The 115,343-nt window shown below is 42.9% G+C and carries 73 protein-coding genes and 2 tRNA genes (1 of these 75 running past the window's edge); 64 read left to right on the forward strand and 11 right to left on the reverse strand.

From position 1 onward, the window contains the following. The first annotated feature begins 392 nt into the window (after positions 1–392). Positions 393–2,339, forward strand: coding sequence for a C69 family dipeptidase (locus QM870_RS04455; protein WP_414368781.1), 1,947 nt, complete (start codon positions 393–395; stop codon positions 2,337–2,339). Between the two features lie 146 nt (positions 2,340–2,485). Here QM870_RS04455 and QM870_RS04460 read toward each other — a convergent pair. From QM870_RS04460 to QM870_RS04470, 3 genes are all read right to left on the reverse strand, one after another. After that, positions 2,486–3,834 (reverse strand): IS3 family transposase gene (locus tag QM870_RS04460; protein ID WP_105026051.1). Its coding sequence is split into 2 segments (ribosomal slippage): positions 2,486–3,384 and positions 3,384–3,834, totalling 1,350 coding nucleotides; the frame shifts between segments, so codons are not numbered across the junction. 105 nt (positions 3,835–3,939) lie between these two features. Continuing rightward, the gene (gene galU, locus QM870_RS04465; protein ID WP_049491186.1) at positions 3,940–4,848 is read right to left on the reverse strand and encodes a UTP--glucose-1-phosphate uridylyltransferase GalU; all 909 of its coding nucleotides are present in this window, start codon (positions 4,846–4,848) and stop codon (positions 3,940–3,942) included. Positions 4,849–4,893: 45 nt separating this feature from the next. Next, a complete protein-coding gene (locus QM870_RS04470; protein WP_118227777.1) occupies positions 4,894–5,910 on the reverse strand; it encodes an NAD(P)H-dependent glycerol-3-phosphate dehydrogenase in 1,017 nt (338 codons plus the stop codon). A 272-nt stretch (positions 5,911–6,182) separates the two neighbouring features. Here QM870_RS04470 and QM870_RS04475 point away from each other — a divergent pair, with 272 nt between their 5' ends. From QM870_RS04475 to pgfM1, 5 genes are all read left to right on the forward strand, one after another. Beyond that, a complete protein-coding gene (locus QM870_RS04475) occupies positions 6,183–6,872 on the forward strand; it encodes a gamma-glutamyl-gamma-aminobutyrate hydrolase family protein (RefSeq protein WP_003002057.1) in 690 nt (229 codons plus the stop codon). A gap of 114 nt (positions 6,873–6,986) precedes the next feature. Beyond that, positions 6,987–8,990: a DUF2079 domain-containing protein gene (locus tag QM870_RS04480; RefSeq protein WP_414368784.1), complete on the forward strand. Its 2,004-nt coding sequence runs from the start codon at positions 6,987–6,989 to the stop codon at positions 8,988–8,990. A 162-nt stretch (positions 8,991–9,152) separates the two neighbouring features. Beyond that, positions 9,153–11,342 carry an Ig-like domain-containing protein gene (locus QM870_RS04485; protein WP_414368786.1) on the forward strand — a complete coding sequence of 730 codons (2,190 nt, stop codon included), beginning with the start codon at positions 9,153–9,155 and terminating at the stop codon, positions 11,340–11,342. Between the two features lie 70 nt (positions 11,343–11,412). Then, the gene (pgfS, locus tag QM870_RS04490; RefSeq protein WP_023919773.1) at positions 11,413–12,372 is read left to right on the forward strand and encodes a glycosyltransferase PgfS; all 960 of its coding nucleotides are present in this window, start codon (positions 11,413–11,415) and stop codon (positions 12,370–12,372) included. Positions 12,373–12,389: 17 nt separating this feature from the next. Further along, complete coding sequence (pgfM1, locus tag QM870_RS04495; RefSeq protein WP_414368788.1) at positions 12,390–15,317, forward strand: glycosyltransferase PgfM1; 2,928 nt, start codon at positions 12,390–12,392, stop codon at positions 15,315–15,317. Between the two features lie 94 nt (positions 15,318–15,411). Here the strand turns inward: pgfM1 and QM870_RS04500 are convergent, their stop codons facing one another. Continuing rightward, positions 15,412–17,220 (reverse strand): Ig-like domain-containing protein, encoded by a 1,809-nt coding sequence (locus tag QM870_RS04500; protein WP_414368790.1) that lies wholly within the window; start codon positions 17,218–17,220, stop codon positions 15,412–15,414. Between the two features lie 427 nt (positions 17,221–17,647). Here QM870_RS04500 and QM870_RS04505 point away from each other — a divergent pair, with 427 nt between their 5' ends. From QM870_RS04505 to QM870_RS04530, 6 genes are all read left to right on the forward strand, one after another. After that, the gene (locus tag QM870_RS04505; RefSeq protein WP_049514111.1) at positions 17,648–18,094 is read left to right on the forward strand and encodes a dUTP diphosphatase; all 447 of its coding nucleotides are present in this window, start codon (positions 17,648–17,650) and stop codon (positions 18,092–18,094) included. 9 nt (positions 18,095–18,103) lie between these two features. After that, positions 18,104–18,559 (forward strand): isochorismatase family protein, encoded by a 456-nt coding sequence (locus tag QM870_RS04510; RefSeq protein WP_023919765.1) that lies wholly within the window; start codon positions 18,104–18,106, stop codon positions 18,557–18,559. A gap of 18 nt (positions 18,560–18,577) precedes the next feature. Continuing rightward, positions 18,578–19,093 carry a histidine phosphatase family protein gene (locus tag QM870_RS04515; protein WP_414368792.1) on the forward strand — a complete coding sequence of 172 codons (516 nt, stop codon included), beginning with the start codon at positions 18,578–18,580 and terminating at the stop codon, positions 19,091–19,093. Positions 19,094–19,106: 13 nt separating this feature from the next. Continuing rightward, entirely contained in the window at positions 19,107–20,465 is a 1,359-nt protein-coding gene (radA, locus tag QM870_RS04520; protein ID WP_080554439.1) for a DNA repair protein RadA, read from the forward strand. A gap of 143 nt (positions 20,466–20,608) precedes the next feature. After that, the gene (locus QM870_RS04525) at positions 20,609–21,103 is read left to right on the forward strand and encodes a beta-class carbonic anhydrase (RefSeq protein ID WP_414368794.1); all 495 of its coding nucleotides are present in this window, start codon (positions 20,609–20,611) and stop codon (positions 21,101–21,103) included. A gap of 250 nt (positions 21,104–21,353) precedes the next feature. Beyond that, positions 21,354–34,721, forward strand: coding sequence for an SspB-related isopeptide-forming adhesin (locus QM870_RS04530; protein ID WP_414368795.1), 13,368 nt, complete (start codon positions 21,354–21,356; stop codon positions 34,719–34,721). A 394-nt stretch (positions 34,722–35,115) separates the two neighbouring features. On the opposite strand, the gene QM870_RS04535 is transcribed toward QM870_RS04530, so the two are convergent. Next, a complete protein-coding gene (locus QM870_RS04535; RefSeq protein ID WP_414368797.1) occupies positions 35,116–39,003 on the reverse strand; it encodes a glycoside hydrolase family 66 protein in 3,888 nt (1,295 codons plus the stop codon). Positions 39,004–39,614: 611 nt separating this feature from the next. Between QM870_RS04535 and QM870_RS04540 the strand changes: the two genes are divergently transcribed. The 30 genes from QM870_RS04540 (at position 39,615) to rsmA (ending at position 87,116) form a co-directional block, all read left to right on the forward strand. Then, positions 39,615–42,251 (forward strand): LPXTG cell wall anchor domain-containing protein, encoded by a 2,637-nt coding sequence (locus QM870_RS04540; RefSeq protein WP_414368799.1) that lies wholly within the window; start codon positions 39,615–39,617, stop codon positions 42,249–42,251. 162 nt (positions 42,252–42,413) lie between these two features. Next, positions 42,414–43,280 carry an ABC transporter permease gene (locus QM870_RS04545; protein WP_003008955.1) on the forward strand — a complete coding sequence of 289 codons (867 nt, stop codon included), beginning with the start codon at positions 42,414–42,416 and terminating at the stop codon, positions 43,278–43,280. Beyond that, positions 43,277–44,041: an ABC transporter ATP-binding protein gene (locus QM870_RS04550; protein WP_414368801.1), complete on the forward strand. Its 765-nt coding sequence runs from the start codon at positions 43,277–43,279 to the stop codon at positions 44,039–44,041. The genes QM870_RS04545 and QM870_RS04550 overlap by 4 nt, the downstream gene beginning before the upstream one ends. 743 nt (positions 44,042–44,784) lie before the next feature. After that, complete coding sequence (locus QM870_RS04555) at positions 44,785–45,327, forward strand: hypothetical protein (protein ID WP_118096064.1); 543 nt, start codon at positions 44,785–44,787, stop codon at positions 45,325–45,327. A 203-nt stretch (positions 45,328–45,530) separates the two neighbouring features. Next, a complete protein-coding gene (locus QM870_RS04560) occupies positions 45,531–47,192 on the forward strand; it encodes a ribonuclease J (RefSeq protein ID WP_003008950.1) in 1,662 nt (553 codons plus the stop codon). 70 nt (positions 47,193–47,262) lie between these two features. Beyond that, positions 47,263–48,045 carry an alpha/beta hydrolase gene (locus QM870_RS04565; protein WP_070586761.1) on the forward strand — a complete coding sequence of 261 codons (783 nt, stop codon included), beginning with the start codon at positions 47,263–47,265 and terminating at the stop codon, positions 48,043–48,045. A gap of 326 nt (positions 48,046–48,371) precedes the next feature. Beyond that, a complete protein-coding gene (gene gltX, locus QM870_RS04570; protein WP_414368804.1) occupies positions 48,372–49,829 on the forward strand; it encodes a glutamate--tRNA ligase in 1,458 nt (485 codons plus the stop codon). Positions 49,830–50,066: 237 nt separating this feature from the next. Then, positions 50,067–56,030, forward strand: coding sequence for an accessory Sec-dependent serine-rich glycoprotein adhesin (locus QM870_RS04575; RefSeq protein WP_414368806.1), 5,964 nt, complete (start codon positions 50,067–50,069; stop codon positions 56,028–56,030). Positions 56,031–56,211: 181 nt separating this feature from the next. After that, positions 56,212–60,573, forward strand: coding sequence for a KxYKxGKxW signal peptide domain-containing protein (locus QM870_RS04580; RefSeq protein ID WP_414368808.1), 4,362 nt, complete (start codon positions 56,212–56,214; stop codon positions 60,571–60,573). A 197-nt stretch (positions 60,574–60,770) separates the two neighbouring features. Continuing rightward, positions 60,771–67,424 carry an accessory Sec-dependent serine-rich glycoprotein adhesin gene (locus tag QM870_RS04585; protein WP_414368809.1) on the forward strand — a complete coding sequence of 2,218 codons (6,654 nt, stop codon included), beginning with the start codon at positions 60,771–60,773 and terminating at the stop codon, positions 67,422–67,424. Between the two features lie 187 nt (positions 67,425–67,611). Beyond that, on the forward strand, positions 67,612–68,616 hold the full coding sequence (locus QM870_RS04590) for a sugar transferase (protein ID WP_414368811.1): 1,005 nt from the start codon (positions 67,612–67,614) through the stop codon (positions 68,614–68,616). Positions 68,617–68,840: 224 nt separating this feature from the next. Continuing rightward, entirely contained in the window at positions 68,841–70,058 is a 1,218-nt protein-coding gene (gene secY2 / locus QM870_RS04595) for an accessory Sec system protein translocase subunit SecY2 (RefSeq protein WP_414368813.1), read from the forward strand. A gap of 8 nt (positions 70,059–70,066) precedes the next feature. Continuing rightward, positions 70,067–71,656: an accessory Sec system protein Asp1 gene (gene asp1, locus QM870_RS04600; protein WP_414368815.1), complete on the forward strand. Its 1,590-nt coding sequence runs from the start codon at positions 70,067–70,069 to the stop codon at positions 71,654–71,656. Continuing rightward, the gene (gene asp2 / locus QM870_RS04605) at positions 71,649–73,193 is read left to right on the forward strand and encodes an accessory Sec system protein Asp2 (protein ID WP_414368817.1); all 1,545 of its coding nucleotides are present in this window, start codon (positions 71,649–71,651) and stop codon (positions 73,191–73,193) included. The genes asp1 and asp2 overlap by 8 nt, the downstream gene beginning before the upstream one ends. Then, positions 73,190–73,660 (forward strand): accessory Sec system protein Asp3, encoded by a 471-nt coding sequence (asp3, locus tag QM870_RS04610; protein WP_151191141.1) that lies wholly within the window; start codon positions 73,190–73,192, stop codon positions 73,658–73,660. Before asp2 ends, asp3 begins: the two co-directional genes overlap by 4 nt. A 25-nt stretch (positions 73,661–73,685) precedes the next feature. Next, positions 73,686–76,070 (forward strand): accessory Sec system translocase SecA2, encoded by a 2,385-nt coding sequence (secA2, locus tag QM870_RS04615; protein ID WP_080713437.1) that lies wholly within the window; start codon positions 73,686–73,688, stop codon positions 76,068–76,070. 11 nt (positions 76,071–76,081) lie between these two features. After that, the gene (gene gtfA / locus QM870_RS04620) at positions 76,082–77,596 is read left to right on the forward strand and encodes an accessory Sec system glycosyltransferase GtfA (protein WP_049472634.1); all 1,515 of its coding nucleotides are present in this window, start codon (positions 76,082–76,084) and stop codon (positions 77,594–77,596) included. After that, on the forward strand, positions 77,580–78,935 hold the full coding sequence (gtfB, locus tag QM870_RS04625; RefSeq protein ID WP_414368819.1) for an accessory Sec system glycosylation chaperone GtfB: 1,356 nt from the start codon (positions 77,580–77,582) through the stop codon (positions 78,933–78,935). Before gtfA ends, gtfB begins: the two co-directional genes overlap by 17 nt. Further along, positions 78,928–79,119 (forward strand): accessory Sec system protein Asp4, encoded by a 192-nt coding sequence (gene asp4 / locus QM870_RS04630; protein WP_003003066.1) that lies wholly within the window; start codon positions 78,928–78,930, stop codon positions 79,117–79,119. The genes gtfB and asp4 overlap by 8 nt, the downstream gene beginning before the upstream one ends. A gap of 1 nt (position 79,120) precedes the next feature. Further along, on the forward strand, positions 79,121–79,345 hold the full coding sequence (asp5, locus tag QM870_RS04635; RefSeq protein WP_003003038.1) for an accessory Sec system protein Asp5: 225 nt from the start codon (positions 79,121–79,123) through the stop codon (positions 79,343–79,345). Between the two features lie 547 nt (positions 79,346–79,892). Beyond that, a complete protein-coding gene (locus QM870_RS04640) occupies positions 79,893–80,786 on the forward strand; it encodes a TDT family transporter (protein WP_287303157.1) in 894 nt (297 codons plus the stop codon). An 85-nt stretch (positions 80,787–80,871) separates the two neighbouring features. Beyond that, the gene (locus QM870_RS04645; protein ID WP_003002966.1) at positions 80,872–81,549 is read left to right on the forward strand and encodes a CPBP family intramembrane glutamic endopeptidase; all 678 of its coding nucleotides are present in this window, start codon (positions 80,872–80,874) and stop codon (positions 81,547–81,549) included. 78 nt (positions 81,550–81,627) lie between these two features. Continuing rightward, the gene (gene rnpA / locus QM870_RS04650) at positions 81,628–81,969 is read left to right on the forward strand and encodes a ribonuclease P protein component (protein WP_003002960.1); all 342 of its coding nucleotides are present in this window, start codon (positions 81,628–81,630) and stop codon (positions 81,967–81,969) included. A gap of 1 nt (position 81,970) precedes the next feature. Continuing rightward, positions 81,971–82,786: a YidC/Oxa1 family membrane protein insertase gene (locus tag QM870_RS04655; protein WP_003015944.1), complete on the forward strand. Its 816-nt coding sequence runs from the start codon at positions 81,971–81,973 to the stop codon at positions 82,784–82,786. Between the two features lie 15 nt (positions 82,787–82,801). Beyond that, complete coding sequence (jag, locus tag QM870_RS04660) at positions 82,802–83,749, forward strand: RNA-binding cell elongation regulator Jag/EloR (protein WP_195189325.1); 948 nt, start codon at positions 82,802–82,804, stop codon at positions 83,747–83,749. Between the two features lie 75 nt (positions 83,750–83,824). Beyond that, positions 83,825–84,454 (forward strand): ribonuclease P, encoded by a 630-nt coding sequence (locus QM870_RS04665; protein WP_155167239.1) that lies wholly within the window; start codon positions 83,825–83,827, stop codon positions 84,452–84,454. Between the two features lie 147 nt (positions 84,455–84,601). Continuing rightward, positions 84,602–84,736: a 50S ribosomal protein L34 gene (gene rpmH, locus QM870_RS04670; RefSeq protein WP_003003086.1), complete on the forward strand. Its 135-nt coding sequence runs from the start codon at positions 84,602–84,604 to the stop codon at positions 84,734–84,736. 125 nt (positions 84,737–84,861) lie between these two features. Continuing rightward, on the forward strand, positions 84,862–85,632 hold the full coding sequence (locus QM870_RS04675) for a TatD family hydrolase (protein WP_414368822.1): 771 nt from the start codon (positions 84,862–84,864) through the stop codon (positions 85,630–85,632). Next, positions 85,604–86,188 (forward strand): ribonuclease M5, encoded by a 585-nt coding sequence (rnmV, locus tag QM870_RS04680; protein ID WP_003008897.1) that lies wholly within the window; start codon positions 85,604–85,606, stop codon positions 86,186–86,188. Before QM870_RS04675 ends, rnmV begins: the two co-directional genes overlap by 29 nt. Before the next feature lie 52 nt (positions 86,189–86,240). Continuing rightward, on the forward strand, positions 86,241–87,116 hold the full coding sequence (gene rsmA / locus QM870_RS04685; protein WP_340280990.1) for a 16S rRNA (adenine(1518)-N(6)/adenine(1519)-N(6))-dimethyltransferase RsmA: 876 nt from the start codon (positions 86,241–86,243) through the stop codon (positions 87,114–87,116). Between the two features lie 43 nt (positions 87,117–87,159). Here rsmA and QM870_RS04690 read toward each other — a convergent pair. Both QM870_RS04690 and QM870_RS04695 read right to left on the reverse strand, forming a co-directional pair. Next, a tRNA-Ser gene (locus tag QM870_RS04690) sits at positions 87,160–87,248 on the reverse strand. A 4-nt stretch (positions 87,249–87,252) separates the two neighbouring features. Further along, positions 87,253–87,335 (reverse strand) — tRNA-Leu (locus QM870_RS04695). Positions 87,336–87,583: 248 nt separating this feature from the next. Between QM870_RS04695 and rsgA the strand changes: the two genes are divergently transcribed. The 16 genes from rsgA (at position 87,584) to glnA (ending at position 107,285) form a co-directional block, all read left to right on the forward strand. Then, positions 87,584–88,462 carry a ribosome small subunit-dependent GTPase A gene (gene rsgA / locus QM870_RS04700; protein WP_031573894.1) on the forward strand — a complete coding sequence of 293 codons (879 nt, stop codon included), beginning with the start codon at positions 87,584–87,586 and terminating at the stop codon, positions 88,460–88,462. A 14-nt stretch (positions 88,463–88,476) separates the two neighbouring features. Continuing rightward, positions 88,477–89,136 carry a ribulose-phosphate 3-epimerase gene (gene rpe / locus QM870_RS04705; protein WP_023919231.1) on the forward strand — a complete coding sequence of 220 codons (660 nt, stop codon included), beginning with the start codon at positions 88,477–88,479 and terminating at the stop codon, positions 89,134–89,136. Further along, positions 89,129–89,761 (forward strand): thiamine diphosphokinase, encoded by a 633-nt coding sequence (locus tag QM870_RS04710; protein WP_414368825.1) that lies wholly within the window; start codon positions 89,129–89,131, stop codon positions 89,759–89,761. The genes rpe and QM870_RS04710 overlap by 8 nt, the downstream gene beginning before the upstream one ends. A 1-nt stretch (position 89,762) precedes the next feature. Continuing rightward, on the forward strand, positions 89,763–91,013 hold the full coding sequence (locus tag QM870_RS04715; protein ID WP_414368827.1) for a DNA recombination protein RmuC: 1,251 nt from the start codon (positions 89,763–89,765) through the stop codon (positions 91,011–91,013). Next, on the forward strand, positions 91,000–91,944 hold the full coding sequence (locus QM870_RS04720) for a 3'-5' exoribonuclease YhaM family protein (RefSeq protein ID WP_061591429.1): 945 nt from the start codon (positions 91,000–91,002) through the stop codon (positions 91,942–91,944). Before QM870_RS04715 ends, QM870_RS04720 begins: the two co-directional genes overlap by 14 nt. Positions 91,945–92,079: 135 nt before the next feature. Next, complete coding sequence (purR, locus tag QM870_RS04725; protein ID WP_003012466.1) at positions 92,080–92,895, forward strand: pur operon repressor; 816 nt, start codon at positions 92,080–92,082, stop codon at positions 92,893–92,895. A gap of 23 nt (positions 92,896–92,918) precedes the next feature. Further along, positions 92,919–93,455 (forward strand): hypothetical protein, encoded by a 537-nt coding sequence (locus QM870_RS04730; protein WP_414352937.1) that lies wholly within the window; start codon positions 92,919–92,921, stop codon positions 93,453–93,455. 205 nt (positions 93,456–93,660) lie between these two features. After that, positions 93,661–94,074, forward strand: coding sequence for a 30S ribosomal protein S12 (gene rpsL, locus QM870_RS04735; protein WP_003003125.1), 414 nt, complete (start codon positions 93,661–93,663; stop codon positions 94,072–94,074). 19 nt (positions 94,075–94,093) lie between these two features. After that, entirely contained in the window at positions 94,094–94,564 is a 471-nt protein-coding gene (rpsG, locus tag QM870_RS04740) for a 30S ribosomal protein S7 (RefSeq protein WP_003003105.1), read from the forward strand. Between the two features lie 306 nt (positions 94,565–94,870). Further along, on the forward strand, positions 94,871–96,952 hold the full coding sequence (fusA, locus tag QM870_RS04745; protein ID WP_003003071.1) for an elongation factor G: 2,082 nt from the start codon (positions 94,871–94,873) through the stop codon (positions 96,950–96,952). 279 nt (positions 96,953–97,231) lie between these two features. After that, complete coding sequence (gene gap / locus QM870_RS04750; RefSeq protein ID WP_003003093.1) at positions 97,232–98,242, forward strand: type I glyceraldehyde-3-phosphate dehydrogenase; 1,011 nt, start codon at positions 97,232–97,234, stop codon at positions 98,240–98,242. A 234-nt stretch (positions 98,243–98,476) separates the two neighbouring features. Continuing rightward, complete coding sequence (locus QM870_RS04755) at positions 98,477–103,267, forward strand: endo-beta-N-acetylglucosaminidase (RefSeq protein WP_414368829.1); 4,791 nt, start codon at positions 98,477–98,479, stop codon at positions 103,265–103,267. A 203-nt stretch (positions 103,268–103,470) separates the two neighbouring features. Beyond that, positions 103,471–104,670 carry a phosphoglycerate kinase gene (locus QM870_RS04760; RefSeq protein ID WP_223325393.1) on the forward strand — a complete coding sequence of 400 codons (1,200 nt, stop codon included), beginning with the start codon at positions 103,471–103,473 and terminating at the stop codon, positions 104,668–104,670. A gap of 268 nt (positions 104,671–104,938) precedes the next feature. Next, the gene (locus QM870_RS04765; protein WP_003008874.1) at positions 104,939–105,472 is read left to right on the forward strand and encodes an FUSC family protein; all 534 of its coding nucleotides are present in this window, start codon (positions 104,939–104,941) and stop codon (positions 105,470–105,472) included. 67 nt (positions 105,473–105,539) lie between these two features. Then, positions 105,540–105,899, forward strand: coding sequence for a MerR family transcriptional regulator (locus QM870_RS04770; protein WP_003008872.1), 360 nt, complete (start codon positions 105,540–105,542; stop codon positions 105,897–105,899). A 39-nt stretch (positions 105,900–105,938) separates the two neighbouring features. Further along, positions 105,939–107,285 (forward strand): type I glutamate--ammonia ligase, encoded by a 1,347-nt coding sequence (gene glnA / locus QM870_RS04775; protein ID WP_049474644.1) that lies wholly within the window; start codon positions 105,939–105,941, stop codon positions 107,283–107,285. A 252-nt stretch (positions 107,286–107,537) separates the two neighbouring features. On the opposite strand, the gene rnjA is transcribed toward glnA, so the two are convergent. Next, complete coding sequence (gene rnjA, locus QM870_RS04780; protein ID WP_303470946.1) at positions 107,538–109,220, reverse strand: ribonuclease J1; 1,683 nt, start codon at positions 109,218–109,220, stop codon at positions 107,538–107,540. A gap of 3 nt (positions 109,221–109,223) precedes the next feature. After that, entirely contained in the window at positions 109,224–109,454 is a 231-nt protein-coding gene (locus tag QM870_RS04785) for a DNA-directed RNA polymerase subunit epsilon (RefSeq protein ID WP_003008866.1), read from the reverse strand. Between the two features lie 292 nt (positions 109,455–109,746). Between QM870_RS04785 and tsaB the strand changes: the two genes are divergently transcribed. The 6 genes from tsaB (at position 109,747) to QM870_RS04815 (ending at position 113,807) form a co-directional block, all read left to right on the forward strand. Then, a complete protein-coding gene (gene tsaB / locus QM870_RS04790) occupies positions 109,747–110,430 on the forward strand; it encodes a tRNA (adenosine(37)-N6)-threonylcarbamoyltransferase complex dimerization subunit type 1 TsaB (RefSeq protein ID WP_414368833.1) in 684 nt (227 codons plus the stop codon). Continuing rightward, a complete protein-coding gene (gene rimI, locus QM870_RS04795; RefSeq protein WP_414368835.1) occupies positions 110,427–110,864 on the forward strand; it encodes a ribosomal protein S18-alanine N-acetyltransferase in 438 nt (145 codons plus the stop codon). The genes tsaB and rimI overlap by 4 nt, the downstream gene beginning before the upstream one ends. Next, positions 110,854–111,864, forward strand: a complete 1,011-nt coding sequence (gene tsaD / locus QM870_RS04800) for a tRNA (adenosine(37)-N6)-threonylcarbamoyltransferase complex transferase subunit TsaD (RefSeq protein ID WP_414368836.1) — start codon at positions 110,854–110,856, stop codon at positions 111,862–111,864. The genes rimI and tsaD overlap by 11 nt, the downstream gene beginning before the upstream one ends. A gap of 169 nt (positions 111,865–112,033) precedes the next feature. After that, a complete protein-coding gene (locus tag QM870_RS04805) occupies positions 112,034–112,729 on the forward strand; it encodes an AzlC family ABC transporter permease (RefSeq protein ID WP_414368838.1) in 696 nt (231 codons plus the stop codon). Further along, positions 112,716–113,042 (forward strand): AzlD domain-containing protein, encoded by a 327-nt coding sequence (locus QM870_RS04810; protein ID WP_023919193.1) that lies wholly within the window; start codon positions 112,716–112,718, stop codon positions 113,040–113,042. The genes QM870_RS04805 and QM870_RS04810 overlap by 14 nt, the downstream gene beginning before the upstream one ends. Positions 113,043–113,144: 102 nt before the next feature. Then, on the forward strand, positions 113,145–113,807 hold the full coding sequence (locus tag QM870_RS04815) for a hypothetical protein (protein WP_414368840.1): 663 nt from the start codon (positions 113,145–113,147) through the stop codon (positions 113,805–113,807). A gap of 39 nt (positions 113,808–113,846) precedes the next feature. Here QM870_RS04815 and QM870_RS04820 read toward each other — a convergent pair whose 3' ends face one another. Both QM870_RS04820 and larD read right to left on the reverse strand, forming a co-directional pair. Continuing rightward, complete coding sequence (locus QM870_RS04820; protein WP_070449397.1) at positions 113,847–115,019, reverse strand: BaiN/RdsA family NAD(P)/FAD-dependent oxidoreductase; 1,173 nt, start codon at positions 115,017–115,019, stop codon at positions 113,847–113,849. A gap of 138 nt (positions 115,020–115,157) precedes the next feature. After that, on the reverse strand, positions 115,158–115,343 hold the 3' end of the coding sequence (gene larD / locus QM870_RS04825; protein ID WP_024056458.1) for a D/L-lactic acid transporter LarD. It continues 528 nt past the right edge of the window; only the last 186 of its 714 coding nucleotides appear in the window; the start codon falls outside the window, past its right edge; it ends in the stop codon at positions 115,158–115,160.

The following is a 115,343-nucleotide window of genomic DNA, read 5'->3' on the forward strand; positions in this document are numbered from 1 at the left end:
CGCAGTGGTTGAGTGGGCTCTACTACGCTGATTTCATCAGCTTTTACAGCCCTACTCAACTGTGCGGAGGTGGGACGACGAAATCGAATTCTAACGAATTACCGATTTCTGTCCCACTCTCTTTTTTTTCTAAAAAATGTAGCGCAATCGTAAACTAACAGAAAATTGTTTGAAAAGCAAAGAATTGTATATATTTATTATAATATGTTTGCAGGAGTCAAGTGGACCCACTATTGCTAGGTCCATAGAGAAGGTAATCATGGGTAAAAAGGTATAAAAATGCAAAATAGAAAGCGCTTGCAAAAGGTTTAGGAAAGGTGTAAACTGGAGATATAAAAATCAAAAATAGTGCTATTTTGTCAGAAGTAGTGCAAAAATAAAGGAGATTTGCCATGAAAAAATGGTTGTTAAAACTCTCATTGGTAGCGATGACACTTTTGCTCCTACCAATTCAAGCTGTTCAAGCCTGTTGCGGTTTTATCATTGGTCGCCAATTGACCAAGGATGGGACCACTCTCTTTGGTCGGACAGAAGACTATCCTTACTATCCAAATGGTGGAAAGCACAACAAAAACTTTGTGGTTGTTGATGCGAAGAACTATAAGGAAGGGGATCAACTGGAAGACGAATCCAATGGTTTTACCTATCCACATGCTGCCAGTGAAATGAAATACACAGCGACTTATGACTCTGCTCGTGGAGATGGTAGTAACGGTGCCTTTGGTGAACATGGATTTAACGAAGCCGGCGTCTCTATGACCTCAACTGTTACAGCAATTCCAAATAAAAAAGTCTTGAAGACTGACCCATTGACAGAAAAGGGAATTCCAGAAGCTGCTATGTTGGACGTGGTTTTACCACGCGTTAAGTCTGCTCGTGAAGGAATCGAACTACTTGCGAAAGTCATTGAAGAAAAAGGTTCAGCTGAGGGGAATACAGTTGTTATTGCCGATCAGAAAGAAACTTGGTACATGGAAATTCTTTCTGGACACCAATATGTAGCTGTTAAAGTTCCAGAAGATAAATATGCAGTTTTTGCCAATACCTACTACCTTGGTCATGTGGATTTGAATGACAAGGAAAATGTGATCGCTTCGAAAGATGTCGAAAAAGTAGCCAAAGAATCAGGTAGTTACAAGACTGATAAAGATGGCAATTTCCATATCGCTAAATCTTATGGACCAGAAAAATATGCTGAAGGAGACCGTTCACGTACTTACGCAGGAATCACTCTTTTGGATCCAAAATCAAAAGTGACTTATGAAGATGATGAATACGAACTCTTCCGCTCACCAACAGATCCAAACAAGAAATTTACTTTGGAAGATGCCTTTGCTCTCCAACGCAACCGTTTTGAACATTTGAATGGTCGTTTTGTTCCAGACGATCAAATTGGTGTCAAGAAACAAGGGGATAATGGTAGCAACGATGCGGTTCGTAAAGACCAATACAAGTATGCTTTAGGAAACGAAAACGTCATCGATGCCCATGTCTACCAAATCAATCCAAAACTTCCAAAATCATTTGGTGGTACGTTATGGCTTGGTATGGGACCATCTCGGAACACTCCTTATGTTCCATTCTATGGTAATCTAAAAGATACTTACGAAGCTTTCAAACCTCAAACAGCAACTTATGATCCAAATTCATGGTATTGGACAGTATGGCACATTGACAATATGGCGATCAATAACCAAGATGTCTTTGGAAAATCAGTCCAAGATCACTGGAAAGCTCTTGAAAAACAATTTATTGTTGATCAAGAAAAGAAAGATATTGAATATTATGCGTTGAAAGATCAACCGGAAGCTGCAAAAGCTGCCGAAGATAAGGTGACAAAAGATGCACTGGAATTGTCTGATCGTCTTTTCCAACACTTCAAAGATTATGAAAAATTAATGGAAAAACAATTAGAGGCAGCTGGACGTAAATCTGATCCATATCGTGCTTCTCAACCAGATAATTATAAAGATCCTGAAGAACCTAAGAAACCAGATACACCAAAAGTTCCAGAAAAACCACAAATCAATGAAGATGTGAACAAAATTAAAATTCCGGCTCCAGATTATGTAGCAACACCTTCTAATAAAGACATTCCAGCAAATGCAGAAGGAAATCCAAATAATCGCTTTGGCTATGCTGCTAACAAGGATAAACAACCTGCTGTATCTTCGAAAGTAGAAACGCCTGTTAAGCCAGAAGAAAAAGTTCAATCTCCGGTTGAAGCTCCTGTAGTAGGAAACAGTGTAAACAACAATAATCGCTTCGGTTCTAACTTTAATCCAGGCGAAATTGAAACTTTCCCAAATACCAATTATTCTTACAATGTTCATCCTTAAACAATAAGAATAAAAAGTGAATTGGACCAAGTCCAATGAAACGAAAGAGGCCGGATTTTTATCCAGCCTCTTTTTTATATAAAAAAACTGACCATTGTAAGGCAGCAAAGCTCTTTGTACTGACCCCAAAAAGTTAGACAATTAATTTAAGCAAAGGATTTAGTTCTGTATTGTACAGGACTAAGTCCTTTTAGTTTTACCTTAATTCGTTTGTTGTTGTAGTAATCAATATAGTCGACAATAGCTTGTTCCAAGTGCTCAAGTGACTGAAACGTATTCTCATAACCATAAAACATTTCAGACTTAAGAATGCCAAAGAAAGATTCCATCATACCGTTATCTGGGCTATTTCCCTTACGTGACATAGATGGTTGGATTCCCTTATTCTTTAAAAAATGATGATAGAAATCATGTTGGTATTGCCATCCTTGGTCACTATGGAGAATTGTATTTTCGTAATGGTTCGCTGTAAAGGCTTGTTCTAGCATAGCTTTCATTTGTACTAAGTTCGGCGAAGTAGAAAGATTGTAGGAGATAATTTCGCTGTTAAAGCCATCTAAAACTGGTGATAAATAAAGCTTTTGACTGCTTGCTGGAATGGCAAATTCTGTCACATCTGTGTAGCACTTTTGCATTGGTTTGGTTGCTTCAAATTGACGTTGAATAAGGTTATCTGCTTTCTTGCCAACCTCTCCTTGGTATGAAGAATACTTCCGTTTACGGCGAATTCGAGCCGTTAAACCAAGTACTTTCATAAGACGCTGCACCTTCTTATGGTTCACTACGAAGCCACGATTTCGTAATTCTAGAGTCATGCGACGATAGCCGTAATTTCCTTTATGCTCAGTATAAATTAACTGAATTTCAGCTTTAACTTGATCATCCTTATCGCTTTGATCCAGCTGTTTTAAGTGATAATAATAAGTTGAACGGGCAAGCTTAATAATCTTTAGAAGGATATCTAAAGAAAACTCTGTTACTAATCCTTGAACAATTTCCGTTTTTCTTCTTGCTCTTTTTCCTCCTTCAATCGGAGTTCTCTCAACTTTTTTAGAACAGCATTCTCCGCTCTCAGGTATTCATTTTCTGCTTGAAGACGTTCTAACTCTGTCATTTCTTCAGGTTTTTTCTTTGGCTTGCGTCCCATTTTAGGTGCTCTCCCTCTTGTTTTCTCAACAATAGTATACCCATTTTTCTTGTATTGTGCCAGCCAATTTGGAAGCATTCCTTGGTTTGGGAGAGCATAATCTAGAGACACCCTTATTTGTGAACGACCTTCAAGCAGAACTTTATCAATAATTTCTCGTTTTAATTTAGGAGAATAATAACGATTCTTCCCCTTTTTGACGAACTCTATACCGTAACGATCAATCAATTTAATCATGTACCTAAGATTAGGAATATTTATCCCGAATATATTTGAAAGCTCTTTGAAGCTTCGCCCTTGTTTTCTAAGTTCATATATTTGAACCTTATCCTTATATGTCAATTTCATAATAAAAACACCCCAAAAGTTAGATTTTTTCTGTCTAACTTTTGGGGTGCGGTTCACTTACATGATATGGCCAGTCTCTTTTGTATTCTGTAGATTTGAAAATGATTAGTCTGCAGTTTGTTCAGTTGCTTCTAATTTTTTTCCAAGGTCAATAATATATTGTTTAAGATCATCTTTGACTTGAGGGTGTTTCAAGGCATAGTCGATCGAAGTTTTCATGAAGCCGAATTTATCACCTACATCGTAGCGTTGGCCTTTAAATTCACGGGCAAAGACTCGTTGGGTCTTATTGAGGGTGTCGATCGCATCCGTCAATTGAATTTCATTGCCAGCACCTGGTTCTTGATTTGCAAGAATATCAAAGATTTCAGGAGTCAAGAGGTAGCGTCCGATAATGGCGAGATCACTTGGAGCATCCTCTGGGTTTGGTTTTTCGACAAAAGTTTCAACGCTATAAAGACCGTTAATACCTTCTCCTTGAGGTGCGATCACACCGTAAGAAGAAACCTCTTCGTGAGGGACTTCCATCACAGCGATGGTTGACGCATGGGTTTCATCGTAGTCGTTCATCAATTGTTTGGTCAATGGCAAGGCATCATCATTAGTGATGTCCATGAGATCATCTCCCAACATAACGACAAAAGGCTCGTTTCCAACAAAGGCTTTGGCTTGAAGAACAGCGTCCCCTAAACCTCGAGGGTGACTTTGGCGGATGAAATGAAGATTGATCGCTGTTGTATCATTGACCAACTTGAGTAAGTCAGTCTTGCCTTTTTGCTCGAGATTGTATTCCAATTCGAAGTTAGAATCGAAATGGTCTTCGATCGAACGTTTGGCCTTCCCTGTTACGACAAGGATTTCCTCAATCCCAGATTTCAGAGCCTCTTCTACGATAAATTGGATCGTAGGTTTGTCAACGATTGGCAACATTTCCTTTGCCAAAGCTTTGGTAGCTGGGAGGAAGCGTGTCCCCAAACCAGCCGCAGGAATGACTGCTTTTCTAACTTTAGTCATATAGTTTCCTTTCTAAAAGGTAGGATTGATGTTAGGGTGGTTGACTTATTTCCACTCATTTTCTTCTTTAAATTCATTGCTCATCATGTGGTGGATGGCTTCGCGGATATCTTTTCCTTCATAGATGACTTGGTAAATGGCTTGTGTAATCGGCATGTAGACATCCAATTCTTGGGCCAGCTCGTGGGCGACTTTGGTCGTAGAGATCCCTTCAATGATCATGCCCATGTTGGCTTCGATGTCTTCCAATTTTTCACCACGTCCGAGAGCATCCCCAGCTCGCCAGTTGCGGGAATGTACAGAAGTACCGGTAACGATCAAGTCACCAACCCCAGACAAACCGCTATAGGTCAAGGGGCTAGCTCCTAGCTTAACGCCAAGACGCGTGATTTCAGCGAGACCGCGCGTGATGATAGCTGCTTTAGCATTGTCCCCATAACCAAGACCGTGCAGGGCTCCAGCTCCGACCGCGATGATATTTTTCAAGGCTCCAGCAGTTTCCACTCCGATAACATCTGTATTGGTATAGAGGCGGAAGTAGTGATTGCTAAAGAGTTCTTGAACATAGCGTGCAGCTTCTAAATCTTTTGAGGCAGCTGTAATGAGGGTGATGTCCCGTACAATGGTCTCCTCTGCATGACTCGGTCCAGAAACGACCACTACTTCACTGCGAAGAGAAGCAGGAATTTCTTCTTCAAGGATTTGAGAAATCCGATCGTGTGTACCAGGTTCTAGCCCTTTAGAAGCGTGCATGACTGTGACAGGGTGATCCAGTGTTTCAGCGACTTGTTTAGCGACCAGGCGGGTCACCTTTGTAGGAACGACAAAAAGGATAGCATCCACACCGTCCAAAGCTGCTTTCAGATCAGTTGTAGCAGTAATTTGATCGCTAATAACGATGTCTTTGAAATAGCGTTGATTGGTATGAGTGGTATTAATTTCATCGATTTGTTCTTGGATATTTCCCCAGAGACGGACTTCATGGCCGTTATCATTGAGGACTTGTGAAAGGGCTGTTCCCCATGAACCAGGACCCAATACTGCAACGGTTTGTTTTTCCATTGTATCTTCCATTTCTATGTCTATTTTTCAACAAGGCTAGGAATCTAGCGCTTGCGCCTTCCAAACGGCCTAATGTGTGCCTTGAAGGACGATTCTATTTTCCTCTCTATTTTAACATAATATAGGTAAAAAAACTTGTATGATCATCAATTGTTTTGTGAGGAAGGTGAGGGTGATAAATAAAATCTATCACGGTTTTAAAAAATACATATTAGACACTATCACTAATGGGTGGTAAGATAAGTAGTAGTTAAAATGAAGGAGGAATGAATATGTGCAGAACAATTGTTGGAGTATCCGCTAATCTCTGTCCGGTTGACCCGGAAGGGAAAAACCTTCATTCCTCCGTGTCTAGTCAATTTGCGGAAGGGATCCGTCAAGCAGGGGGACTTCCAATGGTCATCCCGATGGGAGATCCTTCCTTGGTTAAGGACTATGTTGAAACGATTGACAAGTTGATCCTAAGTGGAGGTCAAAATGTCGATCCTAGTCTCTATGGCGAAGAAAAAACCATCGAAAGTGATGATTACAATATCGAACGTGACCAATTTGAGCTTGCCCTACTGAAGGAAGCAGTTCGCCAAAACAAACCGGTTCTAGGAATCTGCCGTGGGGTTCAGTTGATCAATGTGGCTTTTGGAGGAACACTTAACCAAGAGATCGAAGGTCATTGGCAAGGACTTCCGTTTGGGACTTCCCATTCTATCGAGACTAAAAAAGGTAGTGTGGTAGAGCAACTCTTTGGTCAGGCTAGTCGGATCAATTCCGTTCACCGTCAAAGTATCAAGGATCTTGCACCAAATTTCCGTGCGACTGCCTTTGATCCGCGTGATCACACCATCGAAGCGATTGAAGCAGTAGATGGCCATCGTATTATGGGCTTGCAGTGGCATCCAGAATACTTGGTCAATGAAGAAAAAGGGAATTTAGAACTCTTCCGTTATTTATTACAGGAATTATAAGAAAAAGAGAGGTTGAATTGGTATCAACCTCTCTTTTGGTATGGTTATTACTATCTAGAAATAGTAAGGGTTTTGTGCTAGAATAGGAACTACAATTGGGAGGTATTGATAGAAATGAAACTTGCTAAGACAATGAACCTTAACTATTTATGGTTGCTTCTAGGTTCTTATTTTGTGGCCATGATGGTCAATCTATTGAGTTTTTCAACAAAGGAATTATTTCTAGAACTGGGTAAAGTGGGATGGACCCATACAGTGCTTGCTTTGTTCATTAGTTATCCTATTCTTTGGTTTTTGACGGAGAGTAAGAAGTATATCTGCATACAAAAATTGAATCTCTGGATCGCGGCAGGTATCCTATTTATTTCTATTTTGAAAAGTCCGAGTCTCTTTATGTCATTGGGCCTAGTGTTGCTCTCACTGGTCTTGTTTCTATATTTTTATTTAGGAAAAGAAACAATCGCTTATATCTTCTTAGCGGTAGATGTCTTGTCTTTTCCGAAATTGTTGCTACAAACCAGTGCCAATCTTCAAGATAAGGAACTGGGAATCTTTACGTTTACGATTTCTGAATCGAAGTTGCCTACTTTGATTTGGCCAGTATTAGTAGCCGTTATCGTTGCCGTCCTGATCGGTTTTCTTCTCTCCAAGGTTTCTTTGGCTAAAGTTAATGAAACCTGGGTTCGAAGACTCACAGTGGTGACACTAATCGGTGGTGTTTTCTATGTGCTCTATCTATCGATTGTTGCCTATTATAAGATTAAAGCCAATGCGGTCTCTTCTTTTGATATTGGAATCTTTTCACAGATGTTTGAGAGAATGAGACATGATTTTTCACAAGTTACCACCCTTGAAAGAGATAGGGCCTTATCGCATTTTGGAGTCCATATTTCTCCTATTTATTATTTGATCTTGCCCTTTTATATGCTATTTCCTTATGTGGAAACATTAGATATCGCTCAAACAGTGATTGTCTTTTCTGCAGTTATCCCGCTTTGTTTGATTCTAAAGAAAATACAATTGCCAAAAGTCATGACGCCACTCGTGCTTGCCCTCTTTTTTGTGACTCCGGTCATGACAACGAGTGGTGGATTCCATTTGCATGAAAATTGTTTTTTGCCTCCATTGATACTTTGGTTGTTCTACAGCCTGATTTCTCAGTGGCGTGGAAGAACTATCTTGTTCACCTTGTTGCTCCTTTTTGTGAAAGAGGATGCCTTTGTCTACGTGCTGTCCTTAGGACTTTATTTTGCTTTTCAACGTCGTTTTACATTCGAGGCCAAGTTTAAAAAGTGGTTGTATCTCAGCTTGTTTGCCTTGCCAATACTTTATTTTGCACTTGCCATGTTCCTCTTAGCAAGATATGGCGAGGGAGCTATGGTTTCTCGATACAATAATCTATTATTAAGTGGCGAAAACGGCCTCCTGATGGTTGTGAAAAATGTAGTCCTAAATCCGCTTTATGTTTTGGGAAGTTTATTTACAGCGAAACGACTTGGTTACCTCTTTTTGGTCCTTTTTCCTTTTAGCTTTTTACCACTGATTCAGCGACGTTGGTCTACCTATTTTCTGATGTTGCCTCTTTTTCTCATTAATTTATTGATGGATTGGCCTTACCAATATGATATTGGTTTTCAGTATAGCTATGGTTCGGTCACGCTTCTATTTTTGATGGCTTTATTGTCTATCGATCAATTAAGCAAGAACCAGTCGGCATCAGATAATGTATTGGTGGCTCTACTAGCTTCTTCCATCATTTTTTCAAGCGCCATTCTATATAGTTTCACGCATAATTGGAGTTTTGAAATCCAATACTATCAAACACGCAAAGACTATTTTGATGGGCTCGAAAAGACCCTGCAGGCTATCCCTAAAGATAAAGCGGTCTTAGCAGCAGGTGGCTATACGCCGAGTCTTCGCAGCCATGAAAAATTGTATGATATTTTCTACCATAATGACAAAAAGCTTGATTCTAAGATTGACATAGTGGTAGTTCCAAGGGAAATGCAAGAGGAAAAAAATGGCTATTCTGAAACAGCCACTCTAAACCTCTATAAAAAATCAGGGTATAAAGAGAGCAACTTATCTACAAAAGATGTGCTGATTCTGGAAAAATAATTGTTTGAAAGAGGGAGGTTTATTTAGAAAAAATTCACAAGCCAAATAGCCCTTAAATATACAAAAGATGGATTTTTTGTTCAATAATCTTGACTTTCTCACTATGTTTTGCTATATTATATGCGTTGATTTATAAAAAATCAGCCTAGAAAGGGAGAAAAAATGAAAAAGTTAGCAGTTTATTTGTCAATAGTTTGTTCGCTATTGATTGTGTCATTGACACTTTTTTCTAAAACTGTACAGGCGGAAACGTCTAAAAAAGTCGATGTCATCACGGAGATCAAGATCCAAAATAGCAAAGGTGAAGAATTAGCAACCGGTCTAGGTCGTTATGACACTTTCCGTCTGAATGCAAAATTTGCTTTAGAAGGAAAAAATGTTAAAGCAGGGGATACAACTGAAGTCACTATCGATGGACCAATCGATATCAAGTCTCAGGATTTTGAAATCAACGATACAATCACTGGTAAAAAGATTGCCGATGCAAAAGTTGATGCAAAAACTGGTAAGATTGTCTTGACATTCACAGATTTCGCTCAAACGAAAAATGACGTTTCAGGTTCATTCTTCTTCTACGCTGGTGTTAACAAAGATAAATTCCCAAATGATGGTGAAGTTCCTGTTAAGGTTTCTGTTAACGGTAATGTAAAATTCAACGGTAAAGTAACAAGTACAACAGTTGGTGAAGGTAAACGTTACACAATCATCAAATCTGGTTGGGATAATGGAGATCACAAAAACCTTGGATTCCGTATCTCTGTAAACAGAACTAACGAAGCAATCAACAATGCAGTCCTTTCAGATTCAATAGCATCAGCAGGGGTTACCTACAAAGCTGGCAGTTTCAAAATCTTCAAAGGTACTTGGGTATATAGTGGTGGTAAATGGACGCTTACAAATAAACAAGACGTTACTGCTAACTATACAGTAAATGCAACAGATAAGTCATTCTCTATTGACTTTGGTAATATTTCTGCTAACGATCACTTTGCAGTAGAATATGAAGCAGTTGCTAACTATGAAACTGTTGACGGCGAACAAATTAAGAATACAGCGACAATCAAAGGTGATAACAAAGAGGAGTACCCTTCAAATAGTAAAGTAAACATCCAAATCGCTGGTGGTGAAGGTGTCGGTTACGAATTTAGCATTCAAGTGAAAAAAGTAGACGAAAACGGTGCTCCACTTAAAGGTGCGAAATTCCAAGTTATCCGTGCAACTAACCAAGATATCATTGGTGAGTTTGAGTCAGATGCTAATGGTGAATTCACTGTTAAGAACATCTTGCGTGACAAATACATCATTAAAGAAGTTAAAGCTCCAGAAGGTTATGAGTTGGCAGCTGATACTGTAGTTGAAGCTGGTGAATTCAAAACACCAAAAGCTCCTGTAGCTAAGAATATTGTAGACCAAAAAACAACTACAACTACAACAACTACAACAACCACCACGACTACAACAACCACAACAACTACTGCAGAACCAACAACCACCACCACGACTACTGCAGAACCAACGACAACGACAACAACTACTGCAGAACCAACAACCACCACCACGACTACTGCAGAACCAACGACAACAACGACGACTACTGCAGAGCCAACAACAACAACGACGACTACTGCAGAGCCAACGACAACCACAACGACTACTGCAGAGCCAACGACAACCACAACGACTACTGCAGAGCCAACGACAACCACAACGACGACTACTGCAGAGCCAACGACAACCACAACGACTACTGCAGAGCCAACGACAACCACAACGACTACTGCAGAGCCGACGACTACTACAACTACGACAACAGAAGAGCCGACGACTACTACAACCACGACAACAGAAGAGCCGACGACTACTACAACTACGACAACAGAAGAGCCGACGACTACTACAACCACAACAACAGAAGAGCCGACGACTACTTCAACTACGACAACAGAAGAGCCGACGACTACTTCAACTACGACAACAGAAGAGCCGACGACTACTTCAACCACAACAACTGCAGAGCCGACGACTACTTCAACCACAACAACTGCAGAGCCAACGACCACAACAACGACTACTGCAGAACCAACGCCAACGACAACCACAACGACTACTGCAGAACCAACGCCAACGACAACCACAACGACAACTCCAGAGAAACCGGTGACTCCAGGAAGTGAAGGATCAACCACGACGACCACGACTGGAAAACCAGGACCAAAAGGTGGAAACAATGGAGGAGGGCGTAAAGCGCTTCTTCCTAATACAGGTGAAGTTGCAGCAACTGGATTTGTATTCTCAGGAGCCTTTGTGTTAGCAGGTGCAGTCGTATTGAAACGAAAATTGTCTATTAAATAAACAATGAGTTTCTACATAAGGGGAGAGCATGAGCTCTCTCTTTTTTGGGAATGTATTATGGAGAAAAGGGATGAAATTATCAATCTTAATAACCCTCTTGAATGAGGAGCTGGTACTTCCTCAAACCCATCGTGAAATTTCTAATCAGCTTGAGCAAATGTTAGGGAAAGAGCTCTCTGATTATGAAATCCTCTACATCGATGATGGAAGTAGTGACAAGACCTTTGAGTTAATTGAAGAATTTGCAAGAGAAAACGACCGCATCAAATATATCCGTTTCAGTCGAAATTTTGGACGAGAGAGTGGTATCTTGGCTGGTTTTAAATATGCCAGTGGGGATGCGGTGATGGTCATGGACGGGGATCTCCAGCATCCACCATACTTGATTCCCTTATTCTTAGAAGCTTATAATGAGGGCTATGATATTGTTAGTGGCCAACGAACTCGTGAAGGAGAATCTTTTGTAGGAAGTTCCTTTGCACGTTTGTTTTACTTTTTGTCAAATCGCTCCATGGATGTGCACCTAACAGATGGGAAATCTGAATTAAGACTGCTTAGCCGAAAAGCCATGGAAGCCTTTGTGTCAATGCCAGAGTACAATCGCTTTAATAAAGGTTTGTATGAATGGATTGGTTTTAAAGAGAAAGTAATTCCTTATAAGAATGAAACCCGTAAGGCTGGAAAGAGCAAGTTTGGTTTTAAGAAATCTTTGAATTATGCGATTCAAGGAATTATTTCTTTTAACGATCGTCCTCTCCGTGTTTGTATTCAATTCGGTTTCATCTGTTTAGGGCTGGCTCTTTTATATCTAGTTTTTGAGTTGATGAAATATATCTTCGCTGCTGGGAATTATGTGAGTGGTTATTTCACAACGATTGCGGCTATTATATTATTTAGCGGAGTGCAACTCATCTTCATCGGAATTCTTGGAGAGTATATTGGCAAGATCTATTACGAAGTGAAGCGTCGTCCTCATTTCATCATTGAAGAGACCAATATCGAACAAGCGAAGAAAAATCATATCGGCTAAAGAAGATAGGAGAAAACATGTTAATCTGGTTCATGCGTTGGCAAGAGTTTTGGAAAAAACATCCAAAGAAAGTTCTCTATGCTACAAGTGCCCTGCTCCCAATGACCATCATGCTCATTGTGTGGGCTTTTATAGGGATGTATCCTTTTGGAAGCAAGAGTCTGATGGCTGTTGACTTTGGACAGCAATATATCAGTTTCTTTGGCTTGCTAAAAAATGCCATCTTGACGGGGGATCTATCTAGTTTGAGTTATTCTTTCACCAAGTCTCTTGGTGGAGATATGATCGGTGTGCTCGGCTACTATTTAATGAGTCCCTTCAACATCATCTATATTCTAGCTCCCCTCAAATATTTTGGAGCAGCAGTATTTTTAACCATTTGGCTCCGCTACGGGGCAATCGGTCTATCCTTTGCTTTCCTTTTAATCAAGCGCTACAAAGGATTAGAATCTAGAAAATGGTTGGTTCCATTATTCTCGACAGCCTATGCCTTGTCAGGAATGTTGGTTTCTTATCAGATGAACGTCATCTTCTATGATGCCATGATCATGCTTCCTATTGTGATTGTGTATTTGGAAGAATTATTAGATGGGAAATCTCCTTATCGCTATGCTTTTGCTCTGGGATTGACGGTCTTGCTTCAGTTTTATATGGGCTATATGATCTCCATTTTCATCGCTCTGTATGCCTGCTACTATGTATCGCCAAGATTGCTGGTTGAGGGAGATCTAAAGGCAAAGATTAAAAACTTTAGTATCCCTTTATTGCAAGCGGTGATCTATTCGATTATTGGGATTGCAACAGCTTCAGTCTTGCTCTTGCCTGTATTTTTCAACCTGATTGAAAGTAAGGGGCAAGTTGGTGGAGGCATGAGCTTCTCATTTGCCTTCCAAATTAACCCTTTAGATATTCTTTCTAAGTTGGTTGTTGGTGGCTTTGATACGACATCAGGGTGGTCAGCGGGTCCCAACCTTCCCAATATTTATATTGGAGCGCTCGGCTTTCTTGGTTTTATCTTTTATTTCCTATCGCAAAAAGTTGGAAAAGCCAAAAAATGGGCTGCAGGGATTGTTACCCTCATTTTCCTGATTTCCTTTGTCAATGAATTTGTCAGTAAGATATGGCATATGGGACAAAACCCAGCCGGTTTCTTCTTCCGTTTTTCTTGGCTATTTTCATTCTTTATACTAGTCCTAGCTTATCAAGCGATGAAGCAGAAGATCGTTATTTCCAAACGAACTAACTGCATCATCGGCTTGGGCTTGCTCTTGTCGGTGGTTTATCTCTATTTCCATCAGTATAGTTTTATCTCAAAGACCCAACCGCAAGCGATCAGTCGTTTCCTCTCTAAGTTCTCTATTCTAAGTGTTCTGGGAATAGCAGCAGTGACCTGCTTCATCTTCTATGCGTATTGGGAAAAATCTCAGAAGAGCCAATTGGAAAAAATGATTCGAATGGCTCTAGCAGCAGTATTTCTAGTACTAGCTGCCGTCTTATTAAAGACAGGTTATCTCTTGTCGCAAGTGGGGATTACAGCGATGCTCTACTTGAGCATTCTCTTCATCCTAAACTTTAAGATCTCACGTTTGTCCATGATTGTCGTATCTGTGCTGACAATTTTTGAGTTTGGCTATAATGCGTATTTGTCCCAAGTAACATTTGGGTATGATGATGTGCACAAGTTTGCAGATGCGACCGTTTCGGTCAAGCGCGTGACAGACAATATCCAAGAAAATGCAGATCAAAAATTCTATCGGATTGCCGCAGATTTTGCCTATTCCAGAACAGTTCCTTCCTTGGTGTCCTATCCAGGCTTAAGTACCTTTAGCTCAAGTTTGGAACGTAGCACCATGGATCACTTTGCTTTCATGGGAGATCTGGGTGTCAATGCGGCGACTCAATATTCAAATGGGACACCTTTGACAGATGCTTTATATGGTGTTCGTTACTTTATGAGTGCCAAGGATTTTGATCCCAAAGAGATTGAAGCCAATCCAGATAAGATGTACTTTTATCGATTTACAGACCGCTTTGATCTGCATCGCTATTTCACAGACAAGGTCTATGAGGACAAGCGTTATGTCGTCTATAAGAATCCAAATTCCTTCCCACTTGCATACGGGACTAACAGTCTGGTAAGAAATATTCAATTTGGTGCCAATAATGCCTTTGCTAACCAGAATATCATTTTGAACTCCATGGAGGGGCATCAAAAGGCCAATAATGATACCGTTGAGTACTTTAAACCTTTGGCGTTCAGCTCGATCGAGACCGAAAATGTGATTGAAGAAAAGGTCAATAAGGAAACGGGAGAAGCCATCTATAAGAGAGCGGATTCGTCAAAAGATGCTATTATTCGTTATAAGGTCACTCCGCGTACCAATTACACCTATTATTTCTTTACTCCTGTATCTTTGATCCAAAACCAAGATTACTCGGTTTTACTCAATAATAAATGGTTGCTCAATGCTAAAATTTTTACGCAAAGACAAATTTGGCAGTTGACAGATCAAACTGAAAACCAAGAAACCGTTATTGAATTTAGATTTAGAACAGATCACATTGATATGAGCAATGCAGGTGTTTATCGTGCCGACGTTGATCAGATTCAACAGGTATTAGAAAACCGGAAGAAACAAGGTTTACAAGTAACCAAGTTTTCAAATACCCATATTGTTGGTGATGTGTCTATCACAGATGATAGTAACTATATGATGACTTCTATTCCATACAGCGATGGCTGGAAAGTGAAAGTGGATGGGAAGTTTGTCAAAACCGAAAAAGCATGGAATGCATTCTTATCCTTCCCAATCTCAAAGGGAAATCACAAGGTTGAATTCATCTTTAGACAAAAAGGAGTGATCCTAGGTGCCTTGCTATCCATTGTTTCCGTTGCTTACCTTGTCATTCAAATGAGAAGAAGCAGAAGTAATGAAGGACAATAAGGTTCGAGAGTATCAAAAACTGTTATAAGCACAAAAAAAGATCGCATCCAATTGGATGCGATTCTTTTTTTATATGATCCGCACTTGCGAACGATTAGTTATTAGAAATCTTGCGTTTCAAGATGACGGCTCCTGATAGGATGGCAACGCCGATCAAGATAACACCAGTAGCGACTGCTTCACCTGTTTTCGGAAGGAATGTCTTGCGACCTCCGTTTGAAGTTGTGGTGTCAGAATCACCTGGGTTACCAGGTTTGGTCGTAGTCGTTGTTGGCCCCTCTGGCGTTGTTGTCGTAGTCGGCGTAGGCCCTGGTTTTTCAGACGTAGTTGTAGTCGTCGTTGTAGTTGTAGTGGTTGTCGGCGTAGGTTTTGGACCTTCTGTCGTCGTTGTTGTAGTTGTTGGCTCTTGAGTCGTAGTCGTTGTTGTAGTAGGTTCTTCAGTTGTCGTTGAAGTTGTTGTTGACTCTGGAGTTGTTGTAGTGGTAGTAGGTGCAGGTTCCTCAGTTGTTGTTGTCGTCGTAGTCGGCTCTTGAGTTGTCGTTGTAGTGGTAGTCGGCTCTTGAGTTGTCGTTGTAGTCGTCGTAGTTGTAGTGGTTGTTGTAGTCGTCGTTGTCTGTTCTTTTGGATTGACGATCGTCTTCGTAACCTTATGGTCCTTACCAAAATCTTCAGCATTTACGACGGTATCAGCCTCCTTGATCGTATAACCCGCAGGAGCCTCGGTTTCTGTTAAGATGTACTTATCTTTTAAGAGAGCATTAACCGTAATATCTCCGTTCTCATCTGTAACGTATTCCCCAATCACTTGGTTGTTGGCTTGACGAACGATTTTAAACTTAGCTCCAGCAAGCGGCTGGCTTTCATCGTTTACCTTGTGGACATGAATTGTAAAGACATAACCGACACCAGATCCTCCTGCAATTTGAACGGCAGCTTTATTTACTGCTTCTTTAGTATCGATGTTCTTACCTTTTAAAGTAGCCTGGTTATTTAAGATTTCCCCATCGACTGGTGAGTAATTTAAATGAACATCATACGTAATACGGTATTGATCCGTCTCACTAATATCTCCAAGATTCACAACAAATGATTGACCATTTTCACCAACAGTTACAGGATGTTCATTGGTTACATCCTTAGTATTATTAAATTGCCATCCACCATCGACATAAGACATCTCACCTTTTGTCACACGAAAACTATCTTTAACATAAGAAGCATTGGTAAATTGCAATGTGTCTTCTACTGTAACCTCTTTAATATTTTGCTTTAGTTGGTTCACAGAAATGGTATAGGAAATAGTCTTAGGGTCATCTTTGTGAACCCAACTTGTTTTCTTTAAAAGGTTTGGATCACCATCACCAACCCCTTTAAAGGTAACTTTACCTGCAATAATTGTTTTGTTGTTAACCGTCACTTCAACCGGAATTTCTCCTTGTTGAGGGTGCTTTTTGAAGTCGATACGGGCATAGAAGAAGAACGATCCATTTGTATCGGAATGTTTTTCAACATAGTCTGTATACGTTAATGATAATTTTTTATTTTCAGCATCAACAGTAGCATGAGCGATAATTTCATTTGTGTTAATATCGCGAATTTCAAAACTATCGGATGTGATAATTAATGCATCTGGTACGGTAACTGTAGTTTGGTCACCTGCTTTAACATTTTTACCTGCTAAATCATATGTTGCATTAATACGGAACGTTGCCCATTGTCCTAATTCCCAATCAAGGTTGCCGCCTTCATTATTGGAAACTTGTATGTTTGAAATTGTATCGACCCATTTTCCGCTTACTGTCACTCCAGGAGTTTCTGCTGAAGTGCGATTCAGACCTAAAGCGAAAAGCATGGCCACTAAACAAAGGACAAATGAGAAAATTTTGATATTCCTATTCTTCATCTTATCTTCCCTTTTCATAAAAAAATTAGTGCCTAATCATCAATACCTGATTACTTTTAACGATATGGATCTTTCAAATCCTATCTGTTGGTAATTAGAATCGAGTGCTGAGACACGACTTCCATTAAATAATTTTATAGGGTAAAATATTTTACTTTTAAAATTATTCCCTACACAGGGAATTATAGCAAAAATAATAATTGGCTTCAAGCTAAAATCGGTGAAATTAGGTGTTTTTAAGCTGTTTCATTAATTTTCACTTTCTTTTAGAAAACAACCATGAAATCATCATATAATTTACAAATAATGAAGGTGAAAAAGGAGGTTTTTACTCAAAAAATACGAATAGTAGTATAGGGGAGACGATAGGGCAAAGTGATGGTATAATAGAAGAGATGGAAACTATTTAGATAAAAGAGGAATTATGATGACAAAAATTCGTGGATTTGAACTTGTATCAACCTATACTAATCTGGACTTGCTGCCAAAGCGGGAGACAGCGCATGCGGCCGGCTATGACTTAAAAGTGGCAGAACGCACGGTGATTGCTCCTGGGGAAATCGTCCTCGTTCCAACTGGGGTCAAGGCCTATATGCAACCGACTGAGGTGCTCTATCTCTATGACCGTTCCTCTAACCCTCGTAAAAAAGGCCTGGTCTTAATCAACTCTGTGGGCGTTATCGATGGAGACTATTATGGCAATCCAGGAAATGAAGGCCATATCTTTGCTCAGATGAAAAACATCACCGATCAAGAAGTTGTTCTTGAAGTTGGAGAACGTGTGGTTCAGGCTGTCTTTGCACCATTCTTGATTGCCGATGGAGATGAAGCAGACGGCGTGCGTACTGGTGGATTTGGTTCGACAGGGAAATAGAGGAATAAAATGGCAGACTATTTATTAGTTGTAGACATGCAGTCAGATTATGTTGCTGTAGGAAAAGCATATCATGAAGAACTGACTGCAGCTGTAAATGACAAAATTGCTACCTATCCTAGCGAACGAGTTATCTATATTCTCAATCGTTTTTTCTGGGAGAGAAAAGATAGAAAGAAGAAATTTGCGACCGGCTTGCTGCTTGTATCTTCTCGTATTTTTGAAAAGCGTCGGGCTTCTTGCTTTACTAATCCAGATTTAAAAGATTTTTTAGAGGAAAACGGTGCTAAAAGTATAGAGTTTATAGGGGTAGATGGCAATGGCTGTGTTAAGGCTTCCGTTTTGGCAGCTACCAAGGAGAATTATCAGGTTTCTGTCGATTTGTCTGCTGTCGGAGTTGCCAACCAGAAGAAATTCTCTAAAACACTGAAGCAGTGGCAAGATTGCGGAATCAAGATTGGATAGTTTTATGGGGATCTTAATATGAAAATTATTTTTATCCGTCACGGGGAGCCAAATTACCGTGAGTTAGAGGAGCGTTCCTATACTGGATTCGGGATAGATTTGGCACCCTTATCTGAGAAAGGAAGACAACAAGCTCAGGAACTTTGCAAAAATCCTTTATTTGGCTCAGCTGATATCATGGTGTCTTCTGCAGTGACGCGAGCTTTAGAAACGGCTTTTTATGTATCCTGTGCTACTGGCCTTCCTTTGAGGGTAGAGCCATTATTGCATGAATGGCAGGTTTATGAAACAGGTATAGAGAACTTTGAAACAGCTAGATGTCTGTTTTTAGAAAACAAGGGGGAGTTGCTCCCAAATTCTCCTGTTCAATATGAGACAGCTGTAGAGATGAAGTCTCGTTTTCTAGAATGCATGGCTAAGTATCGGGGACATCAAACTGTGGTAGTTGTAGCCCATCGCATGCTTATGCGCCAGTTTGTGCCAAATGAGAAGATTGATTTTTGCCAAGTGATTGAGTGTGAGGTAGAGATATAGAAAGAGGTTTATCATCGCAAAGAAAAAAACGACATTTATTTGTCAAAATTGTGCCTATAATTCACCCAAATACCTAGGGCGCTGTCCTAACTGTGGTTCTTGGTCTTCTTTTGTTGAGGAAGTTGAGGTCGCTGAGGTTAAGAATGCGCGTGTGTCCTTGACGGGTGAAAAGACCAAACCCATGAAATTAGCGGACGTGACCTCTATCAATGTCCATCGGACCAAAACTGAGATGGAGGAGTTTAACCGCGTCCTTGGAGGCGGAGTGGTACCAGGAAGTCTCGTCCTCATCGGTGGGGATCCTGGGATTGGGAAATCGACCCTTCTCCTTCAAGTGTCGACCCAGCTATCTCAAGTGGGAACGGTTCTCTACGTTAGTGGAGAGGAATCAGCCCAGCAGATCAAACTTCGAGCAGAGCGCTTGGGGGATATCGACAGTGAGTTTTATCTCTATGCCGAGACCAATATGCAGAGCGTGCGAGCAGAAGTAGAGCGTATCCAGCCTGATTTTCTGATCATTGACTCCATTCAGACGATTATGTCTCCTGAGATTTCAGGGGTGCAGGGGTCTGTTTCTCAGGTGCGTGAGGTGACGGCTGAACTCATGCAGCTGGCTAAGACCAATAACATCGCCATCTTTATCGTCGGCCATGTGACCAAGGAAGGAACCTTGGCTGGTCCACGTATGCTGGAACACATGGTGGATACGGTGCTCTACTTTGAGGGCGAGCGCCACCATACCTTCCGGATCCTGAGAGCGGTCAAGAACCGGTTTGGTTCGACCAATGAGATTGGGATCTTTGAGATGCAATCAGGTGGACTGGTTGAGGTTCTCAATCCTAGTCAGGTCTTTCTGGAAGAACGCTTGGATGGGGCAACTGGATCGTCCATCGTGGTCACCATGGAAGGGACGCGTCCGATTTTGGCGGAGGTGCAGGCCTTGGTGACTCCAACTATGTTTGGAAATGCCAAGCGGACGACGACAGGGCTTGATTTCAATCGGGCCAGTCTCATCATGGCAGTGCTAGAAAAACGAGCGGGTTTGCTCCTTCAAAATCAGGATGCTTACCTCAAGTCTGCAGGTGGTGTCAAGTTGGATGAGCCAGCTATCGACCTAGCGGTTGCAGTTGCCATTGCTTCCAGCTACAAGGACAAACCAACCAACCCGCAGGAATGTTTCGTTGGAGAGTTGGGCTTGACAGGAGAAGTCCGCCGGGTCAATCGGATCGAACAACGGATCAATGAAGCTGCCAAGCTCGGTTTTACCAAGATTTATGTTCCGAAAAATTCTCTGACGGGGATTTCGACACCATCAGGGATCGAGGTGGTCGGTGTGAGTACACTGTCTGAAGTCTTGAAGAAAGTATTTTAATTTTAATAGTAGAAAAGTCTTAAACGGGAAGTTTAAGGCTTTTTTTCAGATGTGACAGATGACAGGAGGTATCCCCTGACAGAAAGGATCGGATGTGGTAAAATAATAGATAATTTGAATTTCAAAGGAATGAAGGAGAGACCATGTCTTATTTTGATAATTTTTTAACAGCTAACCAAGCTTATGTGGCGCTACATGGAGACCTCCGTCTTCCGATTAAGCCCAAAACACAAGTAGCCATTGTGACCTGTATGGATTCCCGTCTTCACGTGGCGCCGGCACTAGGTCTGGCTCTTGGAGATGCTCATATTTTGCGGAATGCTGGAGGGCGCGTGACTGATGACATGATCCGGTCTTTGGTCATTTCCCAGCAGCAGATGGGCACCCGTGAAATTGTGGTCTTGCACCATACAGACTGTGGCGCACAGACCTTTGAAAACGAAGCTTTCCGTCAGCATCTCAAGAAAGAACTGGGTGTGGATGTAGGAGATCGCGATTTCCTTCCTTTTCAAGATATTGAGGAGAGTGTCCGCGAGGATATGGAGCTTTTAAAGGCTTCTCCTTTGATTCCAGAGGATGTCGTTATTTCGGGAGCTGTGTATGATGTGGATACTGGATTGATCTCAGAAGTGAAATAATGATATAGAAGAGTATAGGAAGACAGAACGATCTTTGTTTTCCTGTATTCTTTATTTGATGTAAAAAAAGTGAACCAAATAGGAAAAAATGTGACAATTTAGCACAAATTATTAAAAAATATGTGGTATAATATGACATTTTGACAAGAATATTACAATTAAATTTCAACAGATTGACTGCAGATGTCAATGATGTTACAATTTTATTTGTATCATGGAATCATGAAATATGAAAAAGGAGATCCTATAAATGAAGGATGTATTTAATAAGCGTCAGCGCTTTTCATTGCGAAAATATAGCGTTGGGGTTTGTTCTGTTCTCTTAGGGACAGCTCTTTTCGCTGCAGGTGCCAATACGGCTTCTGCGGAGGAAACAACTGCCTCTTCAGGTGCATCGACGTCAGCTTCGACGGAGTCTGCATCTGATAGCACAGCAGCTGAAACAGTTGCCTCTTCTACCGAAGCATCTTATAATGCTCCAGTAACAAATGTCGATCAAGCAAATACAGGTGCTGCGCAGGAAGTCAAAGAGCAATCTGAGGCTAACAAAGCAGCAGATAAAGCTGAGGCAGCTGCAACACCAGCTGCTACAGAAAATAAGGTAGCTCCAGCTGAAACTAAAAAAACTGAAGAAGCTTCAAAACCACTAAACGTTGGTTCATTGCCAGAAATCGCTCTACCAACAGCGAAAAAGGCAGAAACCAGCTCTAAACCAGCTTCTACAACAGCGGCTACCACTGCTCAACCTACTGCAACTCGTGCTGCAGCAGGTGAAAGCTCAGAAAGAGCAGCTGCAAGAGAAGAAGCGGCTACACCAGCACCAACAACTACTTTTTCAGCTACTGTAAGTTCAGCAGCTCCAATCACTGGTACAGAAGCAACTGCGCAAGCAGAAAGAGCAGCAAGTACAGATGCTGCTGCGGCTGTAGCAAATGCTAATGACGAACGTACAAATGCAGGAGCTTTAGCAGTAAGTAGCCGTCGTCGTGGACGTCGTGCTTTGACAGACCACAATAACGAGCCAGTTTCTGTAGAAACTTACCTTAAAGATGGTGAAGTTGCTACACCTGATATGACGGATCCAAATGGTGCAACTGTTTCATCACAAACAGTACCAGCAGGTTACGCTGCTAAAGAAGGCGATTGGTATACCTACGCTATTTGGGATCTTACTGAATTCAATAAGCGTTATAATACAAATTATTATGCGCGTGCCTATAAGAGATTTGATGACTCTACCGATACAACTGTTGAATTGCTCAACAAAAACACTGGTAATGTAGTAGAAACAAGAACTATTACCGATTCTAGTGGCGTTCAAAAGTTCACGACTACTACGGCAGCGTCTAATAGCCAATTAACTTTCCAAGTTGATTATAAAGCAGGTACTGGTGAAAAAGGTAAAGCAGCTCAACCATTTATTCAAAATGGTTATGCAGTTGGAAAGAGTATCACAGACTTAGTAGCTGGTGGGCACCAACTTACGCCTGCTGAGCAAGCACTTTATACTGCGGTTTATAACGCTCGTACTACAACAGATATTTTAAACGTTGTTGAACCAGCTTACAATGGTCGTACAATTACTGATTCAAACGCTAAAATACCAGTAACAATCAATAAAACAACTTACTATAAAGTAGTTGATAAAAACAATCCAACATTTAACGCCAATAAGACAGATAAAACTGTTCAAGATTATAAAGAAAATGGTAATGAAGTTGAGTTAGCTAGATACACTCTTAAAGCTGAAGAAGGACAACGTTTTACAGCATCTGGCGAACGTCAATTTGATGGATACAAACTTTACCAAACTGCTGACGCAAAAGATCAATCAGGTACTGTAAGTCGTCCTTACACCATTGGTACGAAATTCATGGATGCGGACCGTTACGGTATCAAACGTATCAAAGAAGTTGTTGGAGAAGATGGTTCAGTAGTTGTTCGTGTTTATCTTCTTGATCCAAGACAACAAAGCAAACGTTCTGATGGTTCATTAAGTACCGATGGCTATATGTTGCTAGCAGAAACGAAGCCGATTAAACCAGGTGAATGGAATTCACAGGAGTTAGTTGTTAAAAAATCACCTCTTAACACTATTGCACATACTGTAACTGATCCAAAAACTGGAGCAAAAACGAATTATCCAAACGGGAAAGAAGTTCCATTTGACTTCCAAAAAGCTGCTGGATATGAACCATATCATACTGTATTCGTGCCATTCTTAGGAGATGGAATTGGACACGGCTCAGCTAACGCTCAATTGGAACGTGGGGTAGAAGGTATCGGTACCAACGTTGACTTGCTCAACACTTTGACACCGTATAAACAACCTGTTTACTACTACGTGAAGCAAGAACCAGTAACAGTCACTCCAGAAGTTGAAAAACAACTTGAAGGACGTGTACTTGTTGATGGTGAATTCAGCTTCAAGATTAAAGAAGTCAATGAAAACAAATCACTTCCTTCACATGAAGAAACTGTTACTAACAAAAACGGTAAAGCGACATTTAGTAACTTAACTTTCAATAAAGTTGGTACTTACATCTACACAATCACTGAGGTTAAAGGGGCAGATACAAACGTCGATTACGATGGTATGACAGTTGCCATGACAGTTACTGTAACTGAGAACTCTAAAGGTGATTTGCAAGCTTCCGTTAAATACAGCGGTACTGGTGGATTTTCATCAAGCGCAGATGATAAGGTCTTCAACAACTACGTTGTCGCTCCAGTTAAGACCAAGTTTGACTTCAGCAAGGCTCTTGCAGGTCGTGAGTTGAAAGCTGGCGAATTCAGCTTTGTATTGAAAGATTCAGATGGTAGGGTCATTCAAACCAAGACAAATACTAAGGCAGGTGTTGTAGCCTTTGATAATTTGACCTTTGACAATACACAAATTGGTACTCACAAGTACACTGTAGAAGAAGTTATCCCAGAAAATAAAGAAACTGGTATGACTTACGACACAATGAAGGCTGAAGTAACAATCACTGTTACTAAGGAAGGTCACGTTCTTAAAGCAACAAACACACTTCCTGCAGATACAGAGTTCAACAATACCTTCACACCTGTTGCTACACAAGCTCAATTCAAGTTCACTAAGAAATTGGAAGGGAAAGAGCTTACGAAGGATGCCTTCACATTTGAATTGCTTGAAAAAGGCAATGTCATCCAAACTAAGAAAAATGCGGCTGATGGAACCATCCAATTCGACGCGATTTCTTACGATAAAGAAGGTTCTCACACTTATACTGTACGTGAAAAAGCTGGAACAGATACAAACATCGACTACGATAATATGAATGCAGTCGTAACAGTTAACGTTACGAAAGATGCTGCATCTGGTGTCTTGACTGCTAAGGTTACAATGCCTGAAGATACAGAGTTTAACAACTTTGCAGTAGCTCCAGTTAAGACTCGTTTCGACTTCAGCAAAGCCCTTGCAGGCCGTGAGTTGAAAGAAGGCGAATTCAGCTTTGTATTGAAAGATTCAAATGGTAAGACTCTTCAAACCAAGACCAATACTAAACAAGGTGTTGTAGCCTTTGATGATTTGACCTTTGATAATACTCAAGTTGGTACTCACAAGTACACTGTAGAAGAAGTTATCCCAGAAAATAAAGAAACTGGCATGACTTACGATCCAATGAAAGCTGAAGTAACAATCACTGTTACTAAGGAAGGTCATGTTCTTAAAGCAACAAACACACTTCCTGCAGATACAGAGTTCAACAACACCTTCACACCTGCTGCAGCTCAAGCTCAATTCAAGTTCACTAAACGTCTTGAAGGGAAAGAGCTTACAAAGGATGCCTTCACATTCGAATTGCTTGAAAATGGCAATGTGATCCAAACCAAGAAAAATGCAGCAGATGGATCTATCACATTTGATGCGATTGAATACAACGCTGTAGGTAAACACACTTACACTGTACGTGAAAAAGCTGGAACAGATACAAACATCGACTACGATTCAATGAATGCAGTCGTAACCGTTAATGTAACCAAAAATGCAGCTACAGGTCTCTTGAGCGCAGCTGTTACAATGCCTGAAGACACGGAATTCAACAACTATGTGGTTTCACCAGTTGTGACCAAGTTTGACTTCACTAAGAAATTGGCTGGTCGTAAATTGGCTGCAGGTGAATTCAGCTTCGTATTGAAAGATTCAACTGGTAGAGAAGTTGAAACTGTGAAAAATGATGCTGACGGTAACGTAACCTTCTCAGAATTGTCATTTGACAATACAAAAGTTGGTACCCACACATATACTGTAGAAGAAGTGATTCCGGCAAACAAAGAATTTGGAATGACTTACGACCAAATGAAGGCTACAGTGACTGTTGAGGTTGCGAAGAACGGTCATTCATTGACAACTGTTACAAACGTGACATCAACTGGTGGTAAAGATGCCAATGGTAAGGCTACTGATGGTACTGCAGATAAAGAATTCAACAACAAAGTTACTCCTCCAGAAACTCCAGAATTCCAACCAGAAAAATTTGTCGTTTCTAAAGAGAAATATGACATCACTGGTAACAAGTTGATGGATGACGACGATGAGTTGACAAATGAGTACACTGAAACAAATGCAGATCCATATGTAGACAAGACAAACAACAACGAACCAGAAAACTTGAATACTAAGACAGTTAAACGTGGTTCTAAATTGGTTTACCAAGTATGGCTTGATACGACTAAATTCACTGAAGCGAACAACATCCAATACGTTGGTGTATCTGATACATACGACGCTGATAAATTGGACGTCAATGCAGCGGACATCAAAGCATATGATTCAGTAACTGGTGCAGAAGTAACCAATAAATTCGACATCAAAGTTGAAAACGGCACCATCACTGCAACTTCTAAAGATGAATTTATCAAAGATAAAGTCAATGCTCCTGTTATCGACACAACTAAGTTCGAATTTGGACGTTACTATAAATTTGATATTCCAGCAACTGTGAAAGAATCTGTTAAAGCTGGTGCTGATATTGAAAATACAGCCAACCAAACAGTTCACGTTTACAACCCAGTAAGCAAGACAGTTGAAAAACCTGAAAAACCAACACAAAAACGTGTCAACAGCGTTCCAGTTCCAGTGGAAATGAACTTCACGAAACGTTTGGAAGGTCGTGAACTTCAAGCCAAGGAATTCGAATTCGTATTGAAGAAAGACGGCGTTGAAGTAGAACGCGTGAAGAATGACGCTGCTGGTAAGATTGTCTTCAAGACTCTTGAATTCGGTCGTGATGATCTTGGTAAGACTTACAACTACACAGTAGAAGAAACTCCTGGTACAGATGCAACTGTCAAATACGATACAATGGTTGCTACTGTTAAAGTGGTTGTTTCACACGATGGTACAGCTAAAGCAATCGTTGCCAACGTAACAGATGCAGCTGATAAAGAATTTAACAACCGTGTAACACCTCCAGAAGAACCTAAATTCCAACCAGAGAAATATGTTGTTTCTAAAGAGAAATACGATATCACTGGTGACAAGCTCGTTGACGATGATAGAGAGTTGGCAGACAAGTACGCAGATACAAATGCGAACCCATATGCGGACGATGCATCAAACAACGAAGCAGAAAACTTGAATACTAAGACTGTTGAACGTGGTTCTAAATTGGTTTACCAAGTATGGTTGGATACAACTAAATTTGACGCAGCGAACAAGGACAACATCCAAACAGTAGGTATCTCAGATAACTATGATGAAGCGAAATTAAATCTTAATGCAGCTGACATCAAAGCTTATGACTCTGTAACAGGTGCAGAAGTAACAGATAAATTCGATATCGCTGTCAACAACGGTGTGATCACTGCTAACTTGAAGGCTGGCTTCACGAAGTCACTTGGCGATGCAGAAAACACACAAGTCATCGACACAACTAAATTCGAATTCGGACGTTACTACAAGTTTGATATCCCAACAACAGTGAAAGACGATGTAGTAGCTGGTGCAGATATCGAAAATACTGCGGCTCAAGTTGTTAACTACTACAACCCAACGACTAAGAAAGTTGAAAAACCTGAAAAACCAACTGAAAAACGTGTAAACAATGTTCCAATCTCAGTAGAATTTAACTTCACTAAGAAATTGGAAGGTCGTGCTCTTAAAGCTAACGAATTCACATTCGAGTTGAAAGATAGCGACAATGTTGTGATTGCGACTGCAACCAACGACGCAAACGGTAACTTCAAGTTCACTCCAGTTGATTACACAAACAAAGCTGGTAAAACTGTCACTGCCCTTAAATACCAGAAGGGTCAAGAAGGTACGTACACTTACACTGTAACAGAGGTGAAAGGTACAGACTCAACTGTTACTTACGACCCAATGGCTGCAGTTGTAACTGTTAAAGTAAGTCATGATGGTACTGCGAAAGCCTTGATCACAAACGTGACAGAACCTGCGGATAAAGAATTCAACAACCGTGTCACTCCACCAACAGAACCTAAGTTCCAACCAGAGAAATACGTTGTTTCTAAAGCGAAATTCGATATCACAGGTACGAAGCTCGTTGATGACGATTCTGAATTGACAGATAAATATGGTGAAACAAACACCAATCCATATGTCGATACAACTGCCAACAACGAAGATGAAAACTTGAATACTAAGACAGTTGAACGTGGTCAAAAACTTTACTACCAAGTATGGTTGGATACAACTAAATTTGACGCAAACAACAAAGATAATATCCAAACAGTAGGTATCACAGATAACTACGACAAGGATAAATTGACTGTTAATGCTTCAGATATCAAGGTTTACGATTCAGTTACTGGTGCAGATGTTACGACGAAATTTGATATCTCTGATAACAATGGTGTTCTGACAGCTAACCTTAAGGATGGCTTCACTAAGTCACTTGGCGACGCTGAAAATACACAAATCATTGATACAACTAAGTTTGAATTTGGACGCTACTATAAATTTGATATTCCAGCAACAGTGAAAGACGATGTTGTAGCTGGTGCAGATATTGAAAACAAAGCAGCACAAGTTGTTAACTACTACAACCCAGTAAGTAAGACTGTTGAAAAACCAAACAAACCAACTGAAAAACGTGTCAACAGTGTTCCAATCTCAGTTGAATTCAACTTCACTAAGAAATTGGAAGGTCGCGACCTTAAAGCTGGCGAATTTACATTCGAGTTGAAAGACAGCGACAATGTTGTGATCGCAACGGCAACCAACGACAAAGCTGGTAAGATCAAGTTTGCTCCAGTAGAGTACACCAATAAAGCTGGTAAAACTGTCACTGCCCTTAAATACCAGAAGGGTCAAGAAGGTACCTACAAGTACACAGTAGAAGAAGTTAAAGGCTCAGACGCAACCGTTACATACGATACAATGAAAGCTGTCGTTACAGTTGAAGTTCGTCATGATGGTACAGCGAAAGCCTTGATCACAAACGTGACAGATCCTGCTGATAAAGAGTTCAACAATACTGTTCGTCCTCCAGAAGAACCTAAGTTCCAACCAGAGAAATACGTTGTTTCTGAAGAGAAATTCGATATCACAGGTGACAAGCTCGTTGATGACGATAAAGAGTTGGCAGACAAGTACGCAGATACAAATGCGAACCCATATGCGGACAATGCATCAAACAACGAAGCTCAAAACTTGAATACCAAGACTGTTAAACGTGGCGACAAGTTGGTTTACCAAGTATGGTTGGATACAACTAAATTCGACGCAGCTAACAAGGACAACATCCAATCAGTAGGAATCTCAGATGACTACGATGAAACTAAGTTGGAACTTGATTCTACTAAGATCAAAGCTTACGATTCAGTAACAGGCGCAGAAGTAACAGATAAATTCGATATCACTGTCAACAACGGTGTGATCACTGCAACTCTTAAAGATGGCTTCACTAAGTCACTTGGCGACGCAGAAAACACACAAGTGATCGACACAACTAAATTCGAATTCGGACGTTACTACAAGTTCGACATCCCAACAAAAGTGAAAGCTGATGTACCTGGTGGTGTAGACATCGAAAATACTGCGGCTCAAGTAGTAAACTACTACAACCCAACAACTAAGAAAGTTGAAAAACCAAGCAAACCAACTGAAAAACGTGTAAACAACGTTCCAGTTGAAGTGGAATTCAACTTCACGAAACGCTTGGAAGGCCGTGAGCTTAAAGCTAACGAATTCAGCTTCGTTCTTAAAGATTCAGAAGGTAATACTCTTGAAACTGTGAAGAACGATGCATCTGGTAACGTTAAGTTCTCAGCTCTTGAATTCAAGAAAGGTCAAGAAGGCGTACACAACTACACAGTAGAAGAAGTTAAAGGATCTGACGCAACCGTTACATACGACACAATGAAAGCGAATGTAACAGTCACTGTATCACACGACGGAACAGCTAAAGTTCTGATCGCGAAAGTTGGCGACATTGCGGATAAAGAATTTAACAACCGTGTGACTCCTCCAGAAGAACCTAAGTTCCAACCAGAGAAATACGTATTAAATACAGCGAAATTCTCTATCACTGATAACAAGCTTCTTGACGATGATGCCGAGTTGACTGATAAATATGGTGAAACAAATACAGATCCATATGTAGATGGAACTTCAAACAACGAAGCAGAAAACATCAATACCAAGACTGTTAAACGCGGCGAAAAGATCTACTACCAAGTATGGTTGGATACAACTAAATTCGACGCAGCTAACAAAGACAACGTTCAAACTGTAGGAATTACAGATGACTTTGACGAAACTAAGGTTGATGTTGATGGTTCAGCAATCAAAGCTTATGATTCAGTAACTGGAGCTGATGTTACAGATAAATTCGATATCGCTGTGAACAACGGTGTGATGACTGCAACACTTAAAGATGGCTTCACTAAGTCACTTGGCGATGCGGAAAACACTCAAATCATTGACACAACTAAATTCGAATTCGGACGTTACTACAAGTTTGATATTCCAGCAACTGTTAAGAACGATGTTCCTGGTGGTGCAGACATCGAAAATACTGCGGCTCAAGTAGTAAACTACTACAACCCAGTAAGCAAGACTGTTGAAAAACCAAACAAACCAACTGAAAAACGTGTTAACAACGTTCCAGTTGAAGTAGGATTCAACTTCACGAAACGTTTGGAAGGTCGTGAACTTAAAGCTAACGAATTCAGCTTCGTGCTTAAAGACGCATCAGGTAAAGTTGTCGAAACAGTAAGCAACGATGCGGCTGGTAATGTTGCATTCTCACCACTCAGCTTCAAGAAGGGCGAAGAAGGCGTACATAACTACACTGTAGAAGAAGTGAAGGGAACAGACGCAACTGTTGCTTACGATACAATGAAAGCTACTGTAGCAATCACAGTATCACACAATGGTACGGCTAAAGCCCTTGTAGCAACTGTAGGAGCAATCGCTGATAAAGAGTTCAACAATACTGTTCGTCCTCCAGAAGAACCTAAATTCCAACCAGAGAAATATGTTGTTTCTGAAGAGAAATTCGATATCACAGGTGACAAGCTCGTTGATGACGATAAAGAGTTGGCAGACAAGTACGCAGATACAAATGCGAACCCATATGCGGACAATGCATCAAACAACGAAGCTCAAAACTTGAATACCAAGACTGTTAAACGTGGCGACAAGTTGGTTTACCAAGTATGGTTGGATACAACTAAATTCGACGCAGCTAACAAGGACAACATCCAATCAGTAGGAATCTCAGATGACTACGATGAAACTAAGTTGGAACTTGATTCTACTAAGATCAAAGCTTACGATTCAGTAACAGGCGCAGAAGTAACAGATAAATTCGATATCACTGTCAACAACGGTGTGATCACTGCAACTCTTAAAGATGGCTTCACTAAGTCACTTGGCGACGCAGAAAACACACAAGTTATTGACACAACTAAATTCGAATTCGGACGTTACTACAAGTTCGACATCCCAACAAAAGTGAAAGCTGATGTACCTGGTGGTGTAGATATTGAAAATACTGCGGCTCAAGTTGTAAACTACTACAACCCAACAACTAAGAAAGTTGAAAAACCAAGCAAACCAACTGAAAAACGTGTTAATAACGTTCCAGTTGAAGTAGAATTCAACTTCACTAAACGTTTGGAAGGCCGTGAGCTTAAAGCTAACGAATTCAGCTTCGTTCTTAAAGATTCAGAAGGTAAGACTCTTGAAACTGTAAGCAATGATGCATCTGGTAACGTTAAGTTCTCAGCTATGTCATTCAAGAAGGGTGACGAAGGTGTTCACAACTACACTGTAGAAGAAGTTAAAGGCTCAGACGCAACCGTTACATACGATACAATGAAAGCGAATGTAACAGTCACAGTTAAACACGATGGTACTGCTAAAGTTCTTGTGGCAACTGTAGGCGACATTGCGGATAAAGAATTTAACAACCGTGTAACTCCTCCAGAAACTCCAGAATTCAATCCAGAAAAATATGTTCTAAACGAAAAAGAATTTGATTTGACTGGAACTTCATTATTAGATGATGATAAAGAGTTGGCAGACAAGTACGCAGATACCAATGCGAACCCATATGCGGACGATGCATCTAATAACGAAAAAGCGAATATCAATACTAAATCAGTTAAACCAGGTCAAAAACTTGTTTACCAAGTATGGTTGGATACAACTAAATTTGACGCAAACAACAAAGACCATATCCAATCAGTAGGAATCTCAGATGACTACGATGAGGCTAAAGTTGATGTTGATGGTTCAGCAATCAAAGCTTATGATGGTAAGACTGGTGCGGATGTAACAGCTAAATTCGATATCACTGTGAACAACGGTGTGATTACTGCAACCCTTAAAGATGGCTTCACGAAGTCACTTGGCGATGCAGAAAACACACAAGTGATCGACACAACTAAATTCGAATTCGGACGTTACTACAAGTTTGATATCCCAGCTACAGTGAAAGCTGACGTTGCAGGTGGAGTAGACATTGAAAATACTGCGGCTCAAGTTGTTAACTACTATAACCCAACTACTAAGAAAGTTGAAAAACCTGAAAAACCAACTGAAAAACGTGTCAACAGCGTTCCAGTTGAAGTAGAATTCAACTTTACTAAACGTATGGAAGGCCGTGAGCTTAAAGCTAACGAATTCAGCTTCGTTCTTAAAGATTCAAAAGGTAATACTCTTGAAACTGTGAAGAACGATAAAGATGGTAACGTTAAGTTCTCTAAACTTGAGTTCAAGAAAGGTCAAGAAGGCGTTCACAACTACACAGTAGAAGAAGTTAAAGGAACAGACGCAACCGTTACATACGACACTATGAAAGCGAATGTAACAGTCACAGTTTCACACGACGGAAAAGCTAAAGTTCTGATCGCGAAAGTTGGCGACATTGCGGATAAAGAATTTAACAACAAGGTGACTCCTCCAGAAACTCCAGAGTTCAACCCAGAGAAATACATCTTGAACGCTGAGAAATTCGACCTTACTGGTAAATCACTTCTTGATGATGATAAAGAATTGGCAGACAAGGTTGCGGAAACAAACGCAAATCCTTACGCTGATAAGGCTGACAATAATGAAGCAGCTAACATCAATACTAAGACAGTGAAACGTGGCGATAAGGTTGTTTACCAAGTATGGTTGGATACAACTAAGTTCACTGAAGCGCACAACATCCAATCTGTTGGTGTTACTGATGACTACGAAGAAGACAAACTTGACATCAATGTTGCAAACATCAAAGCTTACGACTCTGTAACAGGCGAAGATGTGACTGCTAAATTTGATATCAAGGTTGAAAACGGTGTGATCTCTGCAACTTCTAAAGCGGACTTGACTAAGTCACTTGGAGACGCAGAAAATACTCCAGTGATCGACACAACTAAGTTTGCGTTTGGACGTTACTACAAGTTCGACATCCCAGCAACAGTGAAAGATACTGTTAAGGGTGGTGCGGATATTGAAAACACTGCAGCTCAAATCGTTCACCAATACGATCCAACAAGCAAGACAGTGAAGAAACCAAACAAACCAACTGAAAAACGTGTTGTGAACATCCCTGTTTCAGTAGAATTCAACTTCACGAAACGTTTGGAAGGCCGTGAGCTTAAAGCTAACGAATTCAGCTTCGTTCTTAAGGATAAAGATGGTAAGACTCTTGAAACTGTGAAGAACGATGCATCTGGTAACGTTAAGTTCTCAGCTCTTGAATTCAAGAAAGGTCAAGAAGGAACTTACAACTACACTGTAGAAGAAGTCAAAGGAACTGATACAACCGTTACTTATGACACGATGAAAGCAGTTGTGAAAGTTGAAGTTTCTCATGATGGAACTGCGAAAGCTCTTCTTACTAAGGTAACGGATCCATCAGACAAAGAATTCAATAACACTGTTCGCCCACCTGAAACTCCAGAATTCAATCCAGAGAAATACATCTTGAACGAATCTAAATTCGATCTTACAGGTGTGAAACTTCTCGACGATGATAAAGAGTTGAAGGATAAGGTTGCGGAAACAAATGCGAACCCTTACGTTGATAAGACTGATAACAACGAAGCTCAAAATATCAATACGAAGACACTCAAGAAAGGTGATAAAGTATACTACCAAGTATGGTTGGATACAACTAAATTCACTGAAGCACACAATATTCAATCTGTTGGTGTTACAGATAAATATGATAGTGCGAACTTGACTGTCAACGGAGCTGATATTAAGGCATACGACTCTGTAACAGGAGAAGATGTAACAGCTAAGTTTGATATCAAGGTTGAAAACGGTGTGATTACTGCAACATCTAAAGCAGACTTGACTAAGTCACTTGGAGACGCAGAAAATACACAAGTGATCGACACAACTAAGTTGGCCTTTGGACGTTACTACAAGTTTGAAATTCCTGCAGAAATTAAACAATCTGCTCAAGATGGTGTGGACATTGAAAATACAGCTTCACAAATCGTACACCAATACGATCCAACTAAGAAGACTGTAGAAAAACCAGAAAAACCAACTGAAAAACGTGTAGTCAACATTCCAGTTAAGGTTCAATTCCAATTCACTAAGAAATTGGAAGGTCGTGCATTGAAGGCTGGTGAATTCAGCTTCGTTCTGAAGGACGAAAAAGGAAATGTGATCGAAACCGTAACCAATGATGCGGCTGGTAAGATCACCTTCTCAAATCTTGAATTCAAACGTGGTGAAGAAGGAACTCATCTCTACCATGTAGAAGAAATCCGTGGCACAGATTCTAGCATCGAATACGATAAGATGGTTGCCACTGTGGGTATTATGATTAACAAAGACGGTAAAGTATTGACGGCTATTACTCAGTTGCCAGAAGATACAGAGTTTAACAACACTGTTATTCCGCCAACAACACCGCCAAATACACCACCAACAACACCGCCAAATACACCACCAACAACACCACCGAATACACCGCCGACAACACCACCGAATACACCACCAACACCACCAACAACACCGCCAACACCACCAACGCCACCAACACCTACAACTCCTCCAGCTCCAGCACTTCCTGAAACTGGTGAAGAACAATCAGCATCTGCTGCATTGTTAGGTGCTGCACTTGGTATGGTTGGCCTTGCGGGACTTGCAAAACGCAAAAAACGCGAAGACTAAAATTGAGGTGACATCGACAAACTTGTTGATGAGGTGACAATTTTAGATCCAACAGGAAGAGGCTTTGCTCGAAAGAGCAAGGCCTCTTTGTTTGATATTGGAAACTTAGAAAAACATGCATAAATGTGATGAAAAAGTTTCAGTAAAATTCCATTGACTTGAAGTAGAGAAAACAGTATACTAGTAAAGCAATTTGATCTTTCAAACTGCCGGCAACAAGGGGAATGAATCCACTTTGAATTGGGATACAGTAGGGTTTGGAGTGGTAGTACTTCACACCCTTATTGTCGTCAGTTACCCTCATAAAAGGGATCTAGACTCTGAATGAGTTGTATAAATATAAAAAAACTTCCTTGGAACAGAATTCCATAGGAAGTTTCTTTGTGTTTGGGATCTACTCTTGTTTCTTTTTGTAAGAGATCAAACTGGCCAAACCTGCTAAGAGGCCAAGTCCAAGTAAGGCTAGCTGAGAGCCTTCTTCACCTGTTGCAGGTAGGTGAGTTCCTTCTTGAGGGGTGTTAGGAACAGCTTCAGGGAGTTCCTCTGTTTGGCTTGTTGTTTCAAGAGGTTTCTCCTCTTCTTTGTTAGAGAGAAGTGGTGATTCCTTTTCTTCATGAGCATCAGTCGTGTTTGCTTTTGTCACGGAAGGAAGAGGGCTGCCTGTTTCTTCTTTTTCTGTTTCTGGGGATGGTTGTGGAGTAGGGATTTCTTTGACCTTGTAGGCAAAGATCAAGATGGTTGTTCCCACTTCTACGTTCCCAGTTTGTTCAGCTGCACCGATCCGTTCATAGATGTGGCCGTCGTTGGAGATTTCATCTGGTGCGCTAGCGACGTAATGGGTTCCATTGTCCACATTTGTTGCAACAGCAAGCTCTGGTTGCAATTCAGTGTTAGTATCTTGGATGACAAATCGCGCGATGACCGTTCCTGTAGCTAACTTGTAATCATAGATGACAGTTTTCATTCCCTTAGTGACTGTGCCACTTGGATCAGCAGAATCAGCACGGTGTCCAACTAGATGGTAGATACGACCATCTTTTGTGATTTCTGTTGGGGCCTCACTGGTGTACTTGGTGCCGAAATCTACCTCTGTAGCAAGGTCTTGCGCCTCTTGCAGATCAGTGTCACTTCCCTCAATGAGGAATCGTACTCTGACCGATCCTTTGCTGATGGCATAGGTAATAGCAGTATCAGCTGTTGGAGAATCAGGGCTTGGAAGAAGATAGCCTTTGGTTTCGTCAAGTGGATCCACAAGGTTTAAGACTTGTCCACGAGCATCTTTTGGCTCTAATCCCTCCACGTAAGGAAGGGTAGCGGTAGGAGATGCAATGGCGGTTGGATTTGTGAGATCATTTAGATAAGTGATCTCTTTTTGAGCATGGGCTGGTTCTTTACCAGTAGCATAGCTGATCCTATAGGCACCGACTGGGCGATAGATGACCGTATCTGTGATGTCTGCTGCATCAGCATGAATGCCTGTATGTTCTCCTGCTTTTGTCAGATCAGAAGAGGTGGCATCAGTCGATTCTTCTGCTACGACAACATAGCCTTTTTTGACGGGATTTTCAAGAACTGCAAAGCTTGTGCCGTCTTGAGCTGTCCAGTCTTCAAGACTTGTCTCGCCTGTCACCAAATTGATGGTACCTTTGCGACTGAAATGAAGGGTGTTAGTTTGATCAGCTATTCCTGCAGGCTGGCGGTTAGATCCATCCTGGTCCTCTGTTACATAGGTTACCGTACGGGTAACTGTTTCAGATAAATGATTCAGATCAGCCGTTGTTTGACCAGCTGGAGCTAGAGGAGTTGGATAGACACGACCTTCGCTATCTCCTGGAACAACTTGACCGGCTTGTATGGGCTGTGTTGCAGAAAATTCCACAATTTTTGGTGCCAAGCGGACAATAAACTCTTGAACGCCATCATCATTGGTGTTGTTAGCGTCGCGGTCAAAGTTCGGTTGTCCGTCTGCATCGAAGCCATTCTCTACTAGTTCGTAGCCTTTCTTCAAATAGTTGGCAATGGTTTCTTTTGTAGAGTAGTTGATCTTTTCACCTGTATGACCAACCAAGTCACTGGAACGTTCGAGCTCAACTCCGTTTTCGTCTTGATAAAGAACATGAGCGGCTTCATTGAGTTTGACATAGAGCATGTCCCATACATCTAGACTCGGAACATCGATAGCAGCCATCCATTGGCCAGCTCCTCCGTCATAATAAACATTTGCGCTTGTTTCTCGGAGGTTGATGTTGTATTTTCCTTCAACAGCATCAGGTGTTGCCCAGTAAATGCTGGCGTGTTCAGCCTGATCTTTTGTGATTTTTCCGAGTGGAACAAAAGCTTGAATATTGGTCAATTTTTCGGTTGTATTCACAGCGCTGTTCCATTTGTTTTCAGTGATGCCGACCAAATTGATCAAGTGAGCAATCCGATCACCCGTCTTGGTTTCTTTTGTAATGGTATAAACAGTTCCAGGTTGAACCCCGTCAGCATTATCCAGGTTGGATCCGATGAAGTTGCCGTTGACCAGTACATTTGTATTGTCTACAATCCGACGAGTATCATGTGCCAAGGTGTCGCGTCCGCGGAGAAGTTCTTGATAAGCAACGATGAATTCTTGGTAGTTGAATTCTGCATTGGCAAACTCAGCATTGACTGGTAGGTTTTGATTGAGATACCATTCTGCTTGGATCACCCCAAAACCTTTAGCATCTTGAGAAGTATTGAGGGCTGCAGTCGTCATATGGTAACCACCGCTTGCTGCGATGATGGCATCTGTCAGCAATTCGTTGTCTTTGCTGAGGGCTGATGCATTTTTACCACGATGGGTATAGGCTGCGATGATAGGAGATTTCCCCTTGTATAGATCACGCATCCGTTCGGTAAGGCGCGTCAAGGCTTGGTAGGTAGAGTCATAGGCAATGCTATCGCCCCAAACTTCCGCATAAGGTGCAGAGACATTGGTCTTTCCTAGTCGATCAGCATCTCCAGTAGAGATATCGTTGATCATGAAGTCATAGCCTTCTTTTTTGAGGGCCTCTGTTGCAGCTGTGGCTAGTTCTGGATAGTGTTCGCTCAAAGAGAAGCCTTTTCCAGGTTCACTGACTTTTTCCACCCAGTTAGATCCCATGGTATCCCCTTGCCATCCATCAAAATTCCCTTCTTTCATGGCTTTGGTCATGACTTCGATGATAAATCTTTGCCAATTTGGATCACCCGGATCGAGAAATTGTTGGATATCAGTCGCTGTGACATCACCCTTTTTACCAAAATTGAAATGGTCTTCTAGATTGCGAACAATGGCACTTTTCACTTCATTTGGGACCCCTTCTTCGAGGGAAACTGCGTAAATCATGTTATACAGCATGGCTTTGGCACCAGTTGTATGGACATGAGCCACCAGCTCTTTGACTGCTTCTGTATCGATGACAGGTAAGTAGGACTTGCGCTTGTCAGGATCTGTTTCGTTATTTGGAATCAAGAAAGTAGCCCAATCTTGAGTGAAACGTTCAACATTTGCTGGGAATGGGTTGGCAGGTGTATTGTAAACGTCATAGAAGAAGTAGTTGTTGATGTGCATATTGGCCAATTGGTCAATACTATTCTTGTAGCCTTCTACCTGATCATTGGTGATGGAGTTGTGATTGTCTTTTGAGCCGGCAACCACCCCATAACGTGGGTAGATCGTCCAGTCATCTTCAACAGCAAGACCCGCTGCCTTATGAAAGGCTTGGGAGCCATCTGCTTTCTTACCAAGGACATCAACGATAAATCCAGCATTAGGTGAAAAGATCGTACTTGGAATTGTCAGTTCGCCGCCTTCAACGTTTTTCTTTTCATAAATGACCTGATCTAAATGAGAGACAGTGACATCAGATGAAACCACTTCAGGGTTGTTGATGGAGATCTGAACATCTTCCCCACTTTTATAAGTCGCTTTATCAAAGGTGACGTCGTTGGTGATTTTTGGAGTATTATAAGTAGTTGCTGGAGTTGCACTGACCAGTTGAGTGGCAGTCACAGTTGGTGTTGATTCCGATGGAGAAGACGTTGCTTCCGTCGTAGCACCTTCCTCACTAGTAGTGGTAGGAGTACTGCTATTGGTTGCTACTGGTTGAGCGGTTGCTGGGATCTCAGAAGTCGGATTGGTGTTGACCTCATCAGCCATGGCAACAGAGCTTACCATCAAGGCTCCAAAAAGGGTAATCATAGAGACCAATGCCTTGTTGCGCTTGCGAAAATAGCCGTGCCCTTTTTCAGAGACACTATTTTTTTGTTGTTTCATTTTTTTCTCCCACATACTGTTTGTATAGTTCGTTGAATAGTTTAAAGTAAATTGTTCTGTCGATGCCAATAAGTATACGACATTTCACTAGATAGTGTCAATTTAAGAATGAAAGCCTGTTTGAAAATTTTCATGGAAGTATTAGAAAATAGCCTTAAATAGGGGTTTTTGATTCATAAAAATGAAAAACTAAAAAACGTTTGACACAAAATTTCCCCGCATTTTAAAAACAGTACAAATTAGTGATAAAAACAGAACAAGGAGAAACGTTTGTATAAGTTGTAAAGCCTATTAGTAAAAGAAATTCTGCAGTTTATTCTGTTTTTATTTCTGTAAATAAAGTTAAAAAAATTTTTTTAGAAAAATGAACTGGCAAAAATCAGATATCAAACGTTTGACATATATAGAAGAAAACTAAAAAGAAAACTTTTATAAACAAGGAGTTTTATCAAAAAAGAAGCAAAATTTAAATGGAGATGTGAAAAAAATCAAAAAATAATATTGACACATAAGGGGGTAAGTGTTAATATCTCTTTGCAAAAATCAACACTAGCGTTTAAAGTGTTGATTTTTGTAAGGATAAATTTGAAAAAGAGGTTAGAAGGAATTATATGTCACTAATTAAAGATAGCAAGACTACCAAATATGCCTTGCGTAAAACGTCTGTCGCTTTTGGTTCTGTAGCAGTCGCTACGGTTCTTGCAGTAGCAGGTGCTGCATCTGTTTCTGCAGATGAAGTTGCTTCAGCTACTACAACGGTCACTTCAACAACGGCTACTCCAACAAGATCGACAACTGAGACTAAAGAAGTTGCTGTACCAGATTATTTGGAGACTGCGAAAACAGATGCGGCGACTACTGGACTTGAAGTTACAGAAACAGAGGCAAAGACCCAAGCAGATGAAAAAACTGCTGAGCAAGATTATGCGAAGCAAGCCATTGCTATGGATAAAACTGTAGCAGACTATAAGGCAGAAGTTGCAGCAAATCAAGCAACTTATGAGAAGGAAAAAGCAGTTGTAGATGCGAAAAATGCAGTGGCTCAGGCATCTTATGACAAGGAAGTTGAAACCTATAACAAAGAGCAAGTTGCTTACGAAAAAGCAGTGGCTGAGAATGCTGTAGCCCTAGCAGATAATCAGGCTGCAAAAGCGGCTTATGAAAAAGCCTTTGAAGAATACCAAACTGCTTTTAAAGCTTATATTGAGTCTGTTAAAGCCAAACAAGCCGTTGAGACAGAAAACAATTTAGCCCAAAAGGCTTACGATATCAAATTAGCCGACTACAAGGAGAAAAAGCGTCTCTATGATGAAGCGCAAGCAGCGTACTTGATTGATAATGAACTATACAAGAAGAAAAAAGCGCAATACGATGATGCTAAAGATGCCTTTAATAAGATGGTTGCAGAGCGTGGTGGAAACCCTGAGAAGTACAAACAAGATTTGACCTTCCTCCCAGAAGAGTTGGCAGATGGGGAAACAACGACGCTTTACCACCAAACAACAGGACTTACTACGTATTTGACAAAAGAAGGTCAATCTCGCTTGTATGGGGATGGTAAAGCTACCAAGATGTATGAAACCAAGAACCTACAAGATTCTGATTTGACAACAACGAACCCATATGCAGATAATGAAATCGAATGGGCAGTCGTCAAAGTTGGAGATAAGTTCGACGTAACCTACAAGGGTCTTCGCCAAGCTAATATCAAAGAAGGTCGTGATATCAAGCGTATCGCTAAAGTGGTCTACAAGTATGAAGTGAAAAGCTTGCCATCTAATGACGGTCGAGGAATCGTTCAAATTTACAATGATCCAGCGGTAACAATGACGATCGGAAGCTCAACTGACACAGACCAACCCGTCACAGTTGGTGTTGATGTTGAATTTTATGATGAAAATGATCAATTGATTAATTTAGCTAACCATAATGCCATTTTGGCTTTGAATTCCTTAAACCACTGGAATGGAGCTTCTTATGTTGAAAATGACAAACCTCGCGCCCTTCTTGTAGAAGCTAAAGATATCAATGGAAACACTGTTCGTGGAACTTGGGATCCTTATTCAGATGGTAGCAACCCTAGTCTTGACGGAGCAGATGTCGCTGTGAAGCGTGGCTATGCAAACTTCGGTAGCGCTCAAGTCTTTAATGATGCTGACAATCCATTGAAGATCGTTGGTCAAAAAGCAACTTGGGATGGGAATGGTTTCTCAGTCAGTGAAGAAACTGTCCTTGATGTGACGACAGTCAATGCTTCAGGTGGAGGGAATGGTCATTCTATCGGAACAGAAGACTATCAATTTGGGGATAATTCTGATATTGTCGGTACTTATTCAGTTGATGCGGGATCAGGGATTTTGACCTATACTCCACGGATGAAGCACCAAAATACACCTCACGTAGAGTCTGTAAATATTGGAAATAAAGAATTTATTAAATTGCCAAATTCTAGTGTTGACCAAGATCCAACTACTAAGGAAGTATTTGCCAAGGAACAAAACCAGTACATGAATGAAGGTGCAACCTTTAATGCGGATCCTTCAAGTTCAACTAAAGGATGGGATGATCCCAAAAGTCCGTATCTCTACTATGGTGGTGGTGCAGTTATCTTGAAAGACGGCCATCTTGAGTTCACTGCAAAGGGAGCAAATGCTACGGATGAAGCAACCCTCTATTGGTTCTCAATCAATTCAAATGTTGCCTTTCCACAAGATCCAGGAGATGAACCGGTGAAACCAACCGCTCCAACCGCTCCAACAGCCCCTGAAAAACCTGAAATCAAAGACGTTCCAGCTGAAAAGGAAGTTCCTGTTCCGCCAGCTTGTCCACTTTACAAGGTAGAACCAAAAGTTCCTGAACAACCAGTGAAGCCAACAGCTCCTGAATTGGAAAAGGATCCGGTGCTAAAAGAAACTGTAAAACCAACTGTAGAATGGCATAAAAATAATATTCTTGTTACAAAAGAAGAACCACAACCGGAGCCACAGCCAGAACCACAACCGGAGCCACAGCCGGAACCGCAACCAACACCAACACCTAAACCAGAGCCTAAACCAATTATTGGCTACCATACGCCTGCGCCAATGGTAGAGCAAAAGGTTGAAGAAAATTTGGTCTCAGATGTTGTGAAGGTGAAAGAAGTATTGCCACACACAGGTACAGAATCAGCAACAGCTCTTACCAGCCTTGGCTTGCTTGGTGTGATCGCAACAGGCTTTGGTCTTGCTCAAAAGAAAAAAGAAGACTAAGATTTTCTTTCAATCCTTTAAAAAAATATCACGATTAAAAACCAGAAGGTACTACCTTTTGGTTTTTTTATAAAGCATGAAAAGGGAATTGATGACAATTTCCTATAGGTTCTCCTCCATATTTGTGATACAATTAAACTACTATTATCGAAGGGAGAAACTATGATTAATTCAATTGTTTCACAAGGTTTGATTTGGGCCATTCTAGGGTTAGGAATCTTTATGACGTTCCGAATTCTAGATTTTCCAGATATGACGACAGAAGGGTCCTTCCCGCTTGGAGGAGCGGTGGCGGTGACCTTGATTACCAAAGGGGTCAATCCACTCCTTGCGACGCTGGCTGCTATTGGTGCAGGGTGTTTGGCGGGACTTGCGACGGGTCTTCTCTACACAAAAGGGAGAATACCGACACTCTTGTCAGGGATCCTTGTAATGACATCTTGTAACTCGGTTATTCTCTTTGTCATGCAGCGGGCTAATTTGGGACTTCTGGGCTATAAAAAAATTCAGGAATTTCTTCCTTTTGCCAGTGGGTTCAATGAGATTCTGATTGGCTTGATTTTCGTAACGCTTGTGATCCTTGGTTTGATCTTCTTCTTGGATACACGCTTGGGTCAAGCCTATATTGCGACAGGGGACAATCCAGATATGGCCAAGAGCTTTGGGATCAACACCGACCGGATGGAGTTGATGGGCTTGGTCATTTCAAATGGGATTATTGCTCTTTCTGGTGCACTGATGGCCCAACAAGAAGGCTATGCGGACGCTTCACGTGGGATTGGTGTCATCGTTATCGGGCTTGCCAGCCTCATTATTGGAGAGGTTCTCTTTTCAAATGTCACCTTGACAGAGCGCTTGCTCAGTATTGCGATCGGATCGATCGCCTACCAATTTTTGATTTGGGCCGTGATTGCGCTTGGCATCAATACCAGCTATATTCGAATCTTCAGTGCCTTGATCTTGGCTATCTGCCTGATGATTCCAACCTTTAAGGGAAAAATCATGAAAGGAGCGAAACTCAGTAAATGACAGCAATTGTAGAATTAAAAAATGTAACCAAAGCTGTGAGCAATGGGATGAATGAAGAAAAAGTCATTCTGGATGATGTCTCCTTGGAAATTCGAGAACATGATTTTATCACGATTTTAGGGGGCAATGGAGCTGGGAAATCAACCCTCTTTAATACCATTGCTGGGACACTTCCAGTTAGTAGCGGGAAGATCTATATTCTAGGGGAAGATGTGACCAACTACTCTCCTGAGAAGAGAGCCAAGTACCTATCTCGTGTCTTTCAAGATCCTAAAATGGGAACAGCGCCTCGCATGACAGTGGCAGAAAATCTCTTGGTAGCGAAGTTTCGTGGAGAAAAACGTGGTTTGATTCCGCGTCACTTGGCAAGCTATAAAGAAGAGTTTCAAACAGTTCTTGCTAAGATCGGCAATGGCTTGGAAAATCATATCGATACAGCAGTTGAGTTTCTATCAGGGGGGCAACGTCAGGCTTTGAGCTTGTTGATGGCGACACTAAAACGTCCAGAACTTTTGCTATTAGATGAACACACTGCAGCCTTGGATCCGAAAACCAGCCAGGCTCTGATGACCTTGACGGATGAGTTTGTGAAACAAGATGCCCTCACGGCTCTTATGATCACCCACCATATGGAAGATGCTTTGAAATATGGGAATCGCTTGATTGTGATGAAAGATGGGCATATCGTCCAAGATCTCAATCAAGAAGAAAAAGCCCAAATGGCCATCGCAGACTACTATCAATTATTTGAGAAAGACTAAGATACAAAGGGCGTAGCGGATAAAGTGAAAATAGGGAGTAGGACAGAAGCGACATCGTTCATGGCGCTTCGTCGTCCCACCTCCGCACAGTTGAGTAGGGCTGTAAAAGCTGATGAAATCAGCGTAGTAGAGCCCACTCAACCACTGCGTCTTGCTCGACAATCCAAAAATAATTGAGAGGCTAGGATTTTTGTCCCAGCCTCTTTTCTTTTCCTTAAATTATCTGTAAAACCGCATAAAAATTGGAACTAGTTTCAGCTGAAATCGCTTGCAATTACTTAGGTAGCTGAGTATAATATAGTTAGAAAGATAAAGAAGGGATTGATACCAATGCCTTACCGAGTTAAAATTTAGGTTACTTCGTTTTGGGCCTGTTTTGCTGATATCTGTTCATGCTCTTATCGTAAAAGAGCAGTCATGTCGTGTGTGTCGGATCGGTTGGACGGTCGGGCAAACCTGCTTAGTTTGTCCGGAGACATAAGAAAACGTGGAAATAGTAGGTAGAAGCTTTTTGTAAAGGTTTTCAAACTTCGATGCGTCCAGTCGAAAACTAATCATTTGGATTTAGGATAGCAAAGAAAACCTCTGGTATTTTACACAAATACTATTAAATGAAATCAACATCATAAACATTGTTTTGTTAGCCAAAAGGTTAATTGCACCAAGTCAGTGAAGCAGACCAGGCCTCTAGTCCCGTAAGACTGGAGGCCATTTTTATAAAATACTCAGGAGGAGGTGAGAGTATGGGATTGTCGTATGCGCAAGAATATAGTTGTCGGGACCATTTTCGGCAAAGAGCTTTTGAGCGCTTTGGCGTAGATGATCAGCACTTGAATAAGTGGATCAACCAACACCTCTCCTCCCTCTCTCCTTATGATAGTAATGTGGTTCAACCCGCCAACACAGAAGCCTATGTAGCCAGTGATGGCGTCATCTTTGTTTGCAATATCAAAAGTCGGGAGTTCATCACTTGCTTTAAGGCGGTTAATTACCAAGAGTCTAAGGAAGAAGAGGAAGCCTATACGGACATTCACGAAAACAATGTCGCTTCCTTCAAAAAAGATGTGACCTACCTAGTCAATCGCTACCGACTCAAGGAAGCCAAAGAGCTGTTTAAAAACATTGGGGAGGATTTGGATGATTTTTATCGCCTGTCCCAAGCGGTCAAGAACGGCCAATTGAGCGAGCGAAATAGTAAGCGCCTAGAGGAATTGTTAGGCAAGTTTCATGTGATCAAGGCAGCCATGCGGATCATTGAAAATAAACGGGGAGATTACCATCTTTAGGGTCTTTTCCCCCTAAAAATAGGCGCCTAGAAGCCCTCTCATCTACTTCAGATGAGAGGACTTTTTTGCTATGGAAAGCTTTTTGAAAAAAAGAGAAAAAAATTGTATAATAGAGTGGATATGCAAGTATTTGCAAAGCTGTAATTCGACTTGGGCGACCAAGGACCGTAAGTATTAAAATAATCACACTAAAGGAGACAACAGTGAGTAGTATTAAATTAGTCACTCTTGGCGGTGTTCGAGAAAATGGGAAAAATCTCTACGTTGCCGAAGTGAACGATTCGATTTTTGTCTTGGATGCAGGTTTGAAGTATCCAGAAAATGAGCAACTTGGGGTGGATGTCGTTATCCCCAACATGGATTATCTATTTGAAAACAAGGACCGCATTGCGGGTGTTTTCTTGACCCATGGTCATGCGGATGCCATTGGGGCCTTGCCTTATCTTTTGGCGGAAGCGAAAGTCCCTGTATTCGGGACAGAGTTGACCATTGAGTTGGCTAAACTCTTTGTAAAAAGCAATGACAGTGTGAAGAAATTCAACGACTTCCATGTTATTGATCAAAATTCTGAGATTGATTTTGGCGATGCCGTCGTCTCTTTCTTTCAAACAACCCACTCCATCCCTGAAAGTATCGGGATTGTGATTGGCACTCCTGAGGGCAATATCGTCTACACAGGAGACTTTAAATTTGACCAAACTGCCAGCGAGTCATACGCGACAGACTTTGCTCGTCTAGCTGAGATTGGACGCGAAGGCGTCCTTGCTCTCTTGAGTGACTCGGCTAATGCGGATAGTAATATTCAAGTTGCCAGTGAGCAAGAAGTGGGCGATGCTATCTTAGATACAATTGCAGACTGGGATGGTCGAGTCATCGTAGCAGCGGTAGCCAGCAACCTTTCTCGGATCCAGCAGGTCTTTGATGCTGCGGCTGAGACTGGTCGTCGAGTGGTCTTGACAGGGTTTGATGTGGAAAACATCGTCCGAACAGCTATTCGCTTGAACAAATTGTCTCTTGCCAACGAAAAACTCTTGATCAAGCCAAAAGAAATGAGCCGTTTCGAGGATCATGAATTGATCATTTTGGAAACAGGCCGGATGGGTGAGCCGATCAACGGTTTGCGCAAGATGTCTATTGGCCGTCACCGTTATGTGGAAATCAAAGATGGGGACTTGGTCTACGTCGTCACAACGCCATCTATTGCTAAAGAAGCTGTGGTGGCTCGTGTGGAAAACATGATCTACCAAGCAGGTGGCATTGTCAAATTGATCACGTCAAGCTTGCGCGTGTCTGGTCACGGAAACGCACGGGACTTGCAGTTGATGATCAACCTTCTTCGTCCAAAATACCTCTTCCCGATCCAAGGGGAATACCGCGAATTGGATGCCCATGCACGAGTAGCGATGGAAGTCGGTATCTTGCCTGAAAATATCTTTATTCCAAAACGCGGAACTGTGATGGAGTACGAAAAGGGGGACTTCGTCCCTGCCGGTAGCGTCTCAGCTGGAGATGTCATGATCGATGGAAATGCCATTGGTGATGTGGGCAATATCGTCCTTCGTGACCGTAAGGTCTTGTCAGAAGACGGGATCTTTATCGTGGCGCTCACGGTGAATCGCAAAGAGAAGAAAATTATTTCCAAAGCGCGCGTGCACACCCGTGGTTTTGTCTATGTCAAGAAAAGTCGGGATATTCTTCGTGAAAGTTGCGAATTGGTCAACCAAAGCGTTGAAGACTATTTGGCACAAGATAGCTTTGACTGGGGTGAGTTAAAAGGTTTGGTACGCGACAACTTGTCTAAGTTCTTGTTTGAACAAACTAAACGCCGTCCAGCCATCCTACCAGTCGTGATGGAAGTGAAATAATAGAAGAAATGGAAACGCTTGGCAGCCAGAGGCTTGCCGAGTGTTTTTAACAGTAGAAAGAGGAAATCAAATGGCAGTTATGCAGATTGAGTATTATTCAGAAGCCTTAAAGATGGAGTGGGGCGTGTCCGTCCTTTATCCCGATGCATCGCGCGTGGAAGATCCAGCGGATACGGATATTCCAGTCCTTTATCTCTTACACGGGATGAATGGCAACCACCACTCCTGGTTGAAGCGGACTAATGTGGAGCGCATTTTGCGCAATACCAATCTAATCGTGGTCCTCCCCAATACCAATAATGGCTTTTACACAGATACCCAGTATGGCTACAACTACTACACGGCCATTGCAGAGGAATTGCCAGAGACTCTTTCTCGCTTCTTCCCTAATATGACCAAGAAACGGGAGAAGACCTTTATTGCTGGCCTATCCATGGGCGGCTATGGATCGATGCTCTTGGCTCTCAAGACAAATCGTTTCTCCCATGCGGCTAGTTTTTCCGGTGCTCTAAGTTTCCACGATCGGGATTTTGAAAACAATGACTTGGAACAACCAGCTTTTTGGAAGGGGATCTTTGGAGAGATTGAGGATTGGACGACCAGTCCCTACTCGCTAGAGACTGCTGCCAAGAAGTTTTCAGATAAGAAGACCAAACTCTGGATCTGGTGTGGGGAGCAGGATTTCCTTTATGAGGCCAATAATTTTGAAGTCAAGGAACTAGAAAAGTTAGGTTTGGATGTCACCTATACCCACAGCCCAGGTAAGCACGAATGGTTCTACTGGGAACGTGAGTTGGAGCACTTTTTACAAACCCTGCCAATTGACTTTGAATTGGAAGAACGTTTAAAATAAGATACAAATAGATTGGATATAAGAGAGTGGGACAGAAATCGGTGATTCGTTAGAATTCGATTTCGTCGTCCCACCTCCGCACAGTTGAGTAGGGCTGTAAAAGCTGATGAAATCAGCGTAGTAGAGCCCACTCAACCACTGCGTCTTGCTCGACAATCCAAAAATAATTGAGAGGCTAGGACTTTTGTCCCAGCCTCTTTTTTCCTATACATAGGAAGAAAGGCTAGAAAGGTCACTTATTCATTTCAGTCCTGCTTTCTTTGTGGTATAATAGGAACGATTGAAAAATGAGCTAGAAATAGCGAACAAGATAAGAGGAGAGAAATATGGCAAAAGATATTCGTGTGCGTTATGCACCAAGTCCAACAGGGCTACTACACATCGGAAATGCTCGTACAGCATTGTTTAACTACTTGTATGCACGTCACCATGGTGGAACCTTTATCATCCGTATCGAGGATACGGACCGCAAACGTCACGTCGAAGACGGAGAACGTTCACAGCTTGAAAACCTTCGTTGGTTGGGCATGGACTGGGATGAAAGCCCAGAGACGCATGAAAACTACCGCCAGTCTGAACGGTTGGAACTCTATCAAAAATACATCGACCAACTCTTGGCTGAAGGAAAAGCCTACAAATCTTACGTCACTGAAGAAGAGTTGGCAGCGGAACGTGAACGCCAAGAAGCAGCAGGTGAAACACCTCGCTATATCAATGAATACCTTGGCATGAGCGAAGAAGAAAAAGCAGCTTATATCGCAGAACGTGAAGCAGCTGGTGTGATTCCAACGGTTCGCTTGGCAGTCAATGAGTCAGGTATCTACAAATGGCATGATATGGTCAAAGGCGATATCGAGTTTGAAGGTGGCAATATCGGTGGTGACTGGGTCATCCAAAAGAAAGATGGCTATCCAACTTATAACTTTGCTGTTGTCATCGATGACCACGACATGCAAATCTCTCACGTGATCCGTGGAGACGACCATATTGCTAATACACCAAAACAGCTCATGGTCTATGAAGCGCTTGGTTGGGAAGCACCAGAGTTCGGTCACATGACTTTGATCATCAACTCTGAAACAGGTAAGAAGTTGTCTAAACGGGACACCAATACCCTTCAATTTATCGAAGACTATCGTAAGAAAGGTTACCTTCCAGAAGCAGTCTTTAACTTTATCGCTCTTCTTGGTTGGAACCCTGGTGGGGAAGACGAAATCTTCTCTCGCGAAGAACTCATCAAGCTCTTTGATGAACATCGTCTCAGCAAGTCTCCAGCTGCTTTCGACCAAAAGAAAATGGACTGGATGAGCAATGAGTACATCAAGAATGCGGATCTTGCGACCATTTTTGAAATGGCCAAACCATTCCTCGAAGAAGCAGGACGTTTGACAGACAAGGCTGAGAAATTGGTGGAACTCTACAAACCACAAATGAAGTCAGTGGACGAAATCGTTCCATTGACAGACCTTTTCTTCTCAGACTTTCCAGAATTGACAGAAGCAGAGAAAGAAGTCATGGCTGGTGAAACCGTGCCAACTGTACTTGAAGCCTTTAAAGCGAAACTCGAAGCCATGTCAGACGATGAGTTTGTGGCAGAAAATATCTTCCCACAAATCAAAGCAGTTCAAAAAGAAACTGGGATCAAAGGGAAGAATCTCTTTATGCCAATCCGAATCGCCGTTTCAGGTGAAATGCATGGTCCTGAATTGCCAGATACCATCTACTTACTTGGTCGCGAAAAATCCATCCAACACATTGAAAACATGTTGGAAAAAATCAGATAATTATCAGAAAAGTCCCTATTAAATGGGGCTTTTTGTTTTACCTCTAAAGTAAAAGTATTATAGGATTTTTTCAAAAAATTGCCCCGGTTTGACAAATTGATCCTACTGAAAACGATTTTATCACTATCTAAAACAAAAATTATAAAAAAATAGCAATAATTAAGGATAATTGCTTCCAAAAATCGACAGATTAGTCTATAATGTTAGGGAAATAAAAAATGTAATAAGGAGACAGAAATGTTTTTTAAACGTTCGAACGGTGAATTCCGTGAAACAGATCGTGTGACTCGTTTCAAATTGATCAAATCAGGTAAAAACTGGTTGCGTGCTGCGACTTCTAACTTTGGTCTTTTGAAAGTCATTCGTGGTCAAGTCGAAGAGACTGTTGTAGCTGAAGTGCGTGAAGACGCAGTATCAGTGAAAGAAATGACAAGCCGTGGCTTGCTCAAAGGGATCGTAGCAGCTGGGGCTGTTTTTGGTGCAGCTACAGTAGCGAATACTGCAAAAGCAGATGAAACAGGATCAGACGTTGCGACTGCATCTGAGCTTTCAAGTGAAGCTCTTGTAGAGCAAGGAAGTACTGTACTTGGTACAACTTCAACAACTGAATCTCAATCTGAATCAACTACAGAATCAACAACTGAGTCAACAACAGAATCAGCTAGCGCTTCTGCATCTGCAAGTGCTTCAACCTCTACAAGCGTATCTGTATCTCACTCAGCTTCATTGAGCGAACAAGGTTCAGCAGAACTTTCAGCAGCTTCAAGCGAATCAACTGTAGCAGCTGGCTCTGAAGCAAGTGTAGAAAGCACTACAACAGTAGCGAAAGCTGAAGATAAAGTTGTTTTGGAACAAAACACTTCAGAAGCAGCATTGTTGAACAAGATTGCAGGAGACTACTCAGCAACTGTTTCAGCTCCAGAAAAGAAAGCAGCACTTGAAGCTGCCATCGCTAAAGTTCAAACAGAATTGACAGCAAGCAACAGCTTGATCAACGCTAATGCTTCAGCTCAATCTTACGCAGACCAACGCGAACGTTTGAGCAAGTCAGTAGATGACATGATGGCAACTTTGACTGCAGCAGGATTTACTGGAAACACAACAGTAAACGGTGCTCCAGCAATTTCAGCTCAGTTGGCACCAATCTCAACAAGCACTACTGGTAGTGTAGATACTAACCCAGTTATCTCAAATGCGAATGGTGCAACGATTGAAGATGCAGCCTTTAACGAAGCAGGTTATGCTTTGGATCCAAACGCTGATCGCTTCACTTTTGGTGTATGGCAATTCCTTAAAACGAACCACGCTACTGGAGCTAAAACAAACTTTGATTACTATGCGACTCTTGCAGTAGACCGTTCAGCTATCACTGGTAGCCTTTCCGCTAATCCAGATGTTTACTTGCGTATTGTGAAGAAGTCTGATGGATCAGAAGTTTACACTCGTACCATCAAAGCTGGAGAAAGCAACATCTCACTTCCAAGCTACATCACAAACAACAACTCTGATGTAACCAATACTTTGACATACGCGGGTGCTAACGGAACTAATCCAGGTAACGTAACTTTCTCATTGGTAAATGCTAACCTTGAGTATGAAACACTTCAAATCCGTGATACCAACTACCCAGGTAACCAAGGTGAAGACAAACAAAACGTTCAAACTTCTGTTCCTTATGCGAAAGCTGATCAAACAACTTACTATAAAGTCGTTGATAGCAGCAAGTATACAGAAGGTCAAACATACAAACCAACTGGAAATGAAACAGTTCTTGCAAGCTATACGCAAACAGGTCTTGCAGGGCAACAATTCACAGCTTCAAACAATCGCGAGATTGCTGGTTACAAACAAGTACCAGCAACAACTGACTCAACTCAAAAAACATCTGGTATCCTTGGTAAGGGTGTTGTTGGACAAAAACTTGTCGAACTTCAAGGTGGTGCCAACCACTACTACGTGAAACGTATTTCTGAAATCGTTGATACTGATGGCTCAACTGTAACGAAATTCTACGCTCTTGATCCATCTCAGGTTAACAACTTTGCGACATCAGATATTGGTACTGAAGATGTATCGAAGTACACACTCATCTACACAAGTAAAGTTAACAAAGCTGCTGAAGTGTGGAAAGCTGATGAGACTAAAGTTACAAAAGTAAACAGCAAAAATGGCGACTACTATATTGAAGTCAACGAAACTGCTGGAAGTAAAGATCTTATTATCACTGGTTGGCAGTCTGCTACTGAGACAGATACTTATAAACAAATGGACGGAACTCTACACACTTATCCACGTCCATTCAAAGGTGCTCCAAGCACATCATTGACACCTGCCGGAGCTGGTAATAACAGTTACAACGTCATTGCTGGTAAAGTTCCAGAAATCCAAGCAGAAGGATCTGTTGCGAATGACCCAACAGCACCAAATGGTAAAGTATACTCTGAATTGAAGGGTTATTCATCATTCTCAAACAACTACTCAATTCCAACTGCGATTAAACCATCGACTGATGTGAACTATTACTTTGTCAAGTCTAAAGGTAATGTTTACGTTCACTATAAAGACACTGAAGGTAACACAATCAAAGCATTTGTAACAGATGAAAAAGAACAACCAGTAGGTAAAGACTACGATACAGTAATCGATAACCGTCCACAAACAATCGAGTTCCAAAGTAAGACTTATGAATTGGTTCCAGCAGGAACTTACACAGTAGGTCAAGTTGATGACCAAGGACACCTTACATCATCAGATGCAACAACTGGTAAAGTAGCTGAAGAAGATAAGAATGTAACGTATATATACAAAGTGAAAGAAACACCAAAAGAAGGTGAAGTTGTTATCACTTATGTAGATACGAAAGGTAACGAAATCCAAAAATCTCGTCAAGATACACCTAAATCACCATATGATACACCATATGATACAACTGAAAAAGGTGAAAAGCCAAATATCATCAAGACCACTGATGGTAAGACATATAAGATTGTACCTAAAGGTGATTACCCAGTAGGAGGTGTTGATGAAAACGGTCATTTGAAGTCTTCAGACCCTATTACTGGTAAAGTTGACAAACCAAAATCAACCATTACTTACGTTTATGAGGAAGTTGGAAGTGTCTTCGTTCATTATAAAGATATTAACGGAAATACGATCATGGGATCTGTTATTGATGAGCAAGATCAACCACTTGAGAAGGATTATGATACTGTAGTAGATAACCGTCCTAAAGAAATTAAATTTGAAGGTAAAACTTACGAACTTGTAGAAGCTGGTAATTACCCAGTAGGTCAAGTTGACAGCCAAGGTCACTGGACAGGTGATGATGATACGACTGGTAAAGTGGCTTCAGGTGAGAAGAATGTTACTTATATCTATAAGTTGAAAGACGAATCTCAATCAGATTCAGGTTCAAATTCAGCATCAGAATCAGCTTCACAATCATTATCAGAAGTTGTATCTAACTCACAGTCTGTATCAGAACAAGCTTCTACATCATTGTCTGAATCAGCTTCTACATCATTGAGCCAATCAGCTGTTGAATCAGCAAGTGTGTCAGCTAGTCAATCATCATCATTGAGTACGTCAGCGCAAGAATCAGCTTCTGTATCAGCAAGCCAATCAGCATCATTGAGTACATCAGCATCTGAGTCAGCTTCTGTATCTGCTAGCCAATCAGCATCATTGAGCACATCGGCTTCAGCATCAGCATCAGTATCAGCAAGCCAATCAGCGTCATTGAGCACATCAGCTTCAGCTTCAGCATCAGTATCAGCAAGCCAATCAGCGTCATTGAGCACATCGGCTTCAGCATCAGCATCAACTTCAGCTAGTCAATCAGCGTCATTGAGCGAATCAGCTTCTGCATCTGAATCTGCATCGCAATCTATTTCAGAATCACAATCAGCTTCAACAAGCCAATCAGTTTCTGAATCAACATCAGCGTCTGAGTCAGCATCAGCATCATTGAGCGCATCAGCATCTGAGTCAGCAAGCGTATCAGCTAGTCAATCAGCATCATTGAGCACATCGGCTTCAGCATCAGCATCAGTATCAGCAAGCCAATCAGCGTCATTGAGCACATCGGCATCAGCATCAGCTTCTGTATCAGCAAGCCAATCAGCGTCATTGAGCACATCAGCATCTGAATCAGCATCAGTATCTGCTAGCCAATCAGCGTCATTGAGCACATCAGCGTCTGAATCAGCATCAGTATCAGCAAGCCAATCAGCATCATTGAGCACATCGGCATCAGCATCAGCATCAGTATCTGCAAGCCAATCAGCATCATTGAGCACATCGGCTTCGACATCACTTTCTACATCTGTATCACAATCAGCATCTAACTCTTCATCAAATTCTGAAAGTGAAAAACCTCAAGGTGAAGTTATTATTACTTACATCCGTGAGAATGATGGTAAGGAAATTAAAGTCCAACGTCAAGATACTCCTAAGTCAGACTACAACACGCCTTATGACACTACTGAGAACGATGAACAACCTAAGTACATTGAGTTTGAAGGTAAGAAATACGAACGTGTACCGGCTGGTGATTATCCAGTAGGTAAAGTTGATAGTGAAGGACATCTTGAAACTTCTGATCCAATCAAAGGTAAAGTAGAAAAACCAGTTTCTAAGATTACTTATGTTTATAAAGAGGTTAAAGAAGATCCAACGAAACCTAAAGAAGGTGACGTAATCATCACTTACGTAGACGAAAATGGTAAAGAAATTCAAAAACCTCGTCAAGACACACCAAACTCACCATATGATACACCATATAACACAACTGAGGAAGGTGAAAAACCTAATACTATCAAGACTCCAGACGGTAAGACATACAAGATCGTACCGAAAGGTGACTACCCAGTAGGTAAAGTTGATGGCGATGGACACTTGGAATCATCTGATCCAATTAAAGGTAAAGTTGATAAACCACGTTCAATCATCACTTACGTTTACAAAGAAGTGAAAGAAGATCCAACGAAACCTAAAGAAGGTGACGTCATCATCACTTACGTAGACGAAAATGGTAAAGAAATTCAAAAACCTCGTCAAGACACACCAAACTCACCATATGACACACCATATAACACAACTGAGGAAGGTGAAAAACCTAATACTATCAAGACTCCAGACGGTAAGACATACAAGATCGTACCGAAAGGTGACTACCCAGTAGGTAAAGTTGATGGCGATGGACACTTGGAATCATCTGATCCAATTAAAGGTAAAGTTGATAAACCGCGTTCAATCATCACTTACGTTTACAAAGAAGTGAAGGAAGAACCAACTCAACCTAAGGGTAGCGTATACGTACACTACAAAGATACTGAAGGTAATACCATTAAAGAATCAGTAACAGATGAGTTAGACCAACCAGTAGGTAAAGACTACAACACTGTTGAAGACAACCGTCCACAATACATTAGATTCGAAGGTAAAACTTACGAAATCGTACCAGTCGGAAACTACACAGTTGGTAAAGTAGATACTCAAGGTCACCTTGAATCAACAGACCCAACAACTGGTAAAGTGGTTGAAGGACGTAAAGACGTTACTTACATCTACAAACTTGTCGAAGAACCTGTACAACCTAAGGGTAATGTATACGTTCACTATGTAGATGAAAATGGTAACACGATCAAGACTTCAGTAGTGGATGAAAAAGACCAACCAGTAGGTAAAGACTACGATACAGTTGTGGATAACCGTCCTAAGACAATCACAACTGCAGATGGTAAAGTCTATGAATTGGTACCACAAGGTAACTACCCAGTAGGTAACGTTGACGGTGAAGGTCACTTGACAACAACAGACCCAACAACTGGTAAAGTTATCGAAGGTGATAAGAACGTTACTTATGTTTACAAACTTGTGAAGACTCCAAACGTTCCAACACCAAACACTCCAGTGCCACCAACTCCAACACCAAATACTCCGGTAGATCCAACACCTAATAAACCAATGGATCCAACACCAAATACTCCGGTAGATCCAACACCTAATAAACCAATGGATCCAACACCTAATACACCAGTGAACCCAGTTCCTGAGCAACCAGCTAAACCAGCTCCAGCTCTTGAACAACTTCCAAATACTGGTGAAACAGGATCTGTAGCTTCAGCTCTTCTTGGAGCAGTTGCAGGGGTTGCAGGGGTTGCAGCGCTTGGAAGCCGCAAAAAAGAAGATGAAAAATAATCTTCTATCCTAATTTGATTCGGTCATTTCAGGTATGTGGGAAATGAAAAAGGATCCAAAAAGAGAACCTTCGGGTTCTCTTTTTGTGTGCTGTTTTTTATGTTAAAAACTAGTCTTAATTAGTTACTTTTGGGGAAAATTAGTGTATAATAACTCGATATCTTATTTTTAAGGAGCGGACATGTTTTTCAAACGTTCGAAGGGTGATTTTCGCGAAACGGAGCGAATCACGCGTTATAAATTAATCAAATCAGGAAAGAATTGGGTACGGGCATCTGTCTCGCAACTAGGGTTTTTTCGTATCTCTCGTGGTGATGCGACTGATAAAATCGTGAGACCTTTCGAAACTTCTGCTGATCCAGTTCCTGCTCCGATTTCTAAAGGGATCCTTGTGTTGGGGGCTCTTGCTGGAGCAACTACAATTGCTACACCTGTGTTGGCAGAGGAAAATGAGGTGAGTTCGTTTCTCGAATCTGAAATCATTCCAACAACAGGTGTGGTTGGTCAGGACAGTTTTGTTTTGGGGACGACATCTGCTACAGATTCTGGATCAATGAACCGGTCTGTCAGTGAATCCCTATCACATACGGAGTCAGGTCGTCAGTCTGTTTCAAAAAGCAGTTCTTTATCACAGTCGGTTTCTTTGAGCGAATCCTATGTTACAAGTGGTTCAGTTAGTCATGTAGACAGTCTGTTAGCTTCTGAACAGGATCCTGAAATCAGTGAGAAAGTAAACAAGAATCAAACCACTCGCTCAGAGGAAGACGTAAAACGTCTGCAAGCTTTGGCTTTGGATTTATACACCTATCGTGCGCAGGCTTTGGAGATACCTGGAACGGAAGCTGCGATTGAGAGTGGAGATTTGTCTTTAGAAGCGATTCGAAGCGGTTTGTCCAATCCAGCGATTCAAATTGAAGCTGTTGAAAGCCAAGCAAAGAGTGCTCGGAATCGCTTAGCCAATGCGGTGCTCCGTGCTACTTCGGGTCAACGAGATCCGCGCACGGGCGATTCGTTAGATGCAGAGAATCGTTTTCGTGCGCCGTTTTTCATGAGTGGACCTGCGAATAATTATTTGATTACAGCTTACAATTCAGACCCTGTTAAGCTACAGTACATTGTAAGAGAGCGAAGTGGTGGGGTCATCTTGACCTATATGGGATATGCTCCAAATAGTGAGCGCGTTGAAGGCGTTTTAGTTCCCAATGCGACTCTGAAATCTCCGTTCGCACCTATGTTGATCGAAGGGAAAGTTGGAGGAAATGAGGTCGTAGAACCCGGAAAGACTTATACGATTACAGTTCGTTTTACCAATTCGAACAATCAGTTTATTGATCGCTCTTTCCGAATTAAAGTTTTACCCCAAAATGACGGCATTCGTAACCCGATTAGAGATGTAGCGACCGAGCTCTATGTCAACGATACTAGCAATCTAGTAGAGGTTGAGAAAGATAGGATCTGGGAAGCGTTCAAGACCTCTAATCCCCAAATTGTGAGCTCGAAGGACTTCAAGGAGTATTCTGTCTCAGCGTCAGGTGTAGTGACTATTACTTATAAAGATAACACTTCAAATGATGTGACTGTCCCTGTCAAGCACCTTCCAGTACCTACAGTTACGACGCGACTATTGGAGAAAGCGAATACCCAGACACCTGTAACAGTGACAGGTGCCAATCCTGGGTCGACAGTCGTTTTGTATAACAATGACGAAGAAGTTGGAAGAGCAGTAGCCGATGCTTCTGGTCAGGTGATGGTAGTGCCTACAGTGCCCTTGCAGTCAGGTGGAGTGAATGCAAAAGCTCTCATCTTCTACGGTGATCATCCGGTTTATTCGGATGCAAGTAATTTGGTTGCGGTAACGATGGACTCAATAGAATATAGTCAATCTGTATCGAATTCAGAGTCTATTTCGACAAGTCGATTCGAATCTGTTCGTGCATCAGAGCTTGCTTCAAAGAGTGCTCTTGTATCAGCTTCGGTATCAGCCAGCAGTAGTGAGTCCGTAACAGTCTCTACCTCAGTTTCGGAGAGTGAACGAGTGTCAGAATCGGTATCGCTATCCGAATCGGCATTTATTTCTGAATCAGCATCGACGTCTGAATCATTGTCAACCTCTGAGTCAGTTTCAGAGTCGGAATCAGTGTCAATGTCCGAATCAGTCTCGACATCAGAGTCAGTTTCAGTCTCTGAATCGGTATCGACGTCTGAGTCGGTTTCTGTATCTGAATCAGTGTCTACTTCTGAATCGGTGTCTGTATCTGAATCAGTGTCAACATCAGAATCAGTTTCAGCATCTGAGTCAGCGTCTACGTCTGAATCAGTGTCTACGTCTGAATCAGTGTCTGTATCTGAATCAGTGTCTGTATCTGAATCAGTGTCTGTATCTGAATCGGCATCAACATCCGAGTCGGTTTCTGTATCTGAATCAGTGTCTACGTCTGAATCAAACTCGACATCAGAATCATTGTCAGCATCGTTGAGTAGCTCAGTCTCAGAAAGCCAATCAGTCTCAGCCTCCGAGTCGGCATCTGCATCCGAATCAGTATCAACGTCTGAGTCGGTTTCAACGTCCGAATCGGTTTCTGTATCTGAATCAGTGTCAATTTCTGAATCGGCATCGACATCCGAGTCAGCATCTACCTCAGAATCTGTATCAACGTCTGATTCAGTTTCAACGTCCGAATCTGCGTCTACATCGGAATCAGTTTCAGCATCTGAGTCAGCATCAGCCTCTGAGTCAGTTTCAGCATCTGAATCAGCATCAGCCTTTGAGTCGGCATCTACATCTGAGTCAGCGTCAGCCTCTGAATCAGTCTCAACGTCTGAGTCAGTTTCAGAGTCGGAATCAGTGTCAATGTCCGAATCAGTCTCGACATCAGAGTCAGTTTCAGTCTCTGAATCGGTATCGACGTCTGAGTCGGTTTCTACATCTGAATCAGCGTCAGCCTCTGCATCTGAGTCAGCGTCAACTTCTGAATCAGCTTCTGCGTCTGAGTCAGTTTCAGTCTCTGAATCAGTATCTGCGTTCGAATCGGTTTCTGTATCTGAATCAGTGTCAACGTCCGAATCGGTTTCTGTATCTGAATCGGTGTCTATTTCTGAATCAGTATCAGCCTCAGAATCTGTATCTACATCTGAATCAGTGTCTGCATCTGAATCAGCATCGACATCCGAATCAGTGTCTGCATCAGAGTCATTGTCAGCGTCTGAGTCAGCATCAGCCTCTGAATCAGTATCTACATCTGAGTCAGCATCAACCTCTGAATCAGTCTCAGCGTCTGATTCAGTTTCAACGTCCGAATCTGCGTCTACATCAGAATCAGTTTCAACGTCTGAGTCAGCGTCAACTTCTGAATCGGTCTCAACCTCTGAGTCAGCATCAGCCTCTGAGTCATTGTCAGCATCGTTGAGTAGCTCAGTCTCAGAAAGTCAGTCAGTCTCTGCTTCAGAGTCAGTTTCGACATCCGAGTCAGCGTCTGAGTCAGCATCTGTGTCTGAATCAATGTCTACATCTGAATCAGTTTCAGCGTCTGAGTCGGTTTCAGCATCTGAGTCAGCGTCAACTTCTGAATCAGCATCGACATCAGAATCGGCATCAACATCTGAGTCAGTTTCAACGTCTGAATCAATCTCGACATCTGAGTCATTGTCAGCGTCTGAATCGGCATCAACGTCTGAGTCGGTTTCAACTTCAGAATCAGTTTCGACATCCGAGTCTGAATCAACATCCGAATCATTGTCAGCCTCAGAGTCAGTTTCAACATCTGAATCAGTATCGGCGTCTGAGTCAGTTTCAACATCTGAATCAGTATCGGCGTCTGAGTCAGTTTCAACATCTGAGTCAGCATCAACGTCTGAATCATTGTCTACGTCCGAATCGGTTTCTGTATCTGAATCAGCATCAACCTCTGAATCAGTGTCTGCATCAGAGTCGGTTTCAACCTCAGGATCTGTTTCGACGTCCGAATCAGTCTCAACCTCAGAATCAGCCTCTGCGTCCGATTCAGCGTCAACATCAGAATCAGCATCAACGTCAGAGTCAGTTTCAACCTCAGAGTCAGTATCAGCGTCGGAATCAGTATCAACGTCTGTGTCAGCGTCTACCTCAGAATCAGTCTCAACATCTGAATCAATCTCGACCTCCGAATCATTGTCAGCATCGTTGAGCAGTTCAGTATCAGAAAGCCAGTCAGTCTCTACCTCGCTTTCAGTTTCGACATCAGTCTCTGCATCTGAGTCAGCATCATTGAGTACCTCTGTCCCTGAATCAACTTCAACATCAGTAAGTACTTCAGTTTCAGTGAGTCAATCACAATCAGGATCAACATCTGGTAGCGGTTCATACTCTAACTCAATGAGCCAATTAATTTCTCATTCAGAGTCATTGTCTGCATCAGAATCAGCAAGTGGATCACAAAAACACAGCCAATCTGTGGTGCTTCCGAATACTGGCGAATCAGGATCTGTAACATCAGCTCTTCTTGGGCTAGTTACAGGGTTAGCTGGAATTGCTGGACTTACCCGACGTAAAAAGAAGGGTAACTGATCTAGTTGGAAATATCATTTTTTTCGAGTGAATCTCATAGGAGATTCACTTTTTTACTAGTAGAATGAAGTATTTTTAATGTGTTACAAAAAAATTTGAAAATTAAACAATAATATAGAAGTTTTTTGTAGCAAATTACTTGAATCTACGTAGTATTCCTGTATAATTAATAATGACTACAATGTAAGGGGAATATCATGCAATTTAAGCGTTCAAAAGGAAACTTTCGTGAAACAGATCGTGTCGTACGCTTCAAATTAATTAAATCAGGAAAAAATTGGCTTCGGGCATCAACGGCTGCTCTAGGCCTCTTTCGCGTGGTGCGTGGGCAAGTGGAGGAGACCATCATTGCCAACGTACAGCAAGATCAAATAGAAAGTCAAAAGCATAACCAAGCCTTCTTAAAAGGTTTGATTACGGTAGGGACTGTATTTGGTGGTGCTGTACTTGCTACGACTGCTAAGGCGGAGGATGCAACATCACTTGCACCAACGGTTTCCGAGACAAAACAGGAAACCTTGGCAGAAGTAGATAGTGTGGTCTTAGGAAATACCTCTACCCAGTCTTCAGAATCCAGCTCTGTTTCAGGATCAACCAGCCTTTCTACATCTGTGAGTGCATCTGCTTCAATCAGTGAATCCGCTTCTTTGTCCTTGAGCGAAGTTGGATCAACTGCATTATCAACGGCAGTTAGCGAGTCTGCTCAAGCTTTAGAGTCAGAGGTGGTTGTTGAGGAGCCGACTAGTTTAGAAGAAGCCACTGTTTTGGAGCAAAATACCTCTGAAGCTGAATTGCTTCAAGAAATTGCAGGGAATTACGCATCTAAAATGACGGACACCGATCGCCGAGCAGTGGTTCAAGCGGTCATTAACAAAGTGCAGGCCGAAGTGACTGCAAGCAATAACTTGATCCACACCAATGCCAGCGCTCAAGCTTATGCTGACCAGCGCGATCGCTTGGAGAAAGCTGTCGATGAGATGATGACGACCTTGACAGCTGCAGGTTTTGTGGGAAATACAAATGTAGATGGGAAACCTGCGATCTCTGCTCAGTTGGCTCCTCTAGCTGAGGAAACATACTTGGCTGATGATGTATTGGATATGACCCCGAACCCAGAAGATCCCAATGGTGCGAGTGTAGAAGATCCTACACTTGACACACCAGGATATGCTAAGGATCCTCATCTAGATAAAGATCTCTTAAGATTTTCGCCTGAAGAGTTGAAAAATTTTTTAGGTGACCCCTACACCAATCGTTATACATTTGGTATTTGGGACTTTGTGAATAAACAAGGAGAGTCACTTGGTTACTATGCGACTATGTCGATTGATATCAGTGAGATAGATCCGGAAAAGCATAAGGCAATGGATGTTTATTTCCGCATTGTCCGAAAATCAGATGGGGCTGAAATTTTTTCACAAACTGTATCTCCAGAAGGATATGGCCAAGATATTCAATTACCAAAAGAAGTACTAATTGGTCAGGCTCCCCTTGGGAACAAGGTTTTTAATTCGGAACCTTCTACAGGTAATGGGACCTTTGGAATGCTGACGAATTTTATTCCGGAACAGGCTTTCTTATTCCGGAGTATTTATGATGTCATGACGCCTGAGAATCAAGGGCAATTGATTAGGACGTATCCTAGTATCAAAATTCCATCTATGATGGGACAACAATCGACCTTCTATAGAGAAGTGGACCCGAATGGTAGATGGTTTAATGGGCAATATGAACCAACGGGGAAAGAAAGATCCTTACTAGAGTATAGAATCTACGGATTGGAAGGCCAGCATTATACAGCTTCCAATCCACGCGAATTTCCTGGTTATGTACAGGTCCCAGCGCACACCGTGTTCCCGAATCGTAAAAGTGGGGTGTTCGATAATAGTAAGAATGGGAAATCAAGAATTGAACTATTAGGGGATGCGCGTGAGCATTTCATTAAAAGTGAAGTTGTCACCCTTAATCAAAATGGTGATTATTCTCTTCGCTACTATGTTTTAGATCCTTCTAAAATCCATGATGTTAGTAGTGGTGATGTAGGAAATGCTAAGGTAACCGATGTATATACACTTGTTTATGAAAAAGAATTTAAACAAGATAGTACGGATAACCTTTCAGATTTAGGTGGAATTCGTAAAGTTGAAAGTAAAAATAAGGATTATTTCCTGAATGTTACACCAAGACGAATAGATTACCAACATTTTGAGTTGGATATCACAGGTTGGTTCTCTAGTAAGGAGACAGTTACTTACACTGATGAAAAAACAGGAATAGAATATACTGTTCCAAAACCATTCACGGAACTTCCAAAATCAACATACCTCGATAAAAATACGACCATGGTCGTTGGAGAAGATGCAACACCTCAAGGAGCAGATGGTTTTTCCAACTTCAAACAAACGATCAAAAAAATAGTAGATTCATACCCCTTAACGAGTGTGAATTATTACTATCGAAAGATGACACCGTCAGAATCTGCTTCACAATCTCAAAACTTCTCGATTTCAACTTCAGAGTCACTAGTTTCAGAATCCATTTCATCTTCTCAATCTGTTTCGGTCAGTGAGTCCGTTTCCTTGTCACAAGCATCTAGCTCCGCCAGTCAATCAGATTCACAGGTTTCAACCTCGATTTCCTTGTCACAATCTGTATCGACAAGCGAATCCAACTCGTTGGTTCAGGAATCGATCTCCACTAGTCAGTCAGAGTCGTTGCTTCAGGAATCCGTATCGGCTAGCCAATCAGACTCGTTAGTACAAGAATCCGTATCTGCCAGCCAGTCAGAGTCATTGATTAAGGAATCTGTATCTGCTAGTCAGTCAGAGTCATTGGTTCAGGAATCTGTATCAGCGAGTCAATCAGAGTCGTTGATTAAAGAATCCGTTTCGGCCAGTCAGTCTGAATCGTTGGTTCAGGAATCTGTATCCGCCAGTCAGTCAGACTCCTTGGTTCAAGCCTCAGTTTCTGCTAGTCAATCAGACTCGTTGGTTCAATCGTCGGTTTCAGCAAGCCAGTCAGAGTCCTTGATTCAAGCATCAGTTTCCGCCAGTCAGTCAGAGTCGTTGCTTCAGGAATCCGTATCGGCCAGCCAGTCTGATTCCTTGGTTCAAGAATCAGTTTCTTCAAGCCAATCTGAGTCGCTTGTTCAAGAGTCGATTTCAGCGAGTCAATCAGAGTCATTGATTAAAGAATCTGTATCAGCTAGTCAATCCGACTCACAATCAAAAGCAGCATCAGCATCTAAGAGTGAGTCTGAAAAAGCCTCGAAATCTGTTTCGTTGAGTCAGTCGGTATCCTTATCTAATTTAGCATCTAGATCAATTTCTGTGTCTCAATCGCAGTCAACATCGGCGGTTGGATCGGAGGAAGTGGTTTCTCAACTGATTTCCTTGTCACAATCTATTTCGATGAGCAAAAAGCTGTCAGAATCCGTTTCAGCCAGCCAGTCTGAGTCGTTGATTCAAGCATCAGTTTCAGCCAGCCAGTCTGAGTCGTTGATTCAAGCATCAGTTTCTGCCAGTCAGTCAGAATCCCTGGTCCAAGAGTCAGTTTCTGCAAGCCAGTCCGATTCGCTGATACAAGCCTCAGTATCTGCCAGCCAATCAGAGTCGTTGGTTCAAGCCTCAGTCTCCGTCAGTCAATCCGACTCGCTGATTCAAGAATCAGTTTCTACGAGTCAATCCGAGTCGCAAGTTCAAGATTCGGTTTCAGCCAGCCAATCAGAGTCACTGGTACAAGCCTCAGTATCTGCCAGCCAATCAGAGTCGTTGGTTCAAGCCTCAGTCTCCGTCAGTCAATCAGACTCGCTGATTCAAGAATCAGTTTCTGCGAGTCAATCCGACTCGTTGGTTCAGGCATCTGTATCGTCTAGCCAATCAGAATCCTTGGTACAAGCGTCCGTTTCTGCGAGTCAATCAGACTCGCTGGTTCAGGCATCTGTATCGTCTAGCCAATCCGATTCGTTGCTCAAAGAATCCGTATCAGCTAGTCAATCTGATTCCTTGGTTCAATCGTCGGTTTCCGCAAGTCAGTCCGAGTCATTGGTTCAGGAATCCGTTTCGACCAGCCAGTCTGATTCGTTGGTTCAAGAATCAGTTTCTTCAAGCCAATCTGAGTCGCTGGTTCAAGAGTCGATTTCAGTGAGTCAATCCGACTCACAATCAAAAGCAGCATCAGCATCTAAGAGTGAGTCTGAAAAAGCCTCGAAATCTGTTTCGTTGAGTCAGTCGGTATCCTTATCTAATTTAGCATCTAGATCAATTTCTGTGTCTCAATCGCAGTCAACATCGGCGGTTGGATCGGAGGAAGTGGTTTCTCAACTGATTTCCTTGTCACAATCTATTTCGATGAGCAAAAAGCTGTCAGAATCCGTTTCGTTGAGTCAGTCAGAGTCATTGGTTCAGGAATCCGTATCGGCTAGCCAATCAGCCTCGTTGGTACAAGCATCAGTTTCTACGAGTCAATCCGAGTCGCAAGTTCAAGATTCGGTTTCAGCCAGCCAATCAGAGTCACTGGTTAAAGCCTCAGTTTCAGCAAGTCAATCAGAGTCTTTGATTCAAGCTTCGGTTTCTGCAAGTCGGTCAGAGTCATTGATTCAGGCATCGGTATCAGCGAGTCAATCCGATTCCTTGATTAAAGAATCAGTTTCTTCAAGCCAATCCGATTCGCTGGTACAAGAGTCGATTTCAGCCAGCCAATCCGATTCGCTGGTTCAAGCATCTGTATCTGCCAGTCAGTCCGATTCGTTGGCACAAGAATCCGTTTCCACCAGCCAGTCAGACTCGTTAGTACAAGCATCCGTTTCAGCAAGCCAATCAGAATCACTAGTCCAAGCGTCAGTTTTGGCAAGTGAATCAAATTCATTGGCTCAAGAATCGATCTCAGCAAGCCAATCAGACTCGTTGGTTCAGGCATCTGTATCGTCTAGCCAATCAGAATTCTTGGTACAAGCCTCGGTTTCTGCGAGTCAATCAGACTCGCTGGTTCAAGCATCTGTATCGTCAAGCCAATCCGATTCGTTGCTCAAAGAATCCGTATCAGCTAGTCAATCTGATTCCTTGGTTCAAGCGTCGGTTTCCGCAAGTCAGTCCGAGTCATTGGTTCAGGAATCAGTATCTGCCAGCCAATCAGATTCGTTAGTTCAAGCATCAGTTTCCGCAAGTCAGTCCGAGTCATTGGTTCAGGAATCAGTATCTGTCAGTCAGTCAGACTCGCTGATTCAAGAATCAGTTTCCGCGAGTCAATCCGATTCGCTAGTTCAAGAGTCGATTTCAGCTAGTCAATCAGACTCATTAGTCCAAGCATCCGTATCTGTCAGTCAGTCAGACTCGCTGATTCAAGAATCGGTTTCCGCGAGTCAATCCGATTCGCTAGTTCAAGAGTCAGTTTCCGCGAGTCAATCTGAGTCCTTGATTCAAGCATCAGTTTCCGAAAGTCAATCGCAATCTACTTCTGATATCGAATCTAAGTCTCAAATTACAGAATCTATGTCCTTTTCTCGTTCTGATTCAATGAGTCAGTCGGAATCGCAAGTATCGACTGATTTGCAATCAACATCATTGAGTCAATCAGAATCGTTGGTGCGAGAGTCAGTTTCTGCGAGTGAATCGGAATCATTGGTTCAGGAGTCTGTATCGGCCAGTCAATCAGAGTCGCAGGTTCAAGCCTCAGTATCTGCTAGCCAATCGGATTCGTTGGTTCAAGCATCTGTATTGACCAGCCAATCAGAATCGCTAGTTCAAGAGTCGATTTCAGCTAGTCAATCAGACTCGTTAGTACAAGAATCCGTTTCGGCAATTCAATCCGACTCCTTGGCCCAAGCATCCGTTTCAGCAAGTGAATCAGAATCCTTGGTTCAGGACTCCGTTTTAGCTAGTAAATCAGAGTCTTTGGTTCAAGCGTCCGTTTCGGCTAGCCAATCAGAGTCATTGGTTCAGGAATCTGTATCTGCCAGCCAGTCAGACTCGCTGATTCAAGCATCCGTTTCAGCAAGTCAATCTGATTCTTTGATCCAAGCTTTGGTTTCTGCCAGTCGATCGGATTCGTTGGTTCAGTCATCGGTATCTGCTAGTCAATCTGAATCGCTGGTACAAGCGTCCGTTTCGGCTAGCCAATCCGAGTCATTGGTTCAGGAATCTGTATCTGCCAGTCAATCCGAGTCGCAGGTTCAAGCTTCAGTATCTGCTAGCCAATCGGATTCGTTGGTTCAAGCATCTGTATTGACCAGCCAATCAGAATCGCTGGTTCAGGCCTCGGTATCTGCCAGCCAGTTCGATTCGCTAGTTCAAGCTTCTGTCTTAACAAGCAAATCTGTTTCAACTTCTCATGTCGTAGCTGCATCGCAGGTTTCAGAGTCTGTATCGTTCTCTCGATCCGTTTCTGAGAGTCTATCTGCTTCACAATGGACATCCTATTCAGAATCTCTAGCGTCAGCCTCACTATCGAAGTCAGACTCCTACAGCCAATCAACTTCGCTCCTTTCTTCAAGCGAATCTGCTTCAACGTCCATGCCAGTATCTGAATTTCCTTTGACGAGTGTTTCAGATTCTATAAGCGCATCATCGACAGAGAGTCAATCCTTATCGCAGGAAATTTCTGAATGGATCAGTGTGTCTTATGCGTCAAGTTTCTCTGCTGTGACAAGTTCTTCGGAGTCTGTCGTGTCTTCGTTTGGCACCTCTTACTCAGAATCTCCATCAGATGCAAGCTCACTAACTGCGACGCACTCTTCCGGACCTGCTCTTCCAGAGACAGTTGCCCATCCTTCATCTAATATTCTTGCTACAGGAGCTTCCATTCTTCTGTCTGGATTAGCCCTTTTAGGAATTCGGAAAAAAGATGGCAAATAAAACCTTAAAAGACCGGAATGAACCGGTCTTTTATTGATCTAGAATGTCTAAGAAGTTGGGAAATATGTTATAATGAATGAGGAAGTTTTCGTTGAGGGATATGAAAAAGGTTACTTTGTGAAAAGCTCTGTTTGCCTTCATATCTTCAGAAAATATGGGATTAAAAAAGAAGAGTCAGAGGAAAGAGATGAAAATTCATTTTACAAATTTATTTGGGCAATCTTCGAAAAGTGTTGCCCTGATGGCACAAAACGATATCATGAATGTCGTTCGTGAACTTGGGGTTAATGAATTAGGGATCTACTTTTATGATCATAGCAACGAACCAGCTAGCGAATTGAATTCGCGGATGGATGGGATTTTAGCAGGCGTTGCTTTTGGGGATATTGTCTTCGTTCAATCTCCTTCTTGGAATGGAATTGAGTGGGACCGCCGTTTGGTTGATAAGTTAAAACTCCTTCAAACCAAGCTGGTCATGTTTATCCATGATGTTCCACCACTCATGTTTGAGAGCAATTATTACCTAATGCCTAACTATATCGACATGTACAATCAGAGTGATCTGGTCGTTGTTCCGTCAGAGCAAATGTACCATCGTCTAGTATCAGAAGGGCTCACAGTGAAAAAATATGTGGTCCAAAAGTTGTGGGATTTGACCCACAGTTTGGATCTTTACACTCCGCAATTTGAGAAAAAACTGATCTTCTCAGGAAATCCTTCACGTTTCCCACATATCATCGATTGGAAATATGAGACACCCCTTCATGTCTATACCGAACCAGTTGAAGGAGTCGATTATTCTAAGATCCATATGGAAGGCTGGCGGACCAAGCAAGAGTTGCTTCTCGAGCTTTCCAATGGTGGTTTTGGGCTTGTCTGGGGAAATTCTGAGAATCCTGAGGATGAGCGGGATTACTACAAAGAAAATATTTCCTACAAACTATCGACTTATCTATCTGCAGGTCTTCCGGTAGTAGTGCCAGACTATTTGTCAAATGCAGACTATATTCGAGAAAAAGGGCTCGGCTTTGTAGCCTCCAGCCTTGAAGAAGCCAATCGTTTGGTCCAAGACTGTACAGAAGAAGAGTATGCCCAAATGGTCCGAAAGGCTCAATATACTTCTTATTTGATCCGTAATGGCTATTTTACGAAGAAATTATTTGTCGATACCATCATGGCTTTAGGAGAATAATATCCAAGTAAACAAGATTCTTCAGATAAACATCTGAAGGATTTTTTGTTGAATACGGTACCAAATGGGGAAATTGAAATATTATCAAATATTAGTGACAAATGAGTTTGGAAAAGTCGCAAATTATGGTAAAATAAGTTGAGATAAAATGCTCTAAAGGCACATATTTAAAGGCTGTTTCCCTGGTGGAAGAGTCAAAATGAGTAAGAGAAAGTTTAAAAGAAATGTTAAAACGATCTGAAGTAGGAAAGAGATTTTGTTGGACGATATTTTTCGTCTTTATTTATGTTTTTGGAAGTAAAATTTCCCTGCCTTTTGTTGACTTATCAAAGGCCTTGAGACTCAATGAGGGAACGACAACGGGCTTGCAGCTCTCAAGCGCTGTGATGGGGGGAAACCTCCGCGGAATGTCGATCTTTTCGATCGGTCTATCCCCATGGATGTCTTCCATGATTTTGTGGCGGATGTTTACCGTTTCAAAACGCTTTAACCTCGAAAAAACCAGCACGGAGATAGTGGAGCGACGAAAGATGTACGTGACCTTAGCGCTCGCCATCGTCCAGTCTTTGGCAGTGGCCATGTATCTCCCCTTGAAGACAGGGTTGAATCCCGGACTTGTCATTGCGGTCAATACCATGATTATGGTAGCCGGAGCCTTCTTTTTAGTTTGGCTCTCCGATCTAAATGCCGCTTTGGGGCTTGGAAGTTCTGTTGTGATCATGATGGCTGGGATGGTTATGTACCTGCCCGAAGACGTGATGCAGACCCTTTCAAATGTCAATAATATCCCAGAAATCGCTTATGTTCTGGGCGTGATTTTCATCTTGATTTTTGTCTATGTGGCAGTCTTGGTGGAATATTCTAAGTACCAGATTCCTGTCAATAAATTAGGGATCCACAACAACTTGAAAAGTTATACTTTTTTGGATATCAAGCTCAACCCTGCAGGAGGGATGCCCTTCATGTACGCCATGACCTTGGTGTCCATTCCTCAGTATGCTATGCTCCTGATCTTGTCTATGGATTCCAATGCCAAGTGGGCTGCTCGTTTAGCCAAACACTTGGTGATGGGAGATCCGATTTGGATTCTTCTTTACATTCTGATGATCGCCCTTCTCTCTTTTGCTTTCGCCTTTGTCAATGTGAACGGAGAAGAAATTGCAGATAAGATGATGAAGGCTTCCGAGTATATCGATCATGTCTATCCTGGAGCAGATACACGTCGCTATATCAATAAAATTGTGCTACACTTGACGGTTTTTGGGACCTTGTATCTGATCCTCTTCACGGCGCTTCCTTTTTCTCTCTTGTTATGGGATAAAGATCTCTTGCGCTTGACCATGATTCCAGGAACCTTCCTCATGTTTGTCGGGATGATTTACAATATCCGAGAAGAAATTCGTGCCCTTCGTGTGAATCAACGTTATACAAGAATATTCTAGGAGTAACCATGTATTATTTTGTACCAGCCTGGTATGGAACGGACCGCATCTGGCAGCAAACAGCTACCCCTTGGTACTGGATGCGAGAGTCCATTGAATTTGACGATACCATTAATCAAGTTCGTATTTTTCAAGAAGCAGAAATGGATCGGATCTTATTGTTGCCTCAATATAGTCCACAACTGCGCTATTTTTTACACCGCCAAGATTTATTAGAGACAGATGTGCTATCGATTTTTGATAAGATCCAACAGGTTCCGTCTGATTTGGCTATGCGCCCAGTTCAGCTTCAGGACATCGAATGGCCGAGTGAGACCACTTTTTCCTATACTCCCTTTTTGGTGATGGCATTTCGTAAGGGCCACCATCTAGCAAAAATTGATATGGGAGTGGATGGAAACCTTCTCTCTTTGACCCGTTATAAGAATGACGAGATCAGCTACATCGAGTACATAGATGATCGTGGCTTTATCTCTAGTAGAATCTACTACAATGAGGGAAAACCTTATTTCCAAGAGTATCTGAGTTTTGATGGGCAATGGGTTTTGAGAGAGATGTTGATCGAAGAGAACCACTCCGTCATGGTCAATGAAGCTTTCTCTCATGCCTTCAAAAAAGAAAGCTATGCCAATATGGGAGACGTTGTCGCTGAAAAAATGAAGGAACAGCTAGCAACCTTGGTTCCAGGACGAGATCAGTTGGTTCTGGCAGCTCATCCAGCAAATTTGGCCTTTTTACAAGATACAGCAAGTAGTGTCAAGAAAGTCTTGTCTTTCTACGGGGATCGCCAGCCCTTGTCTGCCGAAAACTTTGCCCTCTATTTTGATATGATTGATGCCCAACTCTTGATTACAGATAGTGAAAAAACCAAAGAAGCGATTGGGGTCTTTTCTCCTATCTTGGCTCAGAAGACACACCGGATTACCTCTTTTGACTCCCGCCTCCGTTTGGGATCTAGTCAGGAACGCAAGGAATCAAAGATTTACTTTTACGTCAATGAAGCCGAGCTTCCAAGTAAGAGCCAGCTCAAGAAGGTTCTGGAAGTCTTGGCGCAACATCCATTATTCGAAGTTGTTTTTGCATTTTACAATGGATCACCGGAGCGTGTTAAGGAATTAGAAGGGCAACTCGAGGAATTGATCGCTAGCGAGCAGGAATTGCATCTGGTTCAATCACCAGCCCAAATGGAAGGGCTTGGGGAAAACCAGATTATCGATGAAGAGTCCGTACAAGACGCACCGGACTATCGCTTTGTAGTTAAGAATTTTTCAAATGAAAATGACATTATTCAAGAATTGGAAAAAACCCGCTTGATTGTAGATTTAAGCGAGGAACCCAACCTCTACACGCAGATTGCAGGGATCTCTGCTGGGATTCCTCAAGTCAACCGCGTCCAGACAGAATATGTTGATCATTTGAAAAATGGCTATGTCTTATCAAAGGGAGACAAGGAATTAGAGAAGGCGATTACTCACTTTTTATTGGAATTAAAGCCTTGGAATGAAGCCTTGGTCTACTCGATCGAAAAAATTCAAGAATACACCGGTCAACGCTTGATCGAGAAATGGGAAGGATGGATGAAAGAACGTCATGGATAAAAAATTACAAATACCCCATATTCTCCAAATCGGCTCAAGCAGTTGGCAGGATCAAGTGGAGCTTCCTGCTGGTCTAGGCTGGCACTTTTTTCAAGCTACCGCTCTTCCATCGCTCAAAGAGTATATGGAAGAAGAGGAGATCTCCAAATTCAAAGCCTTGATCCTGGAAAAGCCAGAAGATTTATTAGCTTTAGGAGAAGACCTGGCTTATTTTCAGCCTTATACCGTTTTTTATGATCAAAGCCATGAACTAGAGGCGCCTTCTGACGAATTGGCTCACCTCTTAAGACTCAAGCAAGCAAGACCCTGGGATTTCTCAAACAAGCATCAATTTCTCTATGTCTTAGAGCGCTTTTTATACGACAATCAATATGGAGATGCCTTTACGGTTCGTGACTTGCGAGTGAGACCGGATTTTGCTGGCCAGCAAACGGTATTGGGGCAACATTTTCTGAAGCTAGATGGATCTTACGGCGAGGACTTTACACCGATTGCTCAGTGGGTCTACAACTATGTGTACGATGCTAGCCGTCCCATCAATTTTTGGTTGGAATACGAAAAAGATCCAAGCTGTCAGCTACAATTGCGGATTCAATTTTACCGCTTTGGTGCACTGGGAGAGTGGGTCAAAGATGCAGTCTTTTCAGAAGAAGAGATGGTACAACCACTAGAATTGGATGGAGCAGAACCTTATTACCTAGCCTTTTCGCTGGAAGCAAAAGGAGAGGGGACGCTTACGATCGGAGCTTTACATAAGCGCTTGTCACATGGTCCTTTAGGAGAGATGACCGTAGGAGCTAAGACGCTACGGGACCACAAACGCCAAGAAATTTTTGCTTATTTTCATCCTGGCGATATGAAGCCACCTTTAAACATTTACTTTTCTGGGTATCGCCCGGCCGAAGGTTTTGAAGGGTTTGGGATGATGCGTGCGATGGGGAGTCCCTTTATTCTCTTTTCTGACCCAAGACTGGAAGGTGGATCCTTCTATATGGGCTCAGAAAAATTGGAAAGTCAAATCACTGCCTTTATTGATCAGCACTTGGACTTGCTCGGCTTTGAGCCAAAAGATATGAATTTCTCTGGCTTGTCCATGGGGACCTTTGGTGCCCTTTACTATGGTGCTCTTTATTCTCCTCATGCGATCTTGGTCGGAAAACCCATTGTCAACCTGGGGGATGTCGCTGCCAACCTGAAATTTAAACGTCCAGATGAGTTTGGAACATCCCTAGACATGATGCAGTTGATCATTGGTCAAGTGTCGCAAGAAGGGATCGGTCAGCTCAATCAACGCTTCTGGGAACGGTTTGACCAGGCAGATTTCAAGGATACGATTTTAGCCCTTGCCTATATGAGGGATGATGACTACGACCAGCAAGCTTATCCAGATATTTTAGAGGCCTTGTATGAATTGCCGGTTCGTATTATCAGTACTAGTCGTGCCGGTCGACACAATGATGCGAGTGGTCCGATCATTGAGTGGTTTGTGACCCAGTACAAAGAAATCATGGAAAGAGACTTTGGAAGAAACCAATGATAAAAATAAAAGAAAATGAAAGCAGACGAATCTACTGGGGCGATACCGTTCTAGCAGATTATCTTTGGGGGTCGACCATTCAAGCGACTGACCAAGGAAGCGTTCAGTTTCAGAACCCCCTCATGCCATCTGGTCAAGTGCTGAAAACTTGGCATTCGCAGACAAATTTTGGCGCAACTCGTCAAATTCCTAGTCTGCCCCTGCTCAAAAGAGAGCAAGATTATGAACTGGTTATCACGATGGAAGCGACTCCCACTCATACCGTTATGGTAGAAATTATCTTTAGAGATCGCTTTGGAGAGCTTGTTGGCCGTCGAGTAACCGCAGAAGGTCGCTTGCAGTTTACCTATCCAGATCAAGCATACGCCTATGAAGTACGCTTGCTCAGTGCAGGTTTGCAAGAGTTTACCTTCCACTATTTCACGATTCAACCAATATCGTCTGAGGGAGCAGAAGTTCTCGAATAGACGAACATCACTGCAAAAAAAGAGGATTACATTGGATTACGTTAAATTAAGAAACATCAAAAAAATCTTAAAAGAAGTCAATAGCTGGAAGGATGACATGGCCCGTTTGACGGATCGACAACTACAGGAGAAGACTGTGGAATTTCGGGAACGTCTAGCAGAGGGTGAGACCTTGGATGATCTCTTACCAGAAGCATTTGCGGTTGCGCGGGAAGCTGATAAACGGGTCTTGGGCATGTTTCCTTATGACGTGCAAGTCATGGGAGGGATTGTCCTCCACCAAGGCAATGTCGCTGAAATGAATACCGGTGAAGGAAAGACCTTGACGGCAACTATGCCGGTTTATCTCAATGCCTTAGAGGGCAAAGGGGTCATGGTTATTACGACCAATACCTATCTGGCAACTCGGGATGCAGAAGAGATGGGACAGGTCTACCGCTTTTTGGGTTTGACTGTTGGAGTTCCTTTAAAACAATCAGAAGACGAAGAATTAGATCCAGAAGTCAAACGGGAGATCTACCGGTCAGATGTCATTTATACGACCAATACCAGTCTGGGCTTTGACTATTTAACAGAGAACTTGACGGCTTCGGCAGATGGCCAATTTTTGGCAGACTTCAATTACGCCATTGTCGATGAGATTGATTCGGTGCTTCTAGATAGTGCTCAGACTCCCTTGATTATTTCTGGTTCTCCTCGGGTCCAGTCCAACCTTTATGGGATTATTGATACCCTGATCCAAACCTTCAAAGAAGGGGAAGACTTCAAGTTTGATGAAGAAAAGAAACGAGTTTGGTTGACTCGGAAAGGAGCTCATGCAGCAGAAGCTTTTCTTGCTATTCCCAACCTCTATGATCCCCAATACCGTGACTTGGTCCGCCATATCAGCCTAGCCCTGCAGGCCAATAAAAACTTTATTAAGGATAAGGACTATGTCATCCACCCCAATGTCGAAGGGCAACCGGAGATTGTCTTACTAGACCAGGCGACGGGTCGCTTGATGGAAATGACGCGCTTGCAAGGAGGACTCCACCAGGCGATTGAAGCCAAAGAGGGCCTCAAGCTCACCCAAGAAACACGGGCCATGGCTTCTATTACTTACCAAAACCTCTTTAAGATGTTTCGGAAGTTGGGTGGCATGACCGGGACTGGGAAGGTCGCTGAGGCAGAGTTTCTTGATACCTATGCCATGTCAGTGATCAAGATCCCAACCAATCGCAAGAAGATCCGCAAGGATTTGCCGGATGAAATCTATCAGACCTTGCCGGAAAAAATCGTGGCTTCCTTGGATTATGTGAAGAAGGTCCACGAAAAGGGCAATCCGATTCTGGTCTTTGCCGGATCGGTTGAAATGTCGATTCTTTATTCGAACCTTCTTTTGCGGGAAGGAATTCCACACAATCTTCTCAATGCCAACAATGCTCCTCGAGAGGCCCAGATCATTAAGGAATCAGGTCGAAAAGGAGCTGTGACGGTTGCGACCTCAATGGCCGGTCGGGGAACCGATATCAAGTTGGGACCAGGAGTCGCTGAGTTAGGTGGCTTGGTGGTTGTTGGGACTGAGCGGATGATGAACCAGCGGATTGACCTTCAAATTCGTGGACGTTCAGGTCGCCAAGGAGATCCTGGTTTGACCAAGTTCTTCGTCTCTTTAGAAGACGATTTGATGAAAAACTGGGGGCCAGACTGGATCCAGGATACCTATCAAGACTATGATGTGGATGAGCGGATTGGTTCAGCTAAAGCTCTGACCAAGCGCAAGTATAGAAACTTGGTGGAACGGGCTCAAAATGCTAGTGAAAGTTCTGGTCAGGCCAGTCGTCGGATGACGCTAGAATTTGCGGAAAGCATGAACATTCAGCGTGCCATCGTCTACGAAGAGCGCGACCGCTTGATCAAACAAGAAGGTCGCTTGGACGACATCGTTGAAAAAGTTCTTCGTTCCGTCTTTTCAAGCGTAGCCCATAAAAAAGAATACAAGGAACCGGTAGCTTTTTATCGCTATATGTTAGACAATGTGAGCTACCAAGTAGATCCGGAAAAGGCCCACCAAACCTTCCGTAGCAAGAAAACCAAAGAGAATTTCTTATGGGAGATTGCTAAAAGCGAGTTGGAAGCTAAGTATGAGATCTTAGGCACCGATGAGGTGATCGCCCAATTCCAGCGCATGGCCATCCTAAAAGCTATCGATGAAAACTGGGTCGAGCAGGTAGACTATCTGCAACAATTGCGCATGGCGCTCTCTGGTCAGTACACCAGTCAGAAAAACCCTTTGGTAGAATTTTTCCAAGAAGCCTACCAATCCTTTGAACGAATGAAAGAGGCGGCCAAAGAACAAATGGTCCGCAATCTCTTACTAAGTCGAGTAGAAATCAATAAAAAAGGGGAAATTGTCTTGCATTTCCCATAAAAGAGGACATTATGACAGTATACAATATCAACCTTGGAATCGGTTGGGCCAGCAGTGGTGTTGAGTATGCCCAGGCCTATCGTGCCCAGCTGTTACGCAATATCCATCAACCAGCCAAGTTTGTCTTTATGGATATGATCCTAGCCGATAATATCCAGCATTTAACAGAAAATATCGGTTTTAAAAATGATGAAATCATCTGGCTCTATAGCCATTTTACAGATATAAAAATTGCGCCAACGACCTATACCATTGATCAGGTCTTAGCAGGATTTGCCGGAAAACCGACTCGGGAAGAAGTCGATGGTAAGATCAAACGCTTCTTTTATGAGGACCAGGACAACTTTTTGACCTGCTACCTGCGCGCAGAAAACAGTCCCTATGTTGAACGTTGCGAGTACGTGTCTAGAGGGATTTTGGTGAGAAAGGATTATTTCTCCTATACCCGCTATTGTACCGAGTATTTCATTCCTAAGAACAACCAAGCCAACTTGATTGAGCGCCGCTTTTACAATGAAGACGGGACGGTTGCCTACAGCATGCAGATGGCAGATGGCCGCGAAATTTATCGTTTCCCAGATCGCTACCTAGTTGGTCGCCAAGAATTGATCCGCTACTTCATGCAAACTCTTCAATTGACCAAACAAGATCTGGTGATTTTGGATCGGGAAACTAATATCGGTCAGCCTATCTTTGAAGAAGCGCAAAAAGCCCGTCTGGGTGTGGTCGTTCACGCCGAGCACTTCAGTGCCAATAATGTTGATGATCAGTATATCCTGTGGAACAACTACTACGAGTACCAATTTACCAATGCAGACAAGGTGGACTTCTTTATTGTTGCGACGGATCGCCAAAAAGAAATCTTGGCTGAGCAGTTTGCTAAATACACCAACCATCAGCCGGCTATCTATACCATTCCAGTTGGAAGCCTTGCAAGCTTGCCACAAAACGAAAATCGTACCCCGTTTTCTATGATTACTGCCTCTCGTTTGGCGACAGAAAAGCATATTGATTGGTTGGTGCGAGCAGTGGTTCGCGCCAAAAAAGAATTGCCAGAACTGTCTTTTGACATCTATGGAAAAGGTGGAGAAGAAGGCAAGTTGCGTTCTCTAATTGATGAATTGGGGGCGGCAGACTATATCCATCTCAAAGGGCATGCCAATCTAGAGGAAATTTATAAGAATTATGAGGTTTACCTGTCAGCATCGACCAGTGAAGGCTTTGGGTTGACCTTGATGGAGGCGATTGGTTCGGGTCTACCGATTATCGGTTTTGACGTTCCTTATGGCAATCAGACCTTTGTCACAGAAGGTAAAAATGGCTATCTCATTCCGCCTTCAGCAGATCAAGTGGTCGACCAGATTGCTTCTGCCTTTGCGGAAAAAATGATCCAGCTATACAAAAAAGATGATCTAGCCAGCATGCGTCAAGCATCTTATGCGCGTGCAGAAGACTTTTTGACCAGCCGAGTAGAAGAAGCTTGGGCACAATTGATAGAAGAGGTGACACATGCTGAACGTATTTGATAGTTATTCTCGTGAAAGCCAAGACCTGCTCCACTCCATGAAAGAGTCTGGTTTTGACCATCCGACCGTTGTTTTGGAGCCAAATGGTTTCTTACCAGACGGTGTCGAGTCTCCCTTTATTTATTTCTTAGGACAAGCAAAAGGAGAGAAGCGGGGACGCTACTTTAATGAAGTTCCAGTTCCTGATTTCTGGGAAGTTTCTGGGGATAATAGTTCGGGAAAAGTGACCTACTATGGTCAAGAAAAGGCTCGAATTGTGTACCACGCTGCTTCCTACAAACGCATCGTCGAGCGCTTAGAGTGGTTAGATGACAAGGGACAAGTGGTCATGATTGAGCACTACGACCAATACGGTCGTAAGATTGCCGTAACGACTTGTGGCGATCAGGGACAGTATTTGGTGACTACTTATTTTGAAGGGGATACCGAGCGCTTGACAGAAAATCACCAAACAGGGGATTTGATCTTGACCTTGGACCATCAACCCATGCGGATTTTCAAGAATCGCTTAGATTACTTTGTCTTTTATCTAGAGTATCGTGGTTTTGATCTAGATGGTTTGGTCTACAATACGCTGGCTACCTCCTTTAGCATTAGTCTCCAGCTCGGCAATAAAGGCATCAAAGGACGCGACGTCTTGGTGTGGCAGGAGCCGCTTCACGATAGCCTTCCAGGCAATATGCAGTTGATTCTAAAGAGCCCAGAAATCCGGACCAAGAAGATCTTGATTCCGCAAAACGCGACCTATCATCGCGCTTTGCAGTTGACCTCGCAAGATCAGCATAGCTATTTTGGACCTCTTGGCTACCTGTATGATTTCAAGGTGAAAGACGATATCCGTAAAGACGCCTTTGTTTTGACTAATTCGGATCAGATCGAAGCCTTGACCTACCTAGTAGAGAACTTGCCGAATGTGACCTTCCGTGTGGCAGCTTTGACGGAGATGTCTGCTAGTCTTCTATCTATGGTTCGCTATCGAAATGTGGTCTTGTACCAAAATATCAGTCAAGGGCGGATCAAAGAGTTGCTTAAGGTCTCTAGTATTTATCTGGATATCAACCACTATGCAGAGGTGCAAGGCATTGTTCGCAAGGCCTTCGAACACCAGCAAGTCATCCTTGCCTTTAGCCATACTTTGCATGACCGCCACTTCCTCGCACAAGCCAATATCTTTGATCAAGGAAAAGAAGCAGATATGGTGGCCCGTATCCAGGAAATCTACCAATCTGTGGATAACTACAGAGAAGCCGTCGCGCAACAAATTGCCCAATCAAGTAGCGTTGAGCCAGCTGTTTTCAAAGCTCGCTTGCAAGAAGGGATAGGTGGATACAGTGAGTGATCGTAAGAAAGATTTATTTTACAAAGAAGTAGAAGGACGGATGGAGTCTCTCAAACGCCGTCCTGCCGAAAAAGAAAAGACGACACGTTCTGAAAAGATCAATGTCACTTTTAATGTGATCATTGGTTTGGTGATTCTGCTGGGAGTTATTTTTACCCTCTTCAGAGTGTTAGGAGGATCCTAAGATGGAAATGGTATTTGCAATCGGGATCTCGATCTTATCCCTCGCTCTTGTGGTTCTGATCACCCTGCAGCCTCGCCAACAACAATCGCTTTCAACAGATGCGACCAGTAACCTAGGAAAACCAAGTTACTGGCGGTCCCACCGTGGACTCAAGCTAGCGACCCTTGTTGTTAGTATTGTCTTTCTCGTATCCTTATTTCTTTATATGATGGTCGTACAGGCCTAATTTCTAATAGAATGGATAAAAAGAAGTTGGTATTCTCCAACTTCTTTTAGAATGTAATCTATCTGTTTCTTACCTAATGCAACCTAAATGATACTTAAAAAATTAAAGAGATATCAACTATTAGGCTTACTTAGACATCTATTGAAACTTTCCTTAGGTGAGTACGGACGTCAGCGAACTTCGAGGAAGTTCCATGACTTAGTTTTGGACCTAAGGTTCCAAAACTCCCGAGTGCTAGAAACAAGAATGTTTCTAGCACTTATCTCACGGCGGAAAGTTTCTAAGATGACTCTATCTACAATTTGAAGAGGCTAGGACAAAAGTCCTAGCCTCTCAATTATTTTTGGATTGTCGAGCAAGACGCAGTGGTTGAGTGGGCTCTACTACGCTGATTTCATCAGCTTTTACACCCCTACTCAACTGTGCGGAGGTGGGACGACGAAATCGAATTCTAACGAATTACCGATTTCTGTCCCACTCTCTTTTTTTATCCTGCTTCCTTCTCTTTTATGGTATACTGAAAGCGACAACATGATTGGAGCTTCCGATGAAAAAGATCCCCTTAGTATTTTCAGGATGTCTGTTAGGACTGGTTGGCGCTGGAAACCTTCTTGCAGACTCGCTACCCTTCCTTGCTCACGCCTTTAGTCTGACAGGTTTGTTCTTCTGGTTTTTCTTTGTCGTTTATCATGCGATTCGCTGGCAAGAAACCAAGATAGAATTCCAACAACCAGCCCTTTTATCTGGGATGGCGACTTTTCCCATGGCAGGGATGATTCTATCCACCTATCTTTTGCGCCTCTTTCCAGCCTTTGGGGGTCTATCACAGTTGGTCTGGTGGTCTGCCTTTCTCTTGGATCTGGGCTTAATTCTCTATTTTACCAAGACACATGTCCTAGCGCGACCAAGAGCCAATGCCACTCCCAGTTGGACCGTTCTCTATGTGGGCATTGCAGTAGCAGCCTTGACTTATCCAGTTGTAGGAATCAGAGAGATTGCTTATCTCGCTTTAGTGATTGGTTTTGGTTTGACCTTTCTTCTTTATCCCCTTATCTATCATGATTTGAAGCAGTCCCCTTTACCCAGTCATCTATTGGGCCAAGAAGGCATCTATTGTGCTCCCTTTTCCCTTCTTTTAGCAGCCCTGGTTCGTGTGGGTGGAGCAAGCCTTCCTGTCTGGTTCTTACTGATCATGGTGTTGGCCTCGCAAGGTTTTTATTTCTTTGTTTTGACGCGCCTACCGAGAATGATCACAGAAGGTTTTCAACCTGCTTTTTCAGCTCTGACCTTTCCAACAGTTATCACAGCGACCTCTTTGAAAATGGCCCAAGGCTTGTTGCAACTACCTTTCTTGACAGCTCTCGTATGGCTGGAAACTCTTCTTTGTCTCTTGATTTTAGTCGCTGTCTTAGGTGGTTATGTGGCCTATCTCAGAGAGTAGGAAGGCATCCTTTTTCATTGAAACCTTGTCACGATTATGGTAAGATGCACTATACGATTTGTCAGACTTTATAGGAAAGGTATCTATGAAATTCATCAAAGGAAAGCTCTCACTGCTGTATCCCCTCTTTCTGCTCTTGTTTTATTTTTATGTTCGGCCTCAATTTCGCCCCTTGGCCCAGTATGTCTCCAATAGTGTAGCAAGCGCCAATAGCTATTATTGGACCTTATTTGGCCTAGAAGGCCTCTATGCAGTCTTTACAGGATTTTTGGTCTATCGTTTTTCTAAAAAAGCGCAGTTTAAGCTGGGGAAGAATCCTCTTCAAGCTCTGATAGAAGCCGTTTTTGCGGCCTGCTTGGTTTACTGGTTGGACTACTTCATCAGTGGTTTTGTTCAAGGACGGGCAGCTGTTTTGAGTCTGTTTCCACGGGAAATTAGCCCCACAGGAGTGCTAATCTTAGTGATCGCAATGGTTATCATCCGGCCAGTGACAGAAGAGCTGATCTTTCGTGGAGCCTTGGTGAATGCCTACTTCAAAGGCTGGAAACTCTATGCTGAGATTTGGCTTCCAGCCCTCATCTACAGTGGCTTACATTTTCTCCACAATCCCTTTTCGCTGGGAGCTTCTATCATCTATCTCCTGCCGAGTGTGATTTTTGGGATCCTGTATTATCGGAGCAAGACGCTCCTTTCTCCTATTTTAGCTCATATCTTGCTCAATCTTTACTACACCTTGCCTTTACTTTTATCTGTATTTAAGTAGCAACCGATTTCCTGAGTGAGATTGGTTTTTTTTGAAAATATGGTATAATAGAATAAATTTAAAAGAGGGAGTTGAGGTTTGAAAAAAAGCTACCGCGTCAAACGTGACAAAGATTTTAATGCTATTTTTAAAAGTGGTCAAAATGTTGCCAATCGGAAATTCGTTGTTTACCGCTTGCGCAAAGACCAACCGCATTTTCGAGTCGGCCTGTCTGTTAGTAAGAAACTGGGAAATGCTGTGACCAGAAATCGCATCAAACGTTTGATTCGCCATGTTTTGATCAAACACCAAGCCTTCCTTACGACCGATGATTTTGTTGTCATTGCTCGTAAAGGAGTGGAGGAGCTCGACTTTCATCAAGTAGAGAAAAATCTTGTACATGTCTTAAAATTAGCGCATGTCTACCAAGAAAGGGAATAATGTGAAAAAGAAACTGAAGTTAACTGGATTATTAGGAGCAGCCTTATTGGTCTTGACAGCTTGTGGAACCTCTCAAGTGACAGCTCAGTCGACAGGTGGTTGGGAACGCTTCGTCTACTTCTTTGCAGAAGCCATCCGCTTCTTGTCCTTTGGCGGAAGTATCGGTGTAGGGATTATCGTCTTTACCATTGTCATACGGACGGTCCTCTTGCCTCTCTTCCAATATCAAATGAATTCAACCCGCAAAATGCAGGAAATTCAACCCCTCCTCAAGGAATTGCAAGCTAAGTATCCTGGGAAGGATCTTGATAGTCGGACCAAGCTTTCCGAAGAGATGCGGGCCCTTTACAAGGAAAAAGGTGTCAAAACGTCTTCAGCCTTCCTTCCTCTCTTAATCCAGATGCCGGTCTTGATGGCCTTGTTCCAAGCGCTGAGCCGTGTCGAATTCCTTAAAGTCGGTCACTTTCTCTGGTTGGACCTTGGCGCGATCGATCCGACTTATATCTTGCCAGTTCTTGCAGCACTCTTCACATTTTTCAGCAGTTGGTTGACCAATAAAGCCATGCCAGAGCGCAATGGTAGTGCGACAACCATGATGTATGTGATGCCTGTGATGATCTTCTTCTTTGCCTTGTTCTCAGCCAGCGGGGTCGCACTGTACTGGGTGACTTCCAATGCTTACCAAGTCGGGCAAACCTATCTCTTGAACAACCCCTTCAAGATTATTGCAGAGCGTGAAGCAAAAGAACAAGCTTCGCGCGACATGGAAAAACAAAAACGCCGTGCCCTAAACAAAGCACAGAAAAAGAAAAAATAAGAAAGAGGTGGACATATGGTCCTATATACTGGAGCAACTGTTGAAGAAGCGATTCAAAAAGGTCTGAACGATTTAGATATTCCTCGTATGAAGGCACATATTACGGTTGTAGCGCGTGAAAAGAAAGGTTTTCTTGGCTTGTTTGGGAAAAAACCAGCCCAAGTAGAGATTGAGCCGATTGCAGAAACAACTGTTGTGAAAGCCAATCAAAAAGCTGTCAAAGGTGTCCCAGATGAGATCAATGCGCAAAACGAACCGGTGAAGACGGTGAGCGAAGCAACGGTCGATCTCGGACGCGTCGTTGCAGCGATCAAAAAGGTCGAAGAAGAAGGAGAAGTTGTCTCTGAAGAAATCAAGACAGAAATCCTGAAACATGACAAAGAAGCAGATACCGTTCTTGAAGAAAAAGGACATGAACATATCCTTGAAAAAGTTAAAGAACCAGCGACAAAAGAATCAAGCGAATCTGATTTCTCAAACCTTGGTATCGAGGTAGAGGAAAACTACAACATCGAAGAAGTCGTAGATGATGTGACAGCCTATGTTCAAACCGTGGTCGATGAAATGGATGTGGATGCGGCCATCTCAAGCAGTCACAACCGCCGTACGGTCAATATGCAAATTGATACCAATGAGCCAGGACGTGTCATTGGTTACCACGGAAAAGTCTTGAAGGCTCTTCAACTTTTGGCGCAAAATTACCTCTATAACCGCTACTCAAAGAATTTTTACATTACCATTAATGTCAATGACTATGTAGAACACCGGGCAGAAGTTCTTCAAAGCTATGCTCAGAAGTTGGCAACACGTGCCCTCGAAGATGGGCAAGCCCAACAGACAGATCCGATGTCAAACAGTGAACGCAAAATCATTCACCGGATCGTCTCTAAGATGGAAGGAGTCACTAGCTACTCTGAAGGGGAAGAACCAAACCGTTACGTGGTGGTAGACATCGAAGGATAATCTAGCTATTATTTCCCATAAGGGAGAGACGGGATTGAGCCGATCTCTCCTTTTTTAGGTTTAGAAAGGAAGCAAATGGCATTTGCAGCGATTCGAGAGTTTTTAAAGCTTCAAGGAATTCACTACCAGGCCCCAGCAAAGGCTGGGGTGCTAGCCTCAGAGATGGAGCAGTATCGTGCCCTAGCTCAAGCGGCTCGTAAGGAATTCACCGATTTAGTCTCAGCCTTTCAGAAGCGCCACCCCTACTTGGAGCAAGATCGGACCAGTCAATGGATGAACCAGGCCCAGGTCTTGCGGCCTCATTTTTGGGCCTATCTAAAAGGAGAAGGGACGATGGCAGAGCCTATGTTTGCCTTGAGGCTCTATGGAGATGCAGTTAATTTTGGAGTTTCCTTAGAGGTGAGTTTTATCGAGCGAAAAAAAGATGAGCACAGCCTTCAAAAACAACACATGGTTCTCACCCTTCCCATCACTCAGCCAGTTTATTATTTCGCCCAGAAAAATGGAGAGAGTCAAAGGGTAGAGGGAACAGAAAAGAATCGCCATGATTTGTTACAAGCAGTAGCAGACGGAGCGGTTCGTAAGGTCCTCGTCAAATACGATGTTTCTCTAGTCGAGGAAGGTTCTCTTGAGGATATCCTGGAACAGTTGCAAGAGGCGCTGGTGGCTCTGGAACCCTATTACTTGGCAACCCGTCAGGTGTAGAAAGGTTTTCTCCAACCTGTATTTGCAACAATTTTGCCATAGCTATTGACAAATAGAGTCGAATCAGATAGAATAGTAAAGTATGTTTAGTAACTGATCACAACTAGCCGGCTAAACGAATACAAAATCTATGAGGAGGTATTCATCGTGAAACGTACTTATCAACCAAGTAAACTTCGTCGTGCGCGCAAACATGGTTTCCGTCACCGTATGGCAACTAAAAATGGTCGTCGCGTATTGGCAGCTCGTCGTCGTAAAGGACGCAAAGTTTTGGCTGCCTAATTCAGATAAAAACCTAAAAACCAGTAGAAACTCGAGACTACTGGTTTTTGTTTTGTCCGAAAGTGAATTTAGAGGCGCTTTCTGCTATAATAGAAAGAAGAAAAACTCGGAAGAAAAGGAAGATCATGCAGATTTTTGATACCCACACCCATCTCAATGTGGAAGAATTCGCAGGAAAAGAACAAGAAGAGCTCGACTTGGCCAAGGAAATGGGTGTTGTAGCCCACAATATCGTTGGTTTTGACAAACCGACGATTGAGCGTGCCATGGAGTTGGCAGACCAGCATCCAGAACTCTATCTCACGCTTGGTTGGCACCCCACTGAGGCGGGAGATTATACTCCTGAAGTGGAGGCCTATTTACTTGAACAGCTAAAACATCCTAAAGTTGTCGCACTCGGAGAAATCGGTCTGGATTACCACTGGATGACGTCACCAAAAGATGTCCAAGAAAAGGTTTTTCGTCGTCAGATTCAATTGTCTAAAGAGTTGGACTTGCCTTTTGTGGTGCATACACGTGATGCTTTAGAAGATACTTATGCCATCATCAAGAGTGAAGGAGTCGGTCCTTGCGGTGGGATCATGCATTCTTTCTCAGGAAGTTTAGAAGAAGCGAAACGCTTCATGGATTTGGGAATGATGATTTCTTTTTCTGGAGTGGTGACCTTTAAGAAGGCAACAGATGTCCAAGAAGCGGCAGCTGGCCTTCCGCTCGAGAAGATCTTGGTTGAAACAGACGCCCCTTACCTGGCACCAGTTCCCAAACGTGGTCGGGAAAATAAAACAGCCTACACTCGTTATGTGGTAGATTTTATTGCAGAACTACGTGGCTTAACAACAGAAGAAGTGGCTCAGGCAACCTATGACAATGCAAGAAAGGTATTTGGCCTTGACTGAGAAAAGAAAAATACCAGAAGTGATTGTCGTGGAGGGCAAGGACGACACAGCTAATCTCCGTCGTTTTTATGAGGTGGATACCTATGAAACGCGAGGTTCTGCGATCGATCAAGATGACTTGGAACGAATTGCTACCTTGCAGGAGTTGCGTGGGGTCATTGTCTTTACCGATCCAGACTACAATGGCGAGCGCATTCGCAAGATCATTATGCAAGAGGTGCCCCAGGCCAAACATGCCTTTTTAAATCGTGGCGAAGCAGTGCCTAAATCCAAGACTAAGGGGCGTTCCTTGGGAGTGGAGCATGCCAGTTTTGAAGACTTAGAAAAAGCCCTAGCTGGACTGGTCGGGTCTTACGAAGATGAAAATTTCTTTGATATCACAAAGACCGACTTGATGCGTCTCGGTCTTTTGATGGGAAGCGATAGTCGCAAACGACGAGAATACTTAGGAGAAGCCTTGCGCATCGGCTACTGCAATGGCAAGCAATTGATCAAACGCTTGGAGTTGTTTGGAATTTGTTTGGCCCAAGTCGAAGAGGCGATGGCCAGTTATTAAGACGGAAGTAGAGGGGATCCTTTACCCCTAAACTGATTAGAAAAGAGAAAAAATGAGAATTGCAGATTATAGCGTGACCAAGGCAGTGCTGGAGCGTCACGGATTTACCTTTAAAAAATCCTTCGGTCAAAACTTCTTGACCGATACCAACATCCTTCAAAAAATTGTGGATACGGCTGAGATTGATAGGCAAGTCAATGTCATCGAAATCGGTCCTGGAATTGGGGCTCTGACTGAGTTTTTGGCAGAAAATGCCGCAGAAGTGATGGCCTTTGAAATTGACGACCGTTTGGTTCCCATCTTAGCGGATACCTTGCGGGAGTTTGACAATGTCACGGTTGTTAACCAAGACATCCTCAAGGTAGATCTCAACCAGTACATCGCAGAGTTTAAAAATCCAGACCTTCCGATCAAGGTGGTGGCTAACCTTCCTTACTACATTACGACTCCCATCCTCATGCACTTGATCGAATCCAAGATTCCTTTCCAAGAATTTGTGGTCATGATGCAAAAAGAGGTGGCAGACCGCATCTCAGCTGAGCCCAACACCAAAGCTTATGGTTCGTTATCCATTGCTGTCCAATACTATATGACTGCTAAGGTAGCCTTTATTGTACCTCGCACCGTCTTTGTGCCAGCACCAAACGTCGACTCTGCCATTTTGAAGATGGTCCGTCGCGAAGAACCAGCAGTAGCCGTCAAGGATGAAGATTTCTTCTTCTCTGTCAGCAAGGCTAGCTTTGTCCACCGCCGCAAAACACTTTGGAACAACTTGACCAGTCGCTTTGGCAAGACCGAAGAAATCAAAACCAAGCTGGAAGCAGGAATCCAAGCTGCAGGCCTGCAACCTTCTGTACGAGGAGAAGCTCTTAGCTTAGAAGACTTCGCTCGCCTAGCAGATGGCCTTCTAGAAGCAGGAATAAAATAACAGAAAAGCCATAGGTTATAACCTATGGCTTATTTGTATCGTAAGGAAAGGACGGGATTTGAACCCGCGCGTGAATAAAATCCACTTGCCGGATTTCGAGTCCGGTGCCGTACCGAGCTGGGCCACCTTTCCAAGATGCGGAGAAAGGGATTTGAACCCTCACGCCCGAAGGGGCACATGCGCCTGAAGCATGCGTGTCTGCCGTTCCACCACCTCCGCATAGTTCTATTATACACTTTTTAGGAAAAATGCCAAGGAAAAAAAGGAAGGTGCCCTTTCCCGAATTCTGCTAAAAGACAAGTCATAACGGATACTCCGTCTTCTGTTTCTATCCGTTTAAAAAACGAACCTATTCATTTCTAAAAGCGTTCGGAGAGGTTCACTTTTCGTTTTTTATTATCAAGCAATCCAGCCTTATTTCTCATTTTTTGGTATAATAGATAGTATTAATCTCAAAGGAGTGCGATTTGCAAGGAACAATCGTCAAGGCCTTGGCTGGCTTCTACTACGTGGAGTCAGACGGTCACATTTACCAGACACGGGCTCGTGGAAATTTTAGAAAAAAAGGACAGACTCCTTATGTGGGGGATCAGGTGGAGTTCTCTGCTGAAGAGAATTCAGAAGGCTACATTTTGAGCATTGCGCCTCGAAAAAATAGCCTCGTGCGTCCTCCTATTGTCAATATTGATCAGGCAGTAGTGATCATGTCAGCGAAGGAGCCGGATTTCAATGCCAATCTTTTAGACCGTTTTCTGGTTCTTTTGGAGCACAAGGGGATTCATCCCATTGTCTATATTTCAAAACTGGACTTGTTAGAAGATATGGAAGACATCCACTACTACCAAGGAATCTATCAGGCTATTGGCTACGACTTTGTCTTGTCGATTGAGGAACTCTTGCCCCTTTTGACCAATCAAACCACGGTCTTTATGGGACAGACCGGTGTAGGAAAATCGACCTTGCTCAATAAAATCGCTCCGGATCTGGAGCTTGAAACGGGTGAGATTTCAGATAGTCTGGGGCGCGGTCGACACACGACCCGAGCTGTCAGCTTTTACCATTTAAATGGAGGAAAGATCGCAGATACGCCTGGCTTCTCCTCCCTCGATTATGAAGTGACGACCAGCGAAGACTTAAATCAAGCCTTCCCAGAGATCGCCGATGTGAGCCACTCTTGTAAATTTCGTACCTGTACCCACACGCATGAGCCCGCTTGTGCGGTGAAACCAGCCGTTGAAAGAGAGGAAATTGCGCCTTTCCGTTATGAGGATTACTTGCAATTTCTAAGTGAGATTGAAAACCGTCGCGAAACCTATAAAAAAGTTTCGAAAAAAATGCCAAAATAGGAGACACTACAACGATGAAAACAATGAAAATTGCACCCTCAATTTTGAGTGCAGATTATGCCAATTTTGAAAGTGAATTGAAACGCTTAGAAGCAGCTGGAGCTGACTATGCCCATATCGATGTCATGGATGGCCATTTTGTGCCCAATATCAGCTTTGGAGCTGGTGTCGTAGAGAGCATGCGTCCGCATAGCAAGTTGGTCTTTGATTGCCACTTGATGGTCACCAATCCCGAACACCATATCGAAGAATTTGCCCGTGCAGGTGCTGACATCATCAGCATCCATGTGGAAGCTACTCCTCATATCCACGGAGCTCTTCAAAAAATTCGTCAAGCGGGTGTGAAGGCTAGTGTCGTGATCAACCCAGGGACTCCTGTAGACAGTATCAAACATGTCTTGAACTTGGTGGATCAAGTCTTGGTTATGACCGTTAATCCAGGATTCGGTGGCCAAGCCTTCTTGCCTGAAACCATGGACAAGGTGCGCGAATTAGTCGCTCTTCGTGAAGAAAAAGGTTTAGACTTTGATATCGAAGTGGATGGTGGAATTGATGCTCAAAGTATTTCCCAAGCAAAAGAAGCCGGGGCCAATGTCTTTGTAGCGGGCTCTTATGTCTTTAATGGGGAGGTCAATGAGCGCGTTCAAACGCTCCGAGATGCTGTAAATGGGTAACATCGCAATACTGGCAGGAGGTGACAGCACGCTCTTGCCAAAAGATCAAGAGCTTTACGTAGGTGTCGACGGTGGCTGTTTGAAGTTACTGGAACAAGGTCTGCCTTTAGATATAGCTGTGGGAGATTTCGATTCCGTCTCTGAGACCGATTTGCGCAAGATCCGAACCCAAGCCAAGCAAGTTGTTCAATCCGTCCCGGAAAAGAACGATACGGATTTGGAATTGGCCTTGAAAGCAGCCTTTGAGGCCTATCCAGATGCTGCTGTCACCGTTTATGGTGCCTTTGGCGGTCGCTTGGATCACTTTTTGTCCAATATCTTTTTGCCGACCGATCCAGACCTAGCTCCCTACATGGAGCAGATCCAATTAGTCGACGGTCAAAATCGCTTGATCTACAGACCAGCTGGTTGCCATGAGATTCAGCCAGATCCTGCCATGTCCTATGTTGGTTTTATGCCTGTCGGACAAGGCCACTTAGAGATCACAGGGGCCAAGTATCCGCTCCATCAGGAGAATTATTTTTTGAAGGCCATGTATGGCTCCAACGAATTTTTGGATCAACCGATTCAAGTGAGTCTTAACCGTGGCTATCTTGTCATTGTTTATAGTAAAGACAGAGGTTAATATGAATATCATTCTGCTTCTGATTGGCCTGCTCAATCTGGGCCTCCTCATCTATTTCTTGCAACGGTCAGATGATACAAGACCGGCTTTACGAGAGATGCTGGAAGACCATGAGGATCATTTGACAGACCAGTTGGACTATCGTTTTGAAAAAGAAAGACAAGCAAACCAGATTGCCAATCAGCAGTTAGAGATCGCCCTGACAGATCGCTTAACCGAGATGCGAGTGGAGATCCACCAGCAGACGACGGCTCTGCGCGCTGAGATGAATGAGCACTTTACTAAAAATCGGGACAAAACAGATGAGCGTATGCGCCAGATCCAAGAGTCCAATGAAGTGCGGCTAGAACAGATGCGCCAAACGGTAGAAGAAAAATTGGAGAAAACCTTGCAGCACCGTTTGCAGACCTCCTTTGAGACGGTTTCAAAACAATTGGAATCGGTCAACAAAGGGCTGGGAGAAATGCAGACGGTGGCGCGAGATGTTGGAACCCTCAATAAAGTTCTCTCCAATACCAAGACGCGTGGGATTATGGGCGAATTGCAACTGGGCCAAATTATTGAAGATATCTTGACCCCAGCCCAGTATGAGCGGGAGTTTGTCACCGTTCCCCAATCCAGTGAGCGCGTGGAGTATGCCATTAAGCTTCCAGGGCAAGGAGAGGAGCCAGTCTATCTGCCAATTGACTCTAAATTCCCACTGGAAGACTACTATCGTCTGGAAGAAGCTTATGAATCAGGAGAGAAAGAGGAGATCGAGCGTTACCGCAAGGCCCTTCTTGCTAGTATCAAGCGTTTTGCTAAGGATATCCAACAAAAATACCTCTTTCCACCAGCGACGACTAATTTCGGAATTCTCTTTTTGCCAACTGAAGGCCTCTATTCCGAAGTGGTTCGCAATCCAGAATTCTTCGATCGCTTGCGTCGGGACGAACAAATTTTAGTGGCTGGGCCAAGTACGTTATCAGCCCTCTTGAACTCCTTGTCTGTTGGCTTTAAAACGCTCAACATCCAAAAGAGTGCAGATGACATTAGCAAGGTGTTGGGATCGGTCAAATCAGAATTCCATAAGTTTGGAGGGATTCTGGCCAAGACTCAGCGCCATTTAAAGAATGCTTCCAATAATATTGATGATTTGCTAACCAGACGGACCAGTGCCATCGAGCGGACACTCCGCCAAATCGAAAGCGATGAGGACCTGCTGGGACTAGATGTATATATAGAAGATGGAGAAGATGATGGTCAAAATTAGCCAAATGAAAAAAGATGAATTGTTCGAAGGATTCTATTTAATCAAGTCAGCAGAAGTGCGTCAAACGCGGGCCGGGAAAAACTACCTCGCCTTTGTCTTCCAGGATGAGACCGGTACAATCGAAGGTAAACTATGGGATGCCCAACCTCACAATGTAGAGAGTTTTATGGCTGGGCGCGTGGTCCATATGTCTGGACGTCGAGAAGTTTACAATAATACTCCGCAAGTCAACCAATTAAACATGCGCTTGCCCCAAGCAGGAGAGCCCAACAATCCAGCTGACTTTAAGGAAAAACCACCAGTAGATCCCAAGGAATTGCATGAATACCTGTCAAACATGATTTTCAAAATTGAAAATCCAGTCTGGCAACGGATTGTCCGTGCCCTCTATGGGAAATATGAGAAAGAGTTTTATAGTTATCCAGCTGCTAAGACCAACCACCATGCCTTTGAAGCAGGTCTTGCTTATCATACAGCGACCATGGTCCGCTTGGCAGATAGTATCGGAGATATCTATCCTCAGTTGAATAAGAGCTTGCTCTTTGCAGGGATTATGTTACACGATTTGGCCAAAGTGATTGAGTTGACGGGCCCTGAGAATACAGAATACACTGTTCGGGGCAACCTCATCGGCCACATTGCACTGATCGATGAAGAAATCACCAAGGTCTTGCAAGACTTGAAGATTGATGATCAAAAAGAAGAAGTCATCGTCCTTCGCCATGTGATCTTGAGTCACCATGGCTTGCTCGAATACGGTAGTCCCGTTCGTCCAAAAATCATGGAAGCAGAGATTATTCATATGATCGATAATTTGGATGCGGAAATGATGATGATGACAACAGCACTTGGCTTAATTGGTCCTGGCGAAATGACCAATAAAATCTTTGCTATGGAAAATCGTTCCTTCTATAAACCGAATCTCGACTAGTAAAAACAGCGAGAAATACGGGAATGATTCTGCCAAAAATGAAATAATCAGGAAAAAACGGCCTTCTGTAAATCAGAATGTTCGTTTTTTTCTGTTCTTATGGTATAATGATAGAAAAAACTACATGGTGAGAAAATGAAATTAAGAAGAAGTGAACGGATGGTCGTGATTTCTAATTACTTGATCAACCATCCCTATGAATTGACTAGCCTCAATACGTTTGCGGAAAAATATGAGTCTGCCAAGTCTTCCATCTCAGAAGATATCGTGATCATTAAGCGTGCGTTTGAAGAGATGGAAATCGGAAATATTGAGACCATCACAGGAGCTGGTGGAGGCGTGATCTTTACACCGTCTATCTCAGATCAAGAATCCAAAGAAATCGTCGAAGATCTTTGCAAGCAACTGTCTGAAAGTGATCGTATCCTTCCTGGTGGCTACATTTACCTGTCTGATCTTTTGAGCAATCCAAAGATTTTGAATCGGATCGGCCGCATCATTGCCAAAGCCTTCCGGGATAAGAAGATTGATGCTGTCATGACCGTAGCGACCAAGGGAGTTCCTTTAGCGAATGCAGTGGCCAATGTCTTGAATGTTCCATTCGTCATTGTCCGTCGTGATTTGAAAATCACAGAAGGGTCAACCGTTAGTGTCAACTATGTTTCAGGCTCAAGTGGGGATCGCATTGAGAAAATGTTCCTTTCAAAACGGAGCCTAAAAGCAGGAAGCCGGGTCTTGATTGTCGATGACTTCCTTAAAGGTGGCGGAACGATTAACGGGATGGTCAGCCTCTTGGCTGAATTCGATTCTGAATTAGCCGGGGTAGCTGTCTTTGCGGATAATGCTGCAACCGACCGTGAATTCTTTGAACACAAATCCTTATTGCGCGTGACCAACATCGATGTAAAAGAAAATAAATTGAGTGTCGAAGTTGGGAATATCTTTGATTAAGAGCAACAAAGGAGGATCAAAAAGTGAAAAGAATTTTAGATCGATTTGATAATAGTCCTTTGTGGATTCGCTTGGTGACAGTTCTGTCTCTATCCTTTATTTTGGTAGCTGGCTTGTATACCGTTAAAAAGAATACGGCTGCCCAGGTAACGACAGAAATTCAACCTGCTAAAAAAACAGGATCCCTTCCAGTGAAAAAGGAAACAAAGGAAGAAAAAGAAAAGAAGGAAGAAAAGAAAAATACAGAAGCTGCTGAAAAAGCAGTCGTTCAAATGGAAACAACGCCAAGTCAAGATTCTGTGAACGCTGCCCAAGCTGCTGTGAAGAAAGTCAAAGATGCGACTCAAAAGCAATCGCTTGATGCCCGTATCCAATACATCGCTAACTATTATGGACTGACCTATGAGAGTGACACAGCGGCAACGCAGCAGACTCAAACAGACGCTAATACCAATGCTGGAGTAGCTGGAGCCAATGCGACAGTTCAACCACAACAGCAACAACAGTATGCTCCGGCTGCAGATGCAGGGGCAGAAGTACCTGCTGAAGCTGGTCAATAATGAACTTTTTCGACTTCTTTAAAAAATAAAAAAACATCTTGCAATCAAAGTGCCGTCATGTTATAATAATAGACGGTACTTTTTACTTTTGGTCTCTCAAGAGTGTACAGGGACGTGCTGACAAATGTTGCAAAAGTACACACAGATGGTAGCTGTCACCAAGTGTACCATCACCAAAAATAAAAAATTTCACAGGAGAATGTAGATGCCTACAATTAACCAATTGGTTCGCAAACCGCGTAAATCAAAAGTAGAAAAATCTAAATCACCAGCTTTGAACGTTGGTTACAACAGTCATAAAAAAGTTCAAACAAACGTTTCTTCACCACAAAAACGTGGTGTTGCAACTCGTGTTGGAACAATGACACCTAAAAAACCTAACTCTGCCCTTCGTAAATTTGCCCGTGTACGTTTGAGCAACTTGATCGAAGTAACTGCTTATATCCCAGGTATCGGACACAACTTGCAAGAACACAGCGTGGTTCTTCTTCGTGGTGGACGTGTAAAAGACCTTCCAGGGGTACGTTACCATATCGTCCGTGGAGCACTTGATACTGCAGGTGTAAACGATCGTAAACAAGGCCGTTCTAAATACGGTACTAAAAAACCAAAAGCATAAGGAAAGGGGATAAAGAAAAATGAGTCGTAAAAACCGTGCGCCTAAACGCGATGTATTGCCAGATCCGCTTTACAATTCACAATTAGTTACTCGTCTTATCAACCGCGTTATGCTTGATGGTAAACGTGGTACAGCTGCTTCAATCGTTTACGGAGCTTTCGAACAAATTAAAGAAGCTACTGGAAACGATGCTCTTGAAGTATTCGAAACAGCTATGGAAAACATCATGCCTGTACTTGAAGTACGTGCTCGCCGTGTCGGTGGTTCTAACTACCAAGTCCCAGTTGAAGTTCGTCCAGAACGTCGTACAACACTTGGACTTCGTTGGTTGGTAACAATCGCTCGTCAACGTGGTGAACACACAATGGTTGATCGTCTTGCAAAAGAAATCTTGGATGCAGCGAACAACACTGGTGCAGCTGTTAAGAAACGTGAAGATACTCACCGTATGGCTGAAGCTAACCGTGCATTCGCACACTTCCGCTGGTAAGAAAATGATACTAAGAGCGGCAAAGGCCCAAGGCAAAAATAGGAAACTGATGCAGTGTTCGATGAACACAAAGCAGTTTATCTTTTTTGCACCGGGCCTCGCTCGGGTTCAAATCAGTTAACTTGAGCTTTTAGCCCGAGTTCAATTAAGCTTCGTCAGCTCTTGAACCCAATTCAACTCTTCTTACAAGTTGGAACCAAAACTTAGCATGAAAACACTGAAAACGGGTAGGTCCTGCCTATCCGTTTTTATTAAATCATGTTATAATAGAATATAGAAATAAAAAATATAGGAGAAACAAACCTCATGGCACGCGAATTTTCACTTGAAAAAACTCGTAATATCGGTATCATGGCTCACGTCGATGCTGGTAAAACAACTACAACTGAGCGTATCCTTTACTACACTGGTAAGATTCACAAAATCGGTGAAACTCACGAAGGTGCGTCACAAATGGACTGGATGGAGCAAGAGCAAGAACGTGGTATCACCATCACATCTGCCGCTACAACAGCTCAATGGAAAGACACTCGTGTAAACATCATCGACACACCAGGACACGTGGACTTCACTATCGAAGTTCAACGTTCACTCCGCGTTTTGGACGGTGCTGTAACCGTTCTTGACTCACAATCAGGTGTTGAACCTCAAACTGAAACAGTTTGGCGTCAAGCAACTGAATACGGAGTTCCTCGTATCGTATTCGCAAACAAGATGGATAAAATCGGTGCTGACTTCCTTTACTCAGTAAGCACACTTCATGACCGTCTTCAAGCAAACGCTCACCCAATTCAATTGCCAATCGGTGCTGAAGATGACTTCCGCGGAATCATTGACTTGATCAAGATGAAAGCTGAAATCTATACGAACGACCTTGGTACAGATATCCTTGAAGAAGATATTCCAGCTGAATACCTTGAACAAGCTCAAGAATACCGTGAAAAATTGGTTGAAGCAGTTGCTGAAACTGATGAAGACTTGATGATGAAATACCTTGAAGGGGAAGAAATCACTAACGAAGAATTGAAAGCTGGTATCCGTAAAGCTACAATCAACGTTGAATTCTACCCAGTACTTTGTGGTTCTGCCTTCAAGAACAAAGGGGTTCAATTGATGTTGGATGCAGTCCTTGACTACCTTCCAAGCCCACTTGATATCCCTGCAATCAAGGGTGTAAACCCAGATACAGACGAAGAAGAAGAACGTCCAGCATCTGATGAAGAGCCATTTGCAGCTCTTGCCTTCAAGATCATGACTGACCCATTTGTAGGTCGTTTGACATTCTTCCGTGTTTACTCAGGTGTCTTGAACTCAGGTTCATACGTCTTGAACACTTCTAAAGGTAAACGTGAACGTATCGGACGTATCCTTCAAATGCACGCCAACACTCGTAAAGAAATCGAAACAGTTTACTCTGGAGATATCGCTGCTGCCGTTGGTTTGAAAGATACTACAACTGGTGACTCATTGACAGATGAAAAAGCAAAAATCATCCTTGAATCAATCGAAGTTCCAGAACCAGTTATCCAATTGATGGTTGAGCCTAAATCTAAAGCAGACCAAGACAAGATGGGTATCGCCCTTCAAAAATTGGCTGAAGAAGATCCAACATTCCGCGTTGAAACAAACCCTGAAACTGGTGAAACAGTTATCTCTGGTATGGGTGAGTTGCACTTGGATGTCCTTGTTGACCGTATGAAACGTGAATTCAAGGTTGAAGCTAACGTTGGTGCCCCTCAAGTATCTTACCGTGAAACATTCCGCGCTTCTACACAAGCACGTGGATTCTTCAAACGTCAATCTGGTGGTAAAGGTCAGTTTGGTGATGTTTGGATCGAATTTACTCCAAACGAAGAAGGTAAAGGATTCGAGTTCGAAAATGCGATCGTCGGTGGTGTGGTTCCACGTGAATTCATCCCTGCAGTAGAAAAAGGACTTCAAGAATCTATGGCGAACGGTGTCCTTGCTGGTTACCCAATGGTTGACGTGAAAGCTAAGCTTTACGATGGTTCATACCACGATGTCGACTCATCTGAAACTGCCTTCAAGATCGCTGCATCTCTTGCGCTTAAAGAAGCTGCTAAGACTGCACAACCAGCTATCCTTGAACCAATGATGCTTGTAACCATCACAGTTCCTGAAGAAAACCTTGGGGATGTTATGGGTCACGTAACTGCTCGTCGTGGACGTGTAGATGGTATGGAAGCACACGGTGCAAGCCAAATCGTTCGTGCTTATGTGCCACTTGCTGAAATGTTCGGTTACGCTACTGTCCTTCGTTCTGCAACTCAAGGACGTGGTACCTTCATGATGGTATTTGACCACTACGAAGATGTACCAAAATCAGTACAAGAAGAAATCATTAAAAAAGCTAAAGGTGAAGCTTAATTTACCAATGCTTAAAAACTCTTCCCACTTTGGGAAGAGTTTTTCTTTGTTCCAAAAGTGAGTACAAGTAAAATAGCGCTTTTCCTATCGATCAAGACTTTGTGAAAAACTTTAATAAAAGAGGTGGTGATCTATGATAAATCTTGCTTTTCGTTGGGAAATAGTTGCTTTTTAATGCAATAAAGTATATAATAGAGACTGTTAAAAGATGTTTGGCGCTGTGTCAAGTTACTCTTTTCACAAAAAATTTTTTTGATTTTCATAAGGAGGAAATCACGAATGGTAGTTAAAGTTGGTATTAACGGTTTCGGTCGTATCGGACGTCTTGCTTTCCGTCGTATCCAAAACGTAGAAGGTGTTGAAGTTACACGCATCAACGACCTTACAGATCCAGTTATGCTTGCACACTTGTTGAAATACGATACAACTCAAGGTCGTTTCGACGGTACTGTGGAAGTTAAAGAAGGTGGATTCGAAGTTAACGGTAAATTCGTTAAAGTTTCTGCTGAACGCGATCCAGAACAAATCGACTGGGCTAACGACGGTGTAGAAATCGTTCTTGAAGCAACTGGTTTCTTTGCTACTAAAGCAGCTGCTGAAAAACACTTGCATGCTGGTGGTGCTAAGAAAGTTGTTATCACTGCTCCTGGTGGATCAGATGTTAAAACAGTCGTATTTAACACTAACCACGATATTCTTGATGGTACTGAAACAGTTATCTCAGGTGCTTCATGTACTACAAACTGCTTGGCTCCAATGGCTAAAGCTCTTCAAGATAACTTCGGTGTTGTTGAAGGATTGATGACTACTATCCACGCTTACACTGGTGACCAAATGATCCTTGATGGTCCACACCGTAAAGGTGACCTTCGTCGTGCACGCGCTGGTGCTGCTAACATCGTTCCTAACTCAACTGGTGCTGCTAAAGCAATCGGTTTGGTTATCCCTGAATTGAACGGTAAATTGGACGGAGCTGCACAACGTGTTCCTGTTCCAACTGGATCAGTTACTGAATTGGTAGTTGTTCTTGACAAGAACGTTACTGTTGATGAAGTGAACGCAGCTATGAAAGCAGCTTCAAACGAATCATACGGTTACACTGAAGATCCAATCGTTTCTTCAGACGTTGTAGGTATGTCTTACGGATCATTGTTTGACGCAACTCAAACTAAAGTTATTGACGTTGACGGTAAACAATTGGTTAAAGTTGTTTCATGGTATGACAACGAAATGTCTTACACTGCACAACTTGTTCGTACTCTTGAATACTTCGCAAAAATTGCTAAATAATTCATGCGTATGATGAGAGGAGGGAAACCTCCTCTTTTTTTGTACTTTTTTTAGGGCTTTCTCATCATATTATAGGAATTGCTAAAATAGATTGACAGTGCTAAATAGATTAGGGTATCCTATTCTTGATTGGAGATTTCTAATACAAGAAAATGAAAGCGATTACAGGTCGTAGAGAAAGGAGCCAATGGAAATCGCTCAAGAAAAAGAAAAAAACCATACAAGGAGGTCAAGATGAAAGGTCATCTATTTGAAAAGAAAGAACGATTTAGTATACGAAAATTCAGTGTGGGAGTTTGTTCCACATTGATTGGGTTAGCATTTTTAGGGACAGGCGCTGTCTCTGCAGATGAGGCGGTTTCTACTAGTGAACAACCCTTAGAAACCTCTTCAGTAGCGACCGAAGACGTCAATCATTTAGTGAGAGAAGCTGGTGTCTATACTGCAGATGCGGCACTTCCTACAGCTGATCCTGCAAAACCAGCCGCAGAAGCGGTCACTCCAGAGGCTAGGCCTACAAGTACAGAAGCTAGCTCGACAACTACAGATACTCCAGCTGTTTCAGAGACTGAAAAACCGAAAGCTACTGCTGAGAAAGTGGCTGATTTACCAACCAATGAAGAAAAACAATTAAGACCCAAAGAAGTTAAGTTCGATACCTGGGACGATCTCTTGAAGTGGGAACCAGGAAAACGAGTGGATGACGATATGAACAGAGCAAGCGTTCCACTTGCGAGTCGTTTCCAAGGAAAACAAATTAATGAACAAGCCAACCCTGAAGCGAAGATCCAAGCGCTGTCAAACATGAACTCCAAAGCCAAGGATCATGCGTCTGTCGGCGGGGAAGAGTTTAAGGCCTATGCTTTTGATTACTGGCAATATTTGGATTCCATGGTCTTTTGGGAAGGGCTGGTTCCATCAGCAGATGTGATCGATGCTGCCCACCGAAATGGGGTTCCTATTTATGGAACACTCTTTTATAACTGGTCTAGCAGTATCAAGGATCAAGAACATTTTGCAGAAACCTTGAAAGAAGATAGTGAAGGCTCTAAAACCTTCCCGATCGCCCGTAAATTAGTCGAACTTGCCAAGTACTATGGCTTTGATGGTTACTTTATCAACCAAGAAACAACCGGAAATCTTGTAGAACCATTGGGTCCAAAATTGAGAGATTTTCTTCTTTATACCAAGGAATATGCGAAGAGTCTCAACTATCCGATTAAGTATTCCTGGTATGATGCTATGACCTATGAATATGGCCGTTACCATGAGAATGCGCTGGGAGAATACAACTACAATTTCATGCAGCCAGAAAATGGGGAAAATCCTGTTGATACCTTCTTTGCTAACTTTAACTGGGGCAAATCAGAAGTTGATTATTCCATCAGCACAGCTAAATGGATTCATCGGAATCCTTATGATGTTCTAGCTGGACTCGAGCTCCAAAAAGGAGGCTCTTATAAGACTAATGTAGACTGGAATGCCATTTTAGATGAACATGGCAAGTTGCGTCTATCCCTTGGTCTTTATGCGCCAGATACGATTACAGGGCTAGGAAAGACTGGAGAAGGATACCATACCCATGAAGATCTATTCTGGACAGGTTTCCAAGGGGATCCGACTAAAGGAAAACCAGCAGACCAATCTTGGTACGGTATGTCTAATCTAGTAGTGGACAAAACCCCAATCACTAGTGAAGATTTCAATACTTCCTTTAATACTGGACACGGAAAACACTGGTTTGTGGATGGCAAGATTTCTAAAGAAGGGGAGTGGAACTACCGTTCTGTTTCTGGCTACCTTCCAACATGGCGTTGGTGGGTAGAGCATAGTGAGGATAGTGCGCCATTGAAAGGTCGTTATGATTTTGATCAAGCCTACAATGGAGGAAATTCTCTGGCCTTTGAAGGAGATCTAAAAGCCAATAGCAGTCAAAATGTCATGCTCTATTCGACCAAGATTCCAGTGACAGAAAAGACCAAATTGAGCGTCTCTCACAAGGGTGGAGTCGGTGCAGCTGCTTGGGTAGCTGTTGCCACCAAAGAAGACTACTCTGAATACGAATGGAAGGAATTGACACCGAGTGCAGATTGGTCTACTCAAACCTTTGATTTAGGAAGTTTGGCTGGCAAGACCATCTATGCTGTAAAGATGTTCTTTGACCATGATACGGATGTTAAAGATTACAAATTTAATCTCGGCCAATTGTCGATTACGTCAAACCAAGAGAAACCAGCGACTCCAGCAGAAGTAACCGTTCGAGCAAAACGTCTACAAAATGCGCAAGAAGCAGAAGCAGTTCTCAATTTTAAAGGGGTAGCAGATGCGGATTATTATGAAGTCTATGAAAAAAATGGCGACAACTGGCGTCTCTTAACAGGGTCTTCTGCGACAACCGTCTATCTACCAAAAGTTAGTCGTTCAGCAAGTGCTGAAGGAACCACTCAGGAACTAAAGGTTGTGGCAGTTGGGAAGAACGGTCAACGTTCGGATGCGGGAACTGTAGCCTTTGATTGGGGGATGACCGTGTCAGATACCAGTCTTCCAAAAGCCCTAGCACCAAACGTGGTCATCGGAGCCAAAGTGATCGGTTCGAGCTTCCCAGATGCGGATGGTAGTGAAGGCATCGAAGGTATGTTAAATGGTACCATTACCAGTCTTTCAGATAAATGGTCTTCTGCTCAATTGAGTGGAACCGTCGATATTCGCTTGACACAACCACGGACCATTGTTCGTTGGGTCATGGACCATGCCGGTGCGGGTGGAGAATCTGTCGACGATGGCAAGATGAATACCCGTGACTTCGACCTTTACTACAAGGATGAAGCGGGTGAATGGAAGCTTGCTAAGGAAGTTCGTGGCAATAAAGCCCATGTGTCCGACATTACACTCGACCATCCAATCAAGGCTCAAGACTGGCGTCTCCATGTCATTACGGCAGATAACGGCACCCCATGGCAAGCCATCAGGATTTACAACTGGAAGATGTATGAAAGTCTGGATACTGAAACGGTCAACATTCCGATGAAAAATGCCGCAGCGCAAAACCTAGGTAATCATTTTGTCCAAGTCGGTTTCAAAGATGTCCCAGCTAATACTACTCTGACTCTTTATGCCGATAAAGAAGCCACTAGTCCAATTGCGACCATGACAGCCGATCAAGCTGGAAATCTCATCTTTAAACCGCTCGCTTTTGAATCAACCCCGTCTCTTCTTTACTATCGTGCACAAGTTCCTGGTAAAGATATCAGTAATGTTTTGGCGATCGAAGTTCCAAAGAATGATAAAGAAATTGCGGGACTTCAATTTGAAGATGGATTGACTAAGAAGGTCTACCGGGAAGGCGATGCCCTTTCCTTGAAAGGGGCGACTCTCCGCGTTCATTATAAAGATGGCCAAGCAGATCAACTGGTCAATCTCACCAACTCAGGTGTAGAGATTCATGGATTTGACAGTAGCAAGCTTGGAGAACAACACCTAGAAGTCTCTTACCTTGGTCAGAAATTGGATAAGACCCTCACTGTTTTTGTGGTCAGTGCAGAGGAAGCAGGTGAAAAAGCAGTTGCTGGTCTAGAATTGACCGACAAACCAAAAGTGGAATATATTGTCGGAGAAGCATTGGAGAAGGAGGGTGGACGCTTTACAGTCGTCTTTGAAGATGAAACGACCGAAACGCATGCCTTGACAGATGAAGGGGTTGAAGTGACTGGCTTTGATACGACCAAGGAAGGTCGTCAAACCATAACTGTCCATTACAAAGGAGCTAGTACAAGCTTTGATGTCCTCGTGAATCCAAAACCAGCTCTCAACGATGAATACCTTAAGCAAAAATTGGCTGAAGCTGAAGCTGCAAAAGCCAAAGTAGACTTTACTTTTGCGACTCCTGAAGTCAAAGAAGCTTTGCTGGCTGGAATGGCTGCTTCTGAAAAAGTCTTGAAAGAGCATGATACCAGCACACAAGATCAAGTCAATGAGCAGTTGAACCAATTGACCGCTCTCTTGAAAGCCTTGGATGGTCAAGCCAATCTAACAAAAGAAAAAGAAGCTCTCTCTGCTCTGACAACAGAAGCGACTGCTCTATTAACAAGCAAGCCAAATCACCCTTCTGGAGAGGCTTTGCAGGCACTGGTTGAGAAAAATAAAGAGCTCCTAGCTTCTTCAGAGCTCACTCCTGAAGCGCTTGAAACAGCTAAGACAGGTCTAGAGACCTTGATTGCGCTCCTGAAAGAAGATAAGCCAGCGGTCTTTGTAGACCCTGCGACTGGAGTCGAAGTTCAATTCTCCAACTTAGAGCCAACCGTTGTCAAAGGACTAAAAGTCGCAAAAGTTGAAGCCAATCAGGTAGAAAAAGAAGAGCTGAAGGGCCGAGAAGGAATCGTATTTGATATTGAAGGCGTGGATGCAAGCGGTCAAGATATCGATACCCACCATCCATCCCTTGTGAAAATCCCTGTGGATAAGGATAAAGAAGTGGAGCAAGTTCTCTTCTTCCCAGAAGGTCAAGCTCCTCAATCCTTGGCCTTTGAGAGAGTTGGAGATGTAGTCATCTTTACAGCTCCTCACTTTACTCACTATGCGATTGTCTATAAGCCAGCACAAACGGAAGGACCAGATCAACCGATCCAACCAGAGGAACCGGCTAAACCTGATCAGCCTGTTCAACCAGCTCAACCAAATCAACCAGTCCAACCAGCTGCCCCAGTGACTCCGGATCCAGCTAATCCATTGAAGCCTACAGAGTCTTCTCAAGTGGATCAGTTGGCCCCAACGACTTCTACTCAAGCGGGTCATCAAGAGGAAGAACACAAGGATATGGTTGATCAAGAGATCCATCAGTTGTTAAGTGCCCACCAAGGAGCGAACTCACAGCCAACAGTTCAGCAAGAAACAAAAGATGCCAGCAAAGAAAGTCAATCGGAACACTTACCAAATACGGCAAGCCTAGAAGCTTCCTTTGCAGCTGAAGCTGTTCTCCTATCAGCCTTAGGCGGATTCCTCTTGGCTGGTAAGAAGAAAGAAGAGTAAGCCTTTTACAGGATTCTTTCGTTCTTTTAAAAAGTCACTCTCAAAAAAACCTCTCTGGTGAAAACCAGAGAGGTTTGATCTTGTATCTAGAAGTGTCGTTCGGATCCTGTGAATTAGAGGGGAAAAGCATTGGATTTTTCTACCTCTTTTACAGATTTTGTGATATAATTATCATGTATTAAAAAAAGAAGGAGTCATATCTAATGGCAAAATTGACTGTTAAAGACGTTGACTTGAAAGGGAAAAAAGTTCTCGTTCGTGTCGACTTCAACGTACCTGTAAAAGATGGCGTGATCACTAACGATAACCGTATCACTGCAGCTCTTCCAACTATCAAGTACATCCTTGAACAAGGTGGACGTGCAATCCTCTTCTCTCACCTTGGACGTGTAAAAGAAGAAGCAGATAAAGAAGGTAAATCACTTGCTCCTGTAGCTGCTGACTTGGCTGCTAAATTGGGTCAAGAAGTTCAATTTATCCCAGGTGTTACACGTGGTGCTGAATTGGAAGCAGCTGTTAACGCTCTTGAAGATGGACAAGTTCTCTTGGTTGAAAACACTCGTTTCGAAGATGTTGACGGCAAGAAAGAATCTAAAAACGATCCTGAACTTGGTAAATACTGGGCATCACTTGGAGATGGTATCTTCGTAAACGATGCATTTGGTACTGCTCACCGTGCACACGCATCTAACGTTGGTATCTCTGCAAACGTTGATAAAGCTGTTGCTGGATTCCTTCTTGAAAACGAAATTGCTTACATCAAAGAAGCAGTTGAAGCTCCAGAACGTCCATTCGTAGCTATCCTTGGTGGATCTAAAGTATCTGACAAGATCGGTGTTATCGAAAACTTGCTTGAAAAAGCTGATAAAGTCCTTATCGGTGGTGGGATGACTTACACATTCTACAAAGCACAAGGTATCGAAATCGGTAACTCACTTGTAGAAGAAGACAAATTGGATGTGGCGAAAGCTCTTCTTGAAAAATCAAACGGCAAATTGATCTTGCCAGTTGACTCAAAAGAAGCGAACGCATTTGCTGACTACACTGAAGTGAAAGACACTGAAGGTGAAGCAGTAGATCCAGGATTCCTTGGTCTTGATATCGGTCCTAAATCAATCGCTAAATTCGACCAAGAATTGACTGGTGCGAAAACAGTTGTATGGAACGGACCTATGGGTGTATTTGAAAACCCTGACTTCCAAGCTGGTACAATCGGTGTGATGGATGCTATCGTGAAACAACCAGGCGTTAAATCAATCATCGGTGGTGGTGACTCAGCAGCTGCTGCGATCAACCTTGGACGTGCAGACAAATTCTCATGGATCTCTACTGGTGGTGGTGCTTCTATGGAACTCCTTGAAGGTAAAGAACTTCCAGGATTGGCTGCTCTTACAGACAAATAATCTAAATAGAATGAAAGAGGCTGGGACAAAAGTCCTAGCCTCTCAATTATTTTTAGATTGTCGAGCAAGACGCAGTGGTTGGGTGGGCTTTACTAGGCTGATTTCATCAGCTTTTATAGCCCTACTCAACTGTACGGAGGTGGGACGACGAAATCGAATTCTAACGAATTACCGATTTCTGTCCCGCTCTCTTTTTTCTTTCTATTTATATCTGTTCTCTCCTTTCTGAAAATATGGTAGAATAATAGAAATAGAAAGATAGGTGACCATGGATTACTTTAAACGACACAAATTTGATTGGTCCAAATTCCGTTTGGGGATGAGAACCTTTAAAACAGGGATTGCCGTTTTTATTGTACTACTTATTTTTGGAATATTTGGCTGGCGAGGCCTTCAGATCGGGACGTTGACAGCTGTTTTTAGTTTGAGGGAAGACTTTGATAAGAGTGTCCATTTCGGGGCTTCGCGTGTCATGGGCAACAGTATCGGAGGTTTTTATGCCGTATTGTTCTTCCTTTTAAAAACGCTCTTTCATGGGGCGTATTGGGTGACTCTGATTTTTGTACCCATTGCGACCATGTTAACCATTATGACAAATGTCGCTATGAATAATAAAGCAGGAATTATCGGAGGAGTTTCGGCAATGCTGATCATTACCCTTTCGATTCCTAACGGAGAAACCTTCTTGTATGTTTTTGCCCGAATATTTGAGACCTTTATCGGCGTTTTCGTTGCGATTTTGGTCAATTCGGATGTGGATCGCATTCGCGATTTTCTCAAGAAACACAAAAAACCTATGTAAGATTATATAACATTTAATCTTGACATAGATTTTTTTTTCGATATAATAGAATAGAAAGAGGAATGGTATGAAGGAAAAGGAATTACGACGCTCACTGGCAGTCTTTCCGATTGGCAGTGTTATGAAGCTGACCGACTTGACAGCTCGCCAGATTCGTTATTATGAAGATCAGGGATTGATTTCTCCTGATCGGACAGAAGGCAATCGCCGCATGTATTCGTTGGACGATATGGACCGCTTACTTGAGATCAAAGATTATATCTCAGATGGCTTCAATATTGCAGATATTAAGAAGAAATATGCGGAAAAAGAGCAAGAGCAAACCAAGGTTGTCAGTCAAGAAGAGATCCGTAAGGCTCTTCATCGTGACATTCTTCAGCAAAGTCGCTTCACATCTTCCCCATCGCCATATGGTCAATTTCGTTGATCATTTCATAAGCTTGTAATCTATTTTAAGGAGACAAAAATGTCAATTACTGCTGCAGATATTCGCCGTGAAGTAAAAGAAAAAAATGTTACTTTTATTCGCTTGATGTTCTCTGATATTTTGGGAACCATGAAGAACGTCGAAATTCCAGCTACCGATGAGCAACTGGACAAGGTTCTTTCAAACAAAGCCATGTTTGATGGTTCTTCTATCGAAGGATTTGTCCGTATCAACGAGTCAGATATGTATCTTTACCCAGATTTGGATACATGGACAGTCTTCCCTTGGGGAGATGAAAATGGTAGCGTAGCTGGCTTGATCTGTGATGTCTATACGACAGAAGGGGAACCATTTGCAGGAGATCCACGTGGCAACTTGAAACGTGCTCTTCGTCATATGGAAAAACTTGGATTCAAATCCTTTAACCTTGGTCCAGAACCAGAATTCTTCCTCTTCAAGTTGGACGAAAATGGAGACCCAACTCTTGAAGTAAACGACAAAGGTGGCTATTTTGACTTGGCTCCAACAGACCTTGCAGATAACACTCGTCGTGAAATCGTCAATGTCTTGACCAAGATGGGCTTTGAAGTAGAAGCTAGTCACCACGAAGTAGCCGTTGGTCAACATGAAATCGACTTTAAATACGACGAAGTGCTTCGCGCTTGTGACAAGATCCAAATCTTTAAACTCGTTGTGAAGACCATCGCTCGTAAACACGGCTTGTATGCAACCTTTATGGCCAAACCAAAATTTGGAATTGCCGGATCAGGTATGCACTGTAATATGTCTCTCTTTGACCAAGATGGCAACAATGCCTTCTTTGATCCAGAAGATCCAAAGGGCATGCAATTGTCAGAAACAGCTTATCACTTCTTGGGTGGCTTGATCAAGCATGCATATAACTTTACAGCGGTGACCAACCCAACCGTCAACTCTTATAAACGTTTGGTTCCTGGATATGAAGCACCTGTTTATATCGCTTGGGCAGGTCGCAACCGTTCTCCATTGGTACGTGTGCCAGCATCACGTGGTATGGGAACTCGTTTGGAATTGCGTTCCGTAGACCCAATGGCCAATCCTTATGTAGCCTTGGCAGTCTTGCTTGAAGTCGGCCTTCACGGGATTGAAAATAAAATCGAAGCACCTGCTCCGATCGAAGAAAATATCTATGTGATGACACCGGAAGAACGTAGAGCAGCTGGAATTACAGATCTCCCTTCTACCCTTCACAATGCCTTGAAAGCCTTGACAGAAGACGAAGTGGTGAAAGCTGCCTTGGGTGAGCACATCTACACCAGCTTCCTTGAAGCCAAACGAATCGAATGGGCAAGCTATGCGACCTTCGTATCTCAATGGGAAGTAGACAACTATTTAGATCTTTATTAAGAAACAAGAGTAAAGAGGCTAGGACAAAAGTCCTAGCCTCTCAATTATTTTTGGATTGTCGAGCAAGACGCAGTGGTTGAGTGGGCTCTACTACGCTGATTTCATCAGCTTTTACAGCCCTACTCAACTGTGCGGAGGTGGGACGACGAAATCGAATTCTAACGAATTACCGATTTCTGTCCCACTCTCTTTTTGATCCTCAAAAGGTTACTATAAAACCAGTTGAAACAGTGGTTTCAACTGGTTGTTTTGTTAATTTTCGTCATCTGGTGTGAGAATCATTGGGATAATGATAGGTTCACGTTCCGTGCTCTCGTATAAGAATGGGCGAAGGGCATTGACAATCGCACCATTGACGGTTTGGATATTGGCATCTTTGTTCTTCAAGGCGATACGAATAGCATTGAAGAGAATGCGTTGGCTTTCACGAATCAGATCTCCTGATTCACGCATGTAGATAAAACCACGGCTCAAGATGTCTGGTCCAGCCAGGATCATCTTCGATTTGAAGTCAACAGTCGCAACAGCAAGAACGACACCGTCTTCGGAAAGGTCTCTCCGGTCACGAAGGACAGCAGCCCCGATTTCACCGATGCGATTTCCATCGACATAGATATCTTGAGCATTGAAGCTTCCTGCGATCCGAGCAGAGTTGGCTGTAAGAGCAAGGACATCACCATTACTCATGATGAAGATATTGTCTTTTTCCACTCCGCAATCACGCGCAAGTCCTGCGTGGATCTTCTGCATCCGGTATTCACCATGGACAGGCATGAAGTATTTTGGTTTGATCAAGCGGAGCATGAGTTTTTGTTCTTGTTGCCCCCCGTGTCCAGAAGTATGAATGTTGTTGATCTTCCCGTGAATGACATCGACACCCGCTTCGGAAATCGTATTGATCAATTTATTCACACTGGTTGTATTTCCAGGAATCGGACTAGAAGAGAAGATCACGGTATCTCCTGGTTGGAGTTGCACTTGGCGGTGTGTTCCGTTGGCAATCCGAGAGAGGGCTGCCATTGGCTCTCCTTGGCTTCCTGTACACATGATCAGGATTTCATTGGCTGCATAGTCTTTGATCTCACTTGGCTCGATAATGGTTCCAGCAGGGACCTTGATGTAGCCAAGCTCGATTCCATTGACGATGGCTTTTTCCATCGAGCGTCCAAAGACGACGATCTTACGACCGGTCTTAACAGCGGCCTCAGCAGCTTGTTGGAGACGGAAGATGTTCGAAGCAAAGGAAGCAAAGATGATGCGCCCGTGGATGCCTTCGATGATCTTCATGATGGATTGGCCAACTACTTTTTCAGAGTTGGTAAAGGTTGGGACTTCCGCGTTGGTTGAGTCTGAGAGCAGGCAGAGAACGCCTTCTTCTCCAAGGGCCGCCATACGATGGAGATCAGCCGGTTCCCCAACAGGTGTGAAGTCAAATTTGAAGTCTCCGGTACAGACAATCTTTCCTTGAGGGGTGTGAATCACAATCCCTAAAGGTTCTGGAATCGAGTGAGTCGTACGGAAGAAGGTTGCTTTAAGATTTTTAAATTGAAGCTCAGTGTTTTGGTTGATTTCGTAGAGTTTGGCATCACGAAGAAGGCCGTGCTCTTCTAATTTTCCACGGATCAAGGCAAGCGCCAAAGGTCCAGCGTAGATAGGGACATTGGCTTGCTTTAAAAGGAAAGGAATCCCACCGATGTGGTCTTCGTGTCCGTGGGTAATGAGGACCGCTTTGACGCGATCGATATTGTCAACGATATAAGAGTAATCTGGGATGACATAGTCGATCCCAAGGAGGTCATCTTCTGGAAATTTGATCCCGGCATCGACAATGATGATTTCATCTTGGTATTCGATCCCGTAGGTATTTTTTCCGATTTCTCCAAGTCCACCAATGGCAAATACACCAACTTCTTCAGGTTTTAAGGTATAAGCCATGGATTAGTACTCCGTTAGTTCAAAAGCACCTGACTCTTTCTCGTAAGCAAGGTGTTGCTCAGAAAGTGGTGTGATAAATTCAATGTTGAAATCTGTGTTTGCTTCAACCAATTGACGAGCTTGGATGCGTCCTTCGCGTTCATTTGGTGCATCAATATCGAGATAAAGTGCATGCGTGGTTTCACGACGAGGGTTGCGGTCTTTAGTTTCCTGATAAAAAACTTTGTAAATCATGAAGTAATTTTCCTTTCATTATTTCGGTCCATTTGTTAGCTGCGAAGGAGTGCAATCACTAGAGTTTCCTACTCGCAACTAGTGGACCTGATTCGATACAATTAATTATCATTATATCATAAATTCGCCTGTAAGTAAAAGATAGACTGGAAAAGTCAGAGAGGCAAAGACCTATAATAGAGAAGCTTTTGAGCGGTTTTGCATAGGAAAATCCTCTCCTCTAAGGGAGAGTTTCGCTGGGATTTGAAGGGAATTTGTAGTATAATATAATCCAGTTCAAGAGGAGTAGGAAATGAAATTATTAGCATTTGATACCTCGAGTAAGGCTCTTTCTGTAGCGATTTTAGAAGATGAGACTCTACTTGCAGAAACAACATTAACCATTAAAAAAAATCATAGTATTACCTTGATGCCGGTCATCGATTTTTTGATGCAACAAATCGACTTGACACCCAAGGACTTGGACCGCATTGTGGTGGCAGAAGGTCCTGGGAGTTACACTGGACTGCGCATTGCGGTCGCAACCGCAAAGACCTTGGCTCATACCTTAGGGATTGACTTGGTCGGGGTCTCAAGCCTCTTAGCCCTAGTGCCGGAAGATCTAGCAGGTTTGGTAGTACCCGTCATGGATGCCCGTCGGAACAACGTTTATGCAGGTTTTTACCAAGATGATCAGCTGGTCGCACCAGAAGGGCATTTCCCATTTGAGGAAGTCCTAGAGCATGCAGCGACGAGTGAGCAGGTCACCTTTGTCGGAGAAGTCACTGCCTTTAAGGAGCAGATCGCCTCTAGCTTGCCAAGTGCTGCTTGTTATGAAACACTGCCAGATGCAGTGAAAATCGGACGTCTCGGTCTCAAACAAGCGCCTGTTAGCCTCCATGATTTTGTCCCTCATTATCTCAAACGGGTTGAAGCGGAGGAAAATTGGCTCAAAGACCACACGGAAACAACGACCTCTTACATCAAGCGCCTATGATGAAAGGAACAATCAGGAAAGGGAGTAGCCAAGATGCGGCTGCTATTCTCGCTGTGCTGGAAGATGTCTATGAAGCTAGCCCCTGGAAGTTGGAGCAGATTGAAGCTGATATAGAGCAGGAATCGATTTTCTATTTCCTAGCTGTGGATGAGGGGCAAGTCCTTGGATTTGTCGCCATTCAAGAGACTCTCTATGAAGCAGAGATCCTACAGATTGCGGTCAAGCGCGCCTTTCAAGGCCAAGGTCTAGCTCAGCAGTTACTCGCGCAGTTGCCGGACCAAAAAGAAATTTTCTTAGAAGTGCGCGTGTCCAATCAAACGGCCCAAGGCCTATACAAAAAAATGCACTTTGAAGAAATTGCACGGAGGAAGAACTACTATCACGATCCCATAGAGGATGCTGTGATCATGAAGAGGAACCCAAATGAAAGATAGATATATTTTGGCTTTTGAGACATCTTGCGACGAGACCAGCGTGGCTGTCTTGAAAAATGACGACCAACTCTTGTCCAATGTCATTGCCAGTCAAATCGAAAGTCACAAGCGTTTTGGTGGGGTGGTGCCTGAGGTAGCCTCTCGTCACCATGTGGAAGTCATCACTGCTTGTATTGAAGAAGCCTTAGAAGATGCTGGCATCACAGAAGCCGATGTCACAGCTGTGGCGGTTACCTACGGTCCAGGCCTAGTTGGAGCTCTTTTAGTCGGCCTAGCAGCGGCCAAGGCCTTTGCCTGGGCGCATGGACTCCCTTTGATTCCTGTCAATCATATGGCTGGGCACTTGATGGCCGCTCAAAGCGTCGAACCCTTAGAGTTTCCGCTTTTGGCCTTGTTGGTGAGTGGAGGACATACCGAGCTCGTCTACGTTAGTGAAGCTGGTGATTATAAGATCGTCGGAGAGACCCGTGATGATGCTGTCGGAGAGGCTTATGACAAGGTTGGGCGCGTGATGGGCTTGACCTATCCAGCAGGACGTGAGATTGATCAGCTGGCCCACCAAGGATCTGATATCTACGATTTCCCTCGGGCCATGATCAAGGAAGACAATCTGGAATTCTCTTTTTCAGGGCTCAAATCGGCCTTTATCAATCTGCACCATAATGCGCAGCAAAAAGGAGAAAACCTCTCCAATGAAGACTTGTCTGCAAGCTTTCAGGCAGCCGTATTAGACATTCTCATGGCCAAGACCAAGAAGGCTTTGGAGAAATACCCAGTCAAAACCTTAGTCGTCGCTGGTGGGGTCGCAGCTAACCAAGGTCTTCGTGAACGCTTGGCTTCTGAGATCACCGATGTCAAGGTCATCATTCCGCCTCTGCGCCTCTGCGGGGACAATGCAGGGATGATCGCCTATGCCAGTGTCAGTGAGTGGAACAAAGAAAACTTCGCAGGCTGGGACCTCAATGCCAAACCAAGCCTAGCCTTTGAAGGAATTGAATAAGAAAAAGGAGCCAATTGGATGTGCAAGGTCCAATGGCTTTTTTGCTGGGATCTCACCAACTAGTAGCGGATTTGCGAAGGGATTATAAAGCTTTCTCTCTCATTGGTCCTTTTTCAACCTTTTTTCTTGTGTTATAATAGAAGTCAATGATTCAGAAAGGAGTGAGAGAGTGGAAAAAGATTTTTGGCAGGGGGTGAGGGACGCGCTACCGACGGCTTTGAGCTATATCAGTATTGGCCTGGCTTGTGGTGTTGTGGCGTCTCCTTATCTTTCTCCTTTGGAGATGGCCTTGATGAGTATCTTGGTCTATGCTGGGGCGGCTCAGTTTGCGATGATCTCTCTGATTGCGGCCCACTCTTCGATCTTGAATATGGCCTTGACGGTGTGTTTGATCAATCTCCGTAATATGTTGATGAGTCTGCATACGTCGTCTGACTTTAAGGATGCTAGCCTTGCTCATACCATCGGGATTGGAAGTCTCCTGACCGATGAGAGTTATGGGGTCTACTTGAGTGAGAAGTTAAAAACGGATACCATTACAGTTCCTTGGATGCATGGGAACAATCTAGTAGGCTATGTGGCCTGGATCAGTGCGACGGTTATCGGAACAGCTCTAGGATCTCTCCTACCTGATCCAAAGGCTTTTGGGCTTGATTTTGCTTTAGTGGCTATGTTTATTGGGATTTTTGCAGCCCAGTTTCAAGGAATGCAACTGACAGAAAAGACCAAGACCATGCTCATGGTGCTGTTAGCAGTAGCAGTGAGTTTCTTTCTCTTACTCTTTTTTGTTTCGCAACCGCTAGCTGTGCTAGCTGCGACCTTGATCGGCTGTTTTGTGGGGGTGGTCTGTGATGCGCGTGAATAGTTATATCTTCATGGCCATTCTGGCCTCAGCCCTCGTTACCTGGATTCCTCGGATCTTGCCCTTCCTCTTAGTCAAATACAAGGGACTGCCGGCTCCTGTAACTCGCTTTCTCAAATACCTGCCCATTTCCATTATCTTTGCCTTGGTTTTATCAAGCTTAGTAGATGGGAAAATTGGAAGCCTCCCGCAGTTTCATTGGTTGGACCTAGTGGTGACCATTCCCAGTCTCTTTGTAGCCTTTCGTTACAAAAACCTTATGGGAACTGTTTTGTTTGGAATTGTCTTGATCGCCCTATTACGATTGGTGTTTTAAATGGAAAAATATGTTACAAAAAAATTACAATTGTTACAAAAAAACTTGATTTTTGTAACAATTGGAGTATAATGGTAGTCAGAAAGATAAAGAGGTGATCGTATGAAAAAATCAATCTTCCGTTGGAGTGCCGCTGTTCTGGTGGTTGCTTCACTTGGTCTAGCTCTCGGTGGTTGTGGTGCAAAGGATAAAAAGACAGCTTCCTCATCCGCAAAAACATCTACCAGCAAGGTAGAGAAAAAAGCCAAAAGTAATAGCAAAAAGAGTGCAGCATCTTCCTCTCAGGCAAACGATACAGCTAGCTCTTCGACTCAAGCAAGTAGCGCGACAGCTTCAAAAGACTCTGGTAAGACCGAGAATGCGTCTACTACGACGCAAGCTACTGTCCCTGCAGAATTGGTGGGAACTTGGGTAGGATCTAGCCCACAAGCGGATTCGATTAAAATGACAGTGGATGCCAATGGAGATGTGACAACAGTGGTTAGCTTCAAAAATGATAGCGAACCAACTCGGACAGCTACCTATACAGCAAGAGCAGTAAAAGCAACAGGCAATATCTACTATTGGGAGTCAGAAGGATTGGATGGAGCTGATGCCTTGCTTCCTGGGATCACAGGGCTAGGTGTAGCCAACTTCCGACTGGAGCCAGGTTTTGTCTTAGAAGAAGGACACTATACCCCGATTGTTTTCACAGCGCCTGTCAATACAGAATTTGACTACACCAAATACAATGATTTCCGTTTTTCATTAACCAAAGAACAATAAAAAGACGAACTCGATGGAAAATCGAGTTCGTTTTTTTTTTTAATAATGAGGACTCCCTGCTACCCAACCGGTGCAGAGGGCAGCTGTAATATTAAAACCGCCTGTATGGGCATTGATATCGAGGACTTCTCCTGCAAAGTGGAGTCCAGGAACGAGCTTACTTTCTAGGGTTTTAGGATTGATTTCTTTAAGGCTGACACCACCCTTGGTCACAAAGGACTTAGCTAGTGACATCTTCCCAGTGACGGGGATAGGTAGCTCTTTGATCTTTTGAATGAGCTCTTCTGTTTGAGGAGGAGTGAGTTGCTTGGCTTTTTCAGGGAATCCTTGCGCCAAGAAATCAGCTAATCGTTCAGGAAGAAGGGCTTTGAGGCTATTTTTAATCGCCTTTTCTCGATGCTCTTTTAGAAAGTCTTTTAACTCTTGAGAAGAGGTAGTCGGAAGGAGGTCCAGAGATAAGATTTCGCCGCCTTTAACAAAGCTGGACATCCGAAGGGCTGCAGGGCCAGAAAGTCCAAAATGGGTAAAGAGAAGGTCGTGTGTGATGATGTGTTTGCCGTAGCTGAGGGTCACATCTGTCAGAGAGATGCCTTGGAGGGCCTTGTGTGGGAAATCTGTCAAAAGAGGGCTTTCTGCCGCTTCTAGATCCGTAATGTTATGTTTGAAGTGACGGGCAATTTCGTGTCCGTAGCCAGTAGAGCCGGTAGAAGGGTAGGATTTGCCTCCAGTCGTAACGATCAGCTTATCAGCTGTCCAAGTGTTTTCAGCTGATTTGACGATGAAGACGTCTTCTGGCTTGGTGACAGAGACCACTTCACAGTTGGTGGCAATGCTAGCACTAAGCTCAAGAATCTTATTTTCTAAGGCTTGAATAATGGTGCGAGATTGATCACTAACAGGAAAGACCCGGCCATGGTCTTCGACTTTTAACTTGACGCCATTATCGGTAAAAAATTGGATGATATCATGATTATCAAATTGGGAAAACACACTGTAAAGGAAACGGCCATTTCCAGGGATACCGGCCATCAAATCGTCTAAGGTCCCGTTGTTTGTGACATTACAGCGCCCCCCTCCGGTACCTGCAAGTTTCTTACCCAGCTTTTTATTTTTTTCGATCAGTAGCGTAGGTTGGCCATAAGAGGCGCTGGCAATGGTCGCCATCATACCTGCTGGGCCACCGCCGATGACAATGGTGTGAAAATGAGTCATGTCGTTCTTCCTTCTTTTGTTTCTTTCATGATTTGCTTTGTCCATTATATCATTTTATGGACGGCTTCGGAAAACGAAGGAATCAAAAAAACAAGCACCCTTCGATGCTTGCTTTTGAATGATTCTTCGATCAACTCATTACATGATTCCAAGGAAGTAACGGATGAAGAAGAAGGCAAGGACAGCACCAACAAATGGAGCAGTACCTGGTACAAGAAGACCATATTGCCAGTCGTTGTTTACTTTATCTTTGATTGGCAAGATTTGGTAAGCGAAACGAGGTCCAAGGTCACGCGCTTGGTTCATCGCGAAACCTGTAGTACC

Source organism: Streptococcus parasanguinis, assembly GCF_047463195.1.
GTDB classification, from domain to species: domain Bacteria; phylum Bacillota; class Bacilli; order Lactobacillales; family Streptococcaceae; genus Streptococcus; species Streptococcus parasanguinis_R.

What these genes read in the sequence shown, in the direction of transcription:
- QM870_RS04455 (WP_414368781.1), top strand. Translation starts at nt 393, where the DNA reads ATGAAAAAATGGTTGTTAAAACTCTCATTGGTAGCGATGACACTTTTG.
- galU (WP_049491186.1), bottom strand. Translation starts at nt 4,848, where the DNA reads ATGACTAAAGTTAGAAAAGCAGTCATTCCTGCGGCTGGTTTGGGGACA.
- QM870_RS04470 (WP_118227777.1), bottom strand. Translation starts at nt 5,910, where the DNA reads ATGGAAAAACAAACCGTTGCAGTATTGGGTCCTGGTTCATGGGGAACA.
- QM870_RS04475 (WP_003002057.1), top strand. Translation starts at nt 6,183, where the DNA reads ATGTGCAGAACAATTGTTGGAGTATCCGCTAATCTCTGTCCGGTTGAC.
- QM870_RS04480 (WP_414368784.1), top strand. Translation starts at nt 6,987, where the DNA reads ATGAAACTTGCTAAGACAATGAACCTTAACTATTTATGGTTGCTTCTA.
- QM870_RS04485 (WP_414368786.1), top strand. Translation starts at nt 9,153, where the DNA reads ATGAAAAAGTTAGCAGTTTATTTGTCAATAGTTTGTTCGCTATTGATT.
- pgfS (WP_023919773.1), top strand. Translation starts at nt 11,413, where the DNA reads ATGAAATTATCAATCTTAATAACCCTCTTGAATGAGGAGCTGGTACTT.
- pgfM1 (WP_414368788.1), top strand. Translation starts at nt 12,390, where the DNA reads ATGTTAATCTGGTTCATGCGTTGGCAAGAGTTTTGGAAAAAACATCCA.
- QM870_RS04500 (WP_414368790.1), bottom strand. Translation starts at nt 17,220, where the DNA reads ATGAAGAATAGGAATATCAAAATTTTCTCATTTGTCCTTTGTTTAGTG.
- QM870_RS04505 (WP_049514111.1), top strand. Translation starts at nt 17,648, where the DNA reads ATGACAAAAATTCGTGGATTTGAACTTGTATCAACCTATACTAATCTG.
- QM870_RS04510 (WP_023919765.1), top strand. Translation starts at nt 18,104, where the DNA reads ATGGCAGACTATTTATTAGTTGTAGACATGCAGTCAGATTATGTTGCT.
- QM870_RS04515 (WP_414368792.1), top strand. Translation starts at nt 18,578, where the DNA reads ATGAAAATTATTTTTATCCGTCACGGGGAGCCAAATTACCGTGAGTTA.
- QM870_RS04525 (WP_414368794.1), top strand. Translation starts at nt 20,609, where the DNA reads ATGTCTTATTTTGATAATTTTTTAACAGCTAACCAAGCTTATGTGGCG.
- QM870_RS04530 (WP_414368795.1), top strand. Translation starts at nt 21,354, where the DNA reads ATGAAGGATGTATTTAATAAGCGTCAGCGCTTTTCATTGCGAAAATAT.
- QM870_RS04535 (WP_414368797.1), bottom strand. Translation starts at nt 39,003, where the DNA reads ATGAAACAACAAAAAAATAGTGTCTCTGAAAAAGGGCACGGCTATTTT.
- QM870_RS04540 (WP_414368799.1), top strand. Translation starts at nt 39,615, where the DNA reads ATGTCACTAATTAAAGATAGCAAGACTACCAAATATGCCTTGCGTAAA.
- QM870_RS04545 (WP_003008955.1), top strand. Translation starts at nt 42,414, where the DNA reads ATGATTAATTCAATTGTTTCACAAGGTTTGATTTGGGCCATTCTAGGG.
- QM870_RS04550 (WP_414368801.1), top strand. Translation starts at nt 43,277, where the DNA reads ATGACAGCAATTGTAGAATTAAAAAATGTAACCAAAGCTGTGAGCAAT.
- QM870_RS04555 (WP_118096064.1), top strand. Translation starts at nt 44,785, where the DNA reads ATGGGATTGTCGTATGCGCAAGAATATAGTTGTCGGGACCATTTTCGG.
- QM870_RS04565 (WP_070586761.1), top strand. Translation starts at nt 47,263, where the DNA reads ATGGCAGTTATGCAGATTGAGTATTATTCAGAAGCCTTAAAGATGGAG.
- gltX (WP_414368804.1), top strand. Translation starts at nt 48,372, where the DNA reads ATGGCAAAAGATATTCGTGTGCGTTATGCACCAAGTCCAACAGGGCTA.
- QM870_RS04575 (WP_414368806.1), top strand. Translation starts at nt 50,067, where the DNA reads ATGTTTTTTAAACGTTCGAACGGTGAATTCCGTGAAACAGATCGTGTG.
- QM870_RS04580 (WP_414368808.1), top strand. Translation starts at nt 56,212, where the DNA reads ATGTTTTTCAAACGTTCGAAGGGTGATTTTCGCGAAACGGAGCGAATC.
- QM870_RS04585 (WP_414368809.1), top strand. Translation starts at nt 60,771, where the DNA reads ATGCAATTTAAGCGTTCAAAAGGAAACTTTCGTGAAACAGATCGTGTC.
- QM870_RS04590 (WP_414368811.1), top strand. Translation starts at nt 67,612, where the DNA reads ATGAAAATTCATTTTACAAATTTATTTGGGCAATCTTCGAAAAGTGTT.
- secY2 (WP_414368813.1), top strand. Translation starts at nt 68,841, where the DNA reads ATGTTAAAACGATCTGAAGTAGGAAAGAGATTTTGTTGGACGATATTT.
- asp1 (WP_414368815.1), top strand. Translation starts at nt 70,067, where the DNA reads ATGTATTATTTTGTACCAGCCTGGTATGGAACGGACCGCATCTGGCAG.
- asp2 (WP_414368817.1), top strand. Translation starts at nt 71,649, where the DNA reads ATGGATAAAAAATTACAAATACCCCATATTCTCCAAATCGGCTCAAGC.
- asp3 (WP_151191141.1), top strand. Translation starts at nt 73,190, where the DNA reads ATGATAAAAATAAAAGAAAATGAAAGCAGACGAATCTACTGGGGCGAT.
- gtfA (WP_049472634.1), top strand. Translation starts at nt 76,082, where the DNA reads ATGACAGTATACAATATCAACCTTGGAATCGGTTGGGCCAGCAGTGGT.
- gtfB (WP_414368819.1), top strand. Translation starts at nt 77,580, where the DNA reads ATGCTGAACGTATTTGATAGTTATTCTCGTGAAAGCCAAGACCTGCTC.
- asp5 (WP_003003038.1), top strand. Translation starts at nt 79,121, where the DNA reads ATGGAAATGGTATTTGCAATCGGGATCTCGATCTTATCCCTCGCTCTT.
- QM870_RS04640 (WP_287303157.1), top strand. Translation starts at nt 79,893, where the DNA reads ATGAAAAAGATCCCCTTAGTATTTTCAGGATGTCTGTTAGGACTGGTT.
- QM870_RS04645 (WP_003002966.1), top strand. Translation starts at nt 80,872, where the DNA reads ATGAAATTCATCAAAGGAAAGCTCTCACTGCTGTATCCCCTCTTTCTG.
- jag (WP_195189325.1), top strand. Translation starts at nt 82,802, where the DNA reads ATGGTCCTATATACTGGAGCAACTGTTGAAGAAGCGATTCAAAAAGGT.
- QM870_RS04665 (WP_155167239.1), top strand. Translation starts at nt 83,825, where the DNA reads ATGGCATTTGCAGCGATTCGAGAGTTTTTAAAGCTTCAAGGAATTCAC.
- QM870_RS04675 (WP_414368822.1), top strand. Translation starts at nt 84,862, where the DNA reads ATGCAGATTTTTGATACCCACACCCATCTCAATGTGGAAGAATTCGCA.
- rnmV (WP_003008897.1), top strand. Translation starts at nt 85,604, where the DNA reads ATGCAAGAAAGGTATTTGGCCTTGACTGAGAAAAGAAAAATACCAGAA.
- rsmA (WP_340280990.1), top strand. Translation starts at nt 86,241, where the DNA reads ATGAGAATTGCAGATTATAGCGTGACCAAGGCAGTGCTGGAGCGTCAC.
- rpe (WP_023919231.1), top strand. Translation starts at nt 88,477, where the DNA reads ATGAAAACAATGAAAATTGCACCCTCAATTTTGAGTGCAGATTATGCC.
- QM870_RS04710 (WP_414368825.1), top strand. Translation starts at nt 89,129, where the DNA reads ATGGGTAACATCGCAATACTGGCAGGAGGTGACAGCACGCTCTTGCCA.
- QM870_RS04715 (WP_414368827.1), top strand. Translation starts at nt 89,763, where the DNA reads ATGAATATCATTCTGCTTCTGATTGGCCTGCTCAATCTGGGCCTCCTC.
- QM870_RS04720 (WP_061591429.1), top strand. Translation starts at nt 91,000, where the DNA reads ATGGTCAAAATTAGCCAAATGAAAAAAGATGAATTGTTCGAAGGATTC.
- purR (WP_003012466.1), top strand. Translation starts at nt 92,080, where the DNA reads ATGAAATTAAGAAGAAGTGAACGGATGGTCGTGATTTCTAATTACTTG.
- rpsL (WP_003003125.1), top strand. Translation starts at nt 93,661, where the DNA reads ATGCCTACAATTAACCAATTGGTTCGCAAACCGCGTAAATCAAAAGTA.
- rpsG (WP_003003105.1), top strand. Translation starts at nt 94,094, where the DNA reads ATGAGTCGTAAAAACCGTGCGCCTAAACGCGATGTATTGCCAGATCCG.
- fusA (WP_003003071.1), top strand. Translation starts at nt 94,871, where the DNA reads ATGGCACGCGAATTTTCACTTGAAAAAACTCGTAATATCGGTATCATG.
- gap (WP_003003093.1), top strand. Translation starts at nt 97,232, where the DNA reads ATGGTAGTTAAAGTTGGTATTAACGGTTTCGGTCGTATCGGACGTCTT.
- QM870_RS04755 (WP_414368829.1), top strand. Translation starts at nt 98,477, where the DNA reads ATGAAAGGTCATCTATTTGAAAAGAAAGAACGATTTAGTATACGAAAA.
- QM870_RS04760 (WP_223325393.1), top strand. Translation starts at nt 103,471, where the DNA reads ATGGCAAAATTGACTGTTAAAGACGTTGACTTGAAAGGGAAAAAAGTT.
- QM870_RS04765 (WP_003008874.1), top strand. Translation starts at nt 104,939, where the DNA reads ATGGATTACTTTAAACGACACAAATTTGATTGGTCCAAATTCCGTTTG.
- QM870_RS04770 (WP_003008872.1), top strand. Translation starts at nt 105,540, where the DNA reads ATGAAGGAAAAGGAATTACGACGCTCACTGGCAGTCTTTCCGATTGGC.
- glnA (WP_049474644.1), top strand. Translation starts at nt 105,939, where the DNA reads ATGTCAATTACTGCTGCAGATATTCGCCGTGAAGTAAAAGAAAAAAAT.
- rnjA (WP_303470946.1), bottom strand. Translation starts at nt 109,220, where the DNA reads ATGGCTTATACCTTAAAACCTGAAGAAGTTGGTGTATTTGCCATTGGT.
- QM870_RS04785 (WP_003008866.1), bottom strand. Translation starts at nt 109,454, where the DNA reads ATGATTTACAAAGTTTTTTATCAGGAAACTAAAGACCGCAACCCTCGT.
- tsaB (WP_414368833.1), top strand. Translation starts at nt 109,747, where the DNA reads ATGAAATTATTAGCATTTGATACCTCGAGTAAGGCTCTTTCTGTAGCG.
- rimI (WP_414368835.1), top strand. Translation starts at nt 110,427, where the DNA reads ATGATGAAAGGAACAATCAGGAAAGGGAGTAGCCAAGATGCGGCTGCT.
- tsaD (WP_414368836.1), top strand. Translation starts at nt 110,854, where the DNA reads ATGAAAGATAGATATATTTTGGCTTTTGAGACATCTTGCGACGAGACC.
- QM870_RS04810 (WP_023919193.1), top strand. Translation starts at nt 112,716, where the DNA reads ATGCGCGTGAATAGTTATATCTTCATGGCCATTCTGGCCTCAGCCCTC.
- QM870_RS04815 (WP_414368840.1), top strand. Translation starts at nt 113,145, where the DNA reads ATGAAAAAATCAATCTTCCGTTGGAGTGCCGCTGTTCTGGTGGTTGCT.
- QM870_RS04820 (WP_070449397.1), bottom strand. Translation starts at nt 115,019, where the DNA reads ATGACTCATTTTCACACCATTGTCATCGGCGGTGGCCCAGCAGGTATG.